The organism is Streptosporangium saharense, from assembly GCF_014203715.1.
Classification (GTDB): domain Bacteria; phylum Actinomycetota; class Actinomycetes; order Streptosporangiales; family Streptosporangiaceae; genus Streptosporangium; species Streptosporangium saharense.
Window position 1 is genome coordinate 452,704 of the sequence record NZ_JACHJP010000005.1, and the last position, 95,173, is coordinate 547,876.

Genomic DNA, 95,173 nt, shown 5'->3' on the forward strand with positions numbered 1-95,173 from the left:
CCCGCCACGACGCCGGTACGGCCCCGCCCGTCATGCGCGACTCTCTCGCGGAGGACGCCGCTGAGAGGCCCCAGGAGGATGCGGAGTCCGGGGGTCCCGTGGAAGCCGAGGCCCAGGAGGTGGCGGAGCCCCTGCGGGCCGTACAGCCCCCGGAAGCCGCAGAGCAGGAGGTCGAGGCCAAAGAGCCAGAGACCACCACAGAGGTCAACGAACCAGACAAGCCCACCGATCCTGACCAGCGCGACGAGTCTGATAAATCCGAAGAGTCGGACAAGTCGGAAGAGGCTGTCGAGAGCGCGGACAAGGCCCCAGAGGTCTCAGAGGGTTCGGCGGAGGGTGACCGTACCGAGGTGCGGGGGGTGAAGGAGGTCCGGTGACGGAGCTGACGCGCTGTGGCTGGGTGAGTTCCGCGCCCGAGTACATCGCCTACCACGACGAGGAGTGGGGCCGTCCGCTCACCGGGGACGACCTGGTGTTCGAGCGCCTGGCCCTTGAGGCCTTCCAGTCGGGCCTGTCGTGGATCACGATCCTGCGCAAGCGGGAGAACTTCCGGGCGGCCTTCGACGGTTTCTCCATCCCCACCGTCGCCGCGTACGGCGAGGCCGACGTCGAGCGGCTGCTCGCCGACGCCGGGATCGTCCGCAACCGGGCCAAGATCGAGGCGGTCGTCGCGAACGCGCGGGCCGCGCTCGACGTGAGCCTGTCCGACCTGATCTGGAAGCACGCCGACCCCGGCGCACCCGTGCCGAGGACCCTGGCGGACGTGCCCGCCCAGACGCCCGGGTCGAAGGCCCTGGCCAAGGACCTCAAGGCGAACGGCTTCCGCTTCGTCGGCCCGACCACCGCCTACGCGCTGATGCAGGCCATCGGGCTGGTCAACGACCACCTTGAGGACTGCTGGGTGCGGGGCACCTACTGAAACCCCACCCCCGATGGGTACGGCCCGGCGACCCTTCGATCCCTTCAGGTGATCGTCTCGGTCCGGTAAATTCTCCGCGCCGCCACGCGAGCCCGTCCCGCCCGTTTCCGGCCCGGTTCGTAGCCTGCCACCTCGTCGGCCTGGTCAGGGAAGTGAGGGGCTTTCACGGGCTCGGACGGCCCGGACGTCCGCGAGGCCGTCCCCCAGCCGGGAAGACGGTCTTGATTGCCCGATGAGTCGATGCTGGGACTGATCGTTCCCATTCCGAGCGCGGAGACGGGATAATAGGACATCACAGAAGACGTGAATGCGTCGGCCACCCTCGGGTCAGTCGGAGATCCGGAGCCCGAAGCAGGAAGGGATACACGCATGGCGGCTATGAAGCCGAGGACCGGTGATGGTCCGCTGGAGGTCGTCAAGGAAGGCAGGGGCATCGTCATGCGGGTTCCCCTTGAGGGTGGCGGCCGGCTCGTCGTCGAGCTCTCTGCGGACGAGGCCAGCGCCCTTGGCGAGGAGTTGAAGAAGGTCGTCGTCTGATCCCGGCCTGAGACCAGCGGTGACGCCGGGCCCCGACTCGATCTCGAACTCGTTCGCGGAGCACGACAGCCACTGCGGCCCGCGCACCCCCGATCGACGAACACGGCCCTGGCCACCGGACCGCCGGAGCGCGGCTCGTGCCAGGGCCGCGGTGTCCCCCGGCTGATGACTGGAGTTCCACATGCCCATCTCTCCGTACACCCTGCTCACCGGCACCCCCTCGGCTTCCGGGGCCGCCGTCCCGGCGGGGGAGTCGCCGCTCGGGGAGGCGGGGCTGCTCGCCGTACCCTTCTCCGCCGACCACGCGCCGGACGTCGAGCTGCCGCTGCCCGCCGAGGCCCTGCTGGCGCACTACGAGGCCAAGGGCGAGGCGGGTGAGGTCGTCGAGGTCCCGGTGGCCAACGGCGACGGGGTCGGCAGGGTGCTGCTCTACGGCGTCGGCGACGGCTCGGCGGGCGCGCTGCGCAAGGCCGGTGCCGCGGCGGTACGGCGGGGCAGGGGCAGGTCCTCCGTCAGGGTCGTGCTTCCCGAGGGGCCGGTGGCCGCGTTCGTCGAGGGCGCGCTGCTGGCCACCTACACCTTCAGGATCGGCGAGCCCAGGGCCACTCCCGCGGCCCTTGTCGAGTTCGTCGGAGGCGGAGAGGGCGTCGAGGCGGAGGTCACCAGGGGAGCGGTGGTCGCAGAGGCCGTGTCCTTCGCCAGGGACCTGGCCAACACCCCCGCCTCCGTCAAGACGCCGCAGTGGCTCGCCGAGCGCGCCGCCGAGCGGGCGGAGGCGGCGGGAGGCGCCGTCGGCGTGAAGGTGTGGGACGAGCACGCCCTGCGCGAGGAGGGCTTCGGCGGCATCCTGGCGGTCGGCCAGGGCTCGGTGAGCCCGCCGCGCCTGGTCCAGCTCTCCTACGCCCCGGAAGGCGCGACCAGGCACGTGGTCCTGGTCGGCAAGGGCATCACCTTCGACACCGGCGGCCTGTCCCTCAAGCCGACCGACAACATGAAGTTCATGAAGACCGACATGGCGGGCGCGGCCACCGTCATCGCGGCCGTCGGCGCGCTCGCCACGCTGGGCGCCCAGGTGCGGGTCACCGCCCTGGTCGCCGCCGCGGAGAACGCCTTCTCCGGTACGGCACAGCGCCCCTCCGACGTGATCACCCAGTACGGCGGGCGGACCGTCGAGGTGCTCAACACCGACGCGGAGGGCCGTCTGGTGATGGCCGACGCGCTGGCCTACGCCGACGCCGAGCTCGACCCGGACGCCATGGTCGACGTCGCCACGCTCACCGGCGCGATCAGCGTCGCCCTGGGCAAGGACGTGGGGGCCGTGTTCGCCTCGGACGACGCCCTGGCGGCCGAGCTGACCGAGGCGGGCACCCAGGCGGGGGAGCGGCTGTGGCGGATGCCGCTCATCGAGGACTACCTTCCCGCGCTCGACTCGGGCGTGGCAGACCTGGCCAACATCGAGGCCGGATCGACCTACGGCGCCGGTTCCATCACGGCGGCGCTGTTCCTGCGCGAGTTCACCGGCAAGCGGCCGTGGGCGCATCTGGACATCGCGGGTGTCGGCAGGAGCACCGCGGACGAGGGCTATCTCAGCAAGGGCGCGACCGGCTACGGCGTGCGCCTGCTGCTCGACTGGCTGACCGGTAACTAGGGGTTGAGCTTGACGGCGGCCAGGACGCCGTCGCCGAGCGGGATCATCAGGGGCCGCAGCCGTTCGTCACCGCGGACCAGCTTGCCCAACTCCCGCAGGGCGACGGTGTCCGGGTCACGCCGGGTGGGGTCGGTGGCCCTGTGCTGCCACAGCGCGCTGTCGAAGACCACGATGCCGCCGACGCGCAGCAGACGGACCGCCTCGGACAGATAGTCGGCGTACTCGTGCTTGGCGCCGTCACAGAAGACCAGGTCGTAACCGCCGTCGGAAAGACGCGGCAGCACGTCCAGGGCCCGTCCCGTGATGAGGCGGGTCCTGCCACCGGGGAAGCCCGCCTGGGCGAAGCTCTGCCGGGCGAGACGCTGGTGCTCGGGTTCGACGTCCACGCTGGTCAGGGTGCCGTCCTGGCGCATGCCACGCAGCAGCCACAGCCCGGAGACCCCGCATCCCGTGCCGACCTCCACGACGGCCTTGGCGTTGATGGCCGTGGCGAGGAAACAGAGCGCGGCGCCGGTGCCGGGCGGGATCGGGGCGACCCCCACCTCCGCGGCGCGCCGTCGCGCGTCCCAGAGGATCTCGTCCTCCGTGTGGAATTCCTCGGCATAGGCCAGAGCGGCCTCCAACGGACTTGTCGGCGTCTCTGCCATCGGCCTCTCCTCCCGCTTTCTCCGTACAGAGTCATATAGGAACTGGGTCGCAGCCTAGGGGAGCCAGGCCCGATCGGGAACTCATGTCACGCCCGGTGCGTTGCACGGTTTAAGCGGCCTTTGCCGGTCCTGAGGGTAGTCAGTGCGCACGAAGGGACGAAACCAGGCACTATGGCGATAGCGGTGGTCCCGGAGAGAGGAGTGCTGGTGGACGAGTTCGACCACCAGACGGATGCTCCCGTGTCTGAATGGACACCTCCCACCTGGGAGGAGGTGGTCCGGACTCATTCGGCGCGTGTCTACAGGCTGGCCTATCGGCTGACCGGTAACGTTCACGACGCCGAGGACCTCACACAGGAGGTCTTCGTCCGGGTCTTCCGGTCCCTGTCGAACTACACTCCGGGCACTTTCGAGGGCTGGCTGCACCGCATCACCACCAACCTGTTTCTCGACATGGCGCGGCGCAAGCAGCGCATCAGGTTCGAAGGTCTTGCGGACGACGCCGCGGAGCGGCTGCGTGGCCGTGAGCCGTCCCCCGCCCAGGTGTACGACGACACCCATCTCGAACCCGACATCCAGGCGGCACTCGACGCGCTCGCGCCCGAGTTCCGCGCGGCCGTCGTTCTGTGTGACATCGAGGGGCTGTCCTACGAGGAGATCGCCGCGACGCTCGGCGTGAAGCTCGGCACGGTCCGCAGCCGTATCCACCGTGGCCGGGCTCAACTGCGTGACGCGCTGGAACACCGCGCGCCCCGCGGAGATCAACTCCCCCCGACCATCACCCGCGGGGAGGAACTCGCATGAGAAGCCGCAGACATGACGAATGTCACGACGCGCCGCTTGGCAAGGAGTGGTCATGAGTCATCTTGGAGAACGCGTTTCCGCGCTGGTCGACGGTGAGCTGAACCACCACGAACGCGACCGCGCGCTGTCCCACCTCGCCTTCTGCGCCTCCTGCAGGGCCGAGGTCGAGGCCATGCGGGCGCTGAAGAGCCGCCTGCGGTCACTCGACGGACCCGCCATGCCCGCCGACCTGACCATGTCGCTGCTGCGGATGGCCGACCCCGGCGACCCGCTGCCGCCGCGTGAGCGGCCCTTCCCGAGCGGTTCGCGGACCTTCGGCGGGGCGCCGATCCCGGGCATGCACAGCGTCGCGCCGCCGGACAACCGGCCGCGCGGGCGGGCCGCTACGACGCGCCGCAGCCGCAGGGTCGGCTATGTCGCGGTCGGCGTCGCCTCGGCCGCGGTCGCCATCGGCACGCTGTTCGTCGTCGGCGGTCCCGACCCCGGCCCGCGGGTGCCGCCGGTCGACATGTTCGCCAACCAGCACAGGAACACCGTTCCCTACGGCGGTACGGCGACGCCGACCTTCTCGCCCACTCCGTGATCCGGCTGCCCGCCTTCCTGGCCGTGGTGATCGCCATGGTGCTGGGTCTGGTGGCGGGCAGCCCGGCGCGAGCCGTACAGCAGGGTGTGCAGCAGGGGGAGCAGGACAACGAGGACACGGGTCTGCGGCTGCTGCGTGAGGCGGCGGCCGCGGCCAGGGGACGCGGATACGCGGGCACCCAGTACGTCACGACCTGGGGCCGTTCCGGCTCCTTCTCCTCGGTGGTCGAGGTCCACAACGTCCCGGGCCGGGGCCTTTCCGTGCGCTCACGGCCTTCGGGTACGGCGGGCTGGGTCGATCCCGGGGCTCCCGCGGGGAGCATGACCGCCCCCTCGGAGACGATGCTTGAGGTGCTGGCCCGCAACTACCGGGTGGTCGAGGCGGGCAGGACCAGCACCGGGGGCCGTGCCGCCCGCCTGGTGAACGTCCTGCGCGCCGACGGCACCCTCGCGGCGCGTTACTGGCTGGACGAGGCGGGGGGCCTGGCGCTGCGCCGTGAGCTGTTCGACGGCCACGGCAGGACCGTCCACGTGGGCGGTTTCCTCGACCTGACCCTCGACCCGGCGCGCGGGGGCGCCGTCGCCGTGCCGACGCCGGGTGGCGTCGATCTGGGCGAGGTGCCCGCCCTCATGGACCTGGGATGGCGTTTCCCCACCGAGCTTCCCGGCCGTCTTGAGCTGTTCGCCGCGCACACGGAGCCTGCCGGATACTTGTATCTGGGGTATTCGGATGGCTTGTCGGTCGTGTCAGTTTTTGTGGACTCTGGTGTGCTTGACGGGGAAAAGCTCCGGGGATGGCATGCTCAGCGACGTGACGGGCATACGATCTGGATGCGGAACTCAGCCGAGCAGGGGACGATCTGGGCAAGTGGGGACCATGTCTACACCGTCTTCGCGGACGCTCCGGCCGACACGGTCGACGCCGCTGTGGCGGCGCTGCCCCACGAACCCGCCCCGAACCTGTGGAACCGGCTGGGCAGAGGAGCCCACCGCCTGCTTTCCTGGGTCAATCCCTTCGGATAGGGCGCGTTTTACGTCTCTCGTATGCCGTTCAGGGGAAGATTGCCGGGTACCCCCCGGTGAGTGGCCTCATGCGAGGCGAGGAGTGGTGAACATTCGATGACCGACGAGAACCGTGGCCACGAGGCGGACGACGCCGAGGGGCGTACGCCGTCGGGGCAGCCCGACGGCAGAGGCGGTGCCGGCGCGACCTCGGAGTTCTCCAGGCCGGAGTTCCTGCCCGCCGGACAGCCGCCTCCTCCGCCCGTGGACCGATCCCACGCTCCTTCCCACGGCCCCCAGGGGTACGGCGAGGGCTGGAGCCAGCTCGGTGAGCCTCCCGGCCGTGCCCGCTGGGGCGGCCAGGAGCAGGAGGGGCCCGGATACGAGGACTGGACCGGGCGTCAGGCCCCGCCGCCCGCGAGCGGCTGGGGAGACCCTTCGGGCAGGACCCACCGCGACACGGCGATCTTCGCCACCCCGGGAGGCCTTCCCGGCAACCAGCCGCCCCCGCCCTCGCGGGCACAGGGCCTCGGCCCCGGCTGGGCGCCGCCGCCCGTCCCCGGTGGGCCGGGGCCGTACGACGGGACCTTCGGGGGCCGGGCCGTCACCGAGCGGCGTGGGCCGCGCACCGGCACGCTGGCCGTACTGGCCGTGCTGATCGCGCTGCTGGCCTCCGCGGCGGGCAGCTTCGGCACCTACCTGCTCACCCGTCCCGGCAACTCCGACCTCGACCCGTCCTACCGGCTGGGGACGGCGCCGAGCGGCTCCAACTCCAGGGCTCCCGAGTCGATCGCGGGGGTGGCCTCCAAGGTGCTGCCGAGCGTGGTCTCGCTCTCGGTCAACGCGGGCACGAGTTCGAGCACCGGCTCCGGCTTCCTGATCAAGGGCGGCTACATCGTGACCAACAACCACGTGGTCGCCGGGGCCGAGCCGAACAACAGCCAGATCCAGATCCAGTTCAGCAACCGCAAGTCGACCTCCGCCCACGTCGTGGGCCGCGACCCGGAGTCCGACCTCGCCGTGGTCAAGCCCGACGAGACCTTCGGCGCCCCGGAGATCGCCCTCGGCAACTCCGACAACGTGGTCGTCGGTGACCCGGTCGTCGCCATCGGCTCCCCGCTCGGCCTGACCGGAACCGTCACCTCGGGCATCGTCAGCGCCCTCAACCGTCCCGTCCAGGCCGGTGAGGAGAACAGCACCGACACGACCTGGCTGAGCGCCATCCAGACCGACGCCGCCATCAACCCCGGCAACTCGGGCGGCCCGCTGGTCAACGCGGCGGGCGAGGTGATCGGCGTCAACTCGGCCATCGCCACCCTCGGCAGGTCGCTCGGCGGTCAGAGCGGCAGCATCGGCCTCGGCTTCGCCATCCCGGTCAACCACGCCCGCAGGGTCGCCGAGGAGCTGATCACCACCGGCAGCGCGAAGAAGTCGCGGATCGGCATCACCATCGACCAGTCCTACCAGGGCACGGGCGTCCGCATCGACACCGAGGTCAGGAGCGGCACCCAGCCCATCGAGCCCAAGGGCCCCGCCGACAACGCCGGTCTCAAGCCCGGGGACATCATCGTCGAGATCAACGGCACCGTCCTGCAGGACGGCTACGAACTGATCGCGCTGATCCGCAACAAGGCGCCGGGAGAGAAGCTGACTGTGAAGTTCCAGCGTGGCGGCCAGGAGAAGACGACAGTTGTGACCATCGGTGCCGCGTCCCCGCAGCCCACGCCCAGTCCCTCATGATCGGTGGAGGGGCTGGTGCGGTCACGAGTCGGGGGCATTAGTCTGGAAAAGGCTCCGGGCGTGTGCCCGGAGCGCCGCCTCGGTGTCATCCCGCTAGGAGATCACGGTGTTCGGACTCGGCTGGCCTGAGATCGTGGCGCTTGTGGTCATCGCGCTCCTCGTCTTCGGGCCGGAGAAACTGCCCCAGGCGGCCGCGCAGGCGGGCAAGACGCTGCGTTCCCTGCGGCAGATGGCCAACAACGCCAAACAGGACCTGCAGGCCGGTCTCGGGCCGGAGTTCGCCAACTTCGACCCGACCGACCTGAACCCGAAGAACTTCGTCCGCAAGCACCTCACGGGTGACCTGGAGGACGAGTGGCGCAGCGTCACGGCGAGCGTCGCCGGAGGGGCCGCCGTCTCAAGCCGCGCGGGCACCGACCTGCTCGACGACTTCGACGAGCTGGGGTACGGCGAGCTCCCGCCCTACGACTCCGAGGCCACCTGACCTTCGGGACGCCCGCCGTACACTCCGCTCAGCGGCCCCTGGTCGGGGAGATGCCGAGCTGCATGCCCTTGAGGCTGTTGGACCTCCTGCTCAGGCCCGAGGCGATCCGGATCAGCTCCGCGGCGGCCGGGGCGTCGGGATCGGTGAGCACGAGGGGCTTGCCCTCGTCGCCGCCCTCACGCAGCCGCATGTCGATCGGCACCTGGCCGAGCAGCGGAACCCGGGCGCCGAGGGTGCGGGTGAGCGCGTCGGCGACCGTCTGGCCACCGCCCTCGCCGAAGACGGCGATCCGCTCGTCACAGTGCGGGCAGGGCAGCCAGGCCATGTTCTCGATGACGCCCGCGATCTGCTGGTGGGTCTGCACGGCGATCGAACCCGCGCGCTCGGCCACCTCGGCGGCTGCCTGCTGCGGCGTCGTCACCACGAGGATCTCGGCCGTCGGCATCCGCTGCGCCACCGAGATCGCGATGTCACCGGTGCCGGGGGGCAGGTCCATCAGCAGCACGTCGAGGTCGCCCCAGAAGACGTCGGCGAGGAACTGGTGCAGCGCCCTGTCCAGCATCGGGCCACGCCACACCACCGGGGTGTTGCCGTCCGGCTTGAACATGCCGACCGAGATGACCTTGATGTCATGCGCGACCGGCGGCATGATCATGTCTTCGACCTTGGTCGGACGCTCGGAGACACCGAGCATCCGGGGCACGCTGTGGCCGTAGATGTCGGCGTCCACGACGCCGACCTTCAGCCCGCTCGCGGCCATCGCGGCGGCGAGGTTGACGGTCACCGACGACTTGCCGACGCCGCCCTTGCCCGAGGCCACCGCGAACACCCGGGTCAGCGAACCGGCCTGGGCGAAGGGAATCTCCTTCTCCGGCCCCTTGTTGCCGCGCAGTTTCGTCTGGAGCGCCTTGCGTTGCTCGGTGCTCATGACGTCCATCTCGACCTGGACGCCCGTCACCCCTTCGACCTTGGAGACGGCGGTGGTGACATCGCGCGTGATGGTGTCACGCATGGGACAGCCGGACACGGTGAGGTAGATCCCGACGCGCACCACCCCCTCGGGGGAGATGTCGACGCTCTTGACCATGTCCAGATCGGTGATCGGCCGACGGATCTCAGGGTCGTTGACGGTCGCCAGCGCGGCCGTGACCAGTTCCGGGGTAGGTGCCATCGAAGTGTCGGCAACGGGCGTCGCGATGAGGCGGCGGGGCTGCCGTCCCTCCTTGTCTATTGTCGTCCAGGCGTTTCACGGACAGTTCGTGCCGCTCCCGGCTGGGAGCGGAAGGAGTCACGGACCCATGGTATGAACCCGGGGTCGACGCGGAGAATTCCGGGCTCCCGCACCCGGGTGATCCCCTATGTAGGTGCGCGTGCAACAGTCTAAGGTTACTCCGTGACCGTTACGGCGGACGAGTCGGAAGAGTCCGTCAGCTCGGAGGAGCTGGCGGTCTGGAGGGCGTTGCAACGCGTCCAGGCCCGTGTCACCCGGGCTCTTGAGGCCGATCTGCTCGTCGGTCACGACCTCGCCCTGGCCTCCTACGACGTGCTTTCTCATCTGGCGGAGACGCCGGAGGGCCGGCTGCGCATGAACGACCTGGCCGAACGGGTCCTGCTCTCCCGCAGCGGCCTGACCCGCCTGATCGACCGCCTCCAGCGTGACGGCCTGGTCGAGCGCGAGGCCTGCCCCAGCGACGCCCGCGGCCTGTTCGCGGTCCTCACCGAGGCCGGTGCCGTACGGCTCACGCAGGCCCGTCCCACCTACCTGCGCGGCATCCGCACCCAGCTCCTCGACACCCTGGGCCCCGAGGAGCTCCGCCGCTGCGCCTCGACCCTGAACAGGCTCTTCCCCGGGGACGACTCAGGGGGCGTCTGAGGGTTCCGGGGACTGGGGCTGCTGGAGGTCTTCCAGGAGGCGTTGCAGTTCGGAGCGGACGTAGTCTCGGGTGGCCACGTCGCCCAGGGCTATCCGCAGGGCCGCGATCTCCCGGGTCAGGTATTCCAGGTCGGCCTGGGTGCGTTCCGCGGCGGCGCGGTCGATGTCGGTCTGGATGCGGTCCCGGTCGTCCTGGCGGTTCTGGGCGAGCAGGATCAGCGGCGCCGCGTAGGACGCCTGGAGCGACAGCATCAGCGTGAGGAAGATGAACGGGTAGGGGTCGAACTTCCCCTCGCCGGGGAAGAGGGCGTTCCACACCACCCAGACCGCGACGAAGACGGTCATGTAGACGAGGAACCTGGCGGTGCCGAGGAAGCGCGCGATGCGCTCGGACAGCTGCCCGAAGGCCTCGGGGTCGTAGTGCGGGCGCAGGCGAAGGCCCCGCTGTCTCGGCTGGTCGAGACGGTCAACCATGTTCGGCTCCTGGTTCGTGGTCCCGCTCCCGCCAGTCCTCGGGCAGCAGGTGGTCGAGAACGTCGTCCACGGTGACGGCGCCGACCAGGCGGCCGAGCTCGTCCACCACGGGTACCGCCATCAGGTTGTAGGTGGCCATGTAGGAGGCCACCTGGTTGAGGGTGAACTCGGGTCTGATCGGGTCGAGCGAGCTGTCCACGACCCCGCCGAGCAGCGTCGAGGGGGGCTCGCGCAGCAGCCGTTGGAAGTGGGCCAGCCCGAGGAAGCGGCCGGTCGGGGTCTCGATGGGCGGCCTGGCCACGTAGACCTGCGCGGCCACGGAGGGCGTGACCTCCCGCTGGCGGATGTGGGCGAGCGCCTCGGCGACGGTAGCGCTCGGCGGCAGGACCACGGGCTCGCTGGTCATCATGCCGCCCGCGGTGTCCTCCGGGTAGACCAGCAGCCGCCGGATGGGCGCGACCTCCTCGGGCTCCATCAGCGCCATCAGCGCCTCGGCCTGTTCCGGGGGGAGGTCCTGGAGCAGGTCGGCCGCGTCGTCGGGGTCCATCTCCTCAAGGACGTCCGCGGCGCGGCGGGGGGTGAGCCTGCCCAGGATGCCGATCTGGTCGCGTTCCGGGAGCTCTTCGAGCACGTCGGCGAGCCGTACGTCGTCGAGGGCGGCGGCGACCTCGGTGCGGCGTTTGGCGGGCAGCTCGTGCAGGGCGCTGGCCAGGTCAGCGGCGCGCATCGTCTCGAAGGCGACAAGCAGACCGGCCGCGCCCTGGTCCTTCTGCACGGCGTTGAAGCCGCTGACCTCGGACCAGTCGACGATCCTGGCCGGGCCGCGCCGCCGCAGGCCGAGTCCCTGGCTCATTTTGACGACCGCGACCTTGGTGACGAGCCACTCGGCGCGTCTGGTCTGCTCCATGGCCAGGTCCAGGACGGTCACGCGCTCGCCCTCGACCTGCACCTCCAGGTCGAGCATCTGGCCGATGACCAGGGTCTCGGTTGCCCGCTGTTCGAAGCGCCGCATGTTGATCTGGCCGCTGAAGACGACGGAGCCCGCCTCGATGCCGCGAACCCTGGTGATGGGCAGGAAGACCCGCCGTCTCGGCTGCACCTCGACGACCAGGCCGTGCACGCGTGGGGGAGTGGAGCCCGCGAACGCCACCACGACGTCCCTCACTCGCCCGATCTGGTCCCCCGCCGGGTCGAAGACCGGGGTTCCCGCGAGTCGCGCGATGAAGATCTTCACATCTGCAGGGTAGGTCGCCTTCCCGCCGCGGGGGTTCAAGGCTCGCTCACATTTCGGGCGTCCCCTTGCTGTTCGGACTCTCGACGTGTCAGCATCAAACTATGCGAACGGTAGTTACATCATGAGGCGCGGCGGCCTGCTGATCGCTTTCGCGTCGTCCTGGTGCTTCGCGTTCTCCGGACCGATGGCCAAATATCTCGGCGCGGCCGGACTGACCCCGCTTGAGGCCGTCTGGGTGCGGATGGCCGGGGCGGGGCTGCTGCTCATGGGCATCCTGGCGCTCGTACGGCCCGCCGCGCTGCGCATCCCGCGCTCCCGGCTCCCGCTCTTCGTGGCCTACGCGATCGTCGCGGTCGCCGGGGTGCAGGCGCTGTACTTCGCGGCGATCACCAGGCTGCCGGTCGGCGTCACCCTGCTCATCGAGTACACCGCGCCGGTGCTGGTCGTGCTCTGGGTGCGTTTCGTCCGTCGTGTACGGCTGCCGCGCGCGGCCTTCGTCGGTGCCGTGGTCGCGGTCGTCGGCCTCGGCATCGTGGTCGAGGTGTGGTCGGGCCTCGCCCTCGACCCGGTCGGGCTGCTGCTCGCCTTCGGCGCCGCGGCCTGCTGCACGGGCTACTTCCTGCTCAGCGACGGCTTCGGCGGGGACATCGACCCGCTCGGCCTGATCGCCTGGGGCCTGGTCGGCGCCACGATCGTGCTCGTGCCGGTCTCCCAGCCGTGGAATATCCGGTGGCAGGCCTTCGGCCAGGTCGTCGCCCCCGCAGGAAGCCACCCGCTGCCCGTGCTGGCCGCGGCGCTGTGGATGATCCTCGTCGCGACCGTCGCCGCCTACATCCTCGGCGTCACCGCGGTGCGCCGCCTGTCGGCCGCCGTCGGCTCGACGGTCGCCTCGCTTGAGGTCATCGTGGGGGCGATCATCGCCTGGGTGCTCGTCGGCGAGGCGCTCGGCCCCTTCCAGATCGTCGGCGGCCTCATCGTCCTGGTCGGCGCCTACCTGGCCCAGCGCGCCACCTCCGCCCTGCCCGCCCCCGTCGAGGCGGAACCGGTCGGGGTCGGCTAGCCGTACGGCTCAGGCGGGCTCCTGGGGCGTCAGCCGTACGACCGTGGAGTCGGTGGCCCAGCGGGCGGTCAGGTTGGCCGCGTCGGGGGCATTGAGCCGCTCCTTGGCGAGCGCGGCGACCGCCTCGGGGGAGGCGGCCTGGTCCACCACCTCGACGGCGGCCTCGAAGACGACAAGCCGCGCCCCGTTGTCCTTGCTCCTGAGCGTCACCCGGACCCGCTCCGCCTCGGTCAGGTGGGGTAGGTCCTGCTCGCCGCCGCCGGTGACGAGATAGATCGCGCCGTCGTGCCACACGTGCCAGGCGAGCCGCTGCCGGTCCAGGGACAGCCACAGGATCCCGGACTTCCTGGCGCCCTCCTCGATCACTCCCATGGCACGAATGTACGGCCTGGCGGCTGCCGCTACCGTTGGGCCATGCGTTCGCGACGTTCGTGCCTGGCGGTGCCCGGCAGCAATCCTCGCTTCCTGGAGAAGGCCCAGGGACTGCCCGCCGACGAGGTCTTCCTCGACCTTGAGGACTCCGTGGCGCCGTCGGCGAAGGAGGGCGCGCGCAAGAACGTCGTGGCGGCCCTGCGCGAGGGCGACTGGTCGGGCAGGACCCGGGTGGTGCGGGTCAACGACCTGGGCACGCAGTGGACCTACCGGGACGTCATCGAGGTCGTCGAGGGCGCCGGGGAGTTCCTCGACTGCCTGATGCTGCCCAAGGTCGAGGACCCGGCCCAGGTGGTCTGGCTGGACACGCTGCTGACCCAGATCGAGAAGGCCAACGGCCTGCCGGTCGGCGGGATCGGCGTCGAGGCCCAGATCGAGAGCGCCAGGGGCCTGGTCAACGTGGACGCCATCGGCGGCGCGTCCGGACGGCTGGAGACGCTGGTCTTCGGGCCCGCCGACTTCATGGCCTCGATCAACATGCGGACGCTGGTGGTGGGGGAGCAGCCTCCCGGCTACACCGAGGGCGACGCCTACCACTACATCCTGATGCGCATCCTGATGGCCGCCCGCACGCACGGCCTGCAGGCCATCGACGGGCCCTATCTGGCGATCAGGGACCTGGACGGCTTCCGCAGGGTCGCGGGGCGCTCCGCGGCCCTCGGGTTCGACGGCAAGTGGGTGCTGCACCCCACGCAGATCGAGGCGGCCAACGAGGTGTTCTCGCCGTCCCAGGAGGACTACGAGCGGGCCGAGCTGATCCTCGACGCCTACGAGTACCACACGACGGTCGAGGGACGCGGCGCGGTCATGCTCGGTGACGAGATGATCGACGAGGCGTCCCGCAAGATGGCGTTGGTCGTGACGGCCAAGGGGAGGGCGGCGGGGATGTCCCGCACCACGGCCTTCACCCCACCGGCTTCCTGATTCGTACAGCGCCGGTTTTTCCCGTCAGGAAATATCGGAATTAAAGCCGCACGCGGTGATAATTCCGGCGCCGCACCGATAAATCTGACTAGAGAGGTCTCGTCATTGGGGCTTCGGCGTGTTGCTCTTGATGTGCACGGCTGGAGTCCCCGCCGCCCCACGGAGGTGATCGTTTCCGCGGAACGGGGTAGTAGTAAGGTCTCGTGCGCTTCGCCTCGCCGTACGGCGGTGCGACGGAGCGTCACGGAGACGAATGGAACGGTCCGGAGTGCCGACCCCGGACTGGACGGGCTTCCTGCGAGGAGGTGCTGAGCGTGGCCCCGGGCCCCCACGAACCGCGCTCACGAGAGTGGCCGGCGGACGACGAAGGGACGCACGGAGGCGGACGCCGGCGGCATCCGGACGCGCCGCCGACGATCCAGCACTCCCCTCCCGGCCCCTCCGACGACGATCCCCGAGGGCTTCCACTCGCCTCGCCGTGGAGGCTGCCGCCGTTCGCCGCGCCGATCCCCGAGGACGAGCCCCCCACGGCCCGCCCCGAGGGACTGGGCGGTGAGCGCCGCCGCGCCCACACCCAGCCGTACGCCTCCCCGACGGGCGCCCAGCCGGACCCCGAGGCCCGTCCCGACCCGTGGTCCGACCAGCCGCCCGAGCGCAGGCACGGCAGGCGCGGCGCCGACCGGCCCGACCTGCTGGTGGCCTCGGGACCCTCCCGCGAGCGGGACGACGCGGCTCCCGGCGACGGTGACTACGGGGACCTGCTCAGCCCCTCCTGGTTCGACGACTCCGACCCGCTGAGGCCGTCGGCGGAGCCTCCCAGGAGGACGGGGGAGGGCGACTACGGGGACCTGCTCGGCCCCGCGGAGCACGACGACGCCCACGCGGTCTTCTCCGCCCCGAGCCCCGAGGCGCAGGCCGTACCATCCCTTGAGGAGGCCGAGGACCTGGACATCCCGCGCGAGCCCAGGCGCCGTCGTGGTGACCGGCCCGACCTGCTGGTGGCCTCGGGGCCGCCGCGCAGGCCTCCGGAGCCCGCCCCCGAGGAGCGGACCGGCCCGTACGACGTGTGGCACGGCCTCCAGGAGGAGGAACCGGCCCAGACGTGGGAACCGGACGACGAAGAGCCCGCCGTACCGGACGAGGACGCCGAACCGGTGCACCGGCTCGGCCGTCCGCCGGGGGGCAGGCCCGCGAGACCGGACCTGCTGGTGGCCGAGGGACCGGCGGGCAGGCGGGGACCCGGGGGGCGGCACCACCGCTCCGCGACCGCCCCCTCCGCGCTGCGCCGTTCGAGCCCGGCAGGACGCGGACGCAGAGGCCTGGTCGTGCCCGTCGTGGTCGCCGCCGTGCTGGCCGCCGCGGTCGGCGGGGGAGCGGTGCTGTGGAACTGGAACGGCGGCCCGTTCACCACCGGCCTGCAGCTCGCCGGGGCCGAGGTGAGCTCGGGCGACACCGACTTCGCGCCACCGGCCGACGCGGGCGGCACCGGATCGAGCCAGGTGCTCAACGCCGTGGCCTCCGCGGGCTCCATCATGGTCGCCGTCGGCAGCGACACGACCAGCCCCGTCCCCAGGCCGCTGTTCCTCGTCTCCCCGGACGGCGGCACGACCTGGCGGCTGGGCAAGGTGACCGGGCCGGTCGGCTACGAGAACGGCCCGACGACCGTGGGCAGGGTCGCGGGCGGCGACGGCCTCTGGCTGGCCGCGGGCAACGACCTCCTGGGTGCCGGTCGAGGGCTGTGGACCAGCGAGGACGGCACCACCTGGACCGCCGTCGCCCCGGCGAAGCTGGGCGCGTTCGTTACCGGCGACAAGATCATGGACCTGGCCAGGACGTCCTCCGGGTTCGTCGCGGTCGGCACGCGTGTCCTCCAGGACGGCTCCCCGGGAGCCGTGGCCTGGACCTCCCCCGACGGGCAGGACTGGACCAGGGTCGAATCCGGCGAACTCGGCACCCCCGACCAGGTCAGGGGACTCAAGGCGGTCGTCGCCAGGGGCGACGCGGTGGTCGCGCTCGGCGACCCCGGGCGGGGCGGCTCCCCGGCCGTCCTGCGCTCCGCGGACGGCGGCAAGACCTGGATGCGGGCCGGATCGGCGCCGGAGGGCGTCACCCCCGAGGCGGGCGCGCTCGCGGCCTCCTCGTCGGGGTTCGTGCTCGTCCCGACCCAGCGGCACGACGAGAAGGGCGACGTCGCCGTCTACTGCTCGGCCCGGGGCGACTCCTGGGAGCGCTGCGGCGGCATCACCGGCCTGGCCCGCGAGGGCTCCGGGGTCAGGCGCCTTGCCTCCTCGGACGCCGGGATCGCCGCGGTCGCCGAGTCCGGCTTCGAACGCTACGCCGTCTACACCAGCAGGGACGGCCGTGACTGGCGCAAGTCCACCGACCTCGGCGACGTGCCAGGCTCGCTACGGGCCCTGGCCATCTCCGACGAGGGCACGCTCGTCGTCGGAGGAGACGAGCGCGCCGCCGACGTGGACAACCGCCTGGTCCTCATCACCGCCCCGGAGGGAGGCCAGGCACGGCCCGTCGCGCTCGACCGGATCGACGGCCTGGCCAGGGCCTCCCGCGACACCGCCAGGATCGCCGCGGGGGGCGGCACGTTCGTCGCAGTCGGCGCGGTCGCCGGGGACGCGGGCATCTGGACCAGCAAGGACGGCCACACCTGGAAGGGCGCGGGCCCGGAACAGGCACTCGGCGGCTCCTGGCGGCAGGCCCTCAGCGACGTCACCCGGGGCAGGCAGGGCTGGCTCGCCGTCGGCGGCACCATGACCGACGCCTCCTCGACGGGGCCGCTCCTGGTCACCTCGGCCGACGGCGCGACCTGGCGCAGGATCCCCGCCTCCGGTCCCCTCGTCCCCGCCGCCGAGCACGACCTCCTCGCCCCGCACGCGGTGGCCTCGGGGCCCTCGGGCTACGTGCTGGCGGGAGAGGACCGGGGGCCGTCCGCGACAGTCCCGGTGCTGTGGTTCACCGCCGACCTCAAACGCTTCACGCGGGCGGCGAAGCTCCCGGCCGGCGGTGTGGGCGTACGGCTCTACGACGTCTCCGTCACCTCCTCCGGGTACGTCACCGTCGGCGGCACGGGTACGGACGACCACGAGACCGGGGTGGTCTGGGTGTCGGCCGACGGGATCAACTGGGTCGCGCGCAAACCCGTGCTGCCCGAGGGGGCGACGGCCGCGGGCCTGAGACACGTGGTCCAGCACGGCACGACCATCGTCGCCTCGGGAACCGCCGTCACCGGCGACGGGCAGCGGGCCTTCGGGGCGGTTTCGGAGGACAACGGCATCTCGTGGGAGTTCGCCTGGCTGCCCGCCGAGGGGGCGGCAGCCGTACTGGACATGGCGGCGACGGCGGACGGCGTGGTCGCGGTCGGCTGGCAGGGGACGCCCGGCGAGGGCGACAGCGTCGCGTGGACCTCGGAGGACGGGCTGAAGTGGCAGCCACACGCCCAGACGGAGGACGGCCTGGCCGGGGAGGGCGCGCAGCGGCTCGGCGCGGTCACCGTCTCCGGTGGCCAGGTCGTCGCCCTGGGACGTTCGACCACCTACGACAGCGACCACCTCACCCTGTGGCGCTCGACCCTGACGGCCTCCCGATGACCCCCCACCCGGTGAGGGCGTCGAGCAGGCCCGGCGAGAGCGGCAGCCGGGCGAGGTCGTCCTCGGTGAACCAGCGGGCATCCTCCGCGTCGTCCCCGGCGCGGAGCGTGCCACCGCAGGACTCGGCGAGATAGTCGCGGATCTCGTAGACGACACCGCCGGGGCCAGGCCGGTCAACCGTGCCCGCCAGGCCGACGACCCTGACCGTCAGGCCCGTCTCCTCACGCATCTCACGGGCCAGCGCCTCGGTGTCCGACTCGCCCGGCTCGACCCGCCCTCCCGGGACGGACCACAGCCCCTTTCCCGGGGGACGGCCCCGCCGTACGAGGAGCAGCCGGCCCTGCTCGTCACGGACGATCGCCCCCACACAATTTACGCGCACATGGACAAGATTACGGCTGCATAACGAGAAGCACCCTTGACGAACCGGGCATGGACGAAGCACCGTGGGTAGGCGTGAGAGCCGAGCCCATCTGCCCGCGTTGTTTCGGCCCCCTCCGCCCGCCCAGCGCGTGGTCGAGTGCCTGGCGGTGCGGGCCGCACGGCGACGTCCTGCCGCTGCAGACGCCGAAACGCCCCTCCCAGGCCGCGATCGAGGCCCTCGTGGACTCCCGGGTCCCGGCCTGGTTGCCGTGGCCGCTGCCGCAGGGATGGCTGGTGACGGGCTTCGCCGAGGCGGGCGACGAGCGCAGCGGCATCAGGGGAACCGTGGTCGCGGTCTCCGGCCCTTCACTGACCCACGGTCCCGCGGACATGCTGATCATCGCGGAGGAGCCGGGGGTGGGGCTCGGCGCCGGGTTCGCCGGGATCTCGGGAACCGACCCGGGAGAGGGCTTCGGCGACGGACCGCCGCACGCCAAGGTCGAGATCATGGGGCATCCCACACCGATGTGGTGCGTCGCGGCGGCCCCGGACAGGGCGGTCTACGCGGGCGAGGCGCTGGGAAACTGGCTGTGGACGGTCGTCTGGCCCGCCGAGGCGGGCTACCTGGTGACCCTGGCCGAACTTTCTCTGAGAGACCTCAGGGACAACAACCAAACTTTGGACCTTCCTCTGGGGGCTTTCTCGCCTCGGTTGGAGGGGTAGTTGGGCTGTGCTTGCTTTTGCGGTTGTGCCTCTTTGCGCCGCCTGCGGCGGCGCGGGCTTGGGCGCCTAAGTCGGTGACTTCCCTCGTCACTCCTCCGCTTCGCTCCCCCGCTCCTCAGTCCAGCTCACCGACGCGCCCAAGCCGGACACTCCTCACGCACGGCACCGGTACCCCCAACTCCTCACGCGCGGCGCCGGTAACCCCAAAAGCCTCACTCCTGCGGGGGGTAGGGGAGGGCCGAATTCTGGGGAGGGTTGCTTTGGGTGAGGGGTGGGAGGGGCTCGGGGGGTGCTTGCTACCCTGCGGTGCGGGAACGTCTGGTCTGTTGTGGCGCGTTCCCTACCGAGGGTCAGGGGAAACGGGTGTTCGACGTCCAGTTCTTCGTCGAGGCGTTCGTCACGATGTTCGTGATCATGGACCCGCCCGGGATCATCCCGCTCTTCCTCGCCTACACCGGTGGCCGGACGACCCGTGAGCGCCGCAGGATCGCCTGGCAGGCCCCCATCGTCGCGTTCTGCCTCATCGTGATCTTCGCCGTCTTCGGTCAGGCCATCCTGGGATACCTGCACGTCGAGGTGGCGGCCATGCAGATCGCCGGTGGCCTGCTGCTCCTGCTTGTCGCCCTGCAACTGCTCACCGGCGACACCGAGCCCCCCGCCAACGCCGTACGGTCCAACGTCAACGTGGCGCTCGTCCCGCTCGGCACACCCCTGCTCGCGGGACCGGGAGCGATCGTCGCCACGATCGTCTTCGCCCAGCAGGCCGAACGCAAGGACGGCGGCATCCTGGCCCTGGCCCTGGCCATCGCCGCCGTACACCTCCTGCTCTGGGTCTTCATGCGCTTCTCGGTCACCGTCATGCGAGTGATCAAAGAAAACGGCGTAGAACTCGTAACCCGAGTCTCCGGCCTCCTCCTGTCCGCCCTGGCCGTACAACTCATCATCACCGCCATCAGAACCCTCCTGACCACCCCCACATAGGTCCCAGAGCCTCCTGCCGGTGATGGGGTACCGGTGCCGTGCGTGAGGAGTGTCCGGCTTGGGCGCGTCGGTGAACTGGACTGAGGAGCGACGGAGCGAAGCGGAGGAGCGACGAGGGAAGTCACCGACTTCAGGCGCCCAAGCCCGCGACGCCGAAGGCGTCGCAAAGAAAGCGGGTAAAGTGCGGAAGCGTGACAGCGCGTATCGAGCGAGTGGTGACCGAGGGCGTCGTCGATGTCGACGGCGTCGAGCACAAGGTCGAGAACAACACCTGGATCGTGGGTGACGATGAGGAGGTCATCGTCATCGACCCCGCGCGTGACGCGGAGGCGATCCTGGAGAAGGTCGGCGAGCGGGAGGTGCTGGCGGTCGTCTGCACCCACGGTCTGCCCGACCACGTGGGCGCGGCCATCGAGGTGGCGGCCCGTGACGAGGCCGTGGTCGCGCTCCACCCGAAGGATCGGCCGCTGTGGCGGCTGACCTGGTCGGAGACGTGGCCGGACATCGAGATGGAGGACGAGGGCCTGTTCGGCGTCGCGGACATCCAGCTTGAGGTCCTGTCGACGCCCGGTGTGTCGCAGGGCGGGGTCTCGCTGTACAGCGAGGCACTCGACGCGGTCTTCACCGGCAAGACCCTGCAGGCCGACGGCCCCGGCAGGATCGGCGGTGAGTATCCCGCGCTGGCCGACCAGCTGACCGCGATCGGCGGCAGGCTGTTCACGCTGCCGCACCGCACCCGGGTGCTGCCCGCGCACGGTGAGGAGTCCACGATCGGCGACCTGGAGCCGCAGTTCGACGCCTGGCTCTCCGGTTCGCTGACCCGTGGCACGGTCGAGGAGAAGGAGGGTCCGCTGACCGACGGCACGAGGGCCGCGGGCATCCGGATCAACCTCAACGACGAGTAATGGACCAACTGCCCCTGGAGGGCATGCCGCGACGGCTGTACTCGTGCACGCCGTCGCGGTTGAACACCTGGCTGGACTGCCCGAGGCGTTACCGGTTCACCTACCTGGACCGGCCCGCGCCGCAGAAGGGGCCGCCGTGGGCGCACAACAGCGTCGGCGTCAGCGTGCACAACGCGCTGGCCGGGTGGTGGCGGGAGCCGTACGAGCGGCGCACGCCCGCGATGGCGGGGGTCCTGCTGAACAACGGCTGGATCGGTGAGGGGTTCCGCGACGCCGCCCAGGCGGCGTCCTGGCGTGCGCGCGCCCGCGAGATGGTCGTGGGCTACACCGCCTCGCTGGATCCTTCCGACGAGCCGGTCGGCGTCGAGCGTACGGTGGCCACGAGGACGTCCGTGATCGCCGTCTCGGGGCGGGTGGACCGTCTCGACCGGCGTGGCGAGGAACTGGTCGTGGTCGACTACAAGACGGGCCGCCGCCCGCTGACGGAGGACGACGCGCGCTCCTCGCTCGCGCTGGCCGTCTACGCCGTCGCCTCCTCCCGGATGATGCGTCGCCCCTGCCACCGGGTCGAGCTGCACCACCTGCCGACGGGCTCGATCGTGGAGTGGGAGCACACCGAGGAGTCCCTGGCCCGGCACATCGGGCGTGCCGAGGAGATCGCGACCGAGGCGTCCGAGGCCGACGAGGCCTACCGCGCCTGGGCGGGCGAGGCTCCACGAGGTTCTCGTACGGCTACCGCAGGCCGCACGCCGCCCGCCGTACCCCCGCAGATCGACAAGGTCTTCCCGCCCAGGACGGGTCCGCTCTGCTCCTGGTGCGATTTCCGCGCGCACTGCCCGGAGGGCCAGGAGGCCGCCGGTGGGCGCCAGCCGTGGGACGGCCTAGGCGACGACTGAGGGGTCACCCGGGGCACGCGTGTCCGGAATTTGGCGTTCTCTGCATGAGTATCTGAGGTCTTCTGTTGGGTTGCGCCCAGAATTGATCCGATGAAATATGTATCAAAAGTGGTAGATTATTATATTTGAGGCCAATAATAGAAAATAGGTCCGACGTAATTGCCGCCAACCATTGACGAAAGCATTGATAACGGGTCATAACGGTTGTGACCCAAAACCCATGCGTCACATGGAAGGCGGTACACGCCCATGGCTGAGACCACGGAGCGCCGGGACGAGAAGAGCACCTGGCAGAAGCCCGGCTACCAGGTCGTCGAGGCGTCGATGGAGATGACGGCGTACTTCCTGGCCACCAGGTAAGCGGACGGGGGTTCACGCCATGCGACTGCGAATTCTGGGAACCGCCGCAGGCGGTGGCGTCCCCCAGTGGAACTGTGCGTGCCCCGGGTGTTCCGGGGCACGCACCAATCCGGCCTGGCGGCGCACCCATGCGTCGCTGGCCGTCGGGAACCACATCGTCAACGCCACCCCGGACATCGCCGAGCACGTCGAGACGCTGCGTCCCGCCGACGCGCCCCCGGAGCGGACACGCGTCATGCGCGTGGTCCTCACCGACGCCGAGCTCGACCACACGCTGGGGCTGTTCCGGCTGCGCGAGGCCGACGAACTGGAGATCGTCGCCACCCCCACGGTCCGCCAGGCGCTCACCCGGGGGCTCAGGCTCCACGAGGTGCTCTCGCCGTACGCCGACGTGCGCTGGCGTGACCTGATGACGGACGGCGAGGTCGCGCTCACCGCGGGCGTCGAGGTCCGGGCGGTCCCGGTCTCCGGGAAGCGACCCCGCTACGCCTCGGACGAGGCTTCGGCTCCCGACTGGGTGGTCGCGCTGCGCTTCACCGACCGGGCGAGCGGTGCGACGTGCCTGTACGCCCCCGCCTTCGGCGTCTGGTCGCCCGCGCTTGGGGACGCGATGGCCGAGGCCGGCTGTGTGATCGTCGACGGCACCTTCTGGGACGACGAGGAGCCCCGCCGTACCGGAATCTCCTCGCGCACCGCGACCGAGATGGGGCACCTGCCCGTCGAGGCGACGGCGGAGCGGCTGTCCCGGCTGCCCGGCCGGTGCCTGTACACGCATCTGAACAACACCAACCCCCTCGTCGATCCGGACGCGCCCCAGCACAGGAGGCTGGCCGAACTGGGCGTCGAGGTGGCCGCCGACGGAATGGTGATCGAGCTGTGAACGCCGAACCCTGGACCCCCACCGAGTTCGAGGCCCGTCTGCGGGCCGTACCCGAGGCGCGGTACCACGACCGCCACCCCTTCAACGTGCGCATGCACGCCGGGGAGCTGTCGCAGGAGGAGATCCGCAGGTGGATCCTCAACCGGTTCCACTACCAGCGGCATATCCCGATCAAGGACGCGCTCATCCTCGCCAAGCTGGAGACGCCCGAGCTGCGCAGGATGTGGATCCGCCGCATCCAGGACCACGACGGCAGGCGCGCGGGCGAGGGCGGCATCGAGCGCTGGCTGCGCCTGGGAGAGGCCGCGGGCCTGGACCGCAAGGACCTGCTGTCCGGGGAGGGCGTCCTGCCCGGGGTGCGCTTCGCCGTCGAGGCGTACGTGAACCTGTGCAGGCTGGGGACGCCCCTTGAGGCCGTCGCCGCGTCGCTGACCGAGCTGTTCGCCCCCGACATCATGCGGACCAGGATCGAGGCCTTCGAGAAGCACTACACCTGGATCGACGCCGAGGGGCTGCAGTACTTCAGGGGCCGGATCAGCCAGGGACGGCAGGACAGCGGCGAGGCCCTCGAACTGGTCCTGGAGTGGGCCGGGAGCCAGGCCGAGCAGGAGAGGGCCGTGGCCGCGCTCTCCCGCAAGTGCGACGTGCTGTGGGCGCTGCTCGACGCGGTGGACCAGGCGTGACGGCCCCCGAGGAGCTGGGCGCGACCGCCCAGGCCACGGACTGGCGCCCCCGGCTCGGCTCCGGGATCATCCTGCGCCACGATGCCGTACGGCACGCGGACCTGCTGGTCATGCCGGAGAGGATCGTGCTGCTCGAAGGCGGGGCGGTCGCCGTACTGCGACTGTGCGACGGCGAAAGGACCGTGGCGGAGATCGTCGAGAGGCTGCGGGCGGACTTCCCCGGGGCGCCGGTGGCCGACGACGTCACCGAGTTCCTCGACCGGGTGCGTACCGAGGGGTGGGTGCGATGAGCGAACCGAACAACGAACCCGTGGTGAGCCAGACAGGTGACGGGCCCGCGCCGCCGTGGGCCATGTTGGCCGAGCTGACCCACGGCTGCCCGCTGCACTGTCCCTACTGCTCCAACCCGGTCGGGCTCATCCCGCGCTCCCGGGAACTGGAGACCGCAGACTGGGTGCGGGTCTTCGAGGAGGCCGCGGCACTCGGGGTGATCCACGCGCACCTGTCCGGCGGCGAGCCGCTGCTGCGTCCCGACCTGAGGGAGATCACCGAGGCCGCCGCGCGCAACGGCGTCTACACCCAGCTCGTGACCAGCGGTGTCGGGCTCGACGCCGACCGGCTCGCCGAGCTGGTCGGGGCGGGGCTGCACAGCGTCCAGCTCTCGGTGCAGGACTCGACGGCCGCGGCCTCCGACCTCATCGCGGGAACCCGTTCGTTCGCCGCCAAGGAGCGCGCCGCGGCCCTGGTGCGTGAGGCGGGACTTCCGCTCGGGCTCAACGTCGTCCTCCACCGGCGCAACCTCGACTCCATCGAGGGCATCGTCGAGCTGGCCGCCACCTGGGGCGCCGAGCGGGTCGAGCTGGCCAACACCCAGTTCTACGGCTGGGCGCTGCGCAACCGGCGCGCCCTGCTGCCCACGCGCGAGCAGCTCGCCCGGGCCAAGGAGAGCGTGGAACGGCTGCGCGAGCGGGTCGAGGGCGTCGAGCTGATCTGGGTCGTCCCCGACTACTTCGACGGGGTGCCCAAGCCCTGCATGGGCGGCTGGGGGGCGATCTCGCTGACCGTCGGCCCCGATGGCTCGGTGCTGCCCTGCCCCGCCGCCTACGACCTGCCGCTTGAGTTCCCCAACGTCAGGGACCACTCGCTGGAGTGGATCTGGCGGCGGTCCACGGCTTTCGAGGCCTACCGGGGCACGGAGTGGATGAGCGGGCCGTGTTCCGGCTGCCCGCGCAGGGAGGTGGACTTCGGCGGCTGCCGGTGCCAGGCCTTCGCGCTCACCGGGGACGCGAGCCGTACGGACCCGGCGTGTGGGCTCTCGCCCGACCACCACCTGATCACCGAGCTGGTCGAGTCGGCGGGGGACGGGGAGCTGGTCTACCGGAGGCCGGAACGGCGCGGCGGTCTTCAGCTACGCAGGTAGGCCTCGGCGGCGTTCCAGAAGCGGACGAGCGCCGCCGCCGTCGTCTCCGGGGCCTCGACCGCGGGGGAGTGGGCGGCGCCGGGCACGACGACGCACTCGGCGCTCAGCCGGTCGGCCATCTCCGACTGCGTCCTCGGCGGCCAGCCGTCGTCGTGCTCGCCGAACAGCACCAGGGTCGCCACGTCCACCTGGTCGAGCTCGTCGCAGCGGTCGCGGGCGGAGAGGATCTCCCTGGTCATCGCGGCCATCCCGGTCGAGGAGTTGGCGAAGAACCGCTTGCGCATGAACGCCACGATCTCGTCGGGCACCCCGGAGGACAGGGCCTCGGGTTCGAGGCGGGTGTCCCACATCCGTTCGAGCCCGGCCTCGGGCGCCTCGGCGAGCATCTCCCTGCCCACCCGCTCCCTGAGGCCGACGATCGCGCCGGGGCCGGTGCTCATCATCGTGTAGGAGGCGAACTTGGTGCGGCCGTCGATGACCGCCTCCCTGGCGACCAGGCCGCCGAAGGAGTGCCCGACCAGGTGGATGGGCTCACCCCTGCCGATCAGCTGCGCCAGCGCGTCGACGTCGTTGCCGAGCGCCGCGCACGTGTAGGCCGAAGGATCGTCGGGGCCGCCGGTCTCGAACTGCCCCCGCATGTCGATCGCGACGACCTGACGGCCCGACTGGGCGAGCGTCTGCATGACCGCGAGGAAGTCCTCCTTGCTGCCGGTGAGACCCGGGACCAGCAGGGCGGGCATGCGTTCGGCGATGCCGCTGCCCGGCAGCGCCTCCAGCGCGGCGAACGTGCCGACCGCCGTCTCCAGCCGACGGGCACGGACGCCCGGAGGCAGGGTCAGAAAACGCGGCGTACTCACGTGGCCCCACGATACCTCTCTTGGTGACATGACTCCGCGCCCCGAGACGACGTGCCCGGATGCGGCAAGGGGCGCCACCTCGCGGTCGCGCCCCTTGTCACACCGTACGGCTAGCCCTGGCGGCGGGGACCCCGCTGCTGGCCCCTGACCTGCGGACGACGGCGGCTCTGCGCCCGCTCCGAGGCGGCGGACGGCGCGATCTCGTCGTCGTCGGTGGCCAGGTCGGGCGACTGGAAGATCACCGCGAACGGGCTGGGCGGGATGATCTTCTCCGGCTGGGGACGCGGCGCGGGCGTCTCGTCCTCCCAGTCCTGCTCGTCCTCCCACAGCGCGACCTCGGCGGCCTCCGCGCGGGAGCCCTCCTCTGTGAGGCTCACGTCGGGGTTCAAGCCTGCCCTCCGGTTACGGCCCCTGCGGGACGTGGTCTCGGCGGGCCGGTCGTCACGGATGTCCTTGCGGGGCGTCACATCCACGTCCACCTCCAGCTCGGCGGGTTCGACGATCGGGCTCTCGACCCTCGCCGCGAGCGGCGCCTGGGTCTCCTCGGAGACACGGTCCCCCCGCGAGCGGCGGCGCCCTGACTCCTCGTGCTGTGCCTCGGCGACGGCCGGCTGAGCCCCCTGGGACCCTGCCACCTCGGCCGCCTCCGCGCCGGTACGGCCACCGCGGGTGCGGCGCCTCTCCCTGGTGCGGGCGGGGCGCTCACGGCGCTCCTCCCGCTCCTCGTCACGGCCCTTGCGGCCGCGCGAACGGGTCCGGCCCGTCTCCCCGAGATCCTCGACCTCCTCGGCGGCCAGGCCTGCCCTGGAGCGGTTGGCGTGCGGCAGCACGCCCTTGGTGCCCTCGGGGATGCCCAGCGCGGTGAAGATGTGCGGGGAGGTCGAGTAGGACTCGACCGGCTCGGCGAAGTCGAGCGAGAGCGCGTTGTTGATGACCTTCCAGCGAGTGAGGTCCTCCCACTCGACGAAGGTCACCGCGACGCCGGTCTTGCCCGCCCGGCCGGTGCGGCCGATGCGGTGCACGTAGGCCTTCTCGTCCTGCGGGCAGTCGTAGTTGACGACGTGGGTGACGTCGTCGACGTCGATGCCCCGCGCCGCGACGTCGGTCGCGACCAGGACGTCGATCTTGCCGTTCCTGAAGGCGCGCAGCGCCTGCTCGCGCTGGCTCTGCCCCAGGTCGCCGTGGACGGCGGCCGCGGCGAAACCGCGCTCCTTGAGCTGCTCGACGACCATGTCGCAGGCGCGCTTGGTCTCGCAGAAGATCATCGTCAGGCCCCGGCCCTCGCACTGGAGCAGGCGGCCCAGGATCTCGACCTTGTCCATCCGGTGCACGCGCCAGACGAACTGGGTGGTCTGCGGTGTCGCCTCGGCCTCGGCGTCGTTGTTCTCGGCGCGCACGTGCGTCGGACGGTTGAGGTAGCGCCGCGACAGCGCGACGATCTCGCCGGGCAGCGTCGCGGAGAACAGCATCGTCTGCCGCTTGGCCGGGACGAGCTTGATGATGCGCTCGATGTCGGGCAGGAAGCCCAGGTCGAGCATGCGGTCGGCCTCGTCGAGGACCAGGACGTCGATCTGACCGAGGTCGAGATGCTTCTGCTTGACCAGGTCGAGCAGGCGTCCCGGGGTGCCGACGATCACGTCGACGCCCTGCTTGAGCGCCTCGATCTGGGGCTCGTAGGCGCGTCCGCCGTACACGGTGAGGATGCGGGAGCCGAGCTTGCCCGCGGCCGTGACCAGGTCCTCGGTGACCTGTATGGCCAGCTCACGGGTGGGCACGACGATCAGCCCGCGCGGCTTCTTACGGTTCTTCCTCGGCTTGCCGACACGTTGCAGCATCGCCACGCCGAAGGCGTAGGTCTTGCCGGTGCCCGTGCGGGCCTGGCCGATGATGTCCTGGCCGCTCAGGGCCAGGGGAAGGGCCATTTCCTGGATGGGAAACGGTGCGGTGATGCCCTCGGTCTCAAGGGCATCGGCGATCTCTGGTGTGACTCCGAGGTCTCGGAACGTCGTCAGCTTGGCCTGCCTAATCTCCGTTGAAGGCAGTCCTGCCGGGACCACGGGCGCAAATCTTCCCCGTGCCGTGTCCTCGCGGAAGGGCTAGCCCTCTCAATGTCATCAGCGACCGCTGCGGCGTCATGCCGACTTCGGGGGCGTCCAGGAGCAGGTCTCCTGGATTAACACAGGGCGGTCGCACTTTCACACAGTAGTGTACTCGATACCACAACGTGCAGCCGATTTCTTCGTATTCCAGCTGAAAGGGCAGGCGCCGCAACTCATAGGCTTCCTGCATGAGTGATTCCCCTCTCGGCGTCGCCGACCTGCTCGGAGTGCTCGCCTACGCCGAGCTGACCGCGTTCCTCAGACTCGCGGAAGACGCCGCGCGGCACGCCCCGACACTGACCGACAGGGCCGCCCTCAGCGACCTGGCCGCGACCGAGTACGCCCACTTCCGTCTCCTGCGGGACCGGATCGCCTCGCTCGGGGTCGATCCCGAGGAGGCGATGGCGCCCTTCGTGCGGCCCCTGGACGACTGGCACGCCCAGACCGCGCCCTCGGACTGGCTTGAGGCGCTGGTCAAGGCCTACGTCGGCACGGGAATCGCGCTCGACTTCTACCGGGAGGCCGCGGCCCACGTCGACGACAAGACCAGGGAACTGGTCGAGGAGGTGCTCGTGGACGAGGGACGTTCCCAGTTCGCTGTCGATCGCGTCGGCGCGGCGATCAGGCAGGACCGCAGACAGGCGGGGCGGCTCGCCCTGTGGGCAAGGCGGCTGGTCGGCGAGGCCCTGAGCCAGGGACAGCACGTGGTCGCGGCGCGCCCTGAGCTCGCGGCGCTGCTGGTCGAGGCGGCGGGGGAGGACATCACCCGGATGTTCGGCAGGCTGACCGAGGCGCACGGCGGGCGGATGGCGGCGCTCGGCCTGACCCCCGGTCCGTGAGCGCTCTCCGGGTGCCGGAGAGGTGTCGGGGAGGCGCTGGGGAGGGGCGGAGTACGAAAAGGCGGCCGGTTAGGGCACGCGTCGGGACGCCAAACGGTTGTACCGTGCGAGACATGAGGGCCTCGCGCCGCTATGGCAGTTTCCTAACGAGATGTGGACCGAACCCCTGGACGTCACGTCCGGTGCTGCGAAGGGGAGGGGCCGACTGTCCGGCGGCCCCTTCGGAGGGTCATTCCGCCAGAAAGGCCCGCCGTCCGCGCGGGTGCGGACTCGGAGAGAGGGGAGAGTGCCCCGGGGAGTGCTGAGACCGCGCTGAGGCGTCCTCCGGTGCCGACGCGGGGTTGGTCCCCTTTCGGTGCCGGGGCGCCCAGGACCCGGTGACGGATCGCGCCATGCCGTGTGCGGCCGATGATCGGCTCATGGCCTGGCGCGAGCCGTACCGGACCTGTCAGAGAGTGCCGCCGAAGCCGACGGGGCGTGCCTCCTCCTCACCGATCTCGACGAAGCCGAGCGAGGTGATGGGGACGAGAACCCTGCGGCCTTTGCTGTCGGTGAGGGAGAAGATCCCGCGGTCGGCGGCCAGTGCCTTGCCGAGCTCCTCCTCGACCTGCTCGGCCGTCAGGTCCGTCTCGACAACGAGCTCACGGTGCACCGAGCGCACGCCGATCTTGATTTCCATGTTGCTCCCTTTCGACGAGGGTTGCTCGTCCCATGGTCGCCCCATCGGGGGCGCGACATGCGGGTTGATCGCGTCAAGCGAACAGGGTCAGTGGTCGGCGGTCCTGGGGAAGCCGGAGATGCCGCGCCAGGCGAGGCGGGCGATGAGCTGGGTCGCGGCGTCCTTCGGGATGGAGCCGGTGCTGCTCATCCAGTAGCGCGCGCTGACCTCGGCCATGCCGACCAGGCCGACGCCGAGCAGCCGTGCCTCGTCGCTGGAGCAGCCGGTGTCCTCCTGGATGACCTGGCTGATCATCTCGGCGCTCTCGCGGAGGTTGCGCTCGATGCGCTGGCGGACGGGGGCGACGTTGCGCAGGTCGGACTCGAAGACCAGGCGGAAGGCCTCGCCCTGGCCGGAGACGAAGTCGAAGAAGGCGCCGATCGCGGCCTGGACGCGCTGCTTGTTGTCCGTGGTCGAGGCCAGGGCGTCGCGGCAGCGGGTGATCATGTCGTCCACGTGCAGGTCGAGCAGGGCCAGGTAGAGCTCCTGCTTGCCGGGGAAGTGCTGGTAGAGGACCGGCTTGCTCACCCCGGCGCGTTCGGCGATCTCGTCCATCGCCGCCGCGTGGTAGCCGTTCTCGACGAAGACCTCCTGGGCCGCGTTCAGCAACTGGCGGCGGCGGGCCAGTCGGGGCAGCCGGGTGCCCCGGGGCTTGGCGTCCGGGGTAGTCGTCACGGCGATCTCCTCGCGGGTTCTCATGCTGTCTCGCTCATCCTACGCGCGGGTAATCCGGCTCAGCGATAATCGTCCTCGTCAAGATCGACAGGGCGGCTCTGCTCGGTCGCGTCCCCGGTGTCGGCGTCCTGGGGGATGTGGTCGGGGAAGCCGGGGTCGTTCTCCTCGCGCACCGGGCGGTGCTGCTCCGCGGCGTCCGCCTCCGGCGCCTCGATGTCGATCTCCTCGTCGAGGAGCCGCTCCTGCGGTTCGTCCTCCGTGCCCTCGCCACGGACGTCTCTCTCTGACATGTGCCCTCCCGTTTCTCCCCGGTTCTCCGGCTCTTCGGTGGACACCTTCCCCGTTCTCGGGGAAACGTTCTTCCGGGAACGCCGGACATCACCGGACATCGTCAGCGTACGGCCTCGGGCTTCCCCGGCTGAGAAAGGCAGGGCATCGGATCTCCCATGGCGGGTACCTGCCTCGGGAGCGGGTGTTCGCCTTTATCTGACGATATTTCCGATATTTCCGAACACGTGTGCGAGACTTGGGGAAAGCCAACGGCCTGGGAGATGTCATGCGGAGCATCTGGAACGGCGCGGTCTCGTTCGGTCTGGTGACGATCCCGGTCAGGATGTACGCCGCGACCGAGCAGCGCAGTGTCACCTTCAACCTGGTGCACCGGGAGGACGCGGGCCGGATCAGGCTCCGCAGGTTCTGCTCGGCCTGCGAGCAGGAGGTCCCCTACGCCGAGGTGGCCAGGGGCTACGAGCTGCCGACCGGCGAGGTGGTCGTGCTCGAAGGCGAGGACTTCGAGGACCTGCCGCTCTCCACGGCGCACCGGATCGAGGTCCTGCAGTTCACCCCGGCCGAGCAGATCGACCCGGTCCTGCTCGGCAGGGCCTACTACCTGGAACCCGACGAGGGGGCCGCCGGGCCGTACGCGCTGTTGAGGGAGGCGCTGGGGCGCTCGGGGCGGGTGGGGATCGCCAAGGTCGCGCTGCGCCAGCGTGAGTCGCTCGCGACGCTGCGGGTCAGGGAGGGGGTCCTGGTGCTGGAGACCATGCTCTGGCCCGACGAGGTGCGCCCCGCCGACTTCGCCTTCCTGGAGGAGGAGGCCGAGGTCAGGCCGCAGGAGCTGAGGATGGCCGAGTCGCTGGTCGAGAGCATGACGGCCGACTTCGACCCCTCGCGCCATCACGACGCCTACCGCAGGGCCCTGGAGGAGGTCATCGAGGCGAAGGTCGCGGGCAGGGAGGTCGTCTCCACAGGTCCGCCGCCGGAGCCGGGGCCGACGGCCGACCTGATGGCCGCGCTGCGGGCCAGCGTCGAGGCCGCCAAGCGGGAGCGTCCCGCCTCCGGGGAAGGCAGGCGGAGGCGTCCCGCGGCCTCCGGGGACGCCCGGGAGGAGACACGCGGAAGGCCGCCGCGCACGGCGTGAGCCCGCGAGAAAGCGCGGCGTCGGCCTGTGAGGGCGTACGGCGTGGGCCCGCGAGAAAGGGCGCGGAAAGGTGCCCGGAAAAAGCCAGAAAAAGTGCGAAAAATCGGAGCGCGATGAGGACCCCGGGGAAACAGAGCAATCCCCGGGGTCCTCGCCGGTCTCCACGAAGAACCAGCCTTCGCGTCTATCTGAAAAGCGAAGTTTGTACTAACTCCCGGGTGCCCGCGTCCCGTTTTTCCGCATCCTCAGGAGAGGACGTGATGGTGGAAACGCGGACACCGTACCCCTTCGCCATGGGCGGGAGCTCACGGCTGCCGGTGCCGGTCGCGCCCGGTCACGTGACTCGGCCTCGTGTCACGTTCATGCCGGGCGCGCCGGTGTGTCGGCCTGCCGTTCAGTGACTAGCGCGCGGCGGGAGTCGTGTCCAGGTCGCGACGCCTGTCGTTGTCGTTGTCGTTGAAGTTGCGGGCGGCGCCGCCGCCACCGCCACCGCCACCGCCGGCACCGACGTTGTTGGTGTTGATGATGACGAGCCTACGGTGGTGGTGACGCCGCCAGCCGCAGCCCCAGCCGCCGCCCCAGCCGCGCCATCCACGGCCCCAGCCCCAGCCGCAGCCGTGGGTGGTGAAGCCCACGCTGGTCTGGAAGGCCGGAACGACGGACGCCTCGGCGGTCGTGGCCGCACCCAGAGCGACGACTCCGCCCGACAGCGCGGTGCTGAGCGCGAGACCCGTGAGAATGCTCTTGAACTTGGGCATTGCGTTTCCCCCTTGAAAGGATCGGTTGCCCGCTCTTCAGACATTTCCCTGACTAGCCGGAAAATGCCCCGGATGACTGTTAATCGGTCATCCTTCGCAGTCTTGTATTTCCGTGCACCTCGCCTACCAAACGGCGATCCGTGGCTTTTACCGTCTTCTTATCTCTCTATTGGCGGCGTTGGACTCTTATTAATTGTTTTGATGCGATAAGTCTTTAATGTCGCTTTTGTGCACGCGGTGTACGGCGGGGAGCTATCGTCGAAACGGAAGGCGAACGAGGGAGGAAGGCGTGGGGAGCGAGCCGATTCCGAGCTGGCCTGGAGAGCTGGTCGACCTGACGGAGGACGGGCGGGGACAACGTGTCCACGTGCGCTCGACCCCGCGGGGACCGAAGGAGAGCGCCGTCTACGTGCACGGCCTCGCCGGCTCGGCCACCAACTGGACCGATCTGATGGGTGAGTTGTCCGACGTGGTCAGAGGACACGCGCTCGACCTGCCGGGCTCCGGGCACTCACCCGAGCCACCCGACGGCGACTACTCCGTCGCCGCCCACGCCAGGACCGTCACCGCGCTGATCGAGCGCGTCTCCGAGGGGCCGGTGCACCTGTTCGGCAACTCCCTCGGGGGAGCCGTCTCGGTGCGCGTCGCCGCGACCAGGCCCGACCTGGTCCGCTCGCTCACCCTCGTCTCCCCGGCCCTGCCCGACCTGTTCCCCCGGTACGGCCCGGCGCGCGTGGCCCTGTCGGGCGTGCCCAGGGTCGGCGAGTGGGCCGTGGGCCGGATGCGGATGCTGCCCGCGGAGCGCAGGATCACGATGACGCTGTCCATGTGTTACGCCGACTTCGGCCGGGTCCACCCCGAGCGGCTCAGGGAGGCGGCGGAGGAACTGCGCCGCAGGGACGGCCTGCCGTACTCGGCGGGGGTGCTGGCGGGTTACACCAGGGGGATCATCGCCGAGTACTTCAGGCGCGGGGAGGAGAACCTGTGGCGGCAGGCGGCCCTGGTGACCGCGCCGACGCTGGTCATCCACGGCCGCCACGACCGGCTGGTGCACCCGCGCATGGCCGCCCGCGCGGGCCGGGTGTTCCAGCACGTCAGGCTGGTGCTGCTGCCCGACGCCGGGCACGTGGCGCAGATGGAGGTGCCCGGCAGGGTCGCGCGTGAGGCCCGCAGGCTCATCTCGGAGACCGTGCCTGTCCCGATTGGGGAATGACCGGGGCATCCGGTTAGGTTGTGAATGGAGCGTGCTGTGCCAGCCGTGTCGTCAAGACCCCCTGAAACGGGAGTAGAACTGTGTCGTTGCCACCCTTGGTAGAGCCGGCAGCCGAGCTGACCGTCGACGAGGTGCGTCGCTACTCGCGCCATCTGATCATCCCCGACGTGGGTATGGCAGGGCAGAAGCGCCTGAAGAACGCCAAGGTGCTCTGTGTGGGCGCGGGCGGCCTGGGATCTCCCACCCTTCTGTACCTCGCCGCGGCGGGCGTCGGCACGCTCGGCGTCGTCGACTTCGACGTCGTGGACGAGTCCAACCTCCAGCGCCAGGTCATCCACGGTCAGTCCGACGTGGGCCGCCTGAAGGCCGAGAGCGCCGCGGCCAGCGTCAGGGAGATCAACCCCCTGATCGACGTCATCGTCCACAACGTGGCGCTGACCACCGACAACGTCATGGAGATCTTCTCCGGCTACGACCTGATCGTGGACGGCACCGACAACTTCGCCACCCGCTACATGGTGAACGACGCGGCCGTCCTGCTCGGCAAGCCGTACGTCTGGGGCTCGATCTACCGCTTCGACGGGCAGGCCAGCGTGTTCTGGGCCGAGCACGGTCCCTGCTACCGCTGCCTCTACCCGGAGCCCCCGCCCCCCGGCATGGTTCCCTCCTGCGCCGAGGGCGGCGTGCTCGGCGTGCTGTGCGCCTCGATCGGCTCCATCCAGGTCAACGAGGCCATCAAGCTCCTCGCGGGCATCGGCGAGCCGCTGGTCGGCCGTCTGATGATCTACGACGCCCTGGAGATGACCTACCGTTCGGTCAAGGTCCGCAAGGACCCCGAGTGCGTGCTCTGCGGCAAGAACCCCACGGTCACCCAGCTCCTGGACGACTACGAGGCGTTCTGCGGCGCGGTCTCGGCCGAGGCCCAGGAGGCGGTCTCCGGCTCCACGATCAGCGCGCTCGACCTCAAGGCCCTGCAGGACGCGAACGAGAACATCTACGTGATCGACGTCCGCGAGCCGAACGAGTACGAGATCGTCTCCATCCCCGGCGCCGTGCTCATCCCCAAGGGTGAGTTCATCAACGGCTCCGCGCTGGAGAAGCTGCCGCAGGACAAGCGCATCGTGCTGCACTGCAAGTCCGGCGCGCGCTCGGCCGAGGTGCTGGCGATCGTCAAGAACGCCGGTTTCTCCGACGCCGTCCACGTCGGTGGTGGCGTGCTGAGCTGGGTCAAGTCCGTTGACTCGAGCCTGCCGAGCTACTAGACACGGCCTCACCTCACGCCCCGTGGAGCACCGCTCCGCGGGGCGTGATGCTGTCGCGGACCTCCGTTGTCATGAGGTGTCTGTTATTTGGGGATAGAGCAGGTGAGATCCCCAGTGGCCGGTTTAAGGTCGAGAACGTGAACGAAGTCCCAGGTCAGCGCAGGCTCGCGTGGATGACGCTGATCATGGCGTCCACGCTGGCGCTGGCCTGCGCGGCCGTGGCCGCGGTCACGGCGGGCGCCGCAGTGACCGAGCTGACGAGAGGCCCCACCAGGACGGAGCTCGACCGGGCCGCGGCGGCCGAGACCGCGGGCCGCTGGCGCTCCTGGCCCGCGGGACGGATCTTCCCCGAGACCGTGGGCTACGCCGCAGAACAGGGCGGCAGGGAACGGGCGCACCGGGTGGGCATCTCCCCGGAGACCCGCTGCGAACGGGCCGTCGATCCCGGCCTTCGCGAGACGCTGCGCCGTACCGGATGCCGGGGGGTGCTGCGCGCCACCTACATCGACGCGCTCCAGGGGGTCGTCGTCACCGTCGGGGTCGTGGCGTTCGCGGGGGAGCGGGAGGCGGTCAGGGCCAAGGCCGCGCTGCCCAGGACAGGCCGCCCCTCCCCGGGCCTGCTGGCGCTGGGCTTCCCCGGTACGGTCACCGACCGCTTCACCGCCGTCGGCAGACAGGGCGGTCTGGTACGGCAGGCGGGGCCGTACGTCGTGATGACCACGGTCGGGCAGGTGGACGGCAGGCCGGGCAAGGCCGTGGGGGAGCAGCGGCCGACGATCTTCGCCTTCACCGGGGACATCGCCGACCGCATCCTCGCCGGGCTCTCGACACCGGAACGGCCTTCCTGCGAGTCGGGAGAGTGGCGGTGCTGAGGGCGGGACGGGCCGTTCTGGCGCTCGCGCTGACCGGGCTGTGGCTGGTGCCCGCCGTACCGGACGCGTGGGCGGATGAGGTGCGGGGCAGTCAGCGGCAGGTGCTGCGGACCCTGGACCTGGCCGACGCCTGGCGCGTCTCCAAGGGGGCGGGGGTGCTGGTCGCGGTGCTGGATTCGGGGGTCGATCCCGTCCACCGCGACCTGGCGGGCTCCGTCACCGAGGGCAGGGACTTCACCGCGGGCGCCAACCCGGCCGGGGTCGCGCCCTCGCGGCTGCACGGCACCTACATGGCCTCGTTGATCGCCGGGCACGGGCACGGTCCCGGCGGAGGCAGCGGGGTGATCGGCGTCGCGCCGGAGGCGAGAATCCTGTCCGTGCGGGTGATCCTGGAGGACGAGGAACCGGGTTTCCGCACCTTCAACACGGCCGAGCGGTTCGAGAACGTGGTCGCCAGGGGCATCAGGTACGCCGTCGACCACGGCGCCGACGTGATCAACATGTCGATCTCCAAGGAACTGGCGACGAGGGAGGAGCGGGCGGCGGTCCGCTACGCGATCTCCAAGGGGGTCGTGCTGGTCGCGGCGGCGGGCAACGAGGGGGCGGGCAGGCCGGAGGCGACCGGCTACGCGCCCTACTCCTATCCGGCGGCCTTCCCGGGGGTCGTCTCGGTCGCGGCGGCCGACCGCAGGCTGCGCAGGGCCTCCTTCTCCAACTGGAACCCCTCGGTCCTGGTGGCGGCGCCGGGGGTGGACATCCTTGGGGCGGGACCCGGTGACGAGTACTGGATCGGGCGGGGAACCTCCCAGGCGACCGCGCTGGTCTCCGGCGTCGCTGCCTTGATAAAAGCGAAATATCCGAAAATGTCGCCCGCGTTGGTCGCGCAGGCGCTGACCAAGGGGGCGACCAGGCGGCCGAGCGGCGGCTACGACACGGGCATGGGCTTCGGCGTGGTCAACGCCCCCCGAGCGCTGGCTGAGGCCGCCAGGATCTCCCGCCACACCCTGACCGCGACCGGGAAGGGCGCGCACGACCCCGATCGGCCGATGGGCGCCGCGGTCGAGCCGATCCAGGTGGTCAGGCGCGACCGGCACGTGATCGTCCTCAACGGCGGGGTCGCCGTCGCCGCCGCGCTCTGCGTCATCGCCTCCCTGGTGACGGTGGGCCTCACCGTCCGCCGGGCCCGTACGGCTCCCGCGACGACGGAAGAGTGACACGGCGCGACGTGTTAAACACACTCCGGCGATAGGGCGGCGGGATCGCGGGACGTAGCATCGAACTATGTCGAAGCCCGGGCGGTCCCAGGAGCCTGAACGGCACCTGGAGGCCTCGGGACCGCGCACGGGCGGCTCCCAGGCCCCGCTCGCCGGTGGACAGGCCGGTGGGCGCGCCGGGGGCCGTGCGACGGGCTGGCCTCCGGGTGGCTCCCGCGTGCCCCGGGGCTCCCGCCCCCGCAGGGCCGCCGAGGGCGGCGAACCCGGCACCCCCCGTCGTGGCAGGGTCCGCGCGTGGCCCGCCGCGGGGCGTCAGGGGCGTGGCCGTACCGCCATGGAGCGTGTCGAGGCCGCGACCCTCGAAGAGGGGATGCGCCTGCGGGTGATCTTCCTGATCCTGATGGGCGTCATCCTGGCCGTCGCCGCGAGCGACGTGCTCACGGGCGCGGTCGGCGTCCTGCGCGAGACCAGGGCCCGTCCGCTCACCCCCGCCGAGCAGGCCCGTTACATCCAGGAGGAGATCGCGGCCCGCTGGCACACCTGGTCCGCCGACCTGATCTTCCCCACCGAACTGCAGTACGTCGCCCTCGGCCGCGCGCAGCAGTACGCCAGACGCGTCGGGCTCGCCCCGGAGACCTCCTGCAAGGCGGGCCTGGACGCCCCGGTCGGCTCGGTGCTCGCCGAGCACGGCTGCCTGACCCTGCTGCGGGCGACCTACGTGGACCAGACCTCGACCTTCGTCGTCACGGTCGGCGTCGCCGTACTCGGCAGTGAGGAGCGCAGGAGCGCCGCGACCGGGCAGCTTCCTGTGGACGACCGGGTCGGGGTGCGGCCCGTCGCCTTCCCCGGCACGGCGGGCGAGCTGTTCGGCGCCGCCCAGCGTCAGCGCAACTCCTGGATCGCGGCCGGGCCCTACGTCGTCTTCTCCACCGCCGGATACGCCGACGGCCGGACGAGAGAGGCCATCCCTCCCGAGGAGATCCTGCACAGCGAGCTGTGGCCGACCGCCCAGTCCATCGCGGGACGCATCGCCCGCGCCCTGGGCGACGAGCCGAGCGCCGTGCCCCAGTGCACCCAGGGAAACGTGTGCTGAGGCGGCTGGGGGCCGCGGGAGCCCTGATCACGCTCTGCCTGGGGGTCTGCGCCCCCGCCGTCGCCGCCGACGTGCGCCAGGACCAGCGCTGGGTGCTGGAGAAGATGAACGTCGAACCGGCGTGGAAGGTCACCAGGGGGGCCGGGGTGACCGTCGCGCTGATCGACAGCGACGTGGACGTCCAGGTCCCCGAGCTGCGCGGCAAGGTGACGGTCGGGCCCGACATGGGGTCCGCGGGTCCCGTCGGCGACGACGACAAGGCGGTCTGGCACGGCACCGCGATGGCCTCGCTCATCGCGGGGGCGGGCAGGGGGAAGAGCGGCCTGCTGGGCATCGCGCCGGAGGCCAGGATCCTGTCCCTGCCGCTGATCCTGCGTGACGAGGAGGAGGGCACCCCGCTGCCCGGCGAGCAGGACCAGCGCACCGGCACGAGCAGCCCGGTCGCCCGCGCGATCCGCTACGCGACCGACCACGGCGCCAAGGTCATCAGCATGTCTCTCGGGGCGTACGGCCCGCAGAGGACCGAGCGCGAGGCCGTCTCCTACGCCCTGGCCAAGGGGGTCGTGCTGGTCGCGGCGGTCGGCAACGACGGGGAGACCCCCTACGCGCTCAAGAAGGACACCTCCTTCTGGAGCTTCCCCGCCGGATACTCCGGGGTCATCGGCGTCGGCGCGGTGAACGAGCGGGGGGAACCGGCGGGCTTCAGCAGCGACAACCTGTCGGTCCTGGTCTCCGCGCCGGGCGTCGGGGTGCCGGTGGTCGTGCCGGGTGGGGGCTACAGCTCCTCGGACGGGACCAGCTCGGCGACCGCGCTGGTCGCCGGGGTTGCCGCACTGATAAAAGCGAAATATCCGGAAATCCCGCCTTATCTGGTGTCGAGGGCGCTGACCTCGACCGCCACCTCAGCCCCGATCGCCGGATACGACGACCACGTCGGCTTCGGCGTCGTGGACGCGGGCGCCGCCCTGACCAGGGCGGGGGAGCTGCTGCGCGCCTCGAAGGGGACGCCGCCCGACGAGGCCGAGCGCCACTTCGGCGTGGGCGTCCCGGCCAAGGAGCCCGCGCGGCCCGGCCCCGACACCCTCAGACTCTGGGTGTACGGCACGGGCCTGACCGTCGGGCTGCTCGCGTTCTGCTGGACCGTGGTGACGCTAACCCGACGTTCCGGATAAATGCCTTATATGGGTGTATAGGGGGCAGGGTTTGATTCGGTTCGAAGTCTTTTTGGACACCGTTCGGACGCGGACGGCCCCAGGCGGCTCCCCATGGTCCGGTGACCGTCGAACATTCGCTAAGGTCGCGCATCATGGGGTACGAGTTGCGCGTGGAGCGCCCGGCGCCTCTCGCCTTCGCGGAACTCGCGAACGTGCTGGGGCGGGCGGGGTTCGAGTTCCGCGGTTCACAGGAGAAGGGTGAGGTCCTGGCCCGCCATGGTGACGGGGTGTACGCGGTCGCCATCTGGGACGGCAGCCTCTCGGGCGCGCCGGGCTCCGACTGGCAGGTGGCGCAGCTCGCCAGGGTCTCCGCGCTGCTCGGCGCCCGCCTGGTCGGCGAGGACGGCGAGCAGTACGCGATCCGTGACGGCCTCGTCGAGCAGCTGAACGGCTCGGCGGCCTACGAGTTCGGGAAGATCGACGAGATCCTCGCGGCCGGGCCGACCGTATGGAGTCAGTAGGCCACCCGACCCCCTACGCCGAGCGCGTGCTCGACGTGGTCGAGCGCATCCCCGTGGGCAGGGTGATGTCCTACGGCGACATCGCCGAATACCTCGGTGAGGGAGGCCCTCGCCAGGTCGGCAGGGTCATGTCCACCTGGGGTGGTGGCGTTCCGTGGTGGCGCGTCGTGCACGCCGACGGGACCCCGGCCCCCGGGCACGAGGCGCGCTGCGTGGCCAGGTGGCGCGAGGAGGGCACACCGCTGCGGGGCGAGCGCGCCGACATGCGTTTCGCGCGCTGGGACGGTCTGCCAGAAATCATGACGTAACCGGCTTCTTCGTGGCCCACTAACATTGCCTAGGACAGCGCTCTGTCCGAAAGGCGGTGCCCTCTTCATGGCCACAGGCATCACGCCCGCCCGAACAGGTGGCGACCTCGTCGCCGACCGTCTTCGGGTTGTCCAAGATCTCTGTGACCGGGGAGAGCCACTCGAATCGATCCTCTCGGCCGTGACGGCCGAGGGACTGACCCCCGCGCAACGCCGCCGCTTCGACGCCGGGGTCCTCTCCGGCCCTCTCGGCACCCGCCTGGACCTCGCGGTCAAACGCGGCGCCGCCCGCCGCCGTGAGTTCGTCACGCTCTTCAAGCCCTACGTCACGGGGGTCGATCCCAAGGTCAAGCGTGATCTCCCGGTCGCCAGGAGGCTCGCCTTCCACCTGGTCGAGCACCGTACGATCGACGACCTCGCCGAGGGCGACGCCCTGCAGAGCCTCACCACCGCCGCCGCGGAACCGTCAAGGCGGGTCCGCAGACGCCTGCGCTGGTACGCCAACCTGCCGCTCCAGGACGAGCTGCCCGAGGCCATGTACCGGCTGCGCGCCGCGGACCTGATCCCGATGACGCACATCGAGGACGTCTCCTGGACCGGTGGGCGGCTGCGCGTCACCGGACACGCCTACCTCGCCGGGCTCTCCGTCCGCAGCCCCCGCTTCAACCGCGCCTTCGTCGTGCTGCGCGGCCCCCGCTGGCTTCCTCCCGTACGGCTGCGCACCCGCAGGGTCCTGCGTCCCGAGGCCACCCAGGGGGCCCGCGAACCCGGCTGCAACTACGACTGGTCCGGCTTCGTCGCCGACATGCACCCCTGGCCGCTGCGCTGGCGCGGCGCCCTGCGCTCCCTGGTGAACGGCGTCAGGCGGACCCTGCGCCGCAGGGAGACCGTGCCCGACACCACGACCTGGCGCGCCGAGATCGTCATCTGGAGCCGGGGCGCCCGCGCCACCGGTCTGCTCCGCGGCCCCTCGAACGGCAGGACCGAGCGCCCCGCAGGGCTCGCGCTGCCCGGCGGCTGGTGGATCCGCCCCGTCTGGACCTCCGACCGTGCCCTGCAGATCGCGCTGCAGCCCACCAGGGCCGAACTGACCGGGATCCACCTCGACGGCGACCGCCTCGAACTGACGGTCTTCCTGCCCGGCAGGGAGCACGCCAAGGGACAGGCCCGTCTCGACGGCCACCGCGTGTCCGCCGAGTTCACCCCCGTCGAGGGCGGGACCCGGGTCGTCGTGCCGCTGGCCGTACCCTCACTGCTGCAAGAACGCGACGGCGGCAGGCTGTGGATCGAGCCGAAGGGCGACCCCGCCGCGCCCGTCATGATCGGCCAGGCGGAGGAGAGCCGCATGGTCGTCGGCGACCGGGAGATCACCGTGCTGCGCGACCGGCGCGACCGCGTCAGCGTCGCCGCGCACCGCATCCGCCCCATCATCTTCTCCGTGACCTGGGACGACGACGGCACGCTCACCCTCGAAGGCTCCTATCCCGGCTCGGGACCCGCCGAGCTGACGCTCAGGCACCGTGGCGGGACGGTCCACACCGTGCCGCTGGAGCGTGCCGAAGGACGCTTCGCCGTACGGCTGACGCCCTCGGCCATGCCCAGGTTCGGCGAGACCGTGGCGATGGGCGGCGGAAGCTGGAGCATGACCACCCGCGACCCCTCGGGCGAGGTCGTGCCGTTCCGCGTGGACCACGCCGCGCTGGACACCCTCGACGAGGAGCCGAGGACCCGCGACGGCAGGACCTACCGGCTGCTGTCCACCAGGTTCGACGTGCCCGTGCTCACCGTCGCCGAGGCCATTCCCGACGACGAGAAGGGCGCCGGTGGCCTCTACGCCCTGCAGCGCTCCTTCTATCCCGACCAGCGGCGCCGCGAGCTGGACGAGGCCACGGTCTACGTCGCCTACGACGGCCGCCAGTACGAGGGCAACGTCCGCGCCATCTACGAGGAGCGCGTACGGCGCGGCGACGACCGCGAGCACGTCTGGATCGTCAAGGACGGCGCCTTCACCCCGCCGGGCTCGGCGGAGCTGGGGTTCGGCTCGGGCATCCGGCCCACGGTGGTCAGGGCGGGCAGCCGCGAGCACTACGCCGTGCTGGCACGCTCCCGGCACGTCGTCACCAACGGCTTCCTGCCGCCCTGGTTCCGGGCCCGCGACGACCAGATGGTCGTGCAGACCTGGCACGGCAGCCCGCTCAAGCGGCTGGGCAACGACCTGCCCTACATGTCACGCGACCCGAAGCCCGCCGCCTGGCACCGGCAGGCCGCCGAGGTGCGCGGCTGGGACCTGCTGGTCTCGCAGAGCCCGTGGGCGACCCCGATCCTGCGCAGGGCCTTCGGCTATCACGGCGAGGTCCTGGAGAGCGGCTACCCACGCAACGACGTGCTCTCCTCACCCGACTCTCCCGAGCAGGACGAGCTGGTCGCCAGGGTGCGCCGCAGGCTCGGCGTCGCCGACGGGGCCAGGGTGGTGCTGTACGCGCCGACCTTCCGCGACTACGACCGCAAGAACTCCTCGCTCAAGCTGGACCTGGCGCGGGCGCACAGGGCACTCGGCCCGGGGCACGAGTTCCTGATCAGGGCGCACTCGATGCAGGCGGCGCCGAACATCCCCGAGGGGCTTGGCCGGGACGTCACGGCTTATCCAGATATAACGGATTTATTGTTGGTGGCGGATGTGTTGATCACCGACTACTCGTCCGTCATGTTCGACTTCGCGGCCACCGGCAGGCCCATGCTCTTCTTCACCTACGACCTGCAGCGCTACTCGACCAAGCGCGGGCTCTATCTCGACCTCGCCGCCGAGGCCCCGGGGCCGCTGCTGACCAACGGCGCCGACGTCATCGAGGCGCTCAGGACGATCGACGCCGTCGCCGCCGCCCACGCCGAGCGCTACGACCACTTCCGCCACACCTACACCCCCCGCGACGACGGCAAGGCCACCCCGCGCCTCGTGGACCGCGTCTTCACCTGACCTTCGTTCCGGGGTCGAGTCGGGGGATCGCAGGCCGGGTCCTGATGTAGCACGGCGTCCGTCCGGGGCGTCTCGTCATGGCGGCCTCGTGGACGCGGCGATTGCTGATGTCGTGATTTGTGGTAGCTTCTCGCCCGTAAGGTGCAGCGCTCCTCGGTGAGCGTGTCGGGACATCCGGCCAGCACGGCAGCCTCAGCAAGGCTGTCTAGGTCTCTCAGCGGAGAGCGTGCTCAGCCATGTCCACAACCTTCTCCCCGCGTGCCTGGGCGGTCTTCCTGCTCGTGGTCGCGGCCGACGTGCTCGACCTGCTCAGCACCACGGTCACCAACGTGGCCGCCCCCACCATCGTGGAAGACCTCGGCGCCTCGTCGTCCCTGGTCCCCTGGCTCGGCGCGAGCTACACGCTCGCGATGGGCTCTCTGATGATCGTCGGCGGCAGGCTGGGTGACCGGTACGGCTGCCGCCGGCTGTTCCTCATCGGACTGGCCGGGTTCACCCTGTTCTCGCTCGCGACCGCCGTGGCCACCACGTCGTTCGCGCTGGTGGCCTGCCGTACAGGACAGGGCGTCTTCGGCGGACTGCTCATCCCCCAGGGGTTCGTCCTGCTCATGCGGGTCATTCCCCGCGAGTCGATGGGCAGGGTGTTCGGCCTGTTCGGACCCCTGCTCGCGGTCTCCTCGATCAGCGGGCCCGTCGTCGCCGGACTGCTGATCGAAGCCAACCCGTTCGGCCTGTCCTGGCGCTCGGTGTTCCTCGTCAACGTCCTGTTCGGCGCCCTGATGCTCGCGGCGGCCCTGAAGGTCATCCCGCCCTTCGGCGGCGACGCCTCGGTCCGTATCCGCCCCGGCGCGGCCCTGACCCTGATGGCGGGTCTCGGCCTGTTCCTCGCCGGACTGGTCGACGGCGGCGCGAGCACGTGGACCAACCGCGCCGTCATCGCCACCGCGGTCGGCGTCGCCGTACTGGCCGCGTTCGGATGGCAGCAGGCACGCACCGGGCAGCCCCTGCTGGAACGGTCACTGTTCGCCAACCGTGGCTTCGTGGCCGGTCTGGTCTTCGGCGCGCTGTTCTTCGGCACCGTCACGGGCGTCATGTACGTGACGACGCTCTACCTGCAGCAACGCCTGGGCCTGAACCCCTTCCACGCCGCCCTGGTCACCGCGCCGGTGTCCGTCGGCATCATCGCCACCTCCCTCACGGTCAGGGGCCGCGTCGTCACCCACGGCCGTAGCGTGGTCTCCATCGGCGTGCTGCTGTTCGCCCTGGGCACCGTCGGCATGACCGTCGTGATCGGCGCCGACTATCACCCGGTACCGCTGATCACCGTTCCCCTGCTGGTGGCCGGGCTCGGCATGGGCTGCTGCTTCGGCGCCGTGTTCACGGTCGCCCTCGGCGACGTGAACCCCGCCCAGGCCGGCAGCACCAGCGGAGTCCTCAACGCGGTGCAGCAGATCGTCAACGCGGCGGGCTCGGCCATCGTGTCGACCGTCTACCTCTCCACCGCCACCCCGGACGTCCTCTCCAGCGGCGTCCTGCCCTGCCTGATCCTCACCCTGGTCATCACCGTGGCCTGCGCGACGAGCATCCCGCTGCTTCCTCGCCGTGGAGCCGACCTCCACTGAGCCTTCCAGGCCCCTTCAACTCCGGGCCGGGAGCTGTCTCTTCACGGTCCGGGACCTGTACACACACCAATCGAAGGAACACTTCCATGATCCTCATCACCGGAGGCCGCGGTGCGGTCGCCACCGAACTGCTCGCCCTGCTGCACCGGGCCGCCCACCCCGTGCGCGTCGCCTCCAGCACCCCCGCCGAACTCCGCGTCCCCGACGGCGTCGAAACCGTCACCTGCAACCTCGGCGACCCGGCCACCTTCCCGGCCGCCCTGTACGGTGCCAGCGCGGTCTTCCTGTACGCGGAGGCGTCCCACATCGACGAGTTCGTCGGCGCCGCCACCGCCGCGGGTGTCGAGCACGTGGTCCTGCTGTCCTCCTCCAGCGTCCTGAACCCCGGCGCCGCCGACGACCCGCTGGCCAAGTCCCACCTCGACGTCGAGACCGCCCTGCTGAACTCGTCCCTCACCGCCACGCTCCTGCGCCCCGGCTCCTTCGCCGGCAACGCGGGCGCCTGGGCCTGGCCGGTCAAGGCCGGGCAGCCGGTGAACCTGCCCTACCCCGGCTCCTACACCGACCCCATCCACGAGCGCGACATCGCCGAGGTGGCCTTCACCGTGCTCACCGACCCCCACCACCGGGGCCGACACCTCCACCTGACCGGCCCGCAGACCCTCACCTTCACCGAGCAGATCGACCAGCTCTCCACGGTCATCGGCCGCCCGATCACCGTCAACCACGTCACCCCCGAGGAGTGGAAGCAGGAGATGGCGCCCTACGTCCCCGGCCCCTACGCCGACGCCCTCCTCGCCTACTGGCACTCCAACGACGGCCGCCCAACCCCCCTCACCGACACCGTCGAACACCTCACCACCCACCCCGCCCGTCCTTTCACCACCTGGGCCCAGGATCACGCCGCTGACTTCGGCGCCTGACGTTCCGTCCCCGTGAACCGGGTGGCTGGTTCGCGGGGCGGTACGGTTTTGACCGGGGACACGCGAGTTGGGCTAATGCCTCTCGCGTGTCCCTGGCTGGGGCTGTCCCGCACGCGCGGGGAGCACGCTGAAAAGGAAAAGGTGCTTGAACCGGCGCCGGGACCATCCCGCACGCGCGGGGAGCACCCTCGCCGACCTGCGGGTTTGTCGGCGGGAGGAGCGGAAAATCATTACTTTCGCCGAGTCGGACATTTCGGGCTGGTCGGGCAATGAGACGTTGAATGGTGGCCAGGGTAGCGCTTGGTGATCGGTTGCGCGGGCTTCCTCGCCCGGTCGATGGACGGCCCGCCGTACGGAATTGGATCAGTGATCCCTCACATGCCGTTCACTCTCCAAAAGACCTGACCCGGGTCCTGGGGGCGGGTCAGCGCTTCCACGGTTCAGGCATGGGAAGTCGCGCGTGAGCCGTAGGCCGGGCCGAAGACGACCAGTAGGGTCAGGTCCTCGGTGATGTCGACGAAGCGGTGTTCCTCGCCCGTCGGGACGAAGATCACGGCACCGGGGCCGACCTCCGCCTCGCCGTCCGGCGTCACGATCCTGGCCCGGCCCGAGGTCACCACGTAGATCTCGTCCTCGGTGTGCGGGCTCTGGGTGTCAACGCCGCCCGCGGGGATGCAGTACGTCCCGACGGACAGATCGGGCACTCTGAGCTGCTCAACCCAGTCGTTGGCGGTCCCATCTGCTGGCCGTGCCCACTCACCTGCACCCTTGATGATTTGCATATCGGCGACCATACCGACAGCCCAATCCCGGACGGCGTGTCGTAGGGCCGCCCTACGATGGGCCGGTGATCGAGACGTCGCCCTCCGGGGGTGTTGACCTCTTCGACGTTCACCGGATCCGCCTGGAGGAGACCGAAGCGCCACCGCTGTCGCCCAAGGACAGGCAGGCCGTGGACCAGGCGTGGGACGAGGCGGTTCGCGCCAACCCGGCCCTCTTCGACGGCCCGGCGGTGGCGTGCGTGGGAACGGAGTGGGAGGGGCCGCACGATCTCCTTCTCCGCTGGGCGCGGGTGACCTACCGGCACTACGCCCTGGGCAGGTTCCCGGTCCTCACGGCGTGGTCGCCGTCGCTGTTCGTGAACGTCGTGCAGCCGACGGATGACGGACGTGTGCTGGCGGTGAGAATGTCGCCGTCCACGGCCGCTCCGGGGCGATGGCAGCTACCGGGCGGGTCCGCCGAGCCGCCAGAACCACACCGGACTCTCGACGAGGCCGCTCTGCGTCGGCACGCCGCACTGGAACTGGTGGAGGAGACCGGCATCGACGTGAGGCCCGAGGACCTGCGCCTGTGGGTCGTCACCCGTGGTGAGGACCGCAGCGTCGGCCTGATGTTTCTCGCTCCGCCCAAGCCGGAGCGGGTGATACGCGAACGCTTCGAGGCCATGACGGCTGCCGAACAGGCCCAGGACCGCCTCCCCGAACTCGACCAAACAGCCCTGGTGAGCTCCCCCGCCGACCTCTCACTCCTGGCAGGCCCCCACGTGGACTACCTGGAACCGATCGTTCACCGCTCCACGCGACTGCTCAAAGACGGCGCAACTAGTGCGCGACCCCCACAAAATCAGCCAGTGCCACGATGCCGCGTGGTCGGTGAGGACGGGCGAGCAACTCCCGGATGACGACCTTGCTCAGTCCGCTCTGCCGCAACCATGCGGGAGCGACCCCGCGCAGGGCGCGCAGTGTCTCCACCGAGTCGGAATCCCGATAGGTCTGCGCCTGGGCGTACGCGACATCGAGCAGGAACCACGACTTCCAGGAGTCGGGAACCTGACCCGTCAACGGGACCCGCTTCGCGAGCCGCAGAACGGAACCCCACTCACCGGCTGCGGCCTCCACCGCCACCGCCTGCATCGCCACCGCCGTCGGCCCGAACACCGACGTCCAGCGATTGCTGGAGTCCTCCCCGCTCCGCTGAGCCGCCGCACGGGCGACGGCCAACAGATCGCGGGCCGTGTCGAAACGCTCGTTGCGCGCCGCCGCGCTCGTCCCGGACAGCAACAGACCGCCGTACACGGCGATCTCGTTCGGCGAAGCCGTACGGAACCTCGGCTCAACCCTGTCAGCGGTGGCCAGCGCCACGTTCTGCGAGTCGTCCAGGCGGCCGGTACGGATGAAGATCCAGCTGACACTGTTGGCGATCATCGCGGGAAGCAGGGGATCGTTCGACTCCCGCGCGCTCTGCTGCGCCCGGTCCAGGGCGAGGAGAGCCAGGTCCTCCATGCCGTTGCGCGCCATCACGTGCGCGCCGAGCTGCATCGTCTTGGACAGCACACCCCGGGCGCGGAGCGCGGTGCCGTTGGTGTGTTCGCGTACGGCGGTGCGAGCCTCGGCCAGCAGGCCGGGGAGGATCTCTCCCAACGCGCTCAGATCACCCTCGTGATAGATCGTCCACGCGTCACTGACGCTGCGCCGGAGCGCCGCCACATCCGGCGGAGTGTCCTCGGCGTCGGCCTCGGCAGACGGGATGAAGTCGGCGGCCGGGATCAGAGCACGGCGGATCGCCATGACCTTCGGATCCCTGGCGCCCTCAGGGACGACACCGAGCAGGAGCGCCGTCGTGTCCAGGTCAAGCGCACGGGCGAGGGAGTTGATCGTGGAAATACGGGCCGACTGCCGCTGGTTCTGCTCAAGCTTGCGAATGGTGTGCACATTGACACCGGAACGCTCGGCCAGGATCTCCTGGGTGAGCCCTTCGATGGATCTGCGGGCTACCCTGAGCCGCTCACCGATGGTCATGTCCAGGCGGAGTTCTAAGGTGTTGCGGTCACGCACAGCCCTGCACCTTCCTGAAGCTCGACATCTTCAGGGTAGGCGCGCGCCCCCCTGTCTTTCAGGGCGAAAACACGGATCCCAGGCCACGAGCCCACGACTCTTCCCGAAGGCGAACCCGGGACGAAACACCTCCGGAAGGCTCCCGGCAGTCCCGGCCCCTGAGCGACTATCTCACCACCAAAGTAGCGACCATCTCACCGTCAACCCAGCGACTATTTCACCGTCAGGGCAGCGACTATCTCACCACGGCATGTCATGATGAGGAGCATGGTCGCTACCCCGCTCGGACGTCTGGTCCATCGGCATGCGGAGCAGGCGGTCGTCGACGCCCTGTCCGACACGCGCGTCGTCCTGGTCAACGGCGCACGGCAGTCGGGCAAGAGCACACTGGTCCGGCGGCTCGCCAAAGCGGAGGGCACCGAGTGGCGTGACCTCGATGATCCGCTGACCCTGCAGGCCGCGCTGAGCGACCCCGGTGGTTTCGTCGACTTTCCTGGGCCGATGGTCATCGACGAGATCCAGCGCGCTCCGGAACTGCTTCTCGCCATCAAGTCCCAGGTCGACGCCGACCCGAGGCCCGGCAGATATCTGCTCACCGGCTCCTCCCGGCTCCTCGCGCTGCGCGGTCTGCCGGACACGCTGCCCGGGCGGATGGAGACCATCGAACTGTGGCCCTTCGCGCAGGGCGAGATCGACGGCCGTCCCGACGGCTTCATCGACGCGGTCTTCACGCAGGGCCCGGCCCTTCGGCACACCTCCCAACTCAGCAGGGCCGACTACGCGGACCGCCTGGTCCGGGGTGGTTACCCCGAGGCCGTCGCCCGCACCAACCCCCGGCGCAGGCAGCGGTTCTTCGACTCCTACGTCGGCGATCTGATCAACCGTGACGTGATGCAGCTGTCGGAGATCGAGCGCATCGCGGAACTGCGCGCGTTGATCAGATCGCTGGCGGCTCGATCCGGCCAACTCCTCGTGGTTCAGGCGCTGGGCCGAGAGCTCGGGTTGCCCGGCACCACCACCGCCAGATTCCTGGCGCTGCTGGAGGAGGTCTTCCTGATCAAGCGAATCCCCGCCTGGTCGAAGAACATCAGCAGCCGAGCCATTCACACGCCCAAGGTCGCCTTCGCCGACTCGGGGGTGGCCGCGAACCTTCTCGGTGTCGACGCGCGCAGTCTTCTCCGTCCCGGTTCCGCGTTCGGTCCCCTGCTGGAGGGGTTCGTCCTGATGGAGCTGGCCCGGCAGGCGACCTGGGCCGACACGCTGGTCGACCTGTACCACTACCGGACCAAGGACAAGGTCGAGGTGGACGCCGTGCTGGAGAGCCGTCAGGGGCAGGTCGTGGGCGTCGAGATCAAGGCAGCCTCAACCGTACGGCCGGACGACTTCAGAGGGCTCCACCACCTTGCCGAACGGGTGGGCACCGACTTCGTCGCCGGACTGGTCCTGCACACCGGCGCCCAGACCTTCTCCTTCGGAGACCGGATGCTGGCCGTTCCGGTCAGTGCACTGTGGGAGACGGCGGCTGGAAGCTAGCGGGGGAGCGGGGACGAGGGGGCGCGGAGCCAGGGGGTTTGGAAGCCGGTGGGGGTGATGGTCAGGCCGAACTCCTCGTGGGATGGGCTGCCTTGAGTTTTCCACCAGCGGTAGGCGGCCTCGATCTCGTTCCACAGGTCGCGTGGCCCGCCCTGGAACACCTCGGACCTCGCCGGGTTGTCGTCGAGGAACGCCATCGCCCAGGACCGGTCGGCCGGGCCGTACAGCCAGATGACGGATCTGCCGCGTGGGTCGTGGCCGGAGAAATGCACGCAGCCGGGCACCAGCAGGCCGAGGGCGAACTCGACGGGGGCGAACGGGTCATTCCCGCCCATGACGTCGGCGGTGAGGGCTGTCCCCGACCTGCGGGTGTCGTCGGGCCAGGTGTCACCGGGGATGTAGTCGGCGGGGTCGGGCCGCTCACCGCGCTGGGAGCGGATGTGCATGAACCGGGTGGCGCCGACGAAGTGGCCACTCGCGGTGCCGTCGTCGCCGACGACCAGGCGGACGGCGGCGTTCTGCCCGCTGTATTCGGTCCCCCACGGCAGCACGATCACCCCGCCAGGGCGGGTCTGCTCGATCCACGCGCGGGGGACCTCCCGGACTCCCGCCGTCACGAGCATCCGGTCGTACGGCGCCCGCCCTGGCTGGCCGAGCAGGCCGTCACCGGTGACGACCTCCGGGTGCCAACCGGCGATCGCCAGGGCCTTGCGCGCGGCCTCGGCGACCGCCGCGTCCACCTCGACCGAGACGACGTTCTCCTCGCCGAGCCGGGCTGACAGCAGGGCGGCGCACCAGCCGGTTCCGGTGCCGATTTCGAGCACCTTCGCGCCGTCGAACACCGACAGTTCGGTGAGCATGTCGAACACCAGGCTGGGCATCGAACTCGAACTGGTCGCCAGCGTGCCGCGCTCGGGGCCGGTGTGATGGCCGTCGTCCCACTGGGTGACGATGGGCACGTCCGTATCCGCCCAGCGCTGCCATTCCTCGGGGTCGTCGGCCCGGGAGACCACGATGCGTTCTCCTTCGACGGAGGGCCACATCATCTCGGGCAGGAACAATCGCCGGGGAGCCGCCTCCAACGGCGCCTCCCATTCGGCCGTCAGCACATCGGAATCGCGCAGTAGCTCGCGCAGGGAATCGCTCATTTCTTCGGGGCGGGCTTCGGCTTCTCGTGCTTTCCCGGCTTCGTCGAGTGGTCAGACTGCTCCGGCGTCAGCTCGCCTGGCTTGAGAGGTACGGTCTCGGCGGGTTTTCCCGAGTGGTCTCCCATGTCCCTGGCCTTTCTCTTCTCTGCGGATTCACCGCTGACCGTAAGGCTGGAACAGGACGGTGAACAGGGATATACGAGTTGGGTATACGTCGTTTTCCCTGGAAGGCCGGTATCAAATGTGGACGACCGGTGACACCTATCGTGAATGAATCGCCATTCGCGATATCGAAGTCCGGTGGCAGTGCTTTTCCTGTGGGCGCGTTCCGGGGCACGGCCCCCAGCGAAGAGACGGGGCCGGAGGGGCGGAGTCGGCACGATCATCGTCCGGGATCTGGTGGAATGACGAGTTGTGAGTGGTCAGGGCTGGCGGTTGGTGCGTCGTGTGGGCGCTGGGAGGGCTGTTGCCCCCGTGCTCGACGAGCACCAGCGGGCGGTTGTCGCGCATGAGAGCGGCCCGATGCTGGTCCTGGCCGGGCCGGGGAGCGGCAAGACGACCACGATCGTGGAGAGCGTCGTCGACCGGATCGAGCGCAGGGGGACGGACCCCGAGCGGGTGCTCGTCCTGACCTACAGCCGCAAGGCCGCCGAGGAGTTGCGGGAGCGCATCACGGCACGCGTGCGCCGTACGACCAGGACACCGCTCGCGCTGACCTTCCACAGTTACGCCTACGCGCTGCTGCGCCGCGAGGCCGTACTGGCAGGAAACATCGCGCCCCGGGTGCTGACCGCGCCCGAGCAGCTGCTGGAGATCCGCCGTCTGCTCCACGGCGAGCTTGAGGACGGCGCCCCGCTGTGGCCGCAGGACATGCGGGAGGCGCTCAGGACCAGGGGGTTCGCCCAGGAGCTGCGTGACTTCCTGGCCCGTGCCTCGGAACGCGGTCTGGACGGTGAGGACGTGGTCGCGCTCGGCCGGGCGCACGGGCGTCCCGACTGGGTGGCGGCGGGCCGGTTCGCGGGCCGTTACCAGGCGCGGTTCGACCTCGATCTGGAGCCGGTGCTCGACTACGCCGACCTGATCCGGGCCGCCGGGGCGCTGTTGACGGATCCCGAGGTACGGCTGCGCGAGCGTTCGGCCTACGACGCGGTCTTCGTGGACGAGTACCAGGACACCGACCCCTCCCAGGAGTTCCTGCTGGGGCAGCTCGCGGGGGAGGGGCGTGACCTGGTCGTGGTCGGCGACCCCGACCAGTCGATCTACGGGTTCCGTGGCGCGGATGTGCGCGGGATCATGGAGTTCCCCGACCGGTTCAGGAGGAAGGACGGCGGCAAGGCCCCCGTCGTCGCGCTGCGGGTCTGCCGCCGCAGCGGTTCCGAGCTGCTGAAGGCCTCGCGCCGGGTGACGGCCCGCCTGCCGGTTCCTCCCGGGGGCGCCGGGCACCGCGACCTGAAGCCGTTGCCGGACGCCGACCCGGGCGAGGTCAACGTCGTGGTCGCCGACGGCGAGGCGCAGGAGGCGGCGCTGGTGGCCGACACGCTGCGCAGGGCCCACCTGCTGGACGGTGTCCCGTGGTCGCGGATGGCGGTGCTGGTGCGTTCGGCGACCCGTCAGCTCCCGCTGCTGCGCAGGGCGCTGGTCGCGGCCGGGGTGCCGGTCGCGGTCAGCGCGGGTGAGCTGCCGCTGTTCCAGGAGCCGGGGGTGCGCCCGCTGATCAGGCTGATCCAGGTCGCGCTTGACCCGGAGATCCTGGACGAGGCGATGGCCGAGGAACTGCTGACCGGGGCGCTCGGCGGCACCGACATGATCGGGGTGCGGCGGCTGCGCAGGGCGTTGCGCGTCGCCGAGCACGAGGCCGTGACCAGCCCCGAGGAGCACGACCTCGACGACCCGGCCCCCGCGACCGACCCCCGCTCCTCGGGCGAGCTGCTGGTGGCCGCGCTGAAGGACGCGCGGGAACTGGTCAGGATCGAGCCGCACGTCGCGCTCCCCGCCGAACGGCTCGCCAGGCTCATCGCGGGTGCCGCCGAGGTCGTACGGCGTGGCGGCACGGCCGAGGACGTGCTGTGGGGCGTCTGGAGCGCGACCGAGCTGGCGGAGCGGTGGAGCGAGACGAGCCTGTCGGGCGGGTTCAGGGGCACGATGGCCGACCGTGACCTCGACGCGGTCGTGGCGCTGTTCGACTACGCGGCGGGCTTCGTGGACCGGCTGCCGCACGCGGGCGTCGAGGTGTTCGTCGAGGACCTCGTCGCACGGGAGATCCCCGGCGACTCCCTGGCCGAGCGCGCCCCCGACAGCGAGGCGGTGCGCATCATGACCGCGCACCGCTCCAAGGGCCTCGAATGGGACGTCGTGGTTGTCGCCGGGGTGCAGGAGGGGGCCTGGCCCGACCTGCGGCTGCGGGGATCGGTGCTGGGCACCGACGAGATGGTCGCCAAGGCTGCCGGTTCCGAGCACGAGAACCCCGCGGCCGTCGCGGCGGCGCTGGCCTCGCAGATGCTGGCCGAGGAGCGGCGGCTGTTCTACGTGGCGGCGACCAGGGCCAGGAGGAAACTGGTCGTCACCGCCGTCGGAGGGGACGACGCCGACGAGCGGCCCTCCAGGTTCCTGGCCGAGCTGGCCCCCGGCGAGACGGGGGAGACGGTCGTGGACGAGCGCTCCCGCTGGCTGAGCATGTCCGCGCTGGTCGCCGACCTGCGCTCGGCCGTCTCCGACCCGACGCGGCCCCAGGCGCTGCGCGGGGCCGCCGCCGCGCACCTGGCCAGGCTCGCCGCCGCCGGGGTGCCGGGCGCGCACCCCAACGAGTGGTACGCGCTGACGGAGATCTCCGACGAGCGTCCGCTGCGCTGGCCGGACGACATCGTGCGGGTCTCGCCGTCCGCCGTGGAGAACTTCACCAAGTGCGGCCTGCGCTGGCTGCTGGAGACCTCCGTGGGCGCGGGCGGCACCGACGTCGCCAGGGGTCTGGGCACGGTCATTCACGCCCTGGCGGTGCTCGCGGCGACCGGCGAGGGGGCCGAGGAGGCGCTCGCCAAGCGGCTCGACGACGTCTGGCACGAGCTGGACTTCGGCGGCGCGTGGTACAACCGCAAGCAGCGCAAGGTCGCCGAGGAGATGGTCTCCCGGTTCCTGCGCTGGCAGCGGGAGAACCCCAGGGAGCTCATCGCCCTTGAGGAGTCGTTCGTCGCCACGGTCTCCGAGGGCGTGCAGATCAAGGGACGGGTCGACCGGGTCGAGCGCGACGGCGAGGGCCGGGCGGTGATCATCGACATCAAGACCGGCAAGCACGGCCCCAAGGAGGCCGACCTCGAACGCCACCCCCAGCTCGGGGTCTACCAGCTCGCCGCGCTGCTCGGCGCCTTCGAACGCCACGGGATGACCGAGCCCGGCGGCGCCGCCCTGGTGCAGGTCGGCGACGCCGCGACCAAGAACGCCGCGAAGGAACAGGCCCAGATCCCGCTGGCCGACGACACCGATCCGGGCTGGGCACGTGACATGGTGGACACCGTGGCAGCCGGGATGTCCGGCCCCGTCTTCCACGCGAAGGTCAACGACGGCTGCCGTACGTGTGCCGTGCGGGCGAGCTGCCCGGTCAGCAAGAACGGAGACCAGGTGTGCTGAGCCCGGTTCAGCTCGCGGCCAAGCTGGGCATCCTCCCGCCGACGCCGGAGCAGGCCGAGGTCATCGAGGCCGGGCTCGAACCGATGGTCGTGGTCGCCGGGGCGGGTTCGGGCAAGAGCGAGACCATGGCGGGACGTGTCGTCTGGCTGGTCGCCAACGGCCTGGTCCGCCCCGAGCAGGTGCTCGGCCTGACCTTCACCAGGAAGGCCGCGGGGGAGCTGGCCGTACGGGTGCGGGAGCGGCTCAACGGGCTGGTCGCGGCCGAGCAGGTGCCCGCCGAGCTGCTGCAGGGCGAGCCGACGATCTCCACCTACCACGCCTACGCGGCCAGGCTGGTCACCGAGCACGCCCTGCGCGAGGCGCTCGAACCCACCATGCGCCTGATCAGCCCGGCCGTCGCGTGGCAGCTCGCCGGACGGGTGGTCAGCGGCTACGACGGCCCGATGGAGCAGATCGAGTGGGGCCCGGCGACCGTCACGCGGGCGGTGCTCGACCTCGCCGGGGAGATGGCCGAGCACCTGCGCACCCCGAAGGAGGTGCGGGAGGTCGGCACCTGGCTGACCGAGCGGTACGGCGGGCTGCCCGGCACGCCGACCCAGCTCCAGCGCAGGCCGCTGGCCACCCAGCGGGCCAGGGAGCAACTGCTGCCGCTGGTGGAGGCCTACGAACGGCTCAAGCGCCGCCGCGAGGTCGTCGACCACGGCGACCAGATGGCGCTGGCGGCCAGGATCGCCGAGCGGCACCCCGAGGTCGGGGAGATCGAGCGGGGCAGGTTCGCCGTCGTCCTGCTCGACGAGTACCAGGACACCAGCCACGCCCAGCTCGTCCTGCTGCGCTCGCTGTTCGGCAACGGGCACCCGGTGACCGCGGTCGGCGACCCCTGCCAGTCGATCTACGGCTGGCGCGGGGCCTCCTCGGGCAACCTCACCCGCTTCCCCCGCGACTTCAGGACGGCCTCGGGGGAGCTCGCCCCGATCCGCCGTCTCTCGATCAGCTTCCGCAACGGCGACGCCGTGCTTGACGTGGCGGCGAGGGTGCAGATCCCGCTGCGGCTCGAAGCCCGTGAGGTGCCGGTCCTGGTGCCCGGTGGCAACCGGGTCGAGCGGGGCCGGGTCGTGACCGCCTTCCACGGGACCGCCGAGGACGAGGCGGACTGGATCGCGGCGAAGATCTCCGGGCTGCTGGGCAGCGAGAGCGCCCCCGACGGGCTGCCGTGGGGCGACGGCGAGCGCAAACGGGCAAAGCAGAGCGCCTGGGGCGGGCCGCAGTGCCTCCAGCCCCACGACGTGGCGATCCTGGCCCGCAAACGGTCGCAGTTCCCCACGCTGCGCAGGGCCCTTGAGGCGCGCGGCATCCCGGTCGAGGTCGTCGGACTCGGCGGGCTGCTGACCGTCCCCGAGGTGGCGGACATCGTGGCGACACTACGGGTGATCTACGACCCGACGGCAGGGGACGCCCTGGTCAGGCTGCTGTCCGGGGCGCGCTGGCGGATCGGCCCCGCCGACCTGAAGGAGCTGGGCGACCGGGCGCGCGAGCTGAGCAGGGAGACCCGCGAGGACGCCCCGGGCGCCGTGGCCGACCCCCTCGACCAGGTCGTTGCGGACATGGCCGAGGAGCGGGGCAGCCTGGTGGACGCCCTCGACGAGCTGCCGGAGCGTCCCGAGTGGCAGGAGGCGTTCTCGCCGCTGGCCCGGGTCCGTCTGGTGGCCATGGCCCAGGAGCTGAGGGTCCTGCGCGCCCACACCGGGCAGCCGCTGCCCGACCTGGTCGCCGAGGTCGAACGCAGGCTAGGCCTGGACATCGAGGTCGCGGCCAGGGGCTCGGCCGGTGTCTTTGCGGCCCGCGCCGACCTCGACGCCTTCCTCGACGCCGCCTCCCGCTTCGCCGGAGACTCCGAGGACCCGACGCTGGGGGCGTTCCTGGCGTTCCTGAAGGCCGCTGACGAGGAGGAGAACGGTCTGGACGCGGGCCGGGTCGGCGAGAGCAACAGCGTCAAGCTGATGACGGTCCACGCCTCCAAGGGGCTCGAATGGCCGGTCGTCGTCGTGCCGGGGATGTCCCAGGCGCTGTCGAAGGGCGGGACGCTCACCGTCGGCACGGTCTTCCCTGCCAGGCCGACCGTCAGCCCCAGGTGGACGGAGAACGCGCGCAGGCTGCCCTACCCGCTGCGGGGCGACGCCGCCGACCTGCCCGGGCTCGGCGGTCTGTCCAAGGAGGAGATCGGGGAGTTCGACGAGCGCTGCTACGAACGGGAGCTGCTTGAGGAACGCCGTTTGGCCTACGTCGCCGTCACCCGGGCCCACTACCTGCTGATCGCCTCCGGCTACCGCTGGGGAGGTGGGTCGAAGCCGCTCGACCCGTCCGACTTCCTGGTGGAGATCCGCGACACCTGCGGACGGGCCGAGACCTGGGCGCCCCCGCTTGAGGAGGGGGAGACCAACCCGCTGCTGGCCGAGCCCGCCGCGTCGGAGTGGCCAGTCACCCCGGCCGGGGCGCGTTACGAGGCCGTACGGGACGGGGCGGACATGGTCAGGGCGGCGCTGGCGGCGCTGTCCGAGGAGCCAGAGGAGCCCGAGGTCGTCGCGGCCGAGGAGGCGTTCGTCGTGGAGGACGACGAGGTGCCCTTCCCCGACGACCCCTACGACTACGACGACCCCCACGAGTTCGAGATCGAGGTTCCCTCGCCGCTGCGCGGGTGGGACAGGGAGCGGGCCAGGGCCTGGGAGCGGGACATCGAGCTGCTGCTCAGGGAGCGGGAGCTGAACCGGCGGCGCGGTCCTGGCCGGGTCGAGCTGCCCACCCACCTGACCGTGTCCTCCCTGGTCACGCTCGCCTCCGACCCCAAGGCCCTGGCCCGGCACATCCGCCGCCCGGTGCCGAGGAAGCCCGCCCCGCTGGCCCGCAGGGGCACCTCCTTCCACAGTTGGCTGGAGTCGCGCTGGGGTCAGCAGCGGCTGATCGACGAGCTGGACCTGCCCGGTTCGGCCGACGAGACGGGCGAGGCCGACGAGGCCGCCGACATCCAGCTCGCCGAGCTGCGCGAGCGGTTCGAGGAGAGCGAGTGGGCGGGCAGGGAACCGCTCGACGTCGAGGTCCCCTTCGAGACCATGATCGCCGACAGGCTGGTCAGGGGCCGGATGGACGCGGTCTTCGAGACACCGGACGGCGGTTACGAGGTCGTCGACTGGAAGACCGGCAGGCCCCCGAAGGGCAAGAAGGCCGAGGTGGCGGCAGCCGTACAGCTCGCCGCCTATCGGCTGGCCTGGGCGCACCTGGCGGGGGTTCCGCTCGGGCGGGTGAGCGCGGCCTTCCACTACGTCAGGCTCAACGAGACCGTACGGCCCGCGGACCTGCTCGACGAACGCGGCCTGGTCGCGCTCGTCGAGTCGATCCCGGCCGTTAGCTGAAACAGCTTCGCAGCAGCCGCAGCCCTTCGGCGACGCGTTCGGCGGGGATGGCGCCGTAGCCGAGGACCAGGCCGGGACGGCCTTCGTCCTCGGCGTGGTAGGCGGTCAGGTCCTCGACGGCGATTCCCAGCAGACGCGCCCTCTCAAGCACTTCTTCCGCGTGTTCTTCGAGGTGGACGCACAGGTGCAGGCCCGCGAAGGAGGGGACCGGGTCGAGCCAGCCGTCCAAACCGGCCAGGATGTGATCCCGGCGCTCGCCGTAGACGCGGGTCGCTTTCCTGACATGTCGTGACAGCTCACCGGAGTCGATGAAGCGGGCGAGCGCCGCCTGGGCCGCGTGGTCGCCGTGCCAGTCGGTCAGCCGCCTGGCCGCGCGCAACGCCGTACGCAACGAGGCCGGGGCGACCAGGAAGCCGAGCCGCAGCATCGGCAGCAGCGTCTTGGAGAACGTGCCCACGTAGACGACCCGGCCGTCCCGGTCGAGGCTCTGCAGCGGGTCGAGGGGACGCTGACCGAAGCGGAACTCGCTGTCGTAGTCGTCCTCGACGATCACGGCGTCGTGGCGGACGGCCCAGTCGAGCAGCGCCGTCCGCCGCGCCGGGGACATCGGCGTGCCCAGTGGGAACTGGTGCGACGGGGTGACGTAGACCAGCCGGGCGTCGGCGGGCAGCGCGGCCACGACGAGCCCCTCCTCGTCCACGGGGACCCCGCTCACCCGGGCGCCGAGGGAGGCGAACAGCAGCCGCGCCGGGGGATAGCCGGGCTCCTCGACGGCCACCCGGTCACCCGGTTCGACGAGGACCCGGCCGACGAGGTCGAGGGCCTGCTGGGCGCCCTGGGTGATCAGGACGTCCCCGGCCTCGGCGCGTACGGACCGGGACAGGCCGACGTGGCGGGCCACGGCCTCGCGGAGGGCGGGGTGGCCCGCGGGCGCGCCGTACCCGGAGGTCCTGACCGTCGAGGCGCGCAGTTCGGCGGCGAGGAGGCGGCGCCAGGTGGCGAGCGGGAACAGCTCGCCGTCGGGCCTGCCGATCCGGAAGTCGTAGCGGGGAGGGGTTCCCGGGGGTTCGGCGTCGCGGGGGAGGGTGTCCCAGAAGGGGCGGGGGCGCACGCCACGGCCCGCCGGAGCGCCACGCCGTACGGGACCGGGGGCGGGTTCGGGGGCGACGAAGGTGCCCGCGCCGACCCGGGCGGTGAGGAAACCCTCGGCCGTCAGCCGTTCGTAGGCGGCGCAGGCCGTGTTGCGCGACACGTCGAGACGGCGGGCCAGCTCCCGCGAGGGCGGCAGGCGTTCCCCCGGCCGGAGCCTGCCGTCCAGGATCGCCTCGCGGAGCTGCCGGTAGATGCGGGAGGCCAGGTCACCGGGGCCGTCGAGGCTGACGTGCGGGTCCATGGCCCGACCCTACATTGGCTCTTTTGATTCGTGAGGAATTGGCCCTTCTGTGGAGCCAATCGGGGTCGTTGGATGAATCAGACCAACGGGGAAACAGCCGAGGAGTTACGACGTGACCGTCGCCGACATGTGGTTCGACCCGAAATGCCCGTGGGCGTGGAATACCTCACGCTGGCTGCTGGAGGTCGAACGCGTCCGTGACGTGGAGGTCCGCTTCCACGTGATGAGCCTGTGGCTGCTCAACGAGGGCCGGGAGAACCTGGAGGGGTGGTACCGGGAGTGGCTCACCGACACGCTCGGGCCGGTCAGGGTGCTCGTCGCCGCCGAGCAGAAGTACGGCACGCCGGTCCTGCGCGACCTCTACACCGCCTTTGGCGACCGCATCCACCACGAGAAGGTCCAGATCGGTCCCGAGCTGTACGGCGGGGCACTGGCCGAACTCGGACTCGACGCGAGCCTCGCCGAGGCCGCGGAGAGCACCGGCCACGACGAGGCCCTCCTGCTGAGCCACCGGGCCGGTCTCGACCCGGTCGGCGAGGACCTGGGCACCCCGGCCATCCACGTCCCGGGGCCCGATGGACAGGTCAACGCCTTCTTCGGCCCCGTGGTCAGCCCGGTGCCGCGCGGTGAGGCGGCGGGACGGCTCTGGGACGGTGTGCTGCTGGTCTCGGCGACGCCGGGCTTCTTCGAGGTCAAGCGGAGCCGTACGGAATCTCCCCGGGTGGACTGATCCGTTGCCTCCCGCGTGACCTGCCACGCCGGATGATTACCGCTTCGTGGACGCCGGGAGTATGACGCGATTACCCTCCTGGGTATGACCAAGCGGATCACGATCTCCCTTCCCGACGACCTCGCCGACGAGGCGCAGCGCTCGGGCAACGCCTCCGGTTACATCGCCGAGGCCCTGCGGGAGCAGCGCCGCATCAGGGAGGGCATGGCGGCCCTGGAGCGGCTGTGGGGTCCCGGCTGGCAGGACGACATCACCGAGGCCGACACCGAGCGCGCCAACCGCCTGTTCGGCTCCGCGCGGGAGGTCGCGTGACCGGTTTCGCGCGGGAGGCCGGGTGACCCCGCAGGACGACGGTCTGACCGGCCACGTCCTCGATCTCGACGCGGTCTGCCACCTGCTCGACGTCAGGAGCAACTACGGACGCGAGATCGTCCGCCAGTCGGTGCTGCGCAACACCACGCTCCTGCTGCCCGCGGCGGCCGCGCAGTGCGTGACGGCTCTGCGGCCCGAGCAGGCGGAGGCCCTGCTCGCGGTTCCGGTGGTGACCGTGGGAAGCCTGACGGCCGCCGACGTGGCGAACGCCGCGGGACTCGGCCCGAAGCTGACGGCCAACCTGGAACGGCACGGCACGGGACCCGCCCGGGGAACCGACCTGGTGGCCGTCCTCGCCGCGGCCCACGCCGTACTGCTGGCCGAGTCGAGAGGCGGCTGGCGCGTCATCACCCCGACCCCGCACCTCTACGACGACATTCCCGACGTCCGCCTGGAAATCCTTCCCTGATTTCCCCGGTGTGGCGGGAAAACGTCCTGCGCGGAGATTCTGTGAAATCGCTGGTGAATGTTCGCGATAAGTGCTGTCACGTGGGGAAAGGGCGTGGGCACACTCCGTTGTCGCAGCTCACAGGGTTTCTTTTCTGTGAATGTACGGCGACGCGGCGGAGTTCTGGATGTTCGCCGGATTTACCGCAACTGTTCACCCTGTCGTGCGTGAACACGTTTGACGACTTGCGTCAACATGGTGTGACAAATCTTACAATAATCACGCTTTTAATGCATAAAATGTGATTATTGCCGGTGAATCGCCCTGCGAGGGTGTATCCGTACCGATCGGAGTTCATCGGAATGCAGCTCAGGCGAAACCTCTCCCTGGTCGCCGCGTCGGTTCTCGCCGTGGCAGGCCTGGTCGCCTCACCCCCCGCCGCCTCGGCCGCGCCACCGGACGACGGCAAACCCGGCGTCGTGTCCGACGTCTTCCCCGGCGCCAGGCTCGGCGAGCGCGTCGGCCCGAAGGCCATCAAGGTCCCGGCACGGGACGCGCAAGTCAGCCCCCAGCTTGTCGCCTGCGACGGTGACGGCACCAGCGGCAAGCGCGTCGAGGTCCTGTACGTGCGCGAGGCGTCGATGCCGGACCGCTACACCCAGCTCCTGCCCATGTTCCGGGCCTGGCTGGCCAACGCCGACGACCAGTTCAACGACGCCGCGGCCACCTCCAACCGCAGCAGGCACATCCGCTACGTCACCACGGCGTCCGGTGGCGGGTGCGTCCCCGTCGTGCGCAACGTGGTGGTGCCCGCCGGTTCGCTGGCCGACTTCGACGCCAGCAAGACAGCCCTGCAGACGCTCGGCTACAACAGCAACGACCGGCACTACCTCATGCTCACCGAGTCCACGGTGATCTGCGGGATCTCCGACATCAAGAACGACGACCTGACCACCGGGTCGGCCAACCTCAACAACGGCCTCGCCTACTCCCGGGTGGACGCCAGCCCCAACTGCTTCGGCGCGAACGCCATCGCCCACGAGCTCGGGCACAGCTTCGGCGCCGTGCAGCTCAGCGCGCCGCACTCCGACGGCTCCTGGCACTGCCTCGACCAGTGGGACCTCATGTGTTACGGCGGCACGCCCACCTGGAGCTGCCTGCAGTGGAACGACTACCGGCTGCCCGACTGCAACCGGGACGACTACTACAACGCCGCCCCGACCGCGGGAAGCTACCTGGCCACGCACTGGAACACGGCCAACAGCGCCTACCTCATCGCGGGTTCGACGGCCGACAGCGACCCTCATCCCAAGGTGGGCAACACCTACGTCATCACGAACGCCTCGACGGGGGGCGCCCTCGAACCCATCGGCGCCTCGACCGCGCCGCTGACCGAGCTGAGCCAGCGCACCCGCGTCGACACCCCCAGCCAGAAGTGGCTGATGAGCTACAACACCGGGCTGCAGTTCATCAACGTCGGCAGCCGGCTGTGCGCCGACAGCGCCTACAGCGGCACCACCCCCGGCACGACCCTCCTGCAGTACGCCTGCAACGGCCAGGACGGCATGCGCTTCGCCTACCTGCAGACCGGCACGAACACCTTCGCCATCTTCGACTGGCTCTCCGGCCTCGCGCTGACCGCGGGCGCCGCCTACCCGGCGGCCGTCACCCAGCAGACCTACACCGGCGCGACCAACCAGCAGTGGGTGTTCAACCAGGTCACCGACGCCTCCCCGGTCAACGGCACCTCCTACTACCTGCACGGGTTCGCCAGCCACGACAACGTCGAGCCCGTCGGCGGCTCGACCGCCTCCGGCGCGCTGGTCACGCACAACGCGCCCTCCGGCGCCACCAGCCAGCGCTGGACCCTGCAGGCCAGCGGCACCTACTGGAAGCTGGTGAACGTCAACAGCGCCAAGTGCCTCGACCTCGTCACGGCCAGCACGACCAACGGCACCCAGATCAGGCAGGCGACCTGCGGCAGCGCCACCACCCAGCAGTGGACCCTGAAGCGGGTCGCCGACGGCACGTTCTACCTGGTCAACCGCTACAGCGGCAAGGTGCTCGACGCGCCTGTCGGCAGCGGCACCACCCTCGACCAGCAGACGATCACCGGTAACAACGACTCCGGCGCCGGAGTCGTCGCGGGCAACGAGATCTGGTACCTCAACCAGGTCTGACCCGGAGCGCGTGCGGGCCGTCCGTCCCTCCCCGGACGGCCCGCACGTTACGGTTTTCCGCCATCGAGGTCGGCGGATCGCCTCCATGGTCTGCGCGTGGGGGTCGCGCCTAGCGTTGCGGACATGATCAGTCTCAACGGCCTGCGCAAACGGTACGGTGACCGGACGGTGATCGACGAGCTGTCCCTCGACGTCAGACCGGGCGCGGTCACCGGCTTCCTCGGCCCGAACGGGGCCGGAAAATCCACGACCATGCGCCTGATCCTCGGGCTCGACCGTCCCACGGCGGGCACGGCGCTCATCGGCGGCCTGCCGTACCACCGGATCAGGAACCCGCTGCGGACGGTCGGCGCGCTGCTTGACGCGCGCGCCCTGCACCCGGGGCGCAGCGGCAGGGCGCACCTGACGGCGCTGGCCCGCAGCAACGGCATCCCGCTGCGCCGCGTCACCGAGGTCCTGGAGACGGTCGGGCTCGGCAAGGCGGCACGCGGCAGGGCGGGCGCGCTCTCGCTGGGCATGAGCCAGCGGCTCGGCATCGCGGCCGCCCTGCTCGGCGACCCCGAGGTGCTCATGTTCGACGAACCCGTCAACGGCCTCGACCCCGACGGCGTGCGCTGGGTGCGTGACCTGATGCGCTCGCTGGCCGACGAGGGCAGGACGGTCTTCGTCTCCAGCCACCTGATGAGCGAGATGCAGCTCACCGCCGACCATCTCGTCGTGATCGGCAGGGGACGGCTCATCGCGGACGCGCCGCTGGCCGAGATCATCGCGCGCGGCTCGCTGACCGCGGTGGTCGTGCGCACCCCGCACGCCGACGACCTGGCCGTACGGCTCGGCGCCGCGGGACTGCGCTGGGAGAGGCCGGGGGAGAACGAGCTGGTCGTCACCGGAGCCACGGTCGAGCATGTCGGCGACCTGGCGCACGAGGCGGGGATCCGGCTGCACGAACTGCGCCCCCGCGAGGCCTCCCTGGAGCAGGCCTACCAGGAACTGACCGCCGACAGCGTCGAGTACGGCGCGCGAAGGGAGCGGGTGTGAACACGTGGACCAGAGAGCTGGCGCGGGCGACCGCCGCCGAGTGGGTGAAACTGCGCTCGGTCCGCTCCACCTGGTGGTGCCTGGCCTGCATGACGGTGTTCCTGGTGCTCGGCGCGCTGGCGATCGGCGGTGGGACGGTGACGGAGCTGGTGCGCGACGGTCAGCCGGGAACGCTGTCCGCCAGCGACCCGGTGACCTCGGCGGCGGTCTTCGCCCAGTTCGGGCTGGTCGCGCTGGCGATGCTGACGATCACCCCCGAGTACGCCTCGGGAGGCATCAGGACCACCCTGCAGGCGACGCCGGTCCGTGGCCGGGTGCTCGCCGCCAAGGCGCTGGTGCTGGCGCCGGTGACGTTCGCCGCGGGGGTGGTCGCCGGGGGCGTGGCGACGGCGGCCGTCCACCTGGTGCTGTCCGCCGAGGTGTTCGGCGGGCGGGTGACGGCGCCGTTCGCCGAGGTCGTCCCCGACCTGCTGAGCATGGGCGTCTTCTTCGCCCTGGTCTCGGTGACGACGCTCGGCCTCGGATTCGCGACACGCAGCTCGGCGGGCACCCTGACCACGGCGTTCATGCTGCTGATGGGCGTGCCGCTGCTGCTGGTGATGACGGGCACCTCGATCGGCTTCGAGGCCTCGCTGCGCATGCCGCTGTTCGCGGGGCTGGCCTTCATGGGCAGTTCGGACACCCCGATGGGCGGCGCGGTGCCCTACCCGGCCTCGCAGGGGCTGGTGTGGCTGCTGGTCTGGACGGTGGCGGCGACGGCTCTCGGCCATGCCGTACTGCGCCGCCGCGACGCATAGACTTCGCGCCCGTGTCAGGTAACCGGATCGCCCGCGCCCTGGTCGGGGTGCTCGTGGGCGCCGTGCTGGGCCTCGCCGAGGTGGTCCTCCTCTGCGTGGCCCTGCTCCTCCACCCGGTGCCCGCCGTACGGCCCGCAGCGGAGCGGATCGTGAACCGGCTGACCGCCCTCGAACGGGCCAGGCTGAACACCTGCTTCGACCACGAGACGACCGGTCGTCCCGGGCGGGCCGGCCGCCGCTACCTCGCGGTCCGCGCCCTGTTCGGCCTCCTCTCCGGGTACGGCTGCGCCGCGGGGCTGTTCCTCGGCGGGCTGCTCCTGTTCGGCGGGCTGTGGAACCTGGCCGGGGGCAGGGCGCGAGCCGTACCGGTGAACCTGCCCGGGGTGCGGCTGGTGACCAGCGACGGAATCCTCGGCGTGACCGGAGGAACCGTCGTGCTGGCGCTGACCGTGCTCGGGATCCTCGCCGCGGCGGCCGTGGAACGCCGCCTCGCCGACCACTTCCTCGGGCCGGGCACGCGGGAGCTGATGCGCAGGCGCATCGCCGAGCTGACCGCGACCCGCTCCGGCGTCGTCAGGGCCGTGGACGACGAGCGGCGCAGGATCGAACGCGACCTGCACGACGGCGTCCAGCAGCGGGGCGTCGCACTGGCCATGCTGCTCGGCCGTGCCCGGGGCAACCCCGACCCGGCGAGGACCTCCGCGCTCGTCGAGGAGGCCTACGCCGAGTCACGCCGCCTGCTCGACGAACTGCGCAGCGTGGCCTGGCGGATCTACCCGACCGCCCTGGACGAACTGGGCCTGCGCACCGCGCTAGCCGGGGTCGCCGAACGGACGCAGGTGCCGGTCACCGTGCACTACGGGCTGGTGGGGCGTCCCGCCTCCGCGATCGAGACGGCCCTGTACTTCGTCGCCAGGGAGGCGATCACCAACGCGGTCAAGCACGCCGGGGCGCGTGAAATCCTGGTCGTCGTGACCGAGGACGAGCGGACGGTGAGCGTGGCGATCTCAGACGACGGCGCGGGCGGCGCCGACCCCTCAGGCGGCGGCCTGTCCGGTCTGGCCAGGCGGGTCCTGGCGCTCGACGGCACGTTCGACGTCCACAGCCCTCCGGGCGGCCCGACCAGGGTCGTCGCGACGCTGCCGAAGGACGCGCCGTGCGGCTGATCCTGGCCGACGACTCGGTGTTGCTGCGCGAGGGCCTGGTCCGGCTGCTCCACGAGGCCGGGCACGAGGTGGCCGCGGCCGTCGGCGACGCCTCGGCGCTGCTCGACGCCGTCGAACGGCACCGCCCCGACGTGGCCGTGATCGACGTGCGGATGCCGCCGACCCACACCGACGAGGGGGTGCGCGCGGCCCTGGAGATCCGGGGGCGCCATCCCGAGGTGGGGGTCCTGCTGCTGTCGCAGTACGTGGAGAAGACCTACGCGGCCACACTGCTCGCCGGGGCCGCCGGTCGGGTGGGCTACCTGCTCAAGGACCGGGTGTCCGAGGTGGCCGACTTCCTTGAGTCGCTGGAGCGGGTGCACGCGGGTGGGACGGTCTTCGACCCCGAGGTGGTGCGCCAGCTTCTGGCCCGCACCACCCGCACCGACCCGCTGGACGGGCTGAGCGGACGCGAGCGCGAGGTGCTCGGGCTCCTGGCGCAGGGGTTCGTCAACGCGGCGATCGCCGCCCGTCTGCACGTGTCGCTGAGCACCGTGGAGAAGCACATCAACGCGATCATGGACAAACTCGGCCTGCCGCGCGATCCCGGCTACAGCCGCAGGGTCCTGGCGATCCTGCGCTATCTCGATTCCTGAGGTGCCGGGAAACGGCGGATGCCGTGCCCGGTGGGTCGGGCACGGCATCCGGTCATCACCTCATCCCCTCACGGGGTTCGGATCCGATCAGGGTGACTCATCGGTGAACGCGGTGCAGTTGGCCGGGTAGGCCGGCGGGCCGAGCGGGTCGCCGGGGGCGAAGAAGCCTCCGACCACCGGGATGGGAAGACCGACCAGACACCTGGTCTGGACGACCTGCCCGCTCTCCGCCTGAACCGTGATGGCCAGGTACGGCAGCGTGCCGTCGAGGACGACAGCCGTGGAGACCGACCTCGCGTCGGCCGGGTAACCGGCCAGCGTGGACAGGTCGTGCCAGGCCGGCGTCGTACGAGGGTCACGGACCTGCAGGGTGCCGTCGTCCTGGATCGACGCGTCCAGCTTGTCGAGCAGCAGGAACGACGAGTCGATCGACGCGGGAGCGGCCAGAGGTCCAGCCGGTCCTGCCGGGCCCGCCGGTCCTGCGGGACCCGCCGGTCCAGCCGGGCCCGCGGGGCCAGCGGGGCCCGCCTCACCTGTCGCACCCGTGGCACCCGTGGCGCCCGCGGGACCTGCCGGTCCAGCCGGGCCGGGAGCACCGTCGGCACCCGCCGGGCCTGCGGGACCTGCCGGTCCTGCCGGACCCGTGGCACCTGCGGGGCCTGCCGGACCCGCCGGGCCGGGAGCGCCGTCAGCGCCCGCGGGGCCTGCCGGACCCGTCGGACCCTCGGGACCCACGGCACCCGCCGGGCCTGCCGGTCCAGCCGGGCCGGGAGCACCGTCGGCACCCGCCGGACCCGCGGCACCCTGGGGACCCTGCGGGCCGATGGCGCCTGCGGGACCCTGCGCGCCAGCCGGACCCGCCGGACCCTGGGCACCTGCCGGACCAGCCGGGCCGGTGGCGCCGTCAGCGCCCGCCGGACCCGCGGGGCCTGCCGGGCCTGCCGGACCGGTGGCACCGTCAGCGCCCGCGGGGCCTGCCGGACCTGCGGGACCCTCAGGTCCTGCCGGACCCGTGGCACCCGCGGGGCCCGCCGGACCTGCCGGACCCGCCGGGCCGTCGGCACCCGCGGGACCTGCCGGGCCGGTGGCGCCGGTCGCACCGGTGGCGCCGGTGGCACCCGTCGGGCCTGCGGGGCCCGCCGGGCCAGCCGGACCCGCGGGGCCGGTCGCGCCGTCAGTACCCGCCGGTCCCTGCGGACCGGTCGGACCCTGCGGTCCGGTGGGGCCAGCCGGGCCCGTGGCGCCGGTGGCACCCGTCGGTCCCGCCGGACCCGTGGGGCCACCCGGACCCTGAGGACCGGTCGGTCCCGTCGGTCCACCCGGGCCCTGCGGTCCGGTCGGGCCGGTAGCTCCCGTGGGGCCTGTCGGTCCGGTCGGGCCGGTGGGACCCGCGGGACCAACCGGTCCGGGAGGGCCACCCGGCGTGCCGGGAACACCCTGCGGTCCCTGCGGACCCTCAGGTCCACGGGTTCCGGGCGGGCCCGACCTGCCATCACGGCCATTGCGACCGTCACGACCGTCGCGGCCGTTGAACCCGTTACGGCCGTTGTAACCGTTACGGCCGTTGTGGCACCTGCAGTGCCTTCTCCAGCAACCGCACCACCTGGAGGAAAGGCTGTCGAGGCGGAAAGCCACATTCCGAGTGGCGACGCCTGCGGGCGCGCTGCGCCAGCGGCTTTCCGCGTTGTCGGTCGCGGCATTCGCCGGAGACTGGCAGGCGATTGCGAGGAAAGTACCGATTGTCGCCGCTGCGGTGATCAATCCCCGGACGTACCTGCTGGAATTGACGGTGGAAGCCCGTCTGGTACCGCTAGAAGTCATCACATTCCATGTCGTTGATGATTTCGGAGAATTGGAACTGCATGATCCGCCTGGTGGCGGCAGGTGTGAGGTACCCGGTGATCGTTACGGTGACGCTTTTGGTTTATTAACGAAGATCAAAGAATTGTCTAGCGCGTTCTGTCGCTTATTTCGGCTTCTTGGGCCATATGGGCCATGACTTTTGTGCACATTCCTTGGATGGGTGTCGTTGGCCCTCAACGAGAGAAATATGCACGAATATCGGGAAAAATCGCCCAGAAAAAAGCCCGGCCCCCGGACAACTCCGGAGACCGGGACAGAGCCCTACAAGGGGAACTACGACAGCATCGCCAGCGGGTTGGCCACCGGGACGTACCCCGCCCACCGGTCCGCCGAGCGCGCCCACCGCACCGAGAGGTTGGCCTTGGCGGGCAGCGGCGCCCCGGCCAGCAGGTCGGCCAGCGGACGCGGCCACCCCCTGGAGCCCGCGTACTCGGCGAGCACCTCCCCGGCGACCGCCCACAGCTCCTTCACGGGGCCGTTGCCCGCCAGGGAGGCGGCGATCTCGGACAGGTGGTTGACCATCAGGCAGTAGACGACCCGGTCCCACCCCCTGCCGGGGTCGTAGGTGAGCGCCTCGGCGACCCGCGTCGGCAGCCCGGACAGGTCGTGCCTGCCCGCCACCAGCTTGGTCCCCTCAAGGTCGCGGAAGATCGCCTCGACCGGCAGCCCCGTCGCGTCCACCCCGACCAGCACGTTCTGCAGGTGGGGTTCGAGCACCACGCCGTGACGCAGGTAGGCCTCCAGCACCGGCGGCGCGACACACTCGACGTAGGCGCGCCACCAGCCGACCGGATCCGCGGGGGCCGGACCGGGTACGGCCAGCGCGCCGCTCAGCAGCGGGGTCACCCCCGGCCTGCACACCGACCACGGGCTGGTACGGATGATCACCCCGAGCCCCTCAAGCAGCCGGGTGCCCAGGTTCGCCGAGCGGTATCCGGGCTCGGCGAGCCAGCGCGTCCCCGGGAAGGAGACCGCCAGGTCGTCGAAGACCGGTTCCAGGCGCCGGGTCAGCTCGACCGCCCCGGCCAGCTCGTACCACGCGTTCTTCCTGACGCAGTTGGTGATCCGCACGTCCAGGCTGAACTTCAGGCACCTGTCGATCCGAGGGTCGTAGACCGTACGGACCGAGGAGGTGGGGACCGCGGGGCGCGAGCCGTACCCCAGATCGACGAGACGGCCGTCGGCCAGCGGCGCGGCGAGCCGGTCGGCGAGCAGGTCGAGCTGCCACGGGTGCGCGGGCAGGACCGAGTATCCCGTGGGCGCCGGGGCCAGCTCGTCGAGCCGCCCTGTCTCGCCCGCCTCGGCCAGCACGTCGTCGCGGACCCCGAGCAGCCTGAGCGGGAAGCTCGCGTGCGCCTCGGGCGCGTAGCGCAGCCAGCCGACCCCGTCGAGGGCCTTGGGGCTCGGGTGGAACGGGTGCCCGAAGACGAGCCGCTGCTCGGAGGCCAGCCACGGATCGGTCGGCGCCCGCCTGCTCCGCCTGGCCGCCAGCAGCTCCGCCATGGCCCTCCTGCTCGCGCCGACCTGGGCGGCGAACTCCTCGTTCGTGCCGCCGAGCTCGCTCTCCACGAGCCCGACGAGCCGGTCGGCGTCGAGCGGGCGCCAGGTGCCCTCGTCGAGCCAGTCCGGGTGTCCCTCGAAGCGCAGCGCGAGCCCGCCGTGCGCCCTGACCCGCAGCACGGTGTCGGCGACCCGCAGCAGCACGTACGGCTCGGCGTGCCAGACCTGTCCGCGAGGGCCCGCGACCTCCCGGAGGCAGCAGCGCAGCAGCGCCGCCAGTGTCGCCTCCTCGGCGACGGTCGCGGGGGAGACTGCCGCGGAGCAGGAGTCGAGCGCGAGGCTGGTCATGGCGTCCTTCGCATCGTCATGTTCTGGATGGCCTGAGGGGGATGGCGCAGGTAGTTGGGGCCGCTGGTGCCGTAGTACTTGTTCACGTCCCGGGCCCCGGTACGGGCCTTGTCGACCAGGGTCCCGGCGATGATCATCGACTTGCCGACGAGCCTGGCGGCCTCCAGGGTCCTGGCCCTCAGCAGCCGGGCCATCGGGTCCTCGCCGTACTCCGCGAGCGCCTCCCCGAGCGTGTCGCGGACCAGCCGGGAGGCCTGCACGGGTGGCAGCGCGCAGAAGGCGACCGCCGCGGCGGCCAGGTGCAGTGTGATCGTCACGAACACGTCGGCGAGCGCGTGCGGATCGTCGGTCAGCATCCGCTCGTCGGTGAAGTCCGGCACCGCGACACCCGCGGCGAGCAGCCGGTCCGGCGAGGTCAGCAGCCCGTCGTTGTCCTTGACCAGCAGCCTCGCCGGGCCGTCCCCGAGCACCAGGGCCAGGTTCTGCTGGTGTGCTTCGAGGGCCGTGCCGTACCGGACGAAGAGCCGCACCTGGAAGCCGAACAGCAGCCTGAGGTAGTCACCGAGCAGCGCCGCGACGTCCCCGCCGTACCACCGTCCCGCGAGTTCCTCGACGACGGGCACGCCGGAGGGGGTCGGCGCGGCCAGCGCGGCCACCGGGACGATCTCGCCGGGCGGCAGGCGGCGGACGAGCCAGCCGAGATACTCGTGGCCCGCGTGCCCGTAGGTCTGCTCGTCGGCAAGCAGCACCCCCCGGTGCGGCAGACCCCGCAGCAGCAGCTCGGCCCTGGCGCCGTCGGCCAGCGTGCCCGGCTTGATGGAGCGCCGGTTGCGCAGCCCGAGCGTGCTGGTCGGCAGCGGCAGCTTCACGTGCGTGCCCGCGTCGAGCGCGACCGTGCGCGTCGAGAGCGTGGGCCTGACCTCAAGATACGGCCGCGCCGCCACGATCGCCCACGGGATCTCCTCGACCACGGGGACGGTCAGCGGGTGCACGGGGAAGAGCACGTGCGTGCGCGCCAGCGACGGCGCCAGCCCCACCTCGGCGAAGCCCGGCGCGTACGGCATGGCCGCGCCGCTCACCCGCTCCCTGGGCACGGCCGCCCAGCGCAGCGCGAAGGAGGGTGCGAACTCCGGCGCGTAGGCCGTCAGCTCCTCGTCCGACAGCCCGTTCCTGCACCGCGCCGTCGGATAGACCGGATGATCGACAAAAGCAGCAAGCGTCTCATACCGTACGGCCCGCAGCCGCGCCCCCGGCTCGGCGGCGGCCAGCAGGCCGAGCACCCGCTCACGGTGGGCCGCGTGCAGGTCGAGAGCGCGCAGCGCCTGCCCGCACTCCCGGGCGAACGCCTCGATCCCCGGCCCGTCCTGCGGCGGCGCGACCTCCCTGAGGGTCGCCAGGACCTCGCGCAGGCCGATCGCCTCCTCGGGGGCGACCACGAAGTCCTGGAACAGCGACCCCGGCACCAGCCGCACCCTGCGCCCCCCGGTCAGGACCAGCGCGACGCCGTCCTTGCTCCGAGTGATCCGTCCGGCGAGGCCGCCGTAGTCCTCGCGCAGCAGCGCGTCCAGGACGCGCGAGGCGAGATACCGCTCCCGCGCGGTCACACGATCACCCACGGGTTGTCCGCCTCGAAGGCCGCCAGGGCGGCGTCGACGCTCGCCCGGTCGGGGCCGATCGCGCGGACGACGCCCAAATAGTCACGGTTGGTGTTGGTCGGCTCGATCCGGTCGCCGACGGCGCGCAGCGGCCGGTGCCAGAGCCTGACCGGGGCGCCGGGGGCGGGGGTGACCAGCCCGGGAGCCGCGGCGACGGCCCCCGCCTGCCGGGCGACCACGCTCAGCGCGGTCGCGTGCCCCCGCGCGCCGCCCAGGTCACCGGCCGCCAGCCCCAGGTGGACGCCGAGGATCCGCTCGAACAGCGGCACGCCGAGCAGGTTGCCGAGCAGGAAGTCGCAGTGGTCGCCGATCACGCGGTAGTTGACCTCGATGATCCTGGGCCCCGCCTGCGTCATCACGTACTCGGTGTGACAGGCCCCGAAGCCCACGCCGAGCGCCTTCAACGCCCGCAGCACGTGGTCGGCCGCGGGCGGCGACTCCCAGTCGAGCCGCTCCTCCACGAAGTACGGCAGCGGCCCGAGCGTGGTCCCGAACCCGCCCAGCACCCGTGTCCCGCTCTCGTCGCCGAGCGTCTCCAGCGTGTGCAGGGGACCTTCGAGATACTCCTCGATGACCAGCGCCTCGCCGGGACGCCTGGCGCCGATCCCGTCCAGGGCCTCCTGGAGCTCGTCGTCGTTGCGCACCAGCACGACGTCCTCGCTGGCGACGCCCTCGCGGGGTTTGACGACCGCAGGGAACGGCACGTCGCGGGGGACGGGGTCGCCGGGGGCGAGCCGTACGGTATGGACCGTCTCGACGCCCGCCTCGGCCAGGCGCCTGCGGGTGAGCGCCTTGTTCTTCGCGGCGACACAGGCCCGCCAGTCCTTGCCGGGCAGATCGAAGTAGGCAGCGGCCAGGGCCGTCTCCGCCTGCAGGTGGTCGGAGTTGGAGAAGATCGCGCCGGGCGCGTGGTGGTGGGTGATGACGTCGATCACCTCGCGGACGTCGCGGACGTCGCAGTCGAGCACCTCGGCCCCCGAATCCCGATGGTGCTCAGGTCTGTCGGTCAGAATGGTGACGTCGCAGCCCAGTGCGCGCGCCGCCGGCAGGAATCCGTCGGTGACCGAGTCGGTCGGCTTGAGTGCGGTGAGGTACAGCCGCATGTGGACCCCCGAGAATCAGGTAAGCCTAACCTAACCTGCTGCATCCTAGCCGTACAGAGATCATGTCGCTCGGGCGACTGGGTATTCACCGTATATGCCCCACTCCGCCTGGCAGGCGGTGATCGTCCCTCCCTGGGAAGGCGACCACGACACGCGTCGTAGGATGCCAGTCGGTCTGGGAGACAGGAACAACGTGGACATCACCACCCAAGAAGGACTGCTGGGACCGCTGCTGCTCGCCCGCAGCGCGATCGACCGCTCCGCCGTGCTGCGCGGTGACGCCGAATGGCTCGACCGCGCGTGGGCCGACGGCGCCACCCGGGTCGTCGTGGTCGACGACGGGCGCGCGCTGGTCAGGCGGCGCGGGGACGGGGTCGATCTTGTCCTGCTGCCCACGGCCGAGGCGCCACCGGGGGAGCGCTACCTGCTCGGCGTGGACGCCGAGGGAATCGCCTACTTCGCCGTCTCCGGAACGCTCCCGGCCACCGGGCCCGTCTCCGCCTCGGGGCGGATCGTCTCGGCCGTCGCGCTCTCGGCGATCGAGGAGGGGGCGGACGTCGTCGCCGGACTGCGTCAGGTCGGCTCGCTGCTGGGGGACCTGGACGCCGGACTGCTGGTCTACGCGGTCGCCCTTGAGGCCTGGCACGCGACCCACGCCTTCTGCCCGCGCTGCGGGAGCCGTACCGAGACGCGCTCCGGAGGGCACGTGCGGGTCTGTCCCGAGGACGGAAGTCAGCACTTCCCCCGGGTCGACCCGGCGGTGATCATGCTCGTGCACGACGAGGACGACCGGTGTCTGCTGGCCAGGGGACCGCAGTGGCCCCAGGGACGGCTTTCCGTGCTCGCCGGCTTCGTCGAGCCGGGGGAGTCGCTTGAGCACGCGGTGGCCAGGGAGGTCTCCGAGGAGGTCGGCGTGCGCGTCGTCGAGCCCCGCTACCTGGGCAGCCAGCCGTGGCCCTTCCCACGCAGTCTGATGCTCGGCTTCTTCGCACGTGCCGTCTCCACGGAGTTCGCGCTCGACCACGACGAGATCGCGGAGGCCCGCTGGTTCAGCCGCGCCGAACTGCGGGCCGCCCTGGACAGCGGTGAACTGCTCCTGCCGCCCGAGGTCTCGATCGCCAGAAGACTGATCGAGACCTGGTACGGCGAGCCGCTCACCGGCGACTGGTGATCAGGCGTTCAACCGGGCCTTGACCTCGATCACCGAGGGGTTGGTGAGGGACGTGCCGTCCTCGAAGAGCACGGTCGGCACGGTCTGGTTGCCGTTGTTGACACTCTCGACGAACTGCGCGGCGTCGGGGTTCTGCTCGATGTCGATCTCCCGGTAGGAGATCCCCTCGCGGGTGAGCTGGGACTTCAGCCGCTTACATGGGCCGCACCAGGTGGCGGTGTAAACCGTCAGCGCCATTTCGTGAGATATCCCCTCATGAGATGTTCAGCGCTCAGTGGCAACAAGGTGAAAGCCGTTCATCTTCCCCGCCGGTCAGAGCAACTTTCCCGCGATCCAGTCCTGGACCGTCTCGGCGACTCCGGGGAGGCGGTACATCGGCGTGCTGTGCTCGAACCCGGGCTCGGTCAGCACCGTCATGCTCACCCCGAAGGCCTTCAGCCGCTCCTTGAGCCGCAGGCTGTGCTCGGCGGGCACGAACTCGTCCTGGGAGTGTACGGCCAGCTCGGGCACGTCCCCCTTGCTGGCGTGCCTCGGGACCTCCATGCTGGCCCAGATCTTCGGGCACTTGACGGGCTCGCAGCCCCCGGCGAGCTGGATGGCCGACTCGCGCAGCTTGCGCTTGTTCAGGTCGAAGACGTCGGTCGCGCCGTCCTCGTAGGCCAGCATCGGCGAGGTCACCGGGGAGATGCCGACGACCCCGCGCAGCCCGGGCAGCCCGTCCCCGTAGGTGCCGACGGCCGAGGCCAGGTGCCCGCCCGCGGAGAAACCGACGACCACGTAGTTGTTGGGGTCGAAGGACCACAGGGCGGCGTGCCTGCGCGCGGTGGCGATGGCGTCGAGCGTGTCGGTGCGCTGCGCGGGCCAGGCCGCCTCGCCGGACAGCCGGTAGTTGAGGTTAAAGACCGTGTACCCCTGCTCGGCGTAGCTGGTGGTGATCGCGGTCATGTACTTCTTGTCGCCGCCCGACCACCAGCCGCCGTGGATCAGGAAGACCCCGGGCCGCTTGAGGCCGTCGGTCTGGTGCCAGACGTCCATCCGCTGGTGGGGGTGCGAGCCGTACGCGACGGTGTTGATGATGGTGCCGTCGAGCAGCGGGTTGTCCGTCGAGGCGACCCTCGGGGTGGCCGTGGGCTTCTTCGGCCTGGCGGTCGGTTTGGTGGTCGGCTTCGGGGTCGGGCTGGGCGTCGGCTTGACGGTCGAACCCGCGGAGGCGCTCGCGGACGCGGAGGGGTCGGGGCTCGGGTCGGCCTTGCCCTTGCTCTTGTGCGTTGCCGGCTTCTTGCGCAGCTTCGTGACGGCCTTCGACGCGGTGATGGACGCGCCGCCGAAGTGCGACGACTCGGTGGGGGAGGCGTGCGCGGCGGAGGTCGTCTGTAGCGCCACGGGGCCGATCACCAACGCCGCCAGGGCGAGAGAGCTCACGGTCGCCGCGGTTCTCACAGGTTTCTTCCTTCCCTCAAGCCACAAAATTCCCCCTCATTGTGGAGGAACTGCCCTTTTTACGCATCTTCCGGAACGACGTAGGTTGACGGCGGCATGTTGCCAGAATGGGCGAAGCTTGGCCACCGACTGCCAGGATGTTCACAGCCGGCCCGTACAACCCGTGTAAGGAGTCCCCGTGGTCACAGACGACGTCCTGGCGGGGCTGGATCCGGAGCAGCGGGCGGTGGCCGAGGCGGTGCGCGGGCCGGTCTGCGTGCTCGCCGGAGCGGGGACCGGCAAGACCCGGGCGATCACCCACCGCGTCGCCCACGCCGTACGCACCGGGGTGGTCGACGCCCAGAGCGTGCTGGCCGTGACGTTCACCACACGCGCGGCGGGCGAGCTGCGGCAGCGGCTGCGCGCGCTCGGCGCGCCGGGGGTGCAGGCCCGCACCTTCCACGCCGCGGCGCTGCGCCAGCTCACCTACTTCTGGCCGCGCGTCATCGGCGGCGACCCGCCCAAGGTGATCGAGTCGAAGCTGCCGCTGCTCGCCGACGCCTTCCGCCTCGTCAGGAGGGCCCCCGACCGCTCGGAGCTGCGCGACGTCGCCTCCGAGATCGAGTGGGCCAAGGCCACCCAGATCGGCCCCGAGGACTACGCCGAGGCAGCGCGCAAGGCGGGCCGTACGCCACCGATGCCCGCCGAGGAGGTCTTCCGGCTCTTCGACGCCTACGAGCGGCTCCGCCGCGACCGGCACCTCGTCGACTTCGAGACCATCCTCGAACTCACCGCCGCCGTGATGACCGAGCACCGCGAGGTGGCCACGCAGATCCGCCAGCAGTACCGCTACTTCGTCGTCGACGAGTACCAGGACGTCAACCCGCTGCAGAAGCTCCTGCTCGACACCTGGCTCGGCGGGCGCGACGACCTGTGCGTGGTCGGCGACCCCAACCAGACGATCTACTCCTTCACCGGCGCGACCCCCAGATATCTGACCGGCTTCCCCGTCGAGCACCCCGACGCCGCCGTGATCAGGCTGGTCCGCGACTACCGCTCGACCCCCCAGGTCGTCGCCCTCGCCAACGGGCTGCTCGACAGGTCGAAGAGCCCGCACCGCCTCACGCTGGTTGCCCAGCGCACCGAAGGCCCCGAGCCCACCTTCACCGAGTACGACGACGAGCAGGCAGAGGCCGCCGGGGTGGCCCGCGCGATCCGCGCCCTCGTCGACGGTGGCGTCCCGGCCAGGGAGATCGCCGTGCTCTTCCGCGTCAACGCCCAGTCGGAGGCCTACGAGCAGGCCCTCACCACGGCGGGTGTGCCCTACCTGCTGCGCGGCGCCGACCGTTTCTTCGAACGCCCCGAGGTGCGTCACGCCGTCGTCCTGCTGCGCGGCGCCGCCCGCTCGGCCGCGCGGGACGACGAGCTGGCCTCGACCGTCAACGACATCCTCGCCGGGATCGGCCTGACCCCCGTGCCGCCCGGCGGAGGCGGGGCCAGGGAGAAGTGGGAGTCGCTCAAGGCCCTCGCCGACCTCGCCGAGGACATGTCCGCCACGGGCGCGGACCTGACCGCCTTCGTGGCGGAGCTGGAGCGCAGGGCTGGAGAGCAGCACGCGCCCCCGGTCGACGGCGTGACCCTCGCCTCCCTGCACTCCGCCAAGGGCCTCGAATGGGACGCCGTCTTCCTGGTCGGGATGACCGAGGGCATGATGCCCATCGTCTACGCCAAGACGCCGGAACAGATCGAGGAGGAACGCCGCCTGCTGTACGTCGGCGTCACCCGGGCCAGGGAGCACCTGGCGCTGTCGTGGGCGCTGGCCCGCTCACCCGGTGGGCACCGCTCAAGGAGACCCTCCCGCTTTCTCGACGGCCTCACGGGACGTTCCTCCGGAGGCTCTGGCCGTACGGCGTCGGCCTTCGCCGCGTTCGTGTCCAAGGGGTCCGGGAGCTCGACCGAGCGCCGCAGGGTGGCCACCCCGGTCAACTGCCGCGTCTGCGGCAGAACCCTCGTCGCCGCAGCCGAACAGAAGCTCGGCAGGTGCACCACCTGCCCCGCCGACTATGACGAGGCCCTGCTGGAGAGCCTCAGGACCTGGCGCGCCTCGGTCGCCAAGGAGGCCAAGGTCCCGGTCTACGTGGTCTTCACCGACGTCACCCTCCAGGCCATCGCCGAGCGTGCCCCCGTCACGGAAAGGGACCTGCTCTCTATAACCGGGATAGGACGCGTCAAAATGGACCGGTACGGCGAGGCGGTGCTGGCTCTCTGCCGTGCCGCCGACCAGACGGAGGACGCGTGAACCAGGCGCTCAAGGAACTGCTCGACCTGCTTGACCTGGAGCAGATCGAACTCGACATCTTCCGGGGCCGTAGCCCCGCCGAGGAGGTCCAACGGGTCTTCGGCGGTCAGGTCGCCGCCCAGGCACTGGTCGCGGCAGGCAGGACCGTTCCCCGGGAACGTCACGTCCACTCGCTGCACGCCTACTTCATCCGCCCCGGCGACCCGGCCGTGCCGATCGTCTACAACGTGGAGCGCGTGCGGGACGGCCGTTCCTTCACCACCCGCAGGGTCGTGGCCATCCAGCACGGCAAGGCGATATTCACCATGTCGGCCTCCTTCCACATCGACGAGCCCGGTCTCGCGCACCAGGCGACGACGATGCCCGACGTGCCCGGCCCCGAGGGGCTTGAGCCCTTCCAGGAGCGGATCCACCAGGCCCTGCGGGACGTGCGGGAGGAGTCTCCCTGGCGGGACCTGCTGGTCAGGCCGCGTCCGCTCGACGCCCGCTACGTCACCCCCCTCACCTGGGAGGCCGTGCTGGACCCGTCGCTGAGCCGTTCCACGACGAACGTCTGGTTCCGCTACGAGGCCGAACTGCCCGACGACCCGCTGCTGCACGTGGTGCTCGCGGCCTACACCTCGGACTTCACCCTGGTGGACACCGTACTGCTGGCCCACGGCCAGGCCTGGGGAACCCCGAACGTCTCCGGCGCCTCGCTGGACCACGCCATGTGGTTCCACCGCCCCTTCCGCGTCGACGAGTGGATGCTGTACGCCCAGGAGTCACCCTGGTCGAGCTCGGCCCGTGGCCTGGCCAAGGGAGAGATGTTCACCCGGTCGGGAGAGCTTGCCGTGTCGGTGGTCCAGGAAGCCATGATCCGTGTGAGTTAGTGGTAAAACTGCAGGTAGAAAATATGTTGCCCGTCCCGGGCGCCGGGGTTTAGGGTCATGCACAAGCGAGTCGGACACTCCTGTTGCCCGACGATCCACGAATGGAGGTGAGTCCACTGTGAAGAACGTTCTGATGTCGTCCCAGCTTGGGCTTGCCTTCATGCGTCCTGCCACCACCCTGTCGTTCGGCACGTGCGCCATCCTCGCCGATGGTGCCGCGGCCAGGCTGCGACAGGAGATCCAGGTCCAGCGGGAAGCTCAGCTCCAGCAGGACACGACTGTCCGTACCCAGGTTCTCGGCAGCCGACCGGTTGCTTCGATCGCCCGCGTGGCGGTTGGCGCAGGCGCCGCTCCGGCTCCTGAGGACACCTACGAACTGACCAAGCACACCGGCACTGGTGGATGGCGTGGTCCGTATTCCTGGAGGCAACCTCCGGTCATAACCTGACCGAGGGAAAGAGCCTTCAGGCCGCGGATCCGCACCAGGATCCGCGGCCTTCTTGTTTGTCCGCGTTGTTCCTGTCCCCCCACCCAGAGGTAACCGAAGACCAACACCTAACTGAGAGGTGAAGCAGATGGGGGCCCAGACGATCATGGACCTGATCGACGAAGCCGCAATCCCCTGTCGTACCGACCCCGACCTCTGGTTCGCGGAGTCTCCCGAGGACGTGGAGTTCGCCAAGGCGCTCTGCGGAGGCTGCCCGATCCAGCAGGCCTGCCTGGCCCGCGCGCTTGAGCGCGAGGAGCCGTGGGGTGTCTGGGGCGGCGAGCTCATCCTGAGGGGCGCCATCGTCCCGAGGAAGCGCCCGCGTGGCCGTCCCCGTAAGACTCCTGTCGCCGCCTGATTCGGCACAGAACCTGATCAACCGAAAGACCGTACGTCCCTGAAAGGACCACCTCCAATGATCACCCCCAACAACACCGCCGCCGGTTTCGACATGATGCCTATGCATGAAGAACTGGTACGGGACCGAATACGAACGCTTCACAGGGAGGCTGAGGAGCAGCGTCTCGTGACGGGCGTGCTGCGTCTGCGGCGCGCCCGCCGGGACGCGGAACGCGCTTCCGTCCGGCTGAGGAACGCGCTCCTACGCCTCGTCTGATCAAGACCGGTTCTCATCGACCGCCGCCTGCATGGTGTTGATCGTGTTCCAGCCAACGCTGATCAACACCCGGCAGCGCCGGTCAGTGTCGGTTGGCGCCGATCAGTACCGGCTGTTGCTGATCGGCGCTGATCTCAGCCGACGACCTCGTCCCCGCCCGAACGACCCGGGCCGGGGACGGGCCGTCGGCTGAGAACCATCGCTGGTCGCGAACCGCTTCCAAGGGGTGGCCCCTTCCCCGGGCCACCCCTTTCGCATGCCCGTCTCCCCAATCCGGGGCCCTTTCACATACACAGCGCTTCCATATAGGCGGCCCTTCCACATAGGCGGTGCCTGCCATATACGTGTTCCTCCCATGCGGGTGGTCCTTCGGTATGCGTGCCTCTTCCGTCCGTGGTCTCTGGGCGCACGGCCAAGCCCGTCCGAGTACGCGGTTGAACGTACGGCCCTTCCATACAGCGGTTCTTTTGCACACGGCCCTTTGGGACATGCCGTCTTTCTGACACGCGGTTTTCCGGACACGCGACGGTGCATGGTTCTTCCGGAAGGCCGTGATCTCCGAAGCATCGTCGGCCCTCCGAACGCATGACCTCGCGCGTACGGCCAAGCCCTCCAGAACACGCTGGACCCCCTACGGGCACGGGGTTTCTCGTGTGCGGCCGAGTCCCTCCGAGCGCATGACCAAGAACCGGGACGGCCGAGAACAGGAGCGGCCAACCGGGCTGGTCAGAGCACGAAGAGGATCAGGAGGCGCCGGAACGATCAAGGATGCTCGGGGGTAGCCATGGGTAGCCGGGTCGGCGGCTTCTCCATGGCTCCCAGTTCTCAGAGCGCTGTGGAGAGAACGGTTTCGCGAACAAGTGTCGTCGTGAACGAGTCGTGGTTTTGAAACGTCGCGAATGTCGTGAATAGAGTGTTATTTCGTAATATGAGAGAAATTCAGAGAGGGCGTCAGCTCGCGGCCATCGCCTGTTCTTCTGGGTCTTCTTCGACGAAGCCGGGAACCCAGCGGATCACTTCCGCGCGGAAGCGAGCCGTGGCACCGAGCTGACAGAGCACGCCCAACCCCGCCGCGTGCACACGGTGGATGAGGACGTACGAAACCGGCAGGTTGAGCTGGCGTGCCACGTTTCCCGGGCGCAGGTCCGTCACCGTGGCGGCCTGCTCCTGCAGCCACTCGCGGCTGAAGGTGAACTCCTCGACCGCGGTCGGCTCGACGTAGGGAGCGAGGAAGGCCCGCAGCGCCTCGGGGTCAACCTCGATGTGGGGGAGGATGAACCCCTCGTCGCGCAGCCCCTGGATCACGTTCTCCATGTCGCCGTTGTTGAAGATCCGGGTGAGCTTCCCGAAGGCCGGGGGATAGCCGTCGGGCAGCCGGTTGACCGCGCCGAAGTCGAGCACGCACAACCGCCCGTCCTCGACGACGCGGAAGTTTCCCGGATGGGGATCGGCGTGGAGCATGCCGACCCGTGCGGGTGAGCTGAACAGGAACCGGACCAACTGGAGCCCGGCGCGGTCACGCTCCTGCTTGGTGCCGTCGGTGATGATCCGCGACAGCGGGATGCCGTCAACCCACTCGGAGACGAGCACCTGCTCGTTGGCGGCGATGACGTCCGGGATCAGGAAGTCGGGGTCGTCCTTGAACTCAAGGGCGAAGGCGTGCTGGGCCTCGGCCTCCCGCAGGTAGTCGAGCTCCTCGGCGATCCGCTCGCGCAGCTCGCTGAGGACGGCCTTGATGTCGAGCCCGGGAAGCAGCACCCCGAAGAGCTTGCCGAGCCTGGCGAGCTGGTTGAAGTCGGACAGCAGGGCCTTGCCGGCGCCGGGATACTGGATCTTGACGGCGACCGTCCTGCCGTCGTGCCAGACGGCCCTGTGCACCTGCCCGATCGACGCGGCCGCGGTCGGCCGGTCCTCGAACGACTGGAAGTTCTCCCGCCAGTCGTCACCCAACTGCTCGACGAGCACCTTGTGCACGGTCGAGGCGGGCAGCGGCGGCGCGGCGTCCTGGAGCCTGGTGAGGGTCGCCCGGTAGGGACCGACGACCTCGGAGGGCAGCGCGGCCTCGAAGATGGACAACGCCTGGCCGAGCTTCATCGCCCCGCCCTTGAGCTCCCCCAGGACCTTGAAGATCTGCTCGGCGGTGCGCTCCTGTATCTCCTGGGCGACGATCTCCGCGGACTTGCCCCCGATCCGTTTCCCCAGTCCAAGGGCGGTACGGCCGGCGAATCCAATCGGCAGGGCCGCCAGCTTGGCGGATCGCGCGACAGCGCGGCGCGGAAGGTCACTCACCTTGGCTCGCGGCGTATCCCCCGTGGTGAGACGCCGCTCCCTCCCTTCGGTGTGGTGTCTGTCAGCGGCTGGTAGCCGACGCGACCATTGTTGGCGAACCCAACTCGTTTCGGAAGCAACGACATCGAGGATGAACACTCCAGGATCGCCGCTCCCATCGCCAGTCTGGCAATACATCCGTTGTGCCGTTGGTCACAGTTGGCTCCTCCCCGTCGAGGAAATCAAGCACGTGGCCCGTCGCCATCGAGGCGACCAGAGACGACAGGGCCGCGCCACACCCGACCTCCCCCGCGGGAAAGCCACCGAGACAGGCGCTGACGACCGGCCACCCCGGATCGCGGTCGCGCCGCGTCAAATCTAGACACCGCAGACAGGTGCTTCGTCCAGGTAACACCAGGGGACCGACAGACCCGAGGCCCTCGTAGGCGGTGACGAGCAGGTGCGGGATCCGCCGGGCCATCAGCTCGCCGACCAGCATGTCGTCGAGGGGATCGACCGGCGCGAGCACCACCAGGTCGGGTGCCCTGGCGCCGTCGGCGAGGCGGGCCGCCCGTTCACCGGTCCACGCGGTGACGGAGGGCGCCAGTTGCCTGGCCAGCTCGATCGCGCCCTCCTGTCTGCTCGTGCCGACCTGCGCCGGGGTCAGGCCACCGGGCACGACGTCGCGGCCGCTGGCCGTACCGGGGTCGATGACGCACAGGCCGCCGACTCCGGAGGCGGCGAGCAGGGCGACGATCTGCGCGCCGACGCGGCCCGCGCCGTACACCCGGACCTGGGCGGCTCGTCTGCGCTCCAGCACGGCCAGGCCGCCGTCCGTCGTGTCGGGGGACAGGGAGAGCGCCTCCAGGTCGGGTTGGAGCAGGTCCCGTTCGGCGAGGGTGAGCAGGCGCAGCGGGCCGGGCGAGGCGGCGGCGTCGTCGACCAGGCCATGTTTGGTCAGCAGGTCGAGCAGGTCACGGCCGGTCTCCCGGCCGAGCCCCACCTCATCGGCCTCCGCGAGCACCTCCTCGACGTCGCGCACGCCGTCGAGGCCCTCGATCCAGTGGCGCACCTCGGGGTCCAGGTCGGCCAGTATCACCGCACGTCTGGAACGCAGACCGAACTGCAGGGTGTGCTCGTCGCGCATGACCCTGTGCAGGGCGGGCTTCAGACGTGGTCTCATGTGACCGCCTCTCATCGAACCGAGGAGCCCGGAGGCTCGAAGGGGAGGACCCCGGGTGAACGCGATGCTCACCCAGTGATCCCGTGGCCGCCAGCGTGCCACGCCCCTGAAAGATCGCGAAGAGGTTTCCCGCCGCCTGTGGATAACCCACCCAGGCAACCGCCGCCTGTGGATAACTTTCGGTGTACTACGCTCCCGCCATGGACGAGCTCTTGATCGACAGGCGTGACGACGGCGTCGTGGTGCTCACCCTGAACCACCCGGACCGGCGCAATTCGATGACGGACGGCATGACGGAGCAGTGGCGCCTGGCCATCTCTGATCTGCGCCGTGACAAGGACGTCCGGTGCGTGGTCGTCACCGGGGCGGGCAGCGCGTTCTGCTCGGGAGGGGACCTGTCCTGGCTCGCCGACCGGGGCGCGGAGAGTGTGCCCGCCCTGCGTGACCGGATGCTGGACTTCTACCGGACCTGGCTGTCCGTGGCCGATCTCGAGGTGCCGACCATCGCCGCGGTCAACGGCGCCGCCGTCGGTGCCGGACTGTGCCTGGCCCTGGCCTGCGACCTGGTCTACGCGGCGGAGGAGGCCAAGCTGCTCGCCCCCTTCACCTCGCTCGGCCTGCACCCGGGGATGGCGGCCACCTATCTGCTGCCCAGGGTCGCCGGGGTCGGGGTCGCCAGGGAGCTGCTGCTCACCGGCCGCACCGTGCTGGGCGCGGAGGCGGCGGCGTCCGGGCTGGTCACCAGGGCCTTTCCCCGGGAGACACTGATGGCACAGGTGCTGGAGATCGCTTCGAGGACCGCGGCGAATGCTCCCGTCGCCACCCGGCTCACCAAGGTCGCCCTCGCGGGCGGCGGACACGCCGATCTCGACGCCGCGCTGCGCTGGGAGTCCCTCGCCCAGCCGGTCACCATGGCCTCCGACGAACTGCTCGAAGGACTGGCGGCACAGCGGGAACGACGGGCCCCGAGATTCGGCGGCTCCTGAGAGAACCGGCGACCGACCGGTTCGACGGACTCCAGCCATAACCGATCGGTCTTGCTGAACGTTCGACGAACAGGGATTGACCAGCCAGAACGTGTTCGGCCCTCTGGTGTGAATTCGTGATTCTCGGCTACCGTTCATATGTGCCCCCCGAGACAGTCGAGGTCCGTCGAAGTTCTCGTCGCCGGCGGACTGTATCCGCATACCGCGACGGCGAGAAAACGATCGTGCTGCTCCCCGCAGGGCTGAGCAGTACCGACGAGGAGCAATGGGTGCGCCGGATGCTCGACCGGCTGGCGGCCAAGGAGCAGCGAAGACGCCCCTCCGACGACGACCTCTTCGAGCGGGCGAGCGAGCTGTCGGCACGCTATCTCGACGGGAGGGCCAAGCCGTCGAGCGTGCGCTGGGTCGACAACCAGCAGCATCGCTGGGGCTCGTGCACCCCCGATCACGGCACCATCAGGATCTCCACACGGCTCCGGGGCATGCCGTCGTGGGTGGTCGACTACGTGATCATGCACGAGCTGGTCCACCTGCTGGTGCCGAGCCACGGACCTCGTTTCTGGGCGCTGGTCGACCACTATCCCAAGGCCGAGCGGGCACGGGGCTTCCTTGAGGGGTTCTCCATGGCGGCGGGTGTCGCGGAGGAGTGTTGAGCCCCGGCGACCGTACGGAGGAACGGCTGGTCGCGGTCGTCGTCACGGCGTCGATGTCGGCGGCGACCCCACCGGGGATCGACCCTCAGAGTTTCCTGACGGCCGTCGTCGAGGACACCTACGAGCTGGTCAGCGGTCTCGACTTCGTCACCCCGGCTCTCGTGACGAGTGTGCCCGGGCTTGAGGAGATCGTCTGGCCGGGCACCCCGGTCCTTGAGATCCCCGAGCTTTCCGGAGCCCCCCTGGTCAGGGCCGCCTTCGAGGCGCTTTCGGTGGCCGCGCCGTACGCCGGGCAGGTGGTTCTGCTGAGCGGGGACGCGCCGGATCTGCCGCCGTTGCTGATCGGCAAGCTCTTCCGCGCGCTCGGAAGCGCGGGATTGGCCGTCTGTCCTGCCGTGGAGGGAGGGGCCGTCGCGATCGGCGCGCGGACGCCCTGGCCCGGCTGGGCCGAGATCGGCTTCGACGACCCGGAGCCGGTCAGGACCCTGCGCGGGCTGGCCCCCGACTCCCAGCGGGTCGCGACCGGTCCCGGCTGGCACCGGCTGCGCGTCCCCGCCGACGTCCACAGGCTCGACCCCGGCCTTGAGGGCTGGGACAACACCCGCGCGCTGCTCTCCGTCTGAGAAGACTCAGATCCGGGGCAGGTCCAGGTTGGCGAAGACCGCCCTGTGGTCGGTGCCGGGGACGGTGTGGACGCTGACCTCCCGCACCCCGATCCGCTGGTCGATCACGACGTGGTCGATGGTGATGACCGGAGGGATCCTGTTGTTGGCGGGCCAGGTCGGGACGAGTCCCTGCCCGACCCGGTCGGCCGAGTCGGCGTAGCCCTGGTTGACGAAGCGGCGCAGCGCGGCGTGGTCGAGGCTGGCGTTGAAGTCACCGGCGAAGATCCGCAACCGGTCGGGGGAGGCGGCGGGGAAGGCGGCGAGTCCCGCGTTCCACTCGTGCACCTGACTGCCCAGCGGCGGGAAGGTGTGCACGTCCACGAACTCGATCTCCCCGAACCCGGGGACGCTGAGCATGGCGACCGGCATGTTGTGCCCGATGGGCTGGAACAGTTCCTCCAACGGGGCGAGTGGATAGCGGGAGAAGATACCGCTGCCGCTCGCGCTCCAGGCCGTTTCCAGCACGCGGTGCGACATGACGTCCTTCAGCCCGGCCGCGTCGAGCTCCTCGACCATCCCCGGCGTCAGCTCCTGGGCGCTCAGCACGTCCGGCCGCAGCTTCCTGACCAGGTCCATCACCGCGCCGGGGTCGGCGTGACCGAACAGCATGTTGAGCGTGAGCACCCGCAGCGGCGTTCCCGAGGCCGCATCGGCGGAGGCGAACGCGCGGGGCAGGACGCTGAACCCGAGCGCCGCCGTGGTGACCAACGCCACAGCGGTGGCCACGCGACGGCGGGTCGCCGCCGCCAGCAGCAGGGGCAGCAACGACCCCGCCGCGATGTACGGCGTCGCCGTCATGAGCTGCGCGGTGAGCGAACCGCGTTCGAGACCGGTGACCCTGGCGGCGGCCCAGGCCGCGAAGGGGGTGACGGCCGCCCAGACCAGGGCCTTGGGAACCCCGCGCGAGCGCCGTCGCCGTACCGGGGCCAGGATCGTTCCACCGGCTGTGTCCGTGCTCAAAGCGCCTCGATTCACTCACCCACCCGACGTGGCGACCCTATCGACGGATCCGTGAGAGGAACATAAACCGGGTCAGGTCTGACGCATCACCTCACGGGCACGCCTGGCCAGCCTGCGGGTCGCCTCGTCGGACAGCTCGGGGATCTCCTCGATCGGGAACCACCGCAGGTCGAGGGACTCGTCGCTGATCACGGCCTCCACGTCGGCGGGGGCGACGGCACCGTACTCCACGTCGAGATGGTGACTGTGCGGCGGATGGCACCAGACCCGGTGGCGGTCGAGGGCGAGCGGACCGGGAAGCAGACGCAGCCCGGCGATGCCCGACTCCTCGGTGGCCTCCCGCAGCGCGACGCCGTCGAGCGAGACGTCCTCGCGCTCACAGTGCCCGCCCATGGGCAGCCACATCCCGGCCTTGGGGTGCAGCGTCAGCAGCACCCGCTCGCCGTCGTGGGAGATCACCGCGGTCGTGGCCGTCAGGTGGCCGGGGACGCACTCACGCCACATCGCGTCCTCGTGGGTGTGCACGTGGTCGAGGAACTCCCTGCGCAGGGTCTCCTCCTCGGCCGTGGGCGCGTTCCAGGTCGCGAGCACCTCCCGCGCGTGCGCACGCAGGTTCACGCGGCGCCGTCCCGGGGGTCGTCGTCCTCGCCCTCGGGCTTCTTCTCGGGCAGTTCGCCGAGGGAGGACAGGTCCAGCTCGGGCTCGCCCCTGACGAAACGCTCAGGATCGTCCAGATCGTCCGCGGTCGGCATCAGGTCGGGGTGGTTCCACACCGCGTCCCGCCCGTCGACGCCCCGGTCGCGCTCGATCGCCTGCCACAGGGCGGTCGCCTCACGCAGGCGGCGAGGCCGCAGCTCCAGGCCGACGAGCGTGGCGAAGGTCTGCTCCGCGGGACCACCTGTCGCCCTGCGACGCCGTACGGTCTCGGCGAGGGCGGCCGAGGAGGGCAGCTTGCCGTCGGCGGCGCCGTCGACGACCGTGCCGACCCAGCCCTCGACCAGCGCCAGCATCGTCTCAAGGCGCGCCAGGGCGGCCTTCTGCCGGTCCGTCTCCTCGGGCTTGAGCAGGTTGCCGCCGCTCAGCACCTGCTGGAGCTGCTCGGGGTTGTTGATGTCGAGACCGCGTAGCTGCTCCTCCAGCGCGGACACGTCGACCGTTATGCCCCTGGCGTACTCCTCGACCGCGCCGAGCAGATGTGAGCGCAGCCACGGAACGTGCTGGAACAGCCGGTGGTGGGCGGCCTCGCGCAGCGCCAGGTAGATCCTGATCTCCTCGGCGGGCGTCTCAAGGCCCTGGCCGAAGGCGGCGATGCCACCGGGCAGCAGGGCGGCGTTCTCGGAGAGCGGAAGACCGATGTCCGTCGAGCCGACGACCTCGCGGGCGAGTGAGCCGAGGGCCTGGCCGATCTGCTGACCGACGAGCATGCTGCCCATCTGCTTCATCATGCCCATCAGCGGCCCGGCCATCGCCTGGGCCTCGGCGGGCAGGCCCGCGGCGCCGAGCGTGCCGCTCATGGTCTCGACCATGCGGGCCGCGACCGGGTCGCACAGCTGCCGCCACACCGGGACGGTCTTCTCGATCCACTCGGAACGGCTCCACGCCTGCGGGTTGTTCACCCCGCTGGGCAGCGCGGTCGCCTCGTTCAACCACAGGTCGGCGAGGTTGAGCGCGTCCACGATCTGACGTCGCTCGCCTTCCATGACACTCGGGTCGCCTTCCGCGGCCACGACGTGCCGAGCGATATTCTTCGCCATGTCCCAGTTGACGGGACCGGAGCTCTGCGGGGCGGACAGCATGTCGGCGAACTGACGCATGGCCGCCGCGATCTGCTCCGGGTCGCCGAACATGGCGAACGGATTCTCATTGGGGTCGTTTTCCCGACCTGGCAAGTCAGTCACCGCTCTACCTCGTGCAGGATGGAGGAGTCCACAACCGCCACGTTATCCGTCGCATGGTGGGTCAGTGCAAAGTGAGGACCTGGTGCCTACCTCGAAACGCCCCCGGCTCCCGGTCGTCGCCGTAACCGGCGCGGCCTCGGGAATCGGCCGTGCCTTCCTCGCGAAGGTCGCCTCGTCTGCGGATTTCCGCAGGGTCGTGGCCATCGACGAGCAGCGCGGCGACGTGTCCGACGTCACCTGGAGGGTGCTCGACGTCCGGGATCCGCTCTTGGCGAACCGGATCTCCGACATCGACGTGCTCGTCCATCTGGCAGGCGACTACGCGCTCGACGCCGAGCCCGCCGAGCGGCGCGCCTACAACCTGCGCGCCGCGCAGACGGTGCTCACCGCCTCGGCCGCCGCCCGGGTGCGCCGCGTCGTGCTGGTCACCAGTGCCATGGTGTACGGCGCGGCGGAGGACAACCCCGTCCCGCTGCCAGAGGACTCCGCGGTCGCGGCCGAGCCGGACACCGGCATCGTCGGCGACCACCTGGAGATCGAGGCGCTGGTCAGAAGATCGTTGCGCAGCCATCCCGGCCTTGAGGTGACCGTGCTTCGCCCGGCCGCCGTCGTCGGCCCCGGGATCGACAGCGTGGTCACCCGCCACTTCGAGGCCCCCAGACTGCTCAGCGTCAAGGGCTGCAGCCCCCGCTGGCAGTTCTGCCACGTGGACGACCTCGTCTCAGCCCTTGAGCTGGCCGCCCTCGGCGTGGTCTCCGGGGTCGTGGCCGTCGGAAGCGAGGGCTGGCTGGAGCAGGAGCAGGTGGAGGAGCTCTCCGGCCTGCGCAGGTTCGAGCTGCCCGCCGGACTGACGTTCGGTACGGCCCAGCGCCTGCACCGCCTCGGCATCACCCCGGCTCCCGCGACCGACCTGCACTACGTGGTCTATCCCTGGGTCGTCGACTGCGCCTCGCTCCGCGAAGCCGGGTGGAAACCGACCTGGAGCAACGAGGCGTCCCTCACACAACTACTCGAACTGCGCGAGGGCAAGCACGCGGTGGTCGGCCGTCGCCTGTCCGGCAAGGAGGCCACGCTCACCGCCGCCGGCGCGACCGTCGCGGTCCTCGGCACGGCGGCGATCGTCCGCGCCGCCCGCAAGAAGCGTCGCGTCTGAGCCCTCCCGGGGCGTGTTCCACGCGTCGAGCGTCGGGACACGCCCTCGGAGGCCCCTTCGGGCCCGAAGCAGGGGGAGGTTCTTCCCAGCCGGGTAGCCTTTGTGCCGTGAACGTCATCCGCCTGCTCGACATCCGCGACACCCCGCTCTCGGTGGACGAGGTGTTCTCCGCGATCGGCGACCACGCCGCGGGCGGCACGGCGATCTTCGTGGGCACCGTGCGCGACCACGACCAGGGCAAGGCCGTCACCCGGCTTTCCTACTCCGCGCACCCCAGCGCGCAGGAGGAACTGCGCCGGGTCGCGGAGAAGATCGTGGCCGACTTCCCGATCACCGCGCTGGCCGCCGTGCACCGGGTCGGCGATCTCGGCCTCGGCGACATCGCCGTCATCGTGGCGGTCGCGGCCCCCCACAGGAGCGAGGCGTTCGAGGCATCCAGGCGCCTGATCGACGATCTCAAGGCCGAGGTTCCGATCTGGAAGAACCAGCTCTTCACCGATGGCTCGGCCGAATGGGTCGGAAGCTGCGGCTGAGGAGTGATCCTTACAATCTGGAAGATGACGGCGCGTGCGTGCGGCCTTCTGACCGGTCACACGGAATAGGCTTCCTCCCATGTCCCGACGAGCGCTGACATTGATGGTGGCAGGCTTCCTCACGCTTCTGCTCGGTGTTGTCGGCGCCCTGATGCCCGTGCCGTACGTCGTGCTGAGTCCGGGACCCACGGAGAACACCATCGGTGACGTCAAGGGCAAGCCGGTGATCAGCATCGAGGGCCGGGAGACCTACCCGACCGACGGGAAGCTGAGCCTGGTGACCGTCGCCTACCAGGGCGGTCCGGACAACAGGATCGATCTTTTCAGGGCACTCAGGGGATGGATCGACCCCACGATCGCCGTCGTTCCGGAGGAGACGATCTTCCCGCCGACGAGCACGGCCGAGGAGGTCGAGCAGCAGAACACCCAGGAGATGACGAACTCCCAGGACGACGCGACCGCGGCGGCGCTGACCGAGCTGAAGATCCCCTACACCTCGGTCGTGACCGTGGCCTCGACCCAGAAGGGCCTGCCCGCGGACGGGCACTTCGAGACCGGCGACGAGATCGTCTCCGTCGACGGCGTCCCCGCGACCGACAGGGAGAGCGTCTCTGGCATCGTCCGCAGGCACAAGGCGGGCGAGACCGTCACCTTCACGGTCAATCGCGGCGACCACAGCCTCACCGTGGCCGTCCCGACCGTGGCGTCCAAGGACGGCACGCCGATCGTGGGCATCACCATGCGCATCAGCTACAAGTTCCCCTTCAAGGTGAAGATCAACGTCGGTGACGTCGGCGGCCCGAGCGCGGGCATGATGTTCTCCCTGGGCATCGTCGACAAGCTCACCCCGGGGCCGATGACCGGCGGCAAGTCGATCGCCGGGACCGGGACGATCACCCCGGAGGGCAAGGTCGGCCCGATCGGCGGCATCCAGCAGAAGATGGTCGGCGCCAGGAGGTCGGGCGCGACGGTCTTCCTCGCCCCCGCCGACAACTGCGCGGAGGCGGCCAAATCCGTCCCCGACGGGATGCGGCTCTACAAGGTGAGCACGCTGCACGACGCGGTCAAGGCGATCGACGCGATCCGCACGGGAACCGGCACCGTACCGACCTGCGCGGCGAGCTGACGCTCCGCGAGCGGTATCGGGGCACTCATCCGGAATCTCATGCGTTGAGACCGTTGAACCCTGGAACCTTCGGGGGTTGTGGCCGGACCGTGCCTGAGCGGCTTAGCACGGTCGTACACCCACCGGTGTAGGTTTCCAGACACGGACCGTGCTCTTTTACGACAAGGGGTTGGCCTTGAGCTTCCGGACCCCCGGAGCCGGTAGGGCAATGCGCTTGCCCCGCCGGCCACGACTGCTGCTTCCTGTCGCGATTGCGATCGTTGTGATCGTCGCGCTGTTCTTCCTTTTCGCAGGTATATATACCGACTACCTCTGGTACGACTCGGTCGACTACACGGCCGTTTTCTCCGGTGTGGTCGTTACACAGATCCTGCTCTTCTTCGTGGGCGCCGTGCTCATGGTCGGCATCGTCGGCGGCAACATGCTGCTGGCCTACCGCGCCAGGCCCATGTTCGGCCCCGGAACGTTCGGCGGGGCGAGCGGCGCGGACCGCTACCGGATGGCCCTCGACCCGCACCGCAAGCTGATCTTCCTGATCGGCGCTGGCGTGCTGGCCCTGTTCTCCGGATCGTCACTCGCGGGGCAGTGGAAGACGTGGCTGGAGTTTCTCAACGCGACGCCGTTCGGTGAGAAGGACGCGCAGTTCGGCATCGACCTGTCGTTCTTCATGTTCACCTATCCCTTCATCAGGATGGTGCTGAACTTCCTGTTTACCGCGGTCATCCTGGCGGCCATCCTCGCGGCGATCGTGCACTACCTGTACGGGGGCTTCAGACTGCAGTCACCCGGCGTGCACGCCTCCCGCGCGGCCAGAGTGCACCTTTCCGTGCTTCTCGGTGTTTTCGTGCTGCTGAAGGCCGTCGCCTACTGGATCGACGGATACGGCCTGGTCTTCTCCGACCGAGGCTTCGCCTACGGTGCCTCCTACACCGACGTCAACGCGGTGCTGCCCGCCAAGACCATCCTCGCGATCATCGCCCTCATCTGCGCGATCCTGTTCTTCGCCGGCATCGTACGGCCCGGCGGCATGCTGCCCGGTGTGGCCTTCGGCCTGCTGGTCCTGTCGGCCATCCTCGTCGGCGGGGTCTACCCGGCCCTCGTCGAGCAGTTCCAGGTCCGGCCTAACCAGCAGGACCGCGAGCAGCCGTACATCAAGCGCAACATCGAGGCCACCAGAAAGGCCTACGGGATCGACCAGACCGAGGTCATCGAGTACGCCGCCCAGGGCGACGCCTCCAAGGTCAACGTCACCACCGACAGCTCCATCTCCGGTGTACGGCTGCTCGACCCCAACCTGGTCGCCAAGACCTACCAGCAGAAGCAGCGCATCCGAGGCTTCTACGACTTCCACGACCCGCTCGACGTCGACCGCTACCCCGACGAGTCGGGCAAGCCACGCGACACGGTCGTCGCGGTGCGTGAGCTGACCGGGCCGCCGAGGGAGCAGGACAACTGGATCAACCGGCACCTGGTCTACACCCACGGCTACGGCTTCGTGGCCGCGCCCGGCAACAAGGTCGACTCGCAGGGCCTGCCCGACTTCGACGCCAAGGACATGCCGGTCACCGGCTCTCTGGCCCAGCGGATCGGCCTGAAGGAGTCGCGGATCTACTTCGGCGAGTCCCCGGCCGCCCCCGAGTACGTCATCGTCGGCGGCGACAGGAAGATCGGCCAGGAGCTCGACTACCCGGAGAGCAGCGGAACCGGTCAGCAGAACACCACCTACACCGGCAAGGGCGGCGTCCCCGTCGGCTCGTTCTTCAACCGCCTGCTCTACGCGGCCAAGTACGGCGAGACGAACCTGCTGCTCTCGGGCGACGTCAACGCCAAGTCCAAGATCCTCTACGAGCGCAACCCGCAGGACCGCATCGCCAAGGTCGCGCCGTTCCTGAGCCTCGACGACAACCCCTACCCGGCCGTCGTGGACGGCAGGGTGGTCTGGATCGCCGACGCCTACACCACCGCCAACTCCTACCCCTACTCCGACAGCAGGAGCCTGGAGTCGATGACCCGCGACACGGTCACCGACCCGCGCCAGGTGGTGCAGCAGCCGCGCGACAACATCAACTACATGCGTAACGCCGTCAAGGCCACGGTCGACGCCTACGACGGCACGGTCACGCTGTACGCCTGGGACGAGAAGGACCCGATCCTGCAGACCTGGCGCAAGGCCTTCCCCGGCATCATCAAGCCCAAGAGTGAGATGTCGGAGGCCCTCAAGCAGCACCTGCGCTACCCGGAGGCGCTGTTCAAGGTCCAGCGTGACGTGCTGTCCCGCTACCACATCCAGGACCCCAACGCCTTCTACAGCGGCCAGGACTTCTGGAACGTCCCGAACGACCCGTCCTCCGGTGGTCACGACATCAAGCAGCCGCCGTACTACCTGTCGGTCAAGATGCCCGACACCGAGGAGCCGACCTTCTCGTTGACCACCACGTTCGTGCCACGCCAGGGACCGAACCTGGCCGCGTTCATGTCGGTCGACGCGACGCCCGGTAACGACTACGGCAAGCTGCGCATCCTGCGGATGCCGTCGAATACCACGATCCCCGGCCCCGGCCAGGTGCAGAACAACTTCCAGAACAAGTTCTCCGGCGAGCTGAACCTCCTCGGCATCGGTGGCGCGAAGGTCCGCTACGGCAACCTGCTCACCCTGCCGTTCGCCGGTGGCCTGGTCTACATCGAACCGGTCTACGTGGAGACAGCCGCCTCCTCCGGGCAGGAGCCCTATCCCATCCTCCGCCGGGTCCTGGTCTCCTTCGGAGACAAGGTCGGCTTCGCCGAGACCCTCCAGGGTGCTCTTGAGCAGGTCTTCGGCAACGGCGCCCAGCAGAACAGGCCGGAGGCCAGACCCGACGTGCCCGCCCAGCCGAGCACCGTGCTGAGCACGGCCATCGGAGAGGCCCAGAAGGCCTACGACGACGCCCAGAAGGCCCTTGAGGCCAAGCCGCCGAACTGGACGGCCTACGGCGAGGCCCAGAAGGCGCTGAAGGAGGCCCTGGAGAAGGTGAAGAACGCCTCGTCGTCCACGGCCCCGGCCGCGACGCCGTCGCCGTCACCGAGCCCGTCTCCCTCGGGGACGGCCACTCCGTCAGCCACCCCCTCACCGTCCCCCTCGGCGAGCTCCTAGGAGGCGCCGCGGCTATTGAGTTCGCTTCCACCGCCAAAGCCGGGTAGTCTAAAGACACACCGACGCGGGGTGGAGCAGCTCGGTAGCTCGCTGGGCTCATAACCCAGAGGTCGCAGGTTCAAATCCTGTCCCCGCTACGAGACGAAGGCCCTGATCTCCTAGAGATCAGGGCCTTTCGCTTATTCCATCCGTGTCTCACGAAAAACCGAGTGCCGCCTCGCGTAAGCGATTTGCTCTTGGCCACGGGTGCGGATAGTCTAAAGACACACCGACGCGGGGTGGAGCAGCTCGGTAGCTCGCTGGGCTCATAACCCAGAGGTCGCAGGTTCAAATCCTGTCCCCGCTACG

87 protein-coding genes, 2 tRNA genes and 1 pseudogene (1 of these 90 cut by a window edge) are annotated in these 95,173 nt (G+C 70.5%); 63 read left to right on the top strand and 27 right to left on the bottom strand.

Features of this window, described 5'->3' with window-relative positions:
- The 4 genes from FHS44_RS25155 to FHS44_RS25170 all read left to right on the top strand — a co-directional run.
- Nucleotides 1–377: the 3' portion of a hypothetical protein gene (locus tag FHS44_RS25155; protein WP_184718775.1), read on the top strand. 304 nt of this gene lie to the left of the window's left edge; 377 of the gene's 681 nt are visible here — the last part of the coding sequence; its start codon lies beyond the left edge, outside the window; its stop codon occupies nt 375–377.
- Complete coding sequence (locus tag FHS44_RS25160) at nt 374–919, top strand: DNA-3-methyladenine glycosylase I (RefSeq protein ID WP_184718777.1); 546 nt, start codon at nt 374–376, stop codon at nt 917–919. The genes FHS44_RS25155 and FHS44_RS25160 overlap by 4 nt, the downstream gene beginning before the upstream one ends.
- A gap of 369 nt (nt 920–1,288) precedes the next feature.
- On the top strand, nt 1,289–1,456 hold the full coding sequence (locus tag FHS44_RS25165) for a DUF3117 domain-containing protein (protein WP_012894793.1): 168 nt from the start codon (nt 1,289–1,291) through the stop codon (nt 1,454–1,456).
- Between the two features lie 181 nt (nt 1,457–1,637).
- Nucleotides 1,638–3,104 carry a leucyl aminopeptidase gene (locus tag FHS44_RS25170; RefSeq protein WP_184718779.1) on the top strand — a complete coding sequence of 489 codons (1,467 nt, stop codon included), beginning with the start codon at nt 1,638–1,640 and terminating at the stop codon, nt 3,102–3,104.
- Here the strand turns inward: FHS44_RS25170 and FHS44_RS25175 are convergent.
- Nucleotides 3,101–3,751 (bottom strand): O-methyltransferase, encoded by a 651-nt coding sequence (locus FHS44_RS25175; RefSeq protein ID WP_184718781.1) that lies wholly within the window; start codon nt 3,749–3,751, stop codon nt 3,101–3,103. The genes FHS44_RS25170 and FHS44_RS25175 overlap by 4 nt on opposite strands.
- 171 nt (nt 3,752–3,922) lie before the next feature.
- Here FHS44_RS25175 and sigE point away from each other — a divergent pair, with 171 nt between their 5' ends.
- From sigE to FHS44_RS25200, 5 genes are all read left to right on the top strand, one after another.
- Nucleotides 3,923–4,555 carry an RNA polymerase sigma factor SigE gene (gene sigE, locus FHS44_RS25180; protein ID WP_184718783.1) on the top strand — a complete coding sequence of 211 codons (633 nt, stop codon included), beginning with the start codon at nt 3,923–3,925 and terminating at the stop codon, nt 4,553–4,555.
- 52 nt (nt 4,556–4,607) lie between these two features.
- Nucleotides 4,608–5,138, top strand: coding sequence for an anti-sigma factor family protein (locus FHS44_RS25185; protein WP_184718785.1), 531 nt, complete (start codon nt 4,608–4,610; stop codon nt 5,136–5,138).
- Nucleotides 5,135–6,160: a sigma-E factor regulatory protein RseB domain-containing protein gene (locus FHS44_RS25190; RefSeq protein WP_184718787.1), complete on the top strand. Its 1,026-nt coding sequence runs from the start codon at nt 5,135–5,137 to the stop codon at nt 6,158–6,160. The genes FHS44_RS25185 and FHS44_RS25190 overlap by 4 nt, the downstream gene beginning before the upstream one ends.
- 96 nt (nt 6,161–6,256) lie before the next feature.
- The gene (locus FHS44_RS25195; protein WP_184718789.1) at nt 6,257–7,879 is read left to right on the top strand and encodes a S1C family serine protease; all 1,623 of its coding nucleotides are present in this window, start codon (nt 6,257–6,259) and stop codon (nt 7,877–7,879) included.
- 106 nt (nt 7,880–7,985) lie between these two features.
- The gene (locus tag FHS44_RS25200; protein ID WP_184718791.1) at nt 7,986–8,363 is read left to right on the top strand and encodes a sec-independent translocase; all 378 of its coding nucleotides are present in this window, start codon (nt 7,986–7,988) and stop codon (nt 8,361–8,363) included.
- Between the two features lie 28 nt (nt 8,364–8,391).
- Here the strand turns inward: FHS44_RS25200 and FHS44_RS25205 are convergent, their stop codons facing one another.
- The gene (locus FHS44_RS25205; protein ID WP_184718793.1) at nt 8,392–9,534 is read right to left on the bottom strand and encodes an Mrp/NBP35 family ATP-binding protein; all 1,143 of its coding nucleotides are present in this window, start codon (nt 9,532–9,534) and stop codon (nt 8,392–8,394) included.
- 222 nt (nt 9,535–9,756) lie between these two features.
- Between FHS44_RS25205 and FHS44_RS25210 the strand changes: the two genes are divergently transcribed.
- Nucleotides 9,757–10,236, top strand: a complete 480-nt coding sequence (locus tag FHS44_RS25210) for a MarR family winged helix-turn-helix transcriptional regulator (RefSeq protein WP_184718795.1) — start codon at nt 9,757–9,759, stop codon at nt 10,234–10,236.
- Here FHS44_RS25210 and FHS44_RS25215 read toward each other — a convergent pair.
- Nucleotides 10,222–10,710, bottom strand: coding sequence for a DUF1003 domain-containing protein (locus tag FHS44_RS25215; protein WP_184718797.1), 489 nt, complete (start codon nt 10,708–10,710; stop codon nt 10,222–10,224). The two genes, FHS44_RS25210 and FHS44_RS25215, sit on opposite strands and share 15 nt — an antisense overlap.
- On the bottom strand, nt 10,703–11,944 hold the full coding sequence (locus tag FHS44_RS25220; RefSeq protein ID WP_312863807.1) for a magnesium transporter MgtE N-terminal domain-containing protein: 1,242 nt from the start codon (nt 11,942–11,944) through the stop codon (nt 10,703–10,705). The genes FHS44_RS25215 and FHS44_RS25220 overlap by 8 nt, the downstream gene beginning before the upstream one ends.
- 121 nt (nt 11,945–12,065) lie before the next feature.
- Between FHS44_RS25220 and FHS44_RS25225 the strand changes: the two genes are divergently transcribed.
- Nucleotides 12,066–13,004 (top strand): EamA family transporter, encoded by a 939-nt coding sequence (locus FHS44_RS25225; protein WP_184718799.1) that lies wholly within the window; start codon nt 12,066–12,068, stop codon nt 13,002–13,004.
- Nucleotides 13,005–13,013: 9 nt separating this feature from the next.
- Here FHS44_RS25225 and FHS44_RS25230 read toward each other — a convergent pair whose 3' ends face one another.
- Nucleotides 13,014–13,376, bottom strand: a complete 363-nt coding sequence (locus FHS44_RS25230; protein WP_184718801.1) for a hypothetical protein — start codon at nt 13,374–13,376, stop codon at nt 13,014–13,016.
- 42 nt (nt 13,377–13,418) lie between these two features.
- Between FHS44_RS25230 and FHS44_RS25235 the strand changes: the two genes are divergently transcribed.
- Nucleotides 13,419–14,360 carry an HpcH/HpaI aldolase/citrate lyase family protein gene (locus FHS44_RS25235; protein WP_184718803.1) on the top strand — a complete coding sequence of 314 codons (942 nt, stop codon included), beginning with the start codon at nt 13,419–13,421 and terminating at the stop codon, nt 14,358–14,360.
- A 314-nt stretch (nt 14,361–14,674) separates the two neighbouring features.
- Nucleotides 14,675–17,962 carry a hypothetical protein gene (locus FHS44_RS25240; protein WP_184718805.1) on the top strand — a complete coding sequence of 1,096 codons (3,288 nt, stop codon included), beginning with the start codon at nt 14,675–14,677 and terminating at the stop codon, nt 17,960–17,962.
- Here the strand turns inward: FHS44_RS25240 and FHS44_RS25245 are convergent.
- Nucleotides 17,925–18,344: an NUDIX hydrolase gene (locus FHS44_RS25245; protein ID WP_184718807.1), complete on the bottom strand. Its 420-nt coding sequence runs from the start codon at nt 18,342–18,344 to the stop codon at nt 17,925–17,927. The genes FHS44_RS25240 and FHS44_RS25245 overlap by 38 nt on opposite strands.
- A 74-nt stretch (nt 18,345–18,418) precedes the next feature.
- Between FHS44_RS25245 and FHS44_RS25250 the strand changes: the two genes are divergently transcribed.
- The 9 genes and pseudogenes from FHS44_RS25250 to pqqE all read left to right on the top strand — a co-directional run bounded on the left by FHS44_RS25250 (nt 18,419) and on the right by pqqE (nt 25,173).
- Entirely contained in the window at nt 18,419–19,048 is a 630-nt protein-coding gene (locus tag FHS44_RS25250; RefSeq protein ID WP_184718809.1) for a DUF6758 family protein, read from the top strand.
- A gap of 363 nt (nt 19,049–19,411) precedes the next feature.
- A complete protein-coding gene (locus FHS44_RS25255) occupies nt 19,412–20,029 on the top strand; it encodes a MarC family protein (protein WP_184718811.1) in 618 nt (205 codons plus the stop codon).
- 191 nt (nt 20,030–20,220) lie between these two features.
- Complete coding sequence (locus FHS44_RS25260; RefSeq protein WP_184718813.1) at nt 20,221–20,934, top strand: MBL fold metallo-hydrolase; 714 nt, start codon at nt 20,221–20,223, stop codon at nt 20,932–20,934.
- Nucleotides 20,934–21,830 (top strand): RecB family exonuclease, encoded by an 897-nt coding sequence (locus FHS44_RS25265; RefSeq protein WP_184718815.1) that lies wholly within the window; start codon nt 20,934–20,936, stop codon nt 21,828–21,830. The genes FHS44_RS25260 and FHS44_RS25265 overlap by 1 nt, the downstream gene beginning before the upstream one ends.
- A gap of 270 nt (nt 21,831–22,100) precedes the next feature.
- Nucleotides 22,101–22,190 (top strand): annotated as a pseudogene (locus FHS44_RS42865) (pyrroloquinoline quinone precursor peptide PqqA); the annotation flags it as partial.
- A 19-nt stretch (nt 22,191–22,209) separates the two neighbouring features.
- Nucleotides 22,210–23,070, top strand: a complete 861-nt coding sequence (pqqB, locus tag FHS44_RS25275; RefSeq protein ID WP_184718819.1) for a pyrroloquinoline quinone biosynthesis protein PqqB — start codon at nt 22,210–22,212, stop codon at nt 23,068–23,070.
- On the top strand, nt 23,067–23,753 hold the full coding sequence (gene pqqC, locus FHS44_RS25280; protein ID WP_184718821.1) for a pyrroloquinoline-quinone synthase PqqC: 687 nt from the start codon (nt 23,067–23,069) through the stop codon (nt 23,751–23,753). Before pqqB ends, pqqC begins: the two co-directional genes overlap by 4 nt.
- Complete coding sequence (gene pqqD / locus FHS44_RS41155) at nt 23,750–24,043, top strand: pyrroloquinoline quinone biosynthesis peptide chaperone PqqD (RefSeq protein ID WP_221461229.1); 294 nt, start codon at nt 23,750–23,752, stop codon at nt 24,041–24,043. The genes pqqC and pqqD overlap by 4 nt, the downstream gene beginning before the upstream one ends.
- Nucleotides 24,040–25,173: a pyrroloquinoline quinone biosynthesis protein PqqE gene (gene pqqE / locus FHS44_RS25290; RefSeq protein ID WP_184718823.1), complete on the top strand. Its 1,134-nt coding sequence runs from the start codon at nt 24,040–24,042 to the stop codon at nt 25,171–25,173. Before pqqD ends, pqqE begins: the two co-directional genes overlap by 4 nt.
- On the opposite strand, the gene FHS44_RS25295 is transcribed toward pqqE, so the two are convergent.
- Together FHS44_RS25295 and FHS44_RS25300 are read right to left on the bottom strand one after the other, a co-directional pair.
- Nucleotides 25,158–26,030: an alpha/beta fold hydrolase gene (locus FHS44_RS25295; RefSeq protein WP_184718825.1), complete on the bottom strand. Its 873-nt coding sequence runs from the start codon at nt 26,028–26,030 to the stop codon at nt 25,158–25,160. The genes pqqE and FHS44_RS25295 overlap by 16 nt on opposite strands.
- 110 nt (nt 26,031–26,140) lie before the next feature.
- Nucleotides 26,141–27,952: a DEAD/DEAH box helicase gene (locus FHS44_RS25300; RefSeq protein WP_184718827.1), complete on the bottom strand. Its 1,812-nt coding sequence runs from the start codon at nt 27,950–27,952 to the stop codon at nt 26,141–26,143.
- A gap of 365 nt (nt 27,953–28,317) precedes the next feature.
- On the opposite strand from FHS44_RS25300, the gene FHS44_RS25305 reads away from it, so the two are divergent.
- Nucleotides 28,318–28,968 carry a ferritin-like fold-containing protein gene (locus tag FHS44_RS25305; RefSeq protein WP_184718829.1) on the top strand — a complete coding sequence of 217 codons (651 nt, stop codon included), beginning with the start codon at nt 28,318–28,320 and terminating at the stop codon, nt 28,966–28,968.
- Between the two features lie 448 nt (nt 28,969–29,416).
- Here FHS44_RS25305 and FHS44_RS25310 read toward each other — a convergent pair whose 3' ends face one another.
- From FHS44_RS25310 to FHS44_RS25320, 3 genes are all read right to left on the bottom strand, one after another.
- On the bottom strand, nt 29,417–29,647 hold the full coding sequence (locus FHS44_RS25310; protein WP_184718831.1) for a DUF3107 domain-containing protein: 231 nt from the start codon (nt 29,645–29,647) through the stop codon (nt 29,417–29,419).
- An 87-nt stretch (nt 29,648–29,734) separates the two neighbouring features.
- Nucleotides 29,735–30,361: a TetR/AcrR family transcriptional regulator gene (locus FHS44_RS25315; protein WP_184718976.1), complete on the bottom strand. Its 627-nt coding sequence runs from the start codon at nt 30,359–30,361 to the stop codon at nt 29,735–29,737.
- Nucleotides 30,362–30,420: 59 nt separating this feature from the next.
- On the bottom strand, nt 30,421–30,651 hold the full coding sequence (locus FHS44_RS25320) for a hypothetical protein (protein ID WP_184718993.1): 231 nt from the start codon (nt 30,649–30,651) through the stop codon (nt 30,421–30,423).
- A gap of 266 nt (nt 30,652–30,917) precedes the next feature.
- Between FHS44_RS25320 and ku the strand changes: the two genes are divergently transcribed.
- Entirely contained in the window at nt 30,918–31,781 is an 864-nt protein-coding gene (gene ku, locus FHS44_RS25325) for a non-homologous end joining protein Ku (protein WP_184718833.1), read from the top strand.
- Nucleotides 31,782–32,182: 401 nt separating this feature from the next.
- Here ku and FHS44_RS25330 read toward each other — a convergent pair whose 3' ends face one another.
- Nucleotides 32,183–32,539, bottom strand: a complete 357-nt coding sequence (locus tag FHS44_RS25330) for a hypothetical protein (protein ID WP_184718835.1) — start codon at nt 32,537–32,539, stop codon at nt 32,183–32,185.
- Between the two features lie 289 nt (nt 32,540–32,828).
- On the opposite strand from FHS44_RS25330, the gene FHS44_RS25335 reads away from it, so the two are divergent.
- The 11 genes from FHS44_RS25335 to FHS44_RS25385 all read left to right on the top strand — a co-directional run bounded on the left by FHS44_RS25335 (nt 32,829) and on the right by FHS44_RS25385 (nt 45,695).
- Nucleotides 32,829–33,752 carry an alpha/beta fold hydrolase gene (locus FHS44_RS25335; protein WP_184718837.1) on the top strand — a complete coding sequence of 308 codons (924 nt, stop codon included), beginning with the start codon at nt 32,829–32,831 and terminating at the stop codon, nt 33,750–33,752.
- A gap of 80 nt (nt 33,753–33,832) precedes the next feature.
- Nucleotides 33,833–35,014, top strand: coding sequence for an adenylyltransferase/sulfurtransferase MoeZ (gene moeZ / locus FHS44_RS25340; RefSeq protein ID WP_184718839.1), 1,182 nt, complete (start codon nt 33,833–33,835; stop codon nt 35,012–35,014).
- Between the two features lie 137 nt (nt 35,015–35,151).
- Nucleotides 35,152–35,886, top strand: a complete 735-nt coding sequence (locus FHS44_RS25345; RefSeq protein WP_312863809.1) for a hypothetical protein — start codon at nt 35,152–35,154, stop codon at nt 35,884–35,886.
- Nucleotides 35,880–37,100 (top strand): S8 family serine peptidase, encoded by a 1,221-nt coding sequence (locus FHS44_RS25350; RefSeq protein WP_312863810.1) that lies wholly within the window; start codon nt 35,880–35,882, stop codon nt 37,098–37,100. The genes FHS44_RS25345 and FHS44_RS25350 overlap by 7 nt, the downstream gene beginning before the upstream one ends.
- A gap of 67 nt (nt 37,101–37,167) precedes the next feature.
- On the top strand, nt 37,168–38,193 hold the full coding sequence (locus FHS44_RS25355; RefSeq protein WP_221461234.1) for a hypothetical protein: 1,026 nt from the start codon (nt 37,168–37,170) through the stop codon (nt 38,191–38,193).
- Nucleotides 38,187–39,365 carry a S8 family serine peptidase gene (locus FHS44_RS25360; RefSeq protein WP_184718841.1) on the top strand — a complete coding sequence of 393 codons (1,179 nt, stop codon included), beginning with the start codon at nt 38,187–38,189 and terminating at the stop codon, nt 39,363–39,365. Before FHS44_RS25355 ends, FHS44_RS25360 begins: the two co-directional genes overlap by 7 nt.
- A gap of 134 nt (nt 39,366–39,499) precedes the next feature.
- On the top strand, nt 39,500–39,868 hold the full coding sequence (locus tag FHS44_RS25365; protein ID WP_184718843.1) for a hypothetical protein: 369 nt from the start codon (nt 39,500–39,502) through the stop codon (nt 39,866–39,868).
- Nucleotides 39,856–40,176, top strand: coding sequence for an MGMT family protein (locus FHS44_RS25370; protein ID WP_184718845.1), 321 nt, complete (start codon nt 39,856–39,858; stop codon nt 40,174–40,176). The genes FHS44_RS25365 and FHS44_RS25370 overlap by 13 nt, the downstream gene beginning before the upstream one ends.
- A gap of 181 nt (nt 40,177–40,357) precedes the next feature.
- The gene (locus FHS44_RS25375; RefSeq protein ID WP_312863811.1) at nt 40,358–43,150 is read left to right on the top strand and encodes a CDP-glycerol glycerophosphotransferase family protein; all 2,793 of its coding nucleotides are present in this window, start codon (nt 40,358–40,360) and stop codon (nt 43,148–43,150) included.
- Between the two features lie 236 nt (nt 43,151–43,386).
- Nucleotides 43,387–44,772: an MFS transporter gene (locus FHS44_RS25380; protein WP_184718849.1), complete on the top strand. Its 1,386-nt coding sequence runs from the start codon at nt 43,387–43,389 to the stop codon at nt 44,770–44,772.
- A gap of 86 nt (nt 44,773–44,858) precedes the next feature.
- Nucleotides 44,859–45,695 carry an NAD(P)H-binding protein gene (locus tag FHS44_RS25385; protein ID WP_184718851.1) on the top strand — a complete coding sequence of 279 codons (837 nt, stop codon included), beginning with the start codon at nt 44,859–44,861 and terminating at the stop codon, nt 45,693–45,695.
- 440 nt (nt 45,696–46,135) lie between these two features.
- On the opposite strand, the gene FHS44_RS25390 is transcribed toward FHS44_RS25385, so the two are convergent.
- A complete protein-coding gene (locus tag FHS44_RS25390) occupies nt 46,136–46,399 on the bottom strand; it encodes a cupin domain-containing protein (protein ID WP_221461235.1) in 264 nt (87 codons plus the stop codon).
- A gap of 143 nt (nt 46,400–46,542) precedes the next feature.
- Between FHS44_RS25390 and FHS44_RS40240 the strand changes: the two genes are divergently transcribed.
- Nucleotides 46,543–47,376, top strand: coding sequence for an NUDIX hydrolase (locus tag FHS44_RS40240; protein ID WP_184718855.1), 834 nt, complete (start codon nt 46,543–46,545; stop codon nt 47,374–47,376).
- Here FHS44_RS40240 and FHS44_RS25400 read toward each other — a convergent pair.
- Nucleotides 47,297–48,529 (bottom strand): helix-turn-helix domain-containing protein, encoded by a 1,233-nt coding sequence (locus FHS44_RS25400; protein ID WP_184718857.1) that lies wholly within the window; start codon nt 48,527–48,529, stop codon nt 47,297–47,299. The genes FHS44_RS40240 and FHS44_RS25400 overlap by 80 nt on opposite strands.
- A 267-nt stretch (nt 48,530–48,796) precedes the next feature.
- Here FHS44_RS25400 and FHS44_RS25405 point away from each other — a divergent pair, with 267 nt between their 5' ends.
- Nucleotides 48,797–50,062, top strand: coding sequence for an ATP-binding protein (locus FHS44_RS25405; RefSeq protein WP_184718859.1), 1,266 nt, complete (start codon nt 48,797–48,799; stop codon nt 50,060–50,062).
- On the opposite strand, the gene FHS44_RS25410 is transcribed toward FHS44_RS25405, so the two are convergent.
- A complete protein-coding gene (locus FHS44_RS25410) occupies nt 50,059–51,210 on the bottom strand; it encodes a methyltransferase domain-containing protein (protein WP_184718861.1) in 1,152 nt (383 codons plus the stop codon). The two genes, FHS44_RS25405 and FHS44_RS25410, sit on opposite strands and share 4 nt — an antisense overlap.
- 474 nt (nt 51,211–51,684) lie before the next feature.
- Between FHS44_RS25410 and FHS44_RS25415 the strand changes: the two genes are divergently transcribed.
- Both FHS44_RS25415 and FHS44_RS25420 read left to right on the top strand, forming a co-directional pair.
- On the top strand, nt 51,685–54,831 hold the full coding sequence (locus FHS44_RS25415) for an ATP-dependent helicase (protein WP_184718864.1): 3,147 nt from the start codon (nt 51,685–51,687) through the stop codon (nt 54,829–54,831).
- Nucleotides 54,825–58,238, top strand: a complete 3,414-nt coding sequence (locus FHS44_RS25420; RefSeq protein ID WP_184718866.1) for an ATP-dependent helicase — start codon at nt 54,825–54,827, stop codon at nt 58,236–58,238. Before FHS44_RS25415 ends, FHS44_RS25420 begins: the two co-directional genes overlap by 7 nt.
- Here FHS44_RS25420 and pdxR read toward each other — a convergent pair.
- Nucleotides 58,231–59,631, bottom strand: coding sequence for a MocR-like pyridoxine biosynthesis transcription factor PdxR (gene pdxR, locus FHS44_RS25425; RefSeq protein WP_184718868.1), 1,401 nt, complete (start codon nt 59,629–59,631; stop codon nt 58,231–58,233). The genes FHS44_RS25420 and pdxR overlap by 8 nt on opposite strands.
- 127 nt (nt 59,632–59,758) lie before the next feature.
- Here pdxR and FHS44_RS25430 point away from each other — a divergent pair, with 127 nt between their 5' ends.
- The 8 genes from FHS44_RS25430 (at nt 59,759) to FHS44_RS25465 (ending at nt 66,937) form a co-directional block, all read left to right on the top strand.
- A complete protein-coding gene (locus FHS44_RS25430; protein WP_184718985.1) occupies nt 59,759–60,361 on the top strand; it encodes a DsbA family protein in 603 nt (200 codons plus the stop codon).
- An 84-nt stretch (nt 60,362–60,445) separates the two neighbouring features.
- Nucleotides 60,446–60,673, top strand: coding sequence for a hypothetical protein (locus FHS44_RS25435; protein ID WP_184718870.1), 228 nt, complete (start codon nt 60,446–60,448; stop codon nt 60,671–60,673).
- 22 nt (nt 60,674–60,695) lie between these two features.
- A complete protein-coding gene (locus tag FHS44_RS25440) occupies nt 60,696–61,142 on the top strand; it encodes a hypothetical protein (RefSeq protein ID WP_184718871.1) in 447 nt (148 codons plus the stop codon).
- Between the two features lie 341 nt (nt 61,143–61,483).
- Nucleotides 61,484–63,301, top strand: a complete 1,818-nt coding sequence (locus FHS44_RS25445; RefSeq protein WP_184718872.1) for an RICIN domain-containing protein — start codon at nt 61,484–61,486, stop codon at nt 63,299–63,301.
- Between the two features lie 123 nt (nt 63,302–63,424).
- Nucleotides 63,425–64,339 carry an ATP-binding cassette domain-containing protein gene (locus FHS44_RS25450; protein WP_184718873.1) on the top strand — a complete coding sequence of 305 codons (915 nt, stop codon included), beginning with the start codon at nt 63,425–63,427 and terminating at the stop codon, nt 64,337–64,339.
- Nucleotides 64,336–65,136, top strand: coding sequence for an ABC transporter permease (locus FHS44_RS25455; protein ID WP_184718874.1), 801 nt, complete (start codon nt 64,336–64,338; stop codon nt 65,134–65,136). Before FHS44_RS25450 ends, FHS44_RS25455 begins: the two co-directional genes overlap by 4 nt.
- 11 nt (nt 65,137–65,147) lie before the next feature.
- Nucleotides 65,148–66,302 (top strand): sensor histidine kinase, encoded by a 1,155-nt coding sequence (locus tag FHS44_RS25460; protein WP_312863812.1) that lies wholly within the window; start codon nt 65,148–65,150, stop codon nt 66,300–66,302.
- Nucleotides 66,293–66,937, top strand: coding sequence for a response regulator transcription factor (locus FHS44_RS25465; protein ID WP_184718875.1), 645 nt, complete (start codon nt 66,293–66,295; stop codon nt 66,935–66,937). Before FHS44_RS25460 ends, FHS44_RS25465 begins: the two co-directional genes overlap by 10 nt.
- Before the next feature lie 87 nt (nt 66,938–67,024).
- On the opposite strand, the gene FHS44_RS40245 is transcribed toward FHS44_RS25465, so the two are convergent.
- Entirely contained in the window at nt 67,025–67,672 is a 648-nt protein-coding gene (locus FHS44_RS40245; protein ID WP_221461238.1) for a hypothetical protein, read from the bottom strand.
- Nucleotides 67,673–68,579: 907 nt separating this feature from the next.
- On the opposite strand from FHS44_RS40245, the gene FHS44_RS25475 reads away from it, so the two are divergent.
- Nucleotides 68,580–68,936: a hypothetical protein gene (locus FHS44_RS25475; RefSeq protein WP_184718877.1), complete on the top strand. Its 357-nt coding sequence runs from the start codon at nt 68,580–68,582 to the stop codon at nt 68,934–68,936.
- A gap of 137 nt (nt 68,937–69,073) precedes the next feature.
- Here FHS44_RS25475 and FHS44_RS25480 read toward each other — a convergent pair whose 3' ends face one another.
- From FHS44_RS25480 to FHS44_RS25490, 3 genes are read right to left on the bottom strand one after another with little or no spacing between them, the layout of a single operon-like run.
- Complete coding sequence (locus tag FHS44_RS25480; protein ID WP_184718878.1) at nt 69,074–70,648, bottom strand: IucA/IucC family protein; 1,575 nt, start codon at nt 70,646–70,648, stop codon at nt 69,074–69,076.
- Complete coding sequence (locus tag FHS44_RS25485; protein WP_184718879.1) at nt 70,645–72,264, bottom strand: IucA/IucC family protein; 1,620 nt, start codon at nt 72,262–72,264, stop codon at nt 70,645–70,647. Before FHS44_RS25485 ends, FHS44_RS25480 begins: the two co-directional genes overlap by 4 nt.
- Nucleotides 72,249–73,406: an ATP-grasp domain-containing protein gene (locus FHS44_RS25490; protein ID WP_184718880.1), complete on the bottom strand. Its 1,158-nt coding sequence runs from the start codon at nt 73,404–73,406 to the stop codon at nt 72,249–72,251. The genes FHS44_RS25485 and FHS44_RS25490 overlap by 16 nt, the downstream gene beginning before the upstream one ends.
- 163 nt (nt 73,407–73,569) lie before the next feature.
- On the opposite strand from FHS44_RS25490, the gene nudC reads away from it, so the two are divergent.
- On the top strand, nt 73,570–74,577 hold the full coding sequence (gene nudC, locus FHS44_RS25495; protein WP_184718881.1) for an NAD(+) diphosphatase: 1,008 nt from the start codon (nt 73,570–73,572) through the stop codon (nt 74,575–74,577).
- Here the strand turns inward: nudC and FHS44_RS25500 are convergent, their stop codons facing one another.
- Both FHS44_RS25500 and FHS44_RS25505 read right to left on the bottom strand, forming a co-directional pair.
- A complete protein-coding gene (locus tag FHS44_RS25500) occupies nt 74,578–74,814 on the bottom strand; it encodes a mycoredoxin (protein ID WP_184718882.1) in 237 nt (78 codons plus the stop codon).
- A 75-nt stretch (nt 74,815–74,889) separates the two neighbouring features.
- Nucleotides 74,890–76,017, bottom strand: coding sequence for an alpha/beta hydrolase (locus tag FHS44_RS25505; RefSeq protein WP_184718884.1), 1,128 nt, complete (start codon nt 76,015–76,017; stop codon nt 74,890–74,892).
- Nucleotides 76,018–76,195: 178 nt separating this feature from the next.
- Between FHS44_RS25505 and FHS44_RS25510 the strand changes: the two genes are divergently transcribed.
- From FHS44_RS25510 to FHS44_RS25530, 5 genes are all read left to right on the top strand, one after another.
- Nucleotides 76,196–78,295, top strand: coding sequence for an ATP-dependent DNA helicase UvrD2 (locus FHS44_RS25510; RefSeq protein WP_184718886.1), 2,100 nt, complete (start codon nt 76,196–76,198; stop codon nt 78,293–78,295).
- Nucleotides 78,292–79,167 (top strand): acyl-CoA thioesterase II, encoded by an 876-nt coding sequence (gene tesB / locus FHS44_RS25515; protein ID WP_184718888.1) that lies wholly within the window; start codon nt 78,292–78,294, stop codon nt 79,165–79,167. The genes FHS44_RS25510 and tesB overlap by 4 nt, the downstream gene beginning before the upstream one ends.
- Nucleotides 79,168–79,285: 118 nt before the next feature.
- Nucleotides 79,286–79,615, top strand: coding sequence for a hypothetical protein (locus FHS44_RS25520; RefSeq protein ID WP_184718890.1), 330 nt, complete (start codon nt 79,286–79,288; stop codon nt 79,613–79,615).
- Between the two features lie 127 nt (nt 79,616–79,742).
- A complete protein-coding gene (locus FHS44_RS25525; RefSeq protein ID WP_184718892.1) occupies nt 79,743–80,012 on the top strand; it encodes a WhiB family transcriptional regulator in 270 nt (89 codons plus the stop codon).
- A 57-nt stretch (nt 80,013–80,069) separates the two neighbouring features.
- A complete protein-coding gene (locus FHS44_RS25530) occupies nt 80,070–80,270 on the top strand; it encodes a hypothetical protein (RefSeq protein WP_184718995.1) in 201 nt (66 codons plus the stop codon).
- A 951-nt stretch (nt 80,271–81,221) separates the two neighbouring features.
- Here the strand turns inward: FHS44_RS25530 and FHS44_RS25535 are convergent.
- Nucleotides 81,222–82,559 (bottom strand): ABC1 kinase family protein, encoded by a 1,338-nt coding sequence (locus tag FHS44_RS25535; protein ID WP_184718894.1) that lies wholly within the window; start codon nt 82,557–82,559, stop codon nt 81,222–81,224.
- A gap of 61 nt (nt 82,560–82,620) precedes the next feature.
- Nucleotides 82,621–83,721 carry a ThiF family adenylyltransferase gene (locus tag FHS44_RS25540; protein ID WP_184718897.1) on the bottom strand — a complete coding sequence of 367 codons (1,101 nt, stop codon included), beginning with the start codon at nt 83,719–83,721 and terminating at the stop codon, nt 82,621–82,623.
- Between the two features lie 200 nt (nt 83,722–83,921).
- On the opposite strand from FHS44_RS25540, the gene FHS44_RS25545 reads away from it, so the two are divergent.
- The 3 genes from FHS44_RS25545 (at nt 83,922) to FHS44_RS25555 (ending at nt 85,983) form a co-directional block, all read left to right on the top strand.
- Nucleotides 83,922–84,707, top strand: a complete 786-nt coding sequence (locus FHS44_RS25545) for an enoyl-CoA hydratase/isomerase family protein (protein WP_184718898.1) — start codon at nt 83,922–83,924, stop codon at nt 84,705–84,707.
- A gap of 140 nt (nt 84,708–84,847) precedes the next feature.
- The gene (locus tag FHS44_RS25550; protein ID WP_184718899.1) at nt 84,848–85,360 is read left to right on the top strand and encodes a M48 metallopeptidase family protein; all 513 of its coding nucleotides are present in this window, start codon (nt 84,848–84,850) and stop codon (nt 85,358–85,360) included.
- Entirely contained in the window at nt 85,357–85,983 is a 627-nt protein-coding gene (locus FHS44_RS25555) for a DUF2064 domain-containing protein (RefSeq protein WP_246435943.1), read from the top strand. The genes FHS44_RS25550 and FHS44_RS25555 overlap by 4 nt, the downstream gene beginning before the upstream one ends.
- A 6-nt stretch (nt 85,984–85,989) precedes the next feature.
- On the opposite strand, the gene FHS44_RS25560 is transcribed toward FHS44_RS25555, so the two are convergent.
- The 3 genes from FHS44_RS25560 to FHS44_RS25570 all read right to left on the bottom strand — a co-directional run bounded on the left by FHS44_RS25560 (nt 85,990) and on the right by FHS44_RS25570 (nt 88,832).
- Nucleotides 85,990–86,985 (bottom strand): endonuclease/exonuclease/phosphatase family protein, encoded by a 996-nt coding sequence (locus FHS44_RS25560; RefSeq protein WP_184718900.1) that lies wholly within the window; start codon nt 86,983–86,985, stop codon nt 85,990–85,992.
- A gap of 72 nt (nt 86,986–87,057) precedes the next feature.
- A complete protein-coding gene (locus FHS44_RS25565; RefSeq protein ID WP_184718901.1) occupies nt 87,058–87,603 on the bottom strand; it encodes an NUDIX hydrolase in 546 nt (181 codons plus the stop codon).
- Entirely contained in the window at nt 87,600–88,832 is a 1,233-nt protein-coding gene (locus FHS44_RS25570) for a zinc-dependent metalloprotease (RefSeq protein ID WP_221461240.1), read from the bottom strand. The genes FHS44_RS25565 and FHS44_RS25570 overlap by 4 nt, the downstream gene beginning before the upstream one ends.
- A 130-nt stretch (nt 88,833–88,962) precedes the next feature.
- On the opposite strand from FHS44_RS25570, the gene FHS44_RS25575 reads away from it, so the two are divergent.
- The 6 genes from FHS44_RS25575 to FHS44_RS25600 all read left to right on the top strand — a co-directional run bounded on the left by FHS44_RS25575 (nt 88,963) and on the right by FHS44_RS25600 (nt 95,171).
- Nucleotides 88,963–90,036 (top strand): NAD-dependent epimerase/dehydratase family protein, encoded by a 1,074-nt coding sequence (locus FHS44_RS25575; RefSeq protein WP_184718991.1) that lies wholly within the window; start codon nt 88,963–88,965, stop codon nt 90,034–90,036.
- 107 nt (nt 90,037–90,143) lie between these two features.
- Nucleotides 90,144–90,569 carry a molybdenum cofactor biosynthesis protein MoaE gene (locus FHS44_RS25580; protein ID WP_184718903.1) on the top strand — a complete coding sequence of 142 codons (426 nt, stop codon included), beginning with the start codon at nt 90,144–90,146 and terminating at the stop codon, nt 90,567–90,569.
- A 79-nt stretch (nt 90,570–90,648) separates the two neighbouring features.
- Entirely contained in the window at nt 90,649–91,695 is a 1,047-nt protein-coding gene (locus FHS44_RS25585) for a YlbL family protein (protein ID WP_184718905.1), read from the top strand.
- A gap of 208 nt (nt 91,696–91,903) precedes the next feature.
- Nucleotides 91,904–94,825, top strand: a complete 2,922-nt coding sequence (locus FHS44_RS25590) for a UPF0182 family membrane protein (protein WP_184718906.1) — start codon at nt 91,904–91,906, stop codon at nt 94,823–94,825.
- A gap of 63 nt (nt 94,826–94,888) precedes the next feature.
- Nucleotides 94,889–94,962, top strand: a tRNA-Met gene (locus FHS44_RS25595).
- A gap of 135 nt (nt 94,963–95,097) precedes the next feature.
- A tRNA-Met gene (locus tag FHS44_RS25600) sits at nt 95,098–95,171 on the top strand.
- Nucleotides 95,172–95,173 lie beyond the last annotated feature (2 nt).

What these genes read in the sequence shown, in the direction of transcription:
- FHS44_RS25165 (WP_012894793.1), top strand. Translation starts at nt 1,289, where the DNA reads ATGGCGGCTATGAAGCCGAGGACCGGTGATGGTCCGCTGGAGGTCGTC.
- FHS44_RS25170 (WP_184718779.1), top strand. Translation starts at nt 1,638, where the DNA reads ATGCCCATCTCTCCGTACACCCTGCTCACCGGCACCCCCTCGGCTTCC.
- FHS44_RS25175 (WP_184718781.1), bottom strand. Translation starts at nt 3,751, where the DNA reads ATGGCAGAGACGCCGACAAGTCCGTTGGAGGCCGCTCTGGCCTATGCC.
- sigE (WP_184718783.1), top strand. Translation starts at nt 3,923, where the DNA reads ATGGCGATAGCGGTGGTCCCGGAGAGAGGAGTGCTGGTGGACGAGTTC.
- FHS44_RS25185 (WP_184718785.1), top strand. Translation starts at nt 4,608, where the DNA reads ATGAGTCATCTTGGAGAACGCGTTTCCGCGCTGGTCGACGGTGAGCTG.
- FHS44_RS25195 (WP_184718789.1), top strand. Translation starts at nt 6,257, where the DNA reads ATGACCGACGAGAACCGTGGCCACGAGGCGGACGACGCCGAGGGGCGT.
- FHS44_RS25205 (WP_184718793.1), bottom strand. Translation starts at nt 9,534, where the DNA reads ATGGCACCTACCCCGGAACTGGTCACGGCCGCGCTGGCGACCGTCAAC.
- FHS44_RS25215 (WP_184718797.1), bottom strand. Translation starts at nt 10,710, where the DNA reads ATGGTTGACCGTCTCGACCAGCCGAGACAGCGGGGCCTTCGCCTGCGC.
- FHS44_RS25225 (WP_184718799.1), top strand. Translation starts at nt 12,066, where the DNA reads ATGAGGCGCGGCGGCCTGCTGATCGCTTTCGCGTCGTCCTGGTGCTTC.
- FHS44_RS25230 (WP_184718801.1), bottom strand. Translation starts at nt 13,376, where the DNA reads ATGGGAGTGATCGAGGAGGGCGCCAGGAAGTCCGGGATCCTGTGGCTG.
- FHS44_RS25235 (WP_184718803.1), top strand. Translation starts at nt 13,419, where the DNA reads ATGCGTTCGCGACGTTCGTGCCTGGCGGTGCCCGGCAGCAATCCTCGC.
- FHS44_RS25265 (WP_184718815.1), top strand. Translation starts at nt 20,934, where the DNA reads ATGGACCAACTGCCCCTGGAGGGCATGCCGCGACGGCTGTACTCGTGC.
- pqqB (WP_184718819.1), top strand. Translation starts at nt 22,210, where the DNA reads ATGCGACTGCGAATTCTGGGAACCGCCGCAGGCGGTGGCGTCCCCCAG.
- pqqE (WP_184718823.1), top strand. Translation starts at nt 24,040, where the DNA reads ATGAGCGAACCGAACAACGAACCCGTGGTGAGCCAGACAGGTGACGGG.
- FHS44_RS25300 (WP_184718827.1), bottom strand. Translation starts at nt 27,952, where the DNA reads ATGGCCCTTCCCCTGGCCCTGAGCGGCCAGGACATCATCGGCCAGGCC.
- FHS44_RS25305 (WP_184718829.1), top strand. Translation starts at nt 28,318, where the DNA reads ATGAGTGATTCCCCTCTCGGCGTCGCCGACCTGCTCGGAGTGCTCGCC.
- FHS44_RS25310 (WP_184718831.1), bottom strand. Translation starts at nt 29,647, where the DNA reads ATGGAAATCAAGATCGGCGTGCGCTCGGTGCACCGTGAGCTCGTTGTC.
- FHS44_RS25320 (WP_184718993.1), bottom strand. Translation starts at nt 30,651, where the DNA reads ATGTCAGAGAGAGACGTCCGTGGCGAGGGCACGGAGGACGAACCGCAG.
- ku (WP_184718833.1), top strand. Translation starts at nt 30,918, where the DNA reads ATGCGGAGCATCTGGAACGGCGCGGTCTCGTTCGGTCTGGTGACGATC.
- FHS44_RS25330 (WP_184718835.1), bottom strand. Translation starts at nt 32,539, where the DNA reads ATGCCCAAGTTCAAGAGCATTCTCACGGGTCTCGCGCTCAGCACCGCG.
- FHS44_RS25355 (WP_221461234.1), top strand. Translation starts at nt 37,168, where the DNA reads ATGTCGAAGCCCGGGCGGTCCCAGGAGCCTGAACGGCACCTGGAGGCC.
- FHS44_RS25365 (WP_184718843.1), top strand. Translation starts at nt 39,500, where the DNA reads ATGGGGTACGAGTTGCGCGTGGAGCGCCCGGCGCCTCTCGCCTTCGCG.
- FHS44_RS25370 (WP_184718845.1), top strand. Translation starts at nt 39,856, where the DNA reads ATGGAGTCAGTAGGCCACCCGACCCCCTACGCCGAGCGCGTGCTCGAC.
- FHS44_RS25380 (WP_184718849.1), top strand. Translation starts at nt 43,387, where the DNA reads ATGTCCACAACCTTCTCCCCGCGTGCCTGGGCGGTCTTCCTGCTCGTG.
- FHS44_RS25385 (WP_184718851.1), top strand. Translation starts at nt 44,859, where the DNA reads ATGATCCTCATCACCGGAGGCCGCGGTGCGGTCGCCACCGAACTGCTC.
- FHS44_RS25405 (WP_184718859.1), top strand. Translation starts at nt 48,797, where the DNA reads ATGGTCGCTACCCCGCTCGGACGTCTGGTCCATCGGCATGCGGAGCAG.
- FHS44_RS25410 (WP_184718861.1), bottom strand. Translation starts at nt 51,210, where the DNA reads ATGAGCGATTCCCTGCGCGAGCTACTGCGCGATTCCGATGTGCTGACG.
- pdxR (WP_184718868.1), bottom strand. Translation starts at nt 59,631, where the DNA reads ATGGACCCGCACGTCAGCCTCGACGGCCCCGGTGACCTGGCCTCCCGC.
- FHS44_RS25430 (WP_184718985.1), top strand. Translation starts at nt 59,759, where the DNA reads ATGTGGTTCGACCCGAAATGCCCGTGGGCGTGGAATACCTCACGCTGG.
- FHS44_RS25435 (WP_184718870.1), top strand. Translation starts at nt 60,446, where the DNA reads ATGACCAAGCGGATCACGATCTCCCTTCCCGACGACCTCGCCGACGAG.
- FHS44_RS25445 (WP_184718872.1), top strand. Translation starts at nt 61,484, where the DNA reads ATGCAGCTCAGGCGAAACCTCTCCCTGGTCGCCGCGTCGGTTCTCGCC.
- FHS44_RS25450 (WP_184718873.1), top strand. Translation starts at nt 63,425, where the DNA reads ATGATCAGTCTCAACGGCCTGCGCAAACGGTACGGTGACCGGACGGTG.
- FHS44_RS25480 (WP_184718878.1), bottom strand. Translation starts at nt 70,648, where the DNA reads ATGACCAGCCTCGCGCTCGACTCCTGCTCCGCGGCAGTCTCCCCCGCG.
- FHS44_RS25490 (WP_184718880.1), bottom strand. Translation starts at nt 73,406, where the DNA reads ATGCGGCTGTACCTCACCGCACTCAAGCCGACCGACTCGGTCACCGAC.
- nudC (WP_184718881.1), top strand. Translation starts at nt 73,570, where the DNA reads ATGCCAGTCGGTCTGGGAGACAGGAACAACGTGGACATCACCACCCAA.
- FHS44_RS25500 (WP_184718882.1), bottom strand. Translation starts at nt 74,814, where the DNA reads ATGGCGCTGACGGTTTACACCGCCACCTGGTGCGGCCCATGTAAGCGG.
- FHS44_RS25525 (WP_184718892.1), top strand. Translation starts at nt 79,743, where the DNA reads ATGGGGGCCCAGACGATCATGGACCTGATCGACGAAGCCGCAATCCCC.
- FHS44_RS25530 (WP_184718995.1), top strand. Translation starts at nt 80,070, where the DNA reads ATGATCACCCCCAACAACACCGCCGCCGGTTTCGACATGATGCCTATG.
- FHS44_RS25540 (WP_184718897.1), bottom strand. Translation starts at nt 83,721, where the DNA reads ATGAGACCACGTCTGAAGCCCGCCCTGCACAGGGTCATGCGCGACGAG.
- FHS44_RS25545 (WP_184718898.1), top strand. Translation starts at nt 83,922, where the DNA reads ATGGACGAGCTCTTGATCGACAGGCGTGACGACGGCGTCGTGGTGCTC.
- FHS44_RS25570 (WP_221461240.1), bottom strand. Translation starts at nt 88,832, where the DNA reads ATGTTCGGCGACCCGGAGCAGATCGCGGCGGCCATGCGTCAGTTCGCC.
- FHS44_RS25585 (WP_184718905.1), top strand. Translation starts at nt 90,649, where the DNA reads ATGTCCCGACGAGCGCTGACATTGATGGTGGCAGGCTTCCTCACGCTT.
- FHS44_RS25590 (WP_184718906.1), top strand. Translation starts at nt 91,904, where the DNA reads ATGCGCTTGCCCCGCCGGCCACGACTGCTGCTTCCTGTCGCGATTGCG.